The sequence below is a fragment of the Vibrio sp. 378 genome, from assembly GCF_033339435.1.
Map to the genome: position 1 here is coordinate 343,884 of NZ_JAWOUO010000001.1, position 115,343 is coordinate 459,226.

Annotated in this window: 74 protein-coding genes (2 of these 74 cut by a window edge); 43 read left to right on the top strand and 31 right to left on the bottom strand. The window is 44.4% G+C overall.

Annotated features, from left to right (window positions below):
• Positions 1-1,549, top strand: the 3' portion of a protein-coding gene (gene phaC / locus R7Q48_RS01630) for a class I poly(R)-hydroxyalkanoic acid synthase (protein ID WP_064354855.1). The gene continues 227 nt to the left of window position 1, outside the view; 1,549 of the gene's 1,776 nt are visible here — the last part of the coding sequence; its start codon lies off the left edge, out of view; it ends in the stop codon at positions 1,547-1,549.
• A 173-nt stretch (positions 1,550-1,722) separates the two neighbouring features.
• On the opposite strand, the gene R7Q48_RS01635 is transcribed toward phaC, so the two are convergent.
• From R7Q48_RS01635 to napF, 6 genes are all read right to left on the bottom strand, one after another.
• Positions 1,723-1,857 (bottom strand): TIGR02808 family protein, encoded by a 135-nt coding sequence (locus tag R7Q48_RS01635; RefSeq protein ID WP_005373546.1) that lies wholly within the window; start codon positions 1,855-1,857, stop codon positions 1,723-1,725.
• Positions 1,858-1,868: 11 nt separating this feature from the next.
• On the bottom strand, positions 1,869-2,447 hold the full coding sequence (locus tag R7Q48_RS01640) for a NapC/NirT family cytochrome c (protein ID WP_005373542.1): 579 nt from the start codon (positions 2,445-2,447) through the stop codon (positions 1,869-1,871).
• A 28-nt stretch (positions 2,448-2,475) separates the two neighbouring features.
• Positions 2,476-2,931: a nitrate reductase cytochrome c-type subunit gene (locus R7Q48_RS01645; RefSeq protein WP_005389061.1), complete on the bottom strand. Its 456-nt coding sequence runs from the start codon at positions 2,929-2,931 to the stop codon at positions 2,476-2,478.
• A gap of 78 nt (positions 2,932-3,009) precedes the next feature.
• Positions 3,010-5,499 carry a periplasmic nitrate reductase subunit alpha gene (gene napA, locus R7Q48_RS01650; RefSeq protein WP_005389060.1) on the bottom strand — a complete coding sequence of 830 codons (2,490 nt, stop codon included), beginning with the start codon at positions 5,497-5,499 and terminating at the stop codon, positions 3,010-3,012.
• A complete protein-coding gene (locus R7Q48_RS01655; RefSeq protein ID WP_005373535.1) occupies positions 5,496-5,804 on the bottom strand; it encodes a chaperone NapD in 309 nt (102 codons plus the stop codon). Before R7Q48_RS01655 ends, napA begins: the two co-directional genes overlap by 4 nt.
• A gap of 47 nt (positions 5,805-5,851) precedes the next feature.
• Entirely contained in the window at positions 5,852-6,337 is a 486-nt protein-coding gene (gene napF, locus R7Q48_RS01660; protein ID WP_005373529.1) for a ferredoxin-type protein NapF, read from the bottom strand.
• Positions 6,338-6,584: 247 nt separating this feature from the next.
• Here napF and narQ point away from each other — a divergent pair, with 247 nt between their 5' ends.
• A complete protein-coding gene (narQ, locus tag R7Q48_RS01665; protein ID WP_262652676.1) occupies positions 6,585-8,321 on the top strand; it encodes a nitrate/nitrite two-component system sensor histidine kinase NarQ in 1,737 nt (578 codons plus the stop codon).
• The gene (locus tag R7Q48_RS01670; protein WP_262647045.1) at positions 8,308-8,940 is read left to right on the top strand and encodes a response regulator; all 633 of its coding nucleotides are present in this window, start codon (positions 8,308-8,310) and stop codon (positions 8,938-8,940) included. Before narQ ends, R7Q48_RS01670 begins: the two co-directional genes overlap by 14 nt.
• A gap of 90 nt (positions 8,941-9,030) precedes the next feature.
• Here the strand turns inward: R7Q48_RS01670 and R7Q48_RS01675 are convergent, their stop codons facing one another.
• Positions 9,031-9,204 (bottom strand): hypothetical protein, encoded by a 174-nt coding sequence (locus R7Q48_RS01675; RefSeq protein ID WP_005373524.1) that lies wholly within the window; start codon positions 9,202-9,204, stop codon positions 9,031-9,033.
• A 261-nt stretch (positions 9,205-9,465) separates the two neighbouring features.
• On the opposite strand from R7Q48_RS01675, the gene R7Q48_RS01680 reads away from it, so the two are divergent.
• Together R7Q48_RS01680 and pepT are read left to right on the top strand one after the other, a co-directional pair.
• The gene (locus tag R7Q48_RS01680) at positions 9,466-10,329 is read left to right on the top strand and encodes a DUF6279 family lipoprotein (RefSeq protein ID WP_149192122.1); all 864 of its coding nucleotides are present in this window, start codon (positions 9,466-9,468) and stop codon (positions 10,327-10,329) included.
• A gap of 170 nt (positions 10,330-10,499) precedes the next feature.
• Positions 10,500-11,729 carry a peptidase T gene (pepT, locus tag R7Q48_RS01685; RefSeq protein WP_318132122.1) on the top strand — a complete coding sequence of 410 codons (1,230 nt, stop codon included), beginning with the start codon at positions 10,500-10,502 and terminating at the stop codon, positions 11,727-11,729.
• A gap of 82 nt (positions 11,730-11,811) precedes the next feature.
• On the opposite strand, the gene R7Q48_RS01690 is transcribed toward pepT, so the two are convergent.
• A complete protein-coding gene (locus R7Q48_RS01690; RefSeq protein ID WP_005373515.1) occupies positions 11,812-12,276 on the bottom strand; it encodes a dCMP deaminase family protein in 465 nt (154 codons plus the stop codon).
• 419 nt (positions 12,277-12,695) lie between these two features.
• On the opposite strand from R7Q48_RS01690, the gene vmeY reads away from it, so the two are divergent.
• On the top strand, positions 12,696-13,823 hold the full coding sequence (gene vmeY / locus R7Q48_RS01695; RefSeq protein ID WP_064369359.1) for a multidrug efflux RND transporter periplasmic adaptor subunit VmeY: 1,128 nt from the start codon (positions 12,696-12,698) through the stop codon (positions 13,821-13,823).
• An 8-nt stretch (positions 13,824-13,831) separates the two neighbouring features.
• Positions 13,832-16,984 (top strand): multidrug efflux RND transporter permease subunit VmeZ, encoded by a 3,153-nt coding sequence (gene vmeZ, locus R7Q48_RS01700; RefSeq protein ID WP_171344203.1) that lies wholly within the window; start codon positions 13,832-13,834, stop codon positions 16,982-16,984.
• Positions 16,985-17,073: 89 nt separating this feature from the next.
• On the opposite strand, the gene R7Q48_RS01705 is transcribed toward vmeZ, so the two are convergent.
• Together R7Q48_RS01705 and arfB are read right to left on the bottom strand one after the other, a co-directional pair.
• Positions 17,074-18,843: a methyl-accepting chemotaxis protein gene (locus R7Q48_RS01705; protein ID WP_025767924.1), complete on the bottom strand. Its 1,770-nt coding sequence runs from the start codon at positions 18,841-18,843 to the stop codon at positions 17,074-17,076.
• A 100-nt stretch (positions 18,844-18,943) separates the two neighbouring features.
• Positions 18,944-19,357 carry an alternative ribosome rescue aminoacyl-tRNA hydrolase ArfB gene (gene arfB, locus R7Q48_RS01710; protein WP_017635196.1) on the bottom strand — a complete coding sequence of 138 codons (414 nt, stop codon included), beginning with the start codon at positions 19,355-19,357 and terminating at the stop codon, positions 18,944-18,946.
• A 76-nt stretch (positions 19,358-19,433) separates the two neighbouring features.
• Between arfB and R7Q48_RS01715 the strand changes: the two genes are divergently transcribed.
• Positions 19,434-20,036 carry a beta-phosphoglucomutase family hydrolase gene (locus R7Q48_RS01715; protein ID WP_017819896.1) on the top strand — a complete coding sequence of 201 codons (603 nt, stop codon included), beginning with the start codon at positions 19,434-19,436 and terminating at the stop codon, positions 20,034-20,036.
• 88 nt (positions 20,037-20,124) lie between these two features.
• Here R7Q48_RS01715 and R7Q48_RS01720 read toward each other — a convergent pair whose 3' ends face one another.
• Entirely contained in the window at positions 20,125-21,117 is a 993-nt protein-coding gene (locus R7Q48_RS01720) for an OmpA family protein (RefSeq protein ID WP_005373499.1), read from the bottom strand.
• 459 nt (positions 21,118-21,576) lie between these two features.
• On the opposite strand from R7Q48_RS01720, the gene aroG reads away from it, so the two are divergent.
• From aroG to R7Q48_RS01735, 3 genes are all read left to right on the top strand, one after another.
• Complete coding sequence (gene aroG / locus R7Q48_RS01725) at positions 21,577-22,629, top strand: 3-deoxy-7-phosphoheptulonate synthase AroG (RefSeq protein WP_017635200.1); 1,053 nt, start codon at positions 21,577-21,579, stop codon at positions 22,627-22,629.
• A 153-nt stretch (positions 22,630-22,782) separates the two neighbouring features.
• Positions 22,783-23,955 carry an MFS transporter gene (locus R7Q48_RS01730; protein ID WP_394628215.1) on the top strand — a complete coding sequence of 391 codons (1,173 nt, stop codon included), beginning with the start codon at positions 22,783-22,785 and terminating at the stop codon, positions 23,953-23,955.
• Between the two features lie 209 nt (positions 23,956-24,164).
• Entirely contained in the window at positions 24,165-25,727 is a 1,563-nt protein-coding gene (locus tag R7Q48_RS01735; RefSeq protein WP_151515720.1) for a methyl-accepting chemotaxis protein, read from the top strand.
• A 141-nt stretch (positions 25,728-25,868) separates the two neighbouring features.
• Here the strand turns inward: R7Q48_RS01735 and tkt are convergent, their stop codons facing one another.
• Together tkt and tal are read right to left on the bottom strand one after the other, a co-directional pair.
• A complete protein-coding gene (gene tkt / locus R7Q48_RS01740; RefSeq protein ID WP_042522667.1) occupies positions 25,869-27,860 on the bottom strand; it encodes a transketolase in 1,992 nt (663 codons plus the stop codon).
• 125 nt (positions 27,861-27,985) lie between these two features.
• Entirely contained in the window at positions 27,986-28,936 is a 951-nt protein-coding gene (tal, locus tag R7Q48_RS01745) for a transaldolase (protein WP_005373488.1), read from the bottom strand.
• Between the two features lie 466 nt (positions 28,937-29,402).
• On the opposite strand from tal, the gene R7Q48_RS01750 reads away from it, so the two are divergent.
• Positions 29,403-30,404 carry a sugar-binding transcriptional regulator gene (locus R7Q48_RS01750; RefSeq protein WP_005387670.1) on the top strand — a complete coding sequence of 334 codons (1,002 nt, stop codon included), beginning with the start codon at positions 29,403-29,405 and terminating at the stop codon, positions 30,402-30,404.
• 165 nt (positions 30,405-30,569) lie between these two features.
• Here R7Q48_RS01750 and R7Q48_RS01755 read toward each other — a convergent pair whose 3' ends face one another.
• The 5 genes from R7Q48_RS01755 to moeA all read right to left on the bottom strand — a co-directional run bounded on the left by R7Q48_RS01755 (position 30,570) and on the right by moeA (position 36,318).
• Positions 30,570-31,400: a sulfurtransferase gene (locus R7Q48_RS01755; protein WP_053304520.1), complete on the bottom strand. Its 831-nt coding sequence runs from the start codon at positions 31,398-31,400 to the stop codon at positions 30,570-30,572.
• A 129-nt stretch (positions 31,401-31,529) separates the two neighbouring features.
• Positions 31,530-32,030, bottom strand: a complete 501-nt coding sequence (locus R7Q48_RS01760; protein WP_053307245.1) for a hypothetical protein — start codon at positions 32,028-32,030, stop codon at positions 31,530-31,532.
• A 12-nt stretch (positions 32,031-32,042) separates the two neighbouring features.
• Complete coding sequence (locus tag R7Q48_RS01765; protein WP_318132123.1) at positions 32,043-34,148, bottom strand: LruC domain-containing protein; 2,106 nt, start codon at positions 34,146-34,148, stop codon at positions 32,043-32,045.
• A gap of 175 nt (positions 34,149-34,323) precedes the next feature.
• Positions 34,324-35,073, bottom strand: coding sequence for a molybdopterin-synthase adenylyltransferase MoeB (gene moeB / locus R7Q48_RS01770; protein ID WP_005387678.1), 750 nt, complete (start codon positions 35,071-35,073; stop codon positions 34,324-34,326).
• A 9-nt stretch (positions 35,074-35,082) separates the two neighbouring features.
• A complete protein-coding gene (gene moeA, locus R7Q48_RS01775; protein WP_136976720.1) occupies positions 35,083-36,318 on the bottom strand; it encodes a molybdopterin molybdotransferase MoeA in 1,236 nt (411 codons plus the stop codon).
• A 287-nt stretch (positions 36,319-36,605) separates the two neighbouring features.
• On the opposite strand from moeA, the gene folE reads away from it, so the two are divergent.
• The gene (folE, locus tag R7Q48_RS01780; RefSeq protein ID WP_005373478.1) at positions 36,606-37,259 is read left to right on the top strand and encodes a GTP cyclohydrolase I FolE; all 654 of its coding nucleotides are present in this window, start codon (positions 36,606-36,608) and stop codon (positions 37,257-37,259) included.
• A 44-nt stretch (positions 37,260-37,303) separates the two neighbouring features.
• Here folE and R7Q48_RS01785 read toward each other — a convergent pair whose 3' ends face one another.
• Together R7Q48_RS01785 and clcA are read right to left on the bottom strand one after the other, a co-directional pair.
• A complete protein-coding gene (locus tag R7Q48_RS01785; RefSeq protein WP_005373475.1) occupies positions 37,304-38,251 on the bottom strand; it encodes a TDT family transporter in 948 nt (315 codons plus the stop codon).
• A gap of 261 nt (positions 38,252-38,512) precedes the next feature.
• Positions 38,513-39,916 (bottom strand): H(+)/Cl(-) exchange transporter ClcA, encoded by a 1,404-nt coding sequence (clcA, locus tag R7Q48_RS01790; RefSeq protein WP_005373473.1) that lies wholly within the window; start codon positions 39,914-39,916, stop codon positions 38,513-38,515.
• Positions 39,917-40,388: 472 nt separating this feature from the next.
• Between clcA and R7Q48_RS01795 the strand changes: the two genes are divergently transcribed.
• On the top strand, positions 40,389-41,003 hold the full coding sequence (locus tag R7Q48_RS01795) for a hypothetical protein (RefSeq protein WP_005373472.1): 615 nt from the start codon (positions 40,389-40,391) through the stop codon (positions 41,001-41,003).
• Here R7Q48_RS01795 and R7Q48_RS01800 read toward each other — a convergent pair.
• Entirely contained in the window at positions 40,984-41,397 is a 414-nt protein-coding gene (locus tag R7Q48_RS01800) for a helix-turn-helix domain-containing protein (protein ID WP_005373470.1), read from the bottom strand. The genes R7Q48_RS01795 and R7Q48_RS01800 overlap by 20 nt on opposite strands.
• A gap of 95 nt (positions 41,398-41,492) precedes the next feature.
• Between R7Q48_RS01800 and R7Q48_RS01805 the strand changes: the two genes are divergently transcribed.
• The 5 genes from R7Q48_RS01805 (at position 41,493) to R7Q48_RS01825 (ending at position 47,318) form a co-directional block, all read left to right on the top strand.
• Positions 41,493-42,401 carry an aldo/keto reductase family oxidoreductase gene (locus R7Q48_RS01805; protein ID WP_262657052.1) on the top strand — a complete coding sequence of 303 codons (909 nt, stop codon included), beginning with the start codon at positions 41,493-41,495 and terminating at the stop codon, positions 42,399-42,401.
• Between the two features lie 367 nt (positions 42,402-42,768).
• Positions 42,769-43,773: a response regulator gene (locus R7Q48_RS01810; RefSeq protein ID WP_005373466.1), complete on the top strand. Its 1,005-nt coding sequence runs from the start codon at positions 42,769-42,771 to the stop codon at positions 43,771-43,773.
• Positions 43,773-44,210 carry a PAS domain-containing protein gene (locus R7Q48_RS01815; protein WP_005373463.1) on the top strand — a complete coding sequence of 146 codons (438 nt, stop codon included), beginning with the start codon at positions 43,773-43,775 and terminating at the stop codon, positions 44,208-44,210. The genes R7Q48_RS01810 and R7Q48_RS01815 overlap by 1 nt, the downstream gene beginning before the upstream one ends.
• An 86-nt stretch (positions 44,211-44,296) precedes the next feature.
• The gene (locus R7Q48_RS01820) at positions 44,297-45,838 is read left to right on the top strand and encodes an NAD(P)H-hydrate dehydratase (RefSeq protein ID WP_262657053.1); all 1,542 of its coding nucleotides are present in this window, start codon (positions 44,297-44,299) and stop codon (positions 45,836-45,838) included.
• A gap of 436 nt (positions 45,839-46,274) precedes the next feature.
• Entirely contained in the window at positions 46,275-47,318 is a 1,044-nt protein-coding gene (locus tag R7Q48_RS01825; protein WP_005373458.1) for a GMP reductase, read from the top strand.
• Between the two features lie 146 nt (positions 47,319-47,464).
• On the opposite strand, the gene R7Q48_RS01830 is transcribed toward R7Q48_RS01825, so the two are convergent.
• From R7Q48_RS01830 to R7Q48_RS01840, 3 genes are all read right to left on the bottom strand, one after another.
• Positions 47,465-48,754, bottom strand: coding sequence for a linear amide C-N hydrolase (locus tag R7Q48_RS01830; protein ID WP_017635214.1), 1,290 nt, complete (start codon positions 48,752-48,754; stop codon positions 47,465-47,467).
• A 470-nt stretch (positions 48,755-49,224) separates the two neighbouring features.
• Positions 49,225-49,551, bottom strand: coding sequence for a hypothetical protein (locus R7Q48_RS01835; protein WP_005373454.1), 327 nt, complete (start codon positions 49,549-49,551; stop codon positions 49,225-49,227).
• Between the two features lie 155 nt (positions 49,552-49,706).
• Positions 49,707-51,101: an FAD-dependent oxidoreductase gene (locus R7Q48_RS01840; protein ID WP_318132124.1), complete on the bottom strand. Its 1,395-nt coding sequence runs from the start codon at positions 51,099-51,101 to the stop codon at positions 49,707-49,709.
• Between the two features lie 283 nt (positions 51,102-51,384).
• Here R7Q48_RS01840 and R7Q48_RS01845 point away from each other — a divergent pair, with 283 nt between their 5' ends.
• On the top strand, positions 51,385-51,858 hold the full coding sequence (locus R7Q48_RS01845; RefSeq protein ID WP_005373450.1) for a DUF1842 domain-containing protein: 474 nt from the start codon (positions 51,385-51,387) through the stop codon (positions 51,856-51,858).
• Positions 51,859-51,992: 134 nt separating this feature from the next.
• Here the strand turns inward: R7Q48_RS01845 and R7Q48_RS01850 are convergent, their stop codons facing one another.
• Complete coding sequence (locus tag R7Q48_RS01850) at positions 51,993-55,166, bottom strand: AAA family ATPase (protein WP_054576105.1); 3,174 nt, start codon at positions 55,164-55,166, stop codon at positions 51,993-51,995.
• An 868-nt stretch (positions 55,167-56,034) separates the two neighbouring features.
• Here R7Q48_RS01850 and R7Q48_RS01855 point away from each other — a divergent pair.
• The 4 genes from R7Q48_RS01855 (at position 56,035) to R7Q48_RS01870 (ending at position 68,802) form a co-directional block, all read left to right on the top strand.
• On the top strand, positions 56,035-57,333 hold the full coding sequence (locus tag R7Q48_RS01855) for a hypothetical protein (protein ID WP_256902765.1): 1,299 nt from the start codon (positions 56,035-56,037) through the stop codon (positions 57,331-57,333).
• Between the two features lie 7 nt (positions 57,334-57,340).
• A complete protein-coding gene (locus R7Q48_RS01860) occupies positions 57,341-58,288 on the top strand; it encodes a formyltransferase family protein (protein ID WP_262658255.1) in 948 nt (315 codons plus the stop codon).
• Positions 58,289-58,434: 146 nt separating this feature from the next.
• Positions 58,435-59,049, top strand: a complete 615-nt coding sequence (locus R7Q48_RS01865; RefSeq protein WP_005373442.1) for a phage tail protein — start codon at positions 58,435-58,437, stop codon at positions 59,047-59,049.
• 315 nt (positions 59,050-59,364) lie between these two features.
• Entirely contained in the window at positions 59,365-68,802 is a 9,438-nt protein-coding gene (locus R7Q48_RS01870) for an Ig-like domain-containing protein (RefSeq protein ID WP_411979272.1), read from the top strand.
• 514 nt (positions 68,803-69,316) lie between these two features.
• On the opposite strand, the gene R7Q48_RS01875 is transcribed toward R7Q48_RS01870, so the two are convergent.
• The gene (locus tag R7Q48_RS01875; RefSeq protein ID WP_170890169.1) at positions 69,317-70,720 is read right to left on the bottom strand and encodes a PLP-dependent aminotransferase family protein; all 1,404 of its coding nucleotides are present in this window, start codon (positions 70,718-70,720) and stop codon (positions 69,317-69,319) included.
• 359 nt (positions 70,721-71,079) lie between these two features.
• Between R7Q48_RS01875 and ampC the strand changes: the two genes are divergently transcribed.
• Both ampC and R7Q48_RS01885 read left to right on the top strand, forming a co-directional pair.
• Positions 71,080-72,231 (top strand): class C beta-lactamase, encoded by a 1,152-nt coding sequence (gene ampC / locus R7Q48_RS01880; protein WP_064369345.1) that lies wholly within the window; start codon positions 71,080-71,082, stop codon positions 72,229-72,231.
• Positions 72,232-72,325: 94 nt separating this feature from the next.
• The gene (locus R7Q48_RS01885) at positions 72,326-72,970 is read left to right on the top strand and encodes a CatB-related O-acetyltransferase (RefSeq protein ID WP_017635780.1); all 645 of its coding nucleotides are present in this window, start codon (positions 72,326-72,328) and stop codon (positions 72,968-72,970) included.
• Positions 72,971-73,316: 346 nt separating this feature from the next.
• Here the strand turns inward: R7Q48_RS01885 and R7Q48_RS01890 are convergent, their stop codons facing one another.
• Complete coding sequence (locus R7Q48_RS01890) at positions 73,317-74,279, bottom strand: peptidoglycan DD-metalloendopeptidase family protein (protein ID WP_256902762.1); 963 nt, start codon at positions 74,277-74,279, stop codon at positions 73,317-73,319.
• A 253-nt stretch (positions 74,280-74,532) separates the two neighbouring features.
• Between R7Q48_RS01890 and R7Q48_RS01895 the strand changes: the two genes are divergently transcribed.
• The 4 genes from R7Q48_RS01895 (at position 74,533) to R7Q48_RS01910 (ending at position 93,529) form a co-directional block, all read left to right on the top strand.
• A complete protein-coding gene (locus tag R7Q48_RS01895; RefSeq protein ID WP_256902761.1) occupies positions 74,533-85,074 on the top strand; it encodes a tandem large repeat in 10,542 nt (3,513 codons plus the stop codon).
• 767 nt (positions 85,075-85,841) lie between these two features.
• On the top strand, positions 85,842-87,593 hold the full coding sequence (locus R7Q48_RS01900) for a hypothetical protein (protein ID WP_198556872.1): 1,752 nt from the start codon (positions 85,842-85,844) through the stop codon (positions 87,591-87,593).
• A 72-nt stretch (positions 87,594-87,665) separates the two neighbouring features.
• Positions 87,666-88,790 carry a Tricorn protease domain-containing protein gene (locus R7Q48_RS01905; protein ID WP_151515697.1) on the top strand — a complete coding sequence of 375 codons (1,125 nt, stop codon included), beginning with the start codon at positions 87,666-87,668 and terminating at the stop codon, positions 88,788-88,790.
• On the top strand, positions 88,787-93,529 hold the full coding sequence (locus tag R7Q48_RS01910) for an OmpA family protein (RefSeq protein ID WP_256902760.1): 4,743 nt from the start codon (positions 88,787-88,789) through the stop codon (positions 93,527-93,529). Before R7Q48_RS01905 ends, R7Q48_RS01910 begins: the two co-directional genes overlap by 4 nt.
• Positions 93,530-93,609: 80 nt before the next feature.
• On the opposite strand, the gene R7Q48_RS01915 is transcribed toward R7Q48_RS01910, so the two are convergent.
• A complete protein-coding gene (locus R7Q48_RS01915; RefSeq protein WP_132937165.1) occupies positions 93,610-95,241 on the bottom strand; it encodes a sigma-54-dependent Fis family transcriptional regulator in 1,632 nt (543 codons plus the stop codon).
• A complete protein-coding gene (tssH, locus tag R7Q48_RS01920; RefSeq protein WP_256902759.1) occupies positions 95,228-97,906 on the bottom strand; it encodes a type VI secretion system ATPase TssH in 2,679 nt (892 codons plus the stop codon). The genes R7Q48_RS01915 and tssH overlap by 14 nt, the downstream gene beginning before the upstream one ends.
• Before the next feature lie 456 nt (positions 97,907-98,362).
• Between tssH and R7Q48_RS01925 the strand changes: the two genes are divergently transcribed.
• From R7Q48_RS01925 to tssG, 13 genes are all read left to right on the top strand, one after another.
• Positions 98,363-98,881 (top strand): Hcp family type VI secretion system effector, encoded by a 519-nt coding sequence (locus R7Q48_RS01925; RefSeq protein WP_005373415.1) that lies wholly within the window; start codon positions 98,363-98,365, stop codon positions 98,879-98,881.
• A 72-nt stretch (positions 98,882-98,953) separates the two neighbouring features.
• Positions 98,954-101,032 (top strand): type VI secretion system tip protein VgrG, encoded by a 2,079-nt coding sequence (gene tssI / locus R7Q48_RS01930; protein ID WP_136976736.1) that lies wholly within the window; start codon positions 98,954-98,956, stop codon positions 101,030-101,032.
• Positions 101,033-101,034: 2 nt separating this feature from the next.
• Entirely contained in the window at positions 101,035-101,517 is a 483-nt protein-coding gene (locus R7Q48_RS01935) for a hypothetical protein (protein ID WP_064376245.1), read from the top strand.
• A 94-nt stretch (positions 101,518-101,611) separates the two neighbouring features.
• A complete protein-coding gene (locus tag R7Q48_RS01940) occupies positions 101,612-102,937 on the top strand; it encodes a hypothetical protein (RefSeq protein ID WP_230237993.1) in 1,326 nt (441 codons plus the stop codon).
• Positions 102,918-103,910, top strand: coding sequence for a DUF2169 domain-containing protein (locus R7Q48_RS01945; RefSeq protein WP_213914913.1), 993 nt, complete (start codon positions 102,918-102,920; stop codon positions 103,908-103,910). The genes R7Q48_RS01940 and R7Q48_RS01945 overlap by 20 nt, the downstream gene beginning before the upstream one ends.
• Positions 103,903-104,847, top strand: a complete 945-nt coding sequence (locus tag R7Q48_RS01950) for a hypothetical protein (RefSeq protein WP_256902758.1) — start codon at positions 103,903-103,905, stop codon at positions 104,845-104,847. Before R7Q48_RS01945 ends, R7Q48_RS01950 begins: the two co-directional genes overlap by 8 nt.
• Positions 104,848-105,084: 237 nt before the next feature.
• A complete protein-coding gene (locus tag R7Q48_RS01955) occupies positions 105,085-107,085 on the top strand; it encodes a serine/threonine protein kinase (RefSeq protein ID WP_053349228.1) in 2,001 nt (666 codons plus the stop codon).
• Positions 107,072-108,646, top strand: coding sequence for a type VI secretion system protein TssA (gene tssA, locus R7Q48_RS01960; RefSeq protein WP_318132125.1), 1,575 nt, complete (start codon positions 107,072-107,074; stop codon positions 108,644-108,646). The genes R7Q48_RS01955 and tssA overlap by 14 nt, the downstream gene beginning before the upstream one ends.
• 26 nt (positions 108,647-108,672) lie before the next feature.
• The gene (gene tssB / locus R7Q48_RS01965; protein ID WP_005373381.1) at positions 108,673-109,179 is read left to right on the top strand and encodes a type VI secretion system contractile sheath small subunit; all 507 of its coding nucleotides are present in this window, start codon (positions 108,673-108,675) and stop codon (positions 109,177-109,179) included.
• Between the two features lie 8 nt (positions 109,180-109,187).
• Positions 109,188-110,663 carry a type VI secretion system contractile sheath large subunit gene (gene tssC, locus R7Q48_RS01970; RefSeq protein WP_005373378.1) on the top strand — a complete coding sequence of 492 codons (1,476 nt, stop codon included), beginning with the start codon at positions 109,188-109,190 and terminating at the stop codon, positions 110,661-110,663.
• A 61-nt stretch (positions 110,664-110,724) separates the two neighbouring features.
• Entirely contained in the window at positions 110,725-111,135 is a 411-nt protein-coding gene (gene tssE / locus R7Q48_RS01975) for a type VI secretion system baseplate subunit TssE (RefSeq protein ID WP_033906409.1), read from the top strand.
• A 10-nt stretch (positions 111,136-111,145) separates the two neighbouring features.
• Entirely contained in the window at positions 111,146-112,894 is a 1,749-nt protein-coding gene (tssF, locus tag R7Q48_RS01980) for a type VI secretion system baseplate subunit TssF (RefSeq protein WP_053304693.1), read from the top strand.
• Positions 112,891-113,889, top strand: a complete 999-nt coding sequence (gene tssG, locus R7Q48_RS01985; RefSeq protein ID WP_005373373.1) for a type VI secretion system baseplate subunit TssG — start codon at positions 112,891-112,893, stop codon at positions 113,887-113,889. The genes tssF and tssG overlap by 4 nt, the downstream gene beginning before the upstream one ends.
• Before the next feature lie 54 nt (positions 113,890-113,943).
• Here the strand turns inward: tssG and R7Q48_RS01990 are convergent, their stop codons facing one another.
• Both R7Q48_RS01990 and tssM read right to left on the bottom strand, forming a co-directional pair.
• Complete coding sequence (locus tag R7Q48_RS01990) at positions 113,944-114,396, bottom strand: Lrp/AsnC family transcriptional regulator (RefSeq protein WP_005373369.1); 453 nt, start codon at positions 114,394-114,396, stop codon at positions 113,944-113,946.
• Positions 114,397-114,427: 31 nt separating this feature from the next.
• Positions 114,428-115,343, bottom strand: the 3' end of a protein-coding gene (gene tssM / locus R7Q48_RS01995) for a type VI secretion system membrane subunit TssM (protein WP_053304694.1). 2,474 nt of this gene lie beyond the right edge of the window; 916 of the gene's 3,390 nt are visible here — the last part of the coding sequence; its start codon lies off the right edge, out of view; its stop codon occupies positions 114,428-114,430.

Sequence of the window (115,343 nt, forward strand, 5' to 3'; positions counted from 1 at the left end):
GCAGAATGTTGCATTGGCAGGGAACCAAGCACAAATCGTCGAAGCTGAAAAAGGGGATAAGCGTTTCTCAAACGAAGCGTGGCAAAATGAAGCCATGTATAGCTTCATCAAACAATCCTACCTTTTATTTAGTAAGACCTATCTGGACACCATCGAGTCTTTGGAAGGCTTAGATGAAAAGACGAAAGAACGTATTATTTTTTTCTCTCGCCAAGCCATTAACGCCCTTTCTCCTTCCAACTTCATCGCCACTAACCCAGAGCTTTTGAAGCTGACACTTGAGCAAAACGGTCAAAACTTACTGGCAGGCTTAGAGCAGTTGAAAGAAGACGTTGAGTCGAGCGCAGACATTTTAAAAATTCGTATGACGAATAACAATGCATTCCGCGTGGGCGATGACGTTGCGACGACACAGGGTAATGTGGTTTTTCAAAACGAATTGTTTGAGTTGATTCAATATCGACCTCTAACAGAGAAAGTGAATGCGACGCCGCTGCTCATCGTCCCACCTTTCATCAACAAATACTACATCCTTGATTTAACGGCAAAGAACTCAATGGTTCGATGGTTGTTAGAGCAGGGGCACAGTGTATTTATGATGTCTTGGCGCAATCCAGGCAAGGCACAAGCGCACATAGAGTTTGGTGACTACGTGACAGAAGGCGCAGTGAAAGCCGTCGCTGCAATTGAAGATATAACAGGACAAGAGCAAATCAATGCTGCTGGTTATTGTATTGGTGGTACTGTTTTAGCAAGCACGGTTGCGTACTACGCTGCAAAACGTATGAAGAAGCGCATTAAGTCTGCTACTTTCTTCACCACGTTGCTCGACTTCTCTCAACCAGGTGAAGTCGGCGCGTATATCAATGACACCATTGTTAGTGCAATTGAAGCGCAAAATAACGCAAAAGGGTATATGGACGGCCGTTCCTTAAGCGTGACGTTTAGTTTACTGCGTGAAAACAGCTTGTACTGGAACTACTACGTCGACAATTACTTGAAGGGTAACAGTCCGGTTGATTTCGACTTGTTGTACTGGAATAGCGATAGCACCAACGTCAGCGCTGCATCTCACAATTTCTTGCTTCGCGAGCTCTATTTAGAGAACAAGCTGGTGCAAGATAAAGGCGTCAAAATTGGTGGAGTATGGATTGATCTAAATAAGATCAAAATTCCTAGCTATTTTGTGTCAACGAAAGAAGACCACATTGCGTTATGGCAGGGAACTTACCGTGGTGCGCTGAACACGGGTGGTAACAAAACGTTTGTCCTCGGTGAGTCTGGTCATATTGCGGGCATCGTGAACCCTCCAGCTAAAAATAAGTATGGTTATTGGTTGAACGATAATTTGGATGACTCTGCTGATGAGTGGTTGAATAACGCGGAACACAAAGAGGGATCGTGGTGGACACACTGGAACGAGTGGTTACTCCAATTCAACCCTAAAGAGCAAGTTGAGCCTTTCCCTATTGGCTCAGAAAACCATCCGGTTATTGATGAAGCGCCAGGACAATACGTCAAACAGGTTCTGCCAGTAAAAGAATCTTAAACAACTCCCTATAGCAGTAAATCTTAGCGGCCTTTATGGTCGCTTTTTTTATGTATGATTGCTTGTTTATTTATTGTTGGCAGTACCATTGAGCAATAAATAAAAAGCGCCGAGCATTTGCTCGGCGCTCAGTGTCAACAAATAGGCTAGTTGACGAGTAGAGATGCGTTACGTTACACCTCTTTATCCTTACCAAATGACAGCAGCCAGAGAGAGATTGCTGCTACCGCCACAAAGCCGGAAAGAATAATCACTGGCATAGCACTGTAGCCAAGGATATGCCAAATTACAGATTCTAATGTACTCATGGTAAGTCTCCTTAGTGCCAGCCTTCAACGCCGCTCATGTCTGGTAGTTTGTGCGCAATACCTTTGTGACAGTCTACACATGTTTTCTCGCCTGAAGCTAGAGCGGTGGAGTGTTGTTCTGCCGCACGTGATCCTTGCTGAGAGTAATCCATGAAATCAAACTCATGACAGTTACGACATTCAAGAGAGTCATTCTTCTTCATACGTGCCCACTCTCGCTCTGCGAGGTGTCCACGACGCTCTTGGAACTTCTCTGGCGTATCGATCGTCTTCGTTACGAAGTGTGCAAATAGCTCTTTAGATGCCTGTACTTTACGAACGATCTTATCCGTCCATTCATGAGGAACGTGACAGTCTGAACAAATCGCACGAACACCAGAGCGGTTGGAGTAGTGAATTGTTTCTTGAATTTCAGCAACGATCGGCGCGTGACAGCCAGAACAGAATTCTTCTGTGTTGGTTGCTTCCATACCTGTGTTGAATGCGCCCCAAAATAGAAGGCCACCAGCGAAGCCTAGAAATAAAACCACACCAGCGGCAGCTTTACTCGGGCTCGACAGTCTCTTCCAAAACGCTTTAAGTATTTTCATAAGTAACCTCTTAGTACTCGCGTTTCAATTACTGAAGCGAATCGACTGCCTTAAACTCGTTTTCCACTAGTGGTTTTGCATCCGTTTGTGGAACGTGACATTGCAAACAGAAGTAACGACGAGGAGACATATCTGCCAGTACCGCATCTTCTCTGTTTACATAGTGCGTTACGCTAATTTTAGTCGCACCTGACTCTTTTGCATTTTTCCAACTATGGCATGCAAGACACTTGTTAGCATTTAACGAAATTTCGTAGTGACGAATGCTGTGTGGGATCAACGGTGGTTGATAAACATAGCTGTCTTCAACAATTTGATCTTTAGGGAAGTCTTTGAACTCGTCTGCTGGACGCGTATCTTCCAATTGAGACATTCCACGTAAAGATTCTAGACCACCAATACCACCTGGATTATCCAACTCAGCTTGCGCAATGCCTGTCACTAACGCACCTACAGATAAAACTGCGACAAGTAATTTTTTCATCATTTCATCTCCGCCTTTATGGCTTAAATTCTTTATTAGGCCGCCATAATGACGGCCGTAGCATTCAGTATCTGAAGGTTAAGCAATCTTAGTGATTTTGACTGGGCACTTCTTAAAGTCTGTCTGTTTAGACAGTGGATCAGTCGCATCTAGGATAAGCTTGTTAATCAAAATACGTGCATCAAAGAACGGTACGAATACCAAGCCTTTTGGCGGACGGTTACGACCGCGAGTTTCAACACGAACGCGTACTTCACCGCGTTTGTTTGCCATGAGTACTTCTTCACCACGACGAACATTGCGTGCTTTTGCGTCTTCTGGGTGCATGTAACACACTGCGTCTGGTACTGCTTTGTATAATTCAGGTACACGACGAGTCATGGTGCCTGTGTGCCAATGCTCAAGAACACGACCAGTACATAACCACATATCAAATTCATCGTTCGGTACTTCTGGTGGCGCTTCGTATGGCGCGGAAATGATCTTCGCTTTGCCATCAGCATTGCCGTAGAAGTCCCAACCAGAACCTTCTTTCGCGTATGGGTCTGAACCTTCTTTAAAGCGCCACTGTGTTTCCTTACCATCAACAACAGGCCAACGTAGACCACGTACTTGGTGGTAGCGGTCGTATGGAGCCAAATCATGACCGTGACCACGGCCAAATGTTGCGTATTCCTCAAACAGACCTTTTTGAACATAGAAACCGAAGTGGTGAGCATCGTCATTCAGTTCACGAGCTTCTTCGATAGGGAATTTGTCGACGTTACCATTGCGGTAAAGTACGTCGTACATTGTTTTACCACGGTATTGAGGCGCTTTCGCTAGAAGCTCTTCAGGCCACACTTCTTCCATTTTGAAGCGTTTCGAGAACTCCATTAGCTGCCACAGGTCGGATTTTGCTTGACCGACTGTGCCCACTTGTTGGTACCAAGCTTGGGTACGACGCTCTGCGTTACCGTAAGCACCTTCTTTTTCAATCCACATAGCGGTAGGAAGAATAAGGTCTGCTGCTTGTGCTGTTGCTGTCGGGTATGGGTCAGACACAACGATGAAGTTTTCTGGGTTGCGGTAACCTGGAAGACGCTCTGTGTTGATGTTTGGACCGGCTTGCATGTTGTTGTTACATTGAACCCAGTAACAGTTCAGAACGCCGTCATTCAGCATACGGTCTTGCAATACGGCGTGGAAGCCAGGTTTTGGTGGAATCGTACCTTCTGGCAGTTTCCAGATGTCTTCTGCAATCTTACGGTGTTTAGGGTTAGCAACCACCATGTCCGCTGGTAGGCGGTGAGCAAACGTACCAACCTCACGAGCGGTACCACATGCTGATGGTTGGCCCGTTAGTGAGAATGGGCTGTTCCCCGGAGTCGAGATCTTACCGGTTAGTAGGTGGATGTTGTAAACCAAGTTATTCATCCATACACCACGAGTATGCTGGTTCATACCCATCGTCCATAGAGACATCACTTTCGTGTTTGGATCCGCGTATTGCTTCGCAAGCTCGATAAGCTTCTCTTTCTCAACACCAGAGATTTCAGATGCTTTTTCTACTGTGTATGGCGCTACTGATTTCTTGTACTCTTCGAATGAGATAGAAGTGAGTTTGCCAGAGTTCGGGTTCTTCGCTGCTTTTTGTAGCGGATCATCGTCACGTAGACCGTAGCCGATGTCAGTGTCTGCTTGAGTGAAGTTCGTGTGTTTGTTCACGAAGTCCCAGTTTACTGCATCGTTTTCGATGATGTAGTTTGCGATGAAGTTAGCAATTGCAAGGTCAGACTGAGGATTGAAAATGTAGCCGTGGTCTGCCAACTCAAATGAACGATGGTAGTAAGTAGAAAGCACGTTCACTTTAACGTGAGGGTGGCTTAGGCGGCGGTCAGTAATGCGAGTCCATAGAACCGGGTGCATCTCTGCCATGTTTGAGCCCCAAAGAACGAAAGCGTCTGCGTTCTCAAAGTCATCGTAACAACCCATTGGCTCATCGATACCGAATGCGCGCATGAAACCTACAACGGCAGAAGCCATACAGTGACGAGCGTTTGGATCAATGTTGTTTGATCGGAAGCCTGCTTTCATTAACTTTGACGCAGCGTAGCCTTCCATTACTGTCCATTGGCCTGAGCCAAACATACCTACGCTTGTTGGGCCTTTTTTCTCGAGGGAAGCTTTCCATTTCTCAGCCATGATGTCGAAAGCGTCATCCCAAGAGATAGGTGTAAATTCACCATCTTTGTGGAATTTGCCATCTTTCATTCGTAGCATCGGTTGAGTTAGACGGTCTTGACCGTACATGATCTTAGAAAGGAAGTAACCTTTGATGCAGTTCAGACCTTTGTTTACTGGTGCTTCTGGGTCACCCTGTGTTGCTACCACTTTGCCGTTTTGAGTGCCAACAAGAACAGAACAGCCTGTACCACAGAAACGACAAGGTGCTTTGTCCCATGTGATTTTGGTTTGATCAGAGCTTGCAATCAGGTTGGCTGCAGATGCTGGTAGTGTCACACCTGCGACAGCAGCAGCTGATGCAGCCGCGTTTGCTTTCACAAACGCACGTCTTGTCATTTTCATACTTCACCCTCGATTTGGGAATGTTGTGTTCCAGTGTCTTCTTCATCCGTTTCTTCAAGCCCAGTTTCGATTTGGTGATAAACCAATACCGTGCTTAAGACGTTCGGTAAATTATTAATGGCATCGATAGTGTCTGTGATGAAACCTTGGTTCTCAGTTTCAAGTACGACGATAATCTTGCCTTCAGGACTGTCACCATAGATTTCCGCATTTTCGTGTGCTTCTATCTTTTGTTTGATTTCGTCCAAATGTTCCGGCAGCACATGTACTACCAAACTTGAAATATGCACTTCATTTAGTGACATATAGCTCTCTCATTTATTTTTATTGCCTTTGGCCGACGACATTCGGCTTAGGCTGTTGTATTGCTCACATTGATGGATGAAGTCGGGCACACTGAAACACAGGCGCCGCAGCCGTTACACTCATCAAGGTCTAAATTGGGTTGTGCTACTTTCCCCAGTTCTAATTTGAACTGAATTGCCATCGGGTCGCACATATCCCCACAGCTTCGGCATTCGACATTTTGTTTTGCTAAGCAGTTATCGTTGATACTTGCTTTTGCTTGCCAAGGTTGTTCTGTTTCTGGCAAGAAAAGGGGCTCAGGACAGGCGTTTGCACATTGATAGCAAAATGTGCATTCATCGATGGAAAAATCGACCGAGGGGAATCCGCCATCACTTTTGGTTATAATCTTTGTTTCACAGGCCTCAATGCATTTACCGCAGCGAGTGCAATCGTCCGTAAACTGTTGCGGTTTAGTTAACCAAGGCAAACGTACGGCGTTGTCGGGGTGCGCTTTTCTTGCAAAGAGTCTTCTTCTGGAAAGGTCTACCACTTAGTCACCTCGAAACTTGGAACCCAAACTAAGCATAGTCCACAATTTTCATTAATAAACTGTCATTTAAACTAACGAAATTGTAGTTTTTGACATATTTGTATAAATACCTCTTAGGGGGTAAATGGTATGCAATATTGTTTTGGATCAATAAATTCCGTCGCAGGTGATCACATATTGATAAAGTTGAAAGGTAATGGGTTCATTGCACGTACAAATAGGATTGTTAATGGGCGAGGAACTCAGATTGTTTAAAAATGTGAAAAAGTCGGTGACGCGCACGATTGCGTCCGCAATGCTTCTTATTTTGCTGCTCTCAGTCGCTACGACTGGTTTTGCGATTTTTACTTTAGCGTCTAGCTTGAACGATGCTGAAGCCGTTAATGTTGCTGGCTCAATGCGAATGCAAAGCTACCGTCTGGCGAATGATATTCAGGTTAAATCTGTTGACTATTCTTCACATATTGACGCATTTGAACATTCGATATATTCACCTTCAATGAAAGCGCTTCAGCATTGGTCTGTGCCTGAAGACATCACTCACGATTACTACCGTCTTATTATCAGATGGCATGAACTCAAGGCGGTGCTGAGAGGAGACAACCCGGCAGAATATCAACTCCTAGTGGCCGGTTTTGTTGAACAAATCGATGAGTTTGTATTTAAGCTGCAAAGCTTTTCGGAGCAAAAACTGATTAACTTAGCCTGGATCGGCGGGTTAGGGTTGGGGGGCATTCTTTGTGTCAGTATGTTTGTCGTTCATTTTGTGCGCCTCGAAGTTGTTCGGCCTCTGCGTGCCTTAGTTTTTGCTAGCGAGCAAATTAAAAATCGCTCATTCAATATATCGCTCAATGTATCTAGCGATAATGAAATGGGAATACTGACTCGAACCTTTAACCGGATGGCGACAGACCTTGGTAAGTTGTACCGAGGATTAGAACAAGCGGTTGATGAGAAAACACGTAAATTGCAGCATGCCAACCAGTCTTTAGAAGTGCTGTATGACTCGTCAAAAGAACTCACGGCGTCGCGTATTAATCAAGACAATTTCCAGGCGATTTTGCAGCATATCGTCAGTCTTGAGGGCATTAAAGCGGCCAAACTTGAAATCGAGCAGCTGGGAGAACCGAGCTGGATATTGATGGAAGGAGAAGAATGCTGCCAAGATTGTGATGAAGATTGCCACGGTAAAGCCCTGATGCTAGATGGCGAGCACTTGGGTTATTTATATTGGAAAGCAGGGTTACCTTGTCCGAACGAGGCTCTTATTGACAACTTCGTGCAGATTTTATCACGCGCCGTGTATTACAATCGGGCGCAGCGCCAAGCAGAACAAATTCTGCTGATGGAAGAGCGAGCCACTATTGCTCGGGAGTTGCATGATTCATTGGCTCAAGCACTCTCTTACTTAAAAATTCAGGTCGCTTTGTTAAAGAGAAGCGTAAAGAACTTGCCTGACGAAAAGGCGATCGCGCAGGCTAATCAAGTTATTGCTGAGCTAGATACGGGCTTATCTGCGGCTTATACGCAGTTACGCGAGTTACTGACGACGTTTCGTCTTACGATTAAAGAGGGCAGTTTTGGCCAAGCATTGCAAGACATGGTTGAAACGCTCAGTGAACAAACTGCTGCGGACATTACGCTAAAAAATAGACTTTCATCAACTGAACTGGATGCACATCAGCAGGTTCATTTACTACAGTTGATAAGAGAAGCGGCAATTAATGCTATCAAACATGCGCAAGCAGATAATATTCACATTCAATGTCTCGATAATGATGGAAAAGTCACAGTAACCGTTAGCGACGATGGAATAGGCTTTGAACATCAAGACGAAAAATTAAATCATTACGGTATGAGTATCATGCAAGAGCGGGCCGCTAGACTGCATGCCGAGCTGCACATCGAAGCATCGATAAACAAAGGTTGTACCGTAAAATTAGAATTCCAACATAGTAAGGAAGTAAACAGTGACAGTGTGTAAAGTAATGCTGGTGGATGATCATCCACTCATGCGAAGAGGTATCCACCAGCTTTTAAGCTTTGAGTCTGAGTTTGAGGTTATTGCAGAAGCAAGTAATGGCGCGGATGCAGTAGCGAAAGCGCATGAGCTGGAACTGGATCTTGTACTTCTTGATCTTAACATGAAAGGCATGTCTGGCCTTGATACTTTGCAAGCACTGCGTGCAGATGGCTGTGAAGCCAGAATTGTCATTCTAACCGTTTCGGATAGCCCAGCAGATATAGAAGCAATAGTTCGAAGTGGTGCCGATGGCTATTTATTGAAAGACACTGAGCCCGATGAGTTGGTTGAGTTGCTAAAACAAGCGCACCAAGGGGACAAGGCATACAGCCAAGAAGTTTCTAAGTATTTGAGTGAACGTTCAGAGCAAGAGGACGTGTTTGATACACTGACCGATCGTGAATCGCAGATCTTAAGAGAGGTGGCAAGAGGTTTCCGCAACAAGCAAATTGCCGATCGTCTTTTTATCTCTGAGTCTACGGTTAAAGTACATATGAAGAGTTTACTTAAAAAGCTTCAAGTTCCTTCTCGTACTGCAGCAACCGTCCTTTATCTTGAGCGCTTTGGCGACATCAAATAACATTGTTGGATTTGAATCTGTAATAATAAATAAAATCAAACAGTTATATTGATTCTGACGAATAAAAAAACCGCCTGTTAGGCGGTTTTTTTACTTGTCTGGGCGAATAGAGTACAAGTCACTGTTGTGCTTACCACACTCCAAATAGTACTGATAAGCCACTTTTTTGCTTTCAGCAATGACTCTCATGCAGTGCATTTTCCCCTGTTCAAAATATCGAATCTCATATTCTACACTGGTATCAAGTTGCTCAGCGGCTGCCATACTTCGCCTCCATAAACCATCCAAAAAACATCCATGCAAATTATATGCCGTTATAGGGAGCGTCGTTCGGTACGTTTTTTAGCCGATAATTGCGCTCTAACTCACTTTTTTGCGGATAGCTGTGATCAAAAAGTTAATTTCAAACTCTATATATTATTAAGGTGGCAATCAATATTTGTCACACTGGTGTAAGTTTGCCGCAATACTAAGTGATACAGGTTGAGTATAGAACTTAATCAACAGAAAAGGGAATACGAATAAGTGACTAAATTAAAGGATGTATCTAATAAGGCGCTTCGTTATGGCCTTCTATTTTGCTTCGTATTTCTGCTTGCCGGTTGTGCGAAAAAGTTTTTATACAGCAATATCGATTGGTTCGTGCTCGATTACTTAGAGGACTATGTCTCGTTGCAAGGGGAACAAGAAGTCCTAGTGGAAGAGCGCTTATTATTGTTGGCAGACTGGCACAAGAAAGAGGAGTTACCATTATATATCGAACATTTAAAAGACCTTGAGAGATTAAAAGCGAGCGATATCACCTTAAATTACTTACAAAAAAATCGAGATAGAATGCGAGCGCATTACGATAGAGTGGTCAGCAAAGCAGCACCAGATCTTTTTGCGTTAAGTTTGCAATTAACGAAAGAGCAAGAACGCGAGTTTTTGAGTAATGTACAAGAACATTATCAAGAGCGAAACGCAAAATATGCCGATAAGACAGAAGACGAAGTGCGTGAAATTATTCTGGATAACACTGAAGAGTGGATGGAAGAATGGCTGGGGAATCTATCAGGAAATCAGCGTCAATTAGCTCAAACATTTTCTCAGCAAGTTATTTTAAACAGCCCTTTATGGAGAGATTATCGAGCCACGGTATATCAAGAGCTCGAATACTTGTTCGACAACAAATCTAATGTTGTGACTTATCAAGATATATTTATGCGACTCTTGTTCGAGCCAGAGAGTTATTATAGTGAGCAGCTTTCTCTGAATATTGACTCTAACTTTGCATTGGTTGATCAACTGACATTAGATGTTTCTCGTTCCATGACCGATAAGCAATGGCGTCATTTTCGTGAAAAGGTTAAAGAGTGGCGAGTACTGGCTGAGGAACTTTTAGATTAAATTCATACTTCAATGAGCGAAAGCAAAGCGCAAAAGCCTTTCTTATCAAAAAATGATTCAAAGCAAATTCTTATTGAGCTAAGAGCGTAACATAGCGTGAGGTTTGATGAGGCAACGTCAGCTTATCAATGCGTGATAAGGCCTCATCGTACAAAACAATGAGAATAAATATGAAACATTTAGTTGAAAGATTTCTTCGATACGTCACGTTTGATACCCAATCCAATCCACATGTGACGCTTTGCCCAAGTTCACCTGGTCAGCTTGTGTTTGCTGAGTTACTTAAAAATGAGATGATCGAGCTTGGTTTAAGTGACGTGACTTTGGATAAAAATGGCTACTTGATGGCTAAACTGCCAGCCAATGTTGATTATGAGGTTCCTCCTATCGGCTTCATTGCCCATATGGATACTGCGCCGGATGCATCTGGCAAAAACGTAAAGCCGCAATTCATCGAAGATTACCAGGGTGGCGATATTGCATTAGGGTTGGGGGATGAAGTGTTATCTCCCGTGCAATACCCAGATTTACATCACCTACATGGCCACAATCTTATTACTACCGATGGCACTACATCACTTGGCGCGGATAACAAAGCTGGTATCGCAGAGATTCTTTCCGCGGTAGCTCTGCTACTGGAAAACCCAGACATTCCACACGGCGACATTTGTATCGGCTTTACTCCGGATGAAGAAATCGGTCGTGGTGCAGATTTGTTTGATGTTAAGAAATTTGGCGCGAAATGGGCATACACTATAGATGGTGGCCCGCAAGGTGAATTGGAATACGAAAACTTTAATGCAGCAAACGCTGATGTAATTTTTCATGGTGTTAGCGTTCATCCAGGTACTGCAAAAGGCAAAATGGTCAATGCGATGAACTTGGCTGCGAAATTTCAAGTTCAAATGCCCCAAGATCAAACTCCGGAAACAACCGAAGGTTACGAAGGGTTCTTCCATCTAAAATCGGCAGAAATGGGCGTTGCACGAAGCGAGCTCGGTTACATTATTAGAGACTTTGACCGTCAAAGGCTTGAGGAGCGAAAAGCCTTTATGCAGAAACTCGTCGATGAAATGAACACGGGTTTACGCCATGGTTCTGTAGAGCTAAAAATAAAAGACAGCTATTACAATATGAGAGAAATGGTTGAGCCTTACCCTCATATCATTGAGTTGGCGAAGCAAGCGATGGAAGCGTGTGATGTGGAACCGATTATAAAACCTATTCGTGGTGGTACAGATGGCGCTCGTTTATCTTTTATGGGTTTGCCGTGCCCGAATATCTTCACCGGTGGTTTTAACTTCCACGGAATTCATGAGTTTATTTCTGTTGAAATGATGGAAAAATCAGTACTCGTTATTGTCAAAATTGCTGAGCTCACAGCGAAAAAACACAGTTAAAAGACTACGTCGAGACCTCTTGCAGATTTAATAACAAAATAGCCCAGATCTCTCTGGGCTATTTAAATATTAAGATGGAATACTAGCGCACGTCTTTGTCTTCAATTTCAATGTCTTCTAGCGGTAACCAGTCGACTTTCACACCCGCTTGGTCGAACATATCTTGACTGACTTGGATTTTATCTCCCCAGCGAGATAAAAAGTCTTCAGACTGCTCAGGGCAGTGTACGTGTGAGATCCCTGTTTGAATGATCTTTGCCGCGCAGTTAGGGCAAGGAAAATGCGTTACCCAAATATCACATCCGTCTAAGTCACGTTTTGAGAACAAAATTGCGTTCTCTTCCGCGTGCAGTGTTTTAAGGTATTTCAACTCGCGCTCATCGGTGTCGACACTGTCAGAAACACCATGCGGATAGCCATTAAATCCAACAGATACAATGCGATTCTGTTTAGTAATAACGGCACCGACTTGTGTTGATGGGTCCTTACTCCAAGACGCCACTAGTTCTGCCATCTGGTAAAAGCGTTTCGCCCATTTAGAAATCATAGTCATCCTCTCTGTCGAAGGCGTTGAATTAATTGAATGATAACCCATTTATATTAAAAAAATAGTCAAAATCGGGGTCTTGAGTATGAAGGCGTCACTTTTTACCTTTTTAGCCACAAAACGTTCTTATCTTGAGCACTGAATCTCACTTTACGCCCGAATACAATACTCCCGTTAGTGTTTCCAAGCACACGCTAAAATTCGCGATCTCCTAAGGCGTATATTAAATAGTTATGATTGAGTTGTATGTATATTGCTCATTGAATACCACTGTTAACTAAATTACTTTATTTTCCTTTTGTTTCTCATGTTTACATTTAGAAACACCTTGGGCGCTTTTCAGTGAAGTTTTCAGTGGCAGCAAGGAGTAAGGTTGATAGGAATTCAACAATATCCTGTTCTATAAAGACGGTAAATACATGCAAAAGAAACCACTTGTCGCACTAATGGCGGCTACAGCAATCCTCGCTGGATGCGGGGAAGCTAATAATGCCCAAACGAAAGGTCAAGCGCCTCTCGTAGTGACTCAGGATGTCACGGTTATCGACTACCAACCGAGCAAGTCTTATATCGGTCGCATTGAAGCAGTAGAAGATACCAATATTACCGCGCAGATTTCTGGCTACTTAAAAGCTCGTCACTTTGAAGAGGGGCAAATGGTAGAAAAAGGGCAGCTCCTTTACTCTATCGAGCCATCTTCTTTTGAAGCCCAAGTCGCGAGTGCTAAAGCCGCACTTGCACAAGCTAAAGCGGCGCTAAAAAAAGCCGAATTAGATCATACTCGAGGTAAAAACTTGTTGCCTCGCGGTAGTATCTCTCAATCTGAGTTTGATGCTTTAACAGCTGCACTTCTTGGTGCGAGAGCAGAGCTAGAAGCGGCAAATGCTCAACTTAAACTTGCTGAAGTTAACCTTTCCTATACTCAAATCCGAGCACCTTTTAGCGGACGTATTAGTGATACCAAAGTGAGTACGGGTGATCTGGTTTCTCCGTCATCTGGCGTGCTGACAACTCTGGTGAGTTTAGATCCAGTTCATACCTCATTTAGTGTGAGTGAGCGTGAGCGTTTAGCTATGGGTATGGATCAAGTAAAAGGTGATGGCTCGGCTGAATCAAACCGCGTTGAAGTTCAGCTTGAACTGGAAAATGGACAGTTTTTTGAGCATCTCGGTAAGCTTGATTTCTTAGGTAATCGTATTGACACCAAAACGGGTACGATTGCTATGCGCGCGCTCGTTCCAAACCCAGAACAGAAGTTACTTCCGGGTCAGCACATCAAAGTGAACTTGAGAGATAAGAATACGAAGGACGTTATTGTTATTCCACGACGTGCCGTTCAAACTGACTTAGAAGGTGACTTTGTGATGGTGATGGCTGAGGGAAATGTCGCAGAGCGTCGTAACGTAGAGCTTGGCCCTCAGGTTGAACAAGGTATTATCATTCGAGAAGGGCTCGATCAGGAAGATACAGTTATTACACAAGGCCTACAACGTGTGCGTAATGGTGTAGAAGTGCGCCTTCAAGCACCTGCTGAAGATAAGCAGTAGGGGGCACTATGTTAAGTCGTTTCTTTATTCAGAGACCTAAATTCGCGCTGGTTATTTCGATCATATTAACGCTAGCCGGCGCGATCTCACTGGCGATTTTGCCAGTGGCGGAGTACCCACAGATAAGTCCGCCATCAGTCAGCGTTTCGGCATACTACACCGGTGCGAGTGCGGAAGTTGTCGAGCAGGCCATTGCTGACCCCATAGAGACCTCAGTCAACGGCGTTGAGGATATGATATACATGTCTTCAAAGAGCGCGAACGATGGCTCTTACAGCCTAAACGTCACGTTTGATGTCGGCACCGATCCAGATATGGCGCAAGTTAACGTGCAAAACCGCGTGTCACAGATTGAGTCAAAACTGCCTCAAGAAGTTCGCATGGTTGGTGTGACGGTGAAAAAGCGTTCACCTGACTTGCTGATGGTACTTAACTTCTATTCACCTGATGGCAAATACGATGATCAGTTCTTGATTAACTACATTAACTTGAATGTAAAAGATCAGTTGGCTCGTGCGAAAGGTATCAGTGAAGTTAACGTGATTGGTGGTGGCGAATACGCAATGCGTGTTTGGTTAGATCCTGAAAAAATGGCCAACCTTAAGCTAACCACGTCAGACGTATACGCCGCTTTGGCTGAACAGAACGTTCAAGTTGCGGCAGGGCGTGTAGGTGCAGCACCATACAACAATCCGCAAGAAGTTCAGTTTAACCTTGTGACCAAAGGTCGCTTGGAAAGCGTGAGTGAGTTTGAGAACGTAGTCCTTCGAGCTAATCCCAATGGCTCTACGGTTTATCTGAAAGATGTTGCTCGCGTTGAACTAGGCAAAAAGTTCTACGATGGTAACGGTAAGTTCCGTGGCCAGGACGCGTCAATCGTTGCGTTGTCTCTTCAATCGGATGCGAATGCGTTAGAAAGTGGTCAGGCCGTCATGGAGCTCCTTGAAGGCTTGAGCAAAAACTTCCCAGAGGGAATGGAATACGAGACCAGCTACGATACAACCGTGTTCGTATCTGAATCGATCAAAGGGGTAGTAAAAACACTGATTGAAGCGATTCTATTGGTGATCGCTGTAACTTACTTGTTCTTGGGTAGTGCGCGTGCAACGTTGATTCCTGTTGTCGCGATCCCCGTTTCTCTGATTGGTACGTTTGCCATCATGCAGGCAACGGGCTTCACCATTAATACGGTTACTTTGTTTGGCCTGATCCTTGCGATTGGTATCGTGGTGGACGATGCGATTCTGGTTATCGAAAACGTCGATACTACCATGGCGAAAGACCCAACCATTTCACCGCGTAAAGCGACGTTGCTAGCGATGAAAGAAGTAACGGGACCAATCATCACGTCGACCTTGGTTCTACTTGCGGTATTCATACCCGTCGCCATGCTGCCAGGTATCACCGGTATCATGTATCGCCAGTTCGCTTTGACCATCTGTATTTCGGTTGTTATTTCATCCATCAATGCATTGACGCTGTCTCCAGCACTTTGTTCTCTGGTATTGAAGCAGGGTGGGGGCAATACCGCTAACTGGTTCCAGGCTTTCAACCGAGGCTTAGAGCGCATCACTACGCGTTATGGCCAGATCGCTGGTTTCTTGGTGAAGAAGTCTTTACTGCTCGTGACGTTCTTTATAGTTGCTATCGCAGCGGTCACTTTCTTTGCGAAAACCACCTCTACAGCGTTTGTTCCTCAAGAAGATAAAGGCATTTTGCTGGTTAACGTACAGCTACCAGATTCAGCCTCTTTATCACGCACTGAAGAAGTCACCAATGATTTAATGAAAATGATCGGTGAAGAACCTGGTGTGGATGGTGTGACGGTTGCGAACGGTTACTCGTTTATGACAGGCGCAGCAGCATCAAACGGTGCTTCTGTATTTATCAAATTGCATGATTGGGATACTCGTAACTTGCTGCAAGGAGAGCACTCTGCTAATGCTATCGCGGCACGTATTAACGGGCGAGCGGCGACAGAGTTACCTCAAGCGGTTGTTTTTGCGATGGGACCACCGGCGGTTCCAGGTATGGGCGCTGCGTCTGGTTTTGAGTTTGTGCTTGAAGACACGCTAGGGCGAAGTCGTACCGACTTGTCGATGGTCATGGGAGAAATGATCCAAGCGGCTAACCAAGCGCCTGAAATTGCCTACACGTTTAGCACGTTCCGCGCGAATGTTCCGCACTACTACGTTGATATCGATCGTGAGAAAGCGCAGCAATTAGGTATTTCGCTGTCGTCTATTTTCCAAACCTTGCAAGGCAACTTAGGTTCGCTTTATGTGAATGACTTCACCATGTTTGGTAAGAACTTCCGCGTAACCATGCAAGCTGATAGCCAGCACCGTAGCAGCATGGAAGATCTAGAGCGTTTCCATGTTCGTTCTTCGAACGGTGATATGGTTCCGTTAAGTACGCTAGTGAGCTACGAGCAAGTGTTTGAGCCTGATGTGGCGTGGCGTTACAACATGTACCGCAGTGCTATCATTCAAGGCCAACCAGCACCGGGTTACTCTAGTGGTGATGCGATTGCCGCAATGGAACGCGTTGCTGCTGAAGTTCTTCCACAAGGGTACACGTATGAATGGACAGGTATGGCTTATCAGGAAGTGCTCGCGGGTAACCAAGCCATTTATGCGTTTGCGCTGGCTTTGATCTTCATTTACTTGTTTATGGTGGCTCAGTATGAGAGTTGGAGTATTCCACTGGCTATTATTTTGGTGGTCCCAGTAGCAACGTTAGGTTCCTTCCTTGCGTTGAATCTAACTGGCACGCCGCTTAACTTGTATGCCCAAATTGGTCTTGTCTTGCTCATAGCCTTGGCGGCGAAAAACGCAATTTTGATTGTGGAGTTCGCCAAGCAAGAGCGTGAAGAAAAAGATGCTGATATCGATAGTGCAGCGGTTAAAGGAGGCACGTTACGTTTCCGCGCTGTGAATATGACATCTTGGTCATTTATCCTGGGTATCTTCCCGCTTATCTTTGCCGCTGGTGCGGGGCACGTGAGTCAAAACTCACTCGGCGTGTCGCTGATTGGTGGTCTATTGTGTGTGCTTCTAGCAGGTACATTCTTGATCCCAGGCTTCTACGCCCTGGTGCAAAGACAGCGTGAGAAAGTTCATGGCGGCAACACCAAGCTGGTTCCTCTTGATGATGAATAATCACATCCGAAGTGCGCAGTAAGCACGAAGTGACAATTGAAAAAAAGCCCGAAGCGATGATTGCCTCGGGCTTTCTATTTTGAAAAGGGTTATTTTAGCGCAGTTTTGAATTGTGCAACGGCTTCATCCATATCATGAGCTTGAGCAGAGACAGAGTTCACTTCGTGCAAGCATTCCTGAGCGGATTGCATGTTATTCTCAGATATTGCGTTTAGCTCGGTGATTGAACCGCTAACTTGGTTCATCACGATACCTTGTTCTTCAATTGCTGAAGCTATGCGCTCCGAATTACCTTGAATTGAATGCATGTCAGTAATGATCTGTTGCAGGCTAGAATCCAGTTTTTCAGAAGCATTAAGTGTTTGTTGCCCTTGATCGTTACATTGATCAATATCAGCAACAACTGTAGACATTTGAGTTTGAATGTCTGCAACGACCCGCGTGATTTCCTCTGTGGATTGATGAGTTCGGCTAGCTAGGGCGCGTACTTCATCGGCGACAACTGCAAACCCGCGGCCTTGTTCGCCTGCTCGCGCGGCTTCAATTGCTGCGTTGAGAGCTAGTAGGTTGGTTTGCTCTGCAATTTCTTGGATGATGTTCACGGCACCACCAATTTTATCTACATGCTGATTCAGCGAGCCAATCGACTGCTGGCTGTTTGATAAAATCGTGGTTAGTTGACCGATGTTGGTTACCGTCGCCTCAACAACTCCTCGACCTTGTTCGGCATTATTCGCTGCCTGATGTACGCCTTCTACCGCAACTGATGTGCTTTCAGAGATTTCACCTATTGTGGCAACCATTTGCTGAACTGCCGTCGCCATTGATGCTGTGTGGTCAGTTTGAGTGTGGAATTGCTCCATAACGCCTTCTAACTCACGATGCATATTATCGGTACTTGCAGTGAGTTGCGCCGATTTTTCTTGGGTACTACTAATTAGATGCTCAAGCTTATCCAATAGGTCATTGAGGTGATGACTGATATCAAATAGCTCGTCTTGACCTTTCAAATCAGATCGAAGTCCCATGTTGTTCGTTTCGCTGATACTTCGAATGGTGCCAAGTAAGCTATTCACTCGCGTATTGATTGAACGTGAAATTTGCCAAATCAATGCGAAAATAACGACTAAGATCAGAGCTGTAATGACCTGCTTGATGGTCGACATTTGTTCATCACGTTGTGCGGCAGCAGAGCTAAGGGCTGTGGAAAAGGTTTCAAATTGCTCTTCTACGGCATGGGATAATGCGCGAGTTTCACCGAGTAGGCCTTTGTCATAAGCAACCCCAACAACTTGCTTTTGGGCCGCCAATTGCTTACCTGTTTTGATAAGCTCCGGAGCATATTGCCCCTCAAGCAAGTCACTATTGAATAGTCCTGCTTTTACTGCAGAGTCAAAACGGACTAATGCCAATAACTGCTGGTGGTCTGAACGTTGTTTTGCTTCTAATAGTGCTTGTTCGTAACCAGCGAGAAGCCCACTCTTTGAGTCAAGCCCGTATCGTTGGTAAGCGCTGACCAGATTCTGAAAGCCCCTTTGGTATGCGAGCAAGTCTTGCTTAAATTGTTGACTGGAAGGTAATTCATTACTCTTGAGTATGTTCGCAAGCTCTTTTTCTGTGTCTATAAACTTGTCAACATTGGCGTCAAACTTATTTAGATATTTGTCATTACTACGTAGTAGGAAATCTTTTTCATTTCTGCGTAAGTTGAGTAAGCGTATTTCTAGATCACCAACGAGTTTGATGGCGTGATTTAGATCATTGCTCTTATTTTCAAAATGGGATGACGTACCCAAAAGGGCCACGATGCCTAAAATGGCGATAACTCCGAGGAAGTAGAGTTTTTGCCTAATAGTCATATTGTTGTTTCCTGAATAAGTAACTAAAAAGAGAAATCCAATGAGATTTCCAAGGGCTAGCAAACGTTGTTCAACTAACATGTCGAGAAAACGACATGCACTAATACAGCACTTTTTTACGTTGCTGTTTTTTCGCTCCGTGCTTGTTTTTTGTATCAAGTCGTCGGCGTTGAGAAGCGCGGGTTGGTTTCGTTTTAATACGCTTCTTCTCCTGTAAAGCGGCAGCTTTTATCAATGCTTGAAGCCGATTTAGGGCGTCTTCCTTATTTTGTTCTTGTGTCCGAAATTGTTGCGCTTTGATGATGATCACGCCATCTTTACTTATACGACTATCAGAAAGTGCAAGTAATCGCTCTTTGTAAAAGTCAGGTAAGCTTGAATGCCGGATATCAAAGCGCAGGTGTATAGCGGACGCTACCTTGTTAACGTTCTGGCCACCATTTCCTTGAGCTCTAATTGGGGATAATTGAATTTCCCACTCTTGAATTGTGACGGAGTTCGAAATTTTGAGCATGATAAGTAAATGCCGGTAAGGACGATTGAAAGAGCTGATAAATTAACATTACAGATGCACAAATAGAAGAAAAGACATGAGCACGATTGATTTTAGACCCTATGAGGGATTCATATTTGATATGGATGGTACTCTAATCGATACCATGCCAGCCCATTTGGCAGCTTGGCAAGCAACTGCTGAGCGTTTTGATTTTCCGTTTTGCCAGGAATGGTTTCACAGTTTGGGAGGGATGCCGAGCTTTAAAATTGTTGAGGAACTAAATCGTGTGCATGAGCTTTCATTAGATCCTAAAACTGTCGCGACATTTAAAATGGAAACATTCGCTGCTATGGAGCTTCATGGTGACGTTATTCCTTGCACGAACATCGTGTTAGAGGAATATTTAGGCCATAAGAAAATTGCAGTCGGGACTGGCAGCCAACGAGAAAGTGCCATGCGCTTATTAAGCCATGCAGGTTTATTAGACAAGTTGGATGTTGTAGTAACCGCGAGTGATGTAGAGAACCATAAACCCTTTCCAGATACCTTTTTGGTGGCCGCGGAACAACTCGACTTGGAGGCGTCACAGTGTCTTGTGTTCGAGGATACTGAGTTGGGGAAGCGAGCGGCGCATGCAGCTGGTATGGATTGCGTTATGGTGCAAGATAATGAGTTGATCTTTTTCCCAAAACCATAGTGGCAATATCCCTTAATATGAGATCAAAATGGGGTGCAAATGCACCCCATTAATTTTTACCACATCATCGATCATGAATCATAGATGCTTATTCTGGTTGAACTAGCTCTTGGTATTCAAATGAAGGTACCACAACTTCTACGCGACGGTTTTTCTCACGACCTTCGCGAGTGCTGTTGTCAGCAACTGGGTTTTCTTCACCCATACCTTTAACTGTCAAACGATCTGAACCAATGCCAGCTGCGGTTAGGTAATCAGCAACAGATTGAGCACGACGCTCAGACAGTTTTTGGTTGTATGCCGCAGGGCCTGAGCTATCCGTGTAACCAGTAATCTCTACTTGAGCTTGAGGATATTCGTTCAAGAATGAAACAAAGTTGTCCAGACGTTCAGAAACGGACTCTGTTAACTTAGCACTATCGAATTCAAACGTACCTGTACCGTACTCTTCTTTGTGCACCTTGCTCATCATCACTGGTTCTGGATCTGGCTCGATCACTTCTTCCGTTACAACTGCTGCAACAACTGGAGCTGCTGCGAATTTGTAGTTAACACCGATACCAAAGAAGTTAGCATCCATGTCGTCCCACACGTCGTCAGACATATCTTGGTAGCGTTGGTATTCAGCGCGAACACTCCAGTTTCTATCGATCGAGTATTCAGCACCCAAAGAACCTGTTGGGACAAAGTCTGTTTCGTCATCAGACATCATGTAAGCACCACCGATCTTAGCAAATAGATTCCAAGAGTCGTTTAAGTGCCAGTTGAATTTAGGTGCAAGTGTTAAAGCCGTTAGATTGCCGTCAATCGTATTAATCGTATTAGCCCCTGACCTAGAGTTTCCTTCATAGTCGCCTAAGAAGTCTACGCCGTACTCTAGCCCGATGATATCAGTAAAGTCATAACCGATATGTAGTCCTGCACCGAACGCTTCATCATCACAAGGGCTATTTAGATAGCAAGCGTCGTCAAGTGTAGTCATGCCCACTTTGCCCCCGATGTACATTTCAGCTTGAGCAGAGTTTAAAAGCGCGCTACTACCAGCTACCACTGCTGCTACTGCAATTGCTACTTTGTTCATAATGTTTCCTTGTATTGATTGCATATTAACTTCTACTTCGTTTTATCAAAAAATTAGAAAAAACCAGCGTTTATAAGAAATTAGTTTAATATTCTAATCATTTCATATCAAGCAACAATATATTTGAACTTGATCAACATTTACTACCCAAAAATACCTCACAAACTTCTGATATTTCTTACATTGTAGTAAAGATTTTTTGGTGCATAAGAAAATTGATGATTATTTTGAACTTTTTTTCGTAAACTTTACTTTACATTGTGCGCGGTGGTTAACAGGTGGTTTTTATTTGCATTTATTTGCAAAAACTGATTGCAAGTCTACGCCTAAGCCGATAAGTTACTTAAACGCTAGACAGAAAATGACCACAGCCCTTGATGCTGCTCGCTTTGTGAACAATGTTGCAATGAGTTCAGTTGGTAAAAATGGGGTCGGAAATAAAACCAGGAAGTAGAAGTAATGTTTCAAACTGATGATGTAAGAATAAATAGAGTAAAAGAGTTATTGCCACCTGTTGCAGTATTAGAGAAGTTCCCAGCGACTGAAACCGCTTCTTCGACCACTTTTGATTGCCGTAACGCCATTCACAATATTCTTGAAGGAAAAGACGATCGATTACTCGTGATCGTTGGCCCGTGTTCTATTCACGATCCGGCTGCCGCGGTTGAGTACGGCAAAAAGCTAAAAGTACTACGTGATGAACTGGGCGAGCAGCTTGAGGTTGTTATGCGAGTTTATTTTGAAAAGCCGCGTACGACCGTTGGTTGGAAAGGCCTTATCAATGACCCTTACTTAAATGACACCTATAAGCTAAATGATGGTCTACGTATCGGACGTAAACTTCTTCTTGATCTAACCGATATGGGCTTGCCAACGGCAAGTGAATTCTTAGATATGATCACACCTCAGTACGTGGCGGATTTGATCAGTTGGGGCGCTATCGGTGCTCGTACGACAGAATCTCAGGTTCACCGCGAGCTAGCTTCTGGTCTTTCTTGTCCTGTAGGTTTCAAAAACGGTACTGACGGGAATATTAAAATAGCGAGCGACGCGATTCGTTCTGCAAGCGCTTCCCATCACTTCCTTTCAGTAACAAAATACGGTCATTCCGCGATCGTAGAAACCGCTGGTAATCCAGACTGCCATATTATTCTACGTGGCGGTAAAGAACCAAACTACAGTGCAGCACATGTAGCTCAAATTAAAGATGAGCTGGACACTGCAGGTCTGCCGAAAAAAGTGATGATTGATTTTAGCCATGCTAACAGCTCGAAGCAGTTCAAGCGTCAAATGCTGGTGTCTGATGATGTATCCGAGCAAATCTCTGCTGGCGAAGAAGCCATTTTTGGAGTGATGATCGAGTCTCATTTAGTTGAAGGTCGCCAAGACTTAGTGGATGGTAAAGCAGCCACTTATGGTCAGTCGATTACTGATGCATGTATTGGTTGGGAAGATACGGAAACGGTACTTCGTCAGCTTTCTGATGCAGTAAAAGCGCGCCGCAACAAGTAAACTCAACAGAAAAACTTTTTTAAAAGTGAATAGTGAAGAGCCAGAGGTACTATGCCTCTGGCTCTTTTTGTTGAGAATTACTCTCATATCTTTCTATTGCTTCTGCTTTCCTATATGTTATCTGTATACGTTGTAACCAAAAGGAATTTGGAATTGAGTCGTAATGTATGGCTTCTATCCCTCTGCCAAGCCTTATTAATGACAGGGAATATTTTACTCATATCTGTTATTGCCCTTATTGGCAAAACACTTGCGCCGTCATCAAGTTTTATCACATTACCAGTTGCACTGCAGTTTTTGGGACTGATGGCCGCGACAATTCCCGCGTCGCTAATTATGGGCAAGTTAGGGCGTCGCCTTGGTTTTAGCCTTGGTAATGTCATTGGCATTTTGGGTGCTAGTCTAGCGACGTATGCATTAAGTCAACAAAACTTCTATCTGTTCTGCATGTCTACGTTTTTGCTTGGTGTTGGTATAGGTTTCGGTACTCTATACAGGTTTGCTGCCATTGAAGTGTGTGAAGAGTCGGCAAGGCATAGGGCGATTTCGATATCTATGGCGGGTGGGGTGTTAGCGGCGATCCTTGGACCTAATTTGGCGGTGTACTCACAGCAGTGGTCAGGTGATGGCTTATACATTAGTGCATTTGCTGTGCTTGTCGTGCTTTATATAACCGCGTTGGTTGTGCTACAAACCATTCGTTTTCCACCTGCACACACGCAGGCGCTACACGCTAAGGCGGATAAGCTGAGACTGATTATTCGTCGACCTAATTTCATGCTGGCCGTTATCGCGGCAATGGTTGCGTACGCGGTGATGAACATTTTAATGACAGCAACTCCTTTAGCGATGATTGGTTGTGGCTTTGATTTTGATAAAGCGGCGGGAGTGATCGAATGGCACGTGTTGGGTATGTTTGCACCTGCGTTTGTCACGGGCCGTCTGATAGAGCGGTTTGGCGCTAAGAATATGATTTTGGCGGGTGGATTGCTATTTGTTGCTTGTATTGGAATTAATATACATGGAGTGTCTATCTGGCATTTTAGTCTTGCTTTAATCCTGTTAGGAATAGGGTGGAACTTTATGTTTATCGCAGCAACCGGGCTGTTTAGTCAAAGCTATGAAGCGAAAAACAGAAGCAAGGCTCAAGCGTTTAATGAATTCTTCGTGTTCAGTTGTGTCACCATCACCGCATTACTATCTGGTTGGCTTGAGTCTACCGTAGGTTGGCAGAATCTTAATTTGTATGTTCTTCCATTTGTGTTACTCGTTATCGCGATGTTTGCGTTAAAAACGAATAAAAAGCCAGAATCACAAACCGCTTAATTAAGGCTTAATATATAACCCGGCCGATCGTGTCGGGTTTGTTTATTAGCTCAAATCAACAATCTCTTCTTTATCTTTTTATCGATAATGTGAATTCCCACAATAAAAATGTCGATTTGATAAGACTTTTTATCTAACTTTTTGTAATAAAAATAAAAATCCTGTATATATCTTGCCGAAAATCAATAAAAACTAAAGAAGTTTCGTCTATGTCAGCCAATATTTCTCATAAAGCTCAAGAAACTCTCGTGAGGGAGTCTGAGGAACTCGTCTCAACAACGAACTTACAAGGTGTTATTACATATTGTAATGAAGCCTTTTGCCGCGTTGCTGAATACACTCACGAAGAACTTGTCGGTCAGAACCACAATATAGTTCGTCATAATGATATGCCTAAAGCCGCTTTCGGTGACATGTGGGCACGCCTTAAACAAGGTAAAGCCTGGCGTGGAATGGTTAAGAATTCCACTAAGTCTGGCGGTTACTATTGGGTTGATGCTTATGTCACCCCTATCTACGAAGACAACCATGTTGTTGGGTATCAATCAGTGCGCGTGAAGCCAAAGCGAGAGTGGGTTGATATTGCGACAAAAGCCTACAAAAGCATGCGTGCTGCAGAGAAGTCTGGCCGAACTTGGTCGTTGAAAATCAATGAAACCATTCGCTATGCGATTCTACTTGGTGCACTAACCGCACCTGCAACCGCATATGCGTTGTCTGTTGAAGGGCCGTTGGCTTGGCTTGCAAGTGCGTTACCTGCAAGTGTTCTGGCTCTGTTATTCCGCCAAGAGTTAATTGATACACCTCAGCAACTTAAAAAGTTACAAAAGCAATATGACAGCGTAAGTCGCTTGATCTATTCCGGTAACACGGCATTTTCGATTGCTGATTTCCATATCAAAATGCTATCCGCAAGAATTCGAACCGTGTTAGGAAGAATGACTGACTCTGCATTGCCTTTGCAGCATTGCGCCGAAGAGCTCAGTCAAACAACGGCAGAAGTCTCGGCTGCATTAAATCAGCAAAATACCGATATTCATCGTGTGCGAGATGCTACCCAAGAGGTGGAGTCGTCGGCAAATTCGGTTTCTTCGAGTACCAATGATGCCCATATGTTGATTGATGATACATTGAAGTCATGCTTGATGGCGAAGGAGACCATTGATCAAACGCACACCAATCTAGCGCAATTAAGCCTTCAAGCTGAAAAAGCGACGGAAACGACGTATCAACTGAGTGATCAGGCGCAGAAGGTGAACCATTTGATGGAAGAGATTGGTGGGATCGCAGAGCAAACCAATTTACTGGCACTCAACGCGGCGATTGAAGCGGCAAGAGCAGGGGAGCAAGGTCGTGGTTTTGCTGTTGTAGCTGATGAGGTCCGCGCGCTTTCTGGGCGAACATCCAATGCAACTGAACAAATCCAAGCCTCTATCTCCACTATGTTGGCAACGATTCAAAGTTGGCAGAAAGATATTCTGGCAAACAAAGAGCAAACCGATGCCTGTTCTCAAGTAGCAGAACAAAGCGCGTTGCGTTTGTCTGAAGTTGAACAGATGATGCAAACCATGAGTGGGCTGATGGTTGATGTAGCAGAAGCGGCGAATAACCAGTTAAAGCTATCTAGTGATGTAAACCAGCACATTCATTCTATTGCTTCGACCGCAGAACAAAACTTGGCAGCAACACATTCAGTTGAGCAAAATAGCCGACAGTTGAAAGACCAAGTACAAGATTTCTATCAGCTCGCACTTCGATTTGAAGACAAATAGTCGTAACGAAAGTTGTGATGTTTATGTCCTGGCTGCGTTTATGCGAATAGGAGCCAGATAAAAGAAAGCCCCGCCATTGCTGGTGGGGCTTTTCAGTTTTCACATTCGCAATAGAGAAAACTGACTATCTTTTTACTGCAATTACGCGAGTAGCTCTTTTGCTGTGTTCACTACGTTTTCAGTCGTGAAACCAAACATTTTGAATAGTTCGCCAGCTGGTGCAGATTCACCGAATGAAGTCATACCGATGATGCGACCGTCGAAGCCTACGTACTTGTACCAGAAGTCAGCAATACCTGCTTCAATTGCGATACGTGCTGTTACGTCTGATGGCAGTACAGCTTCACGGTAAGCGGCGTCTTGTTTGTCGAATGCGTCTGTTGATGGCATTGAAACAACGCGTACTTTCTTACCTTCAGCAGTTAGCTGTGCTGCTGCTTCTACTGCTAGTTCAACTTCAGAACCTGTTGCGATAAGGATTAGCTCTGGCTTGCCTTCGCAATCTTTCAGAATGTAAGCACCTTTCGCGATGTCTGCTACTTGTTCTGCTGTGCGCTCTTGTTGCGCAAGGTTTTGACGAGAGAAGATAAGTGCTGTCGGTGCATCTTTACGTTCAATCGCTAGTTTCCAAGCTACAGCGGACTCAACTTGGTCACATGGACGCCATGTGCTCATGTTTGGTGTTAGGCGTAGCGATGCCATTTGCTCAACTGGTTGGTGAGTTGGACCATCTTCGCCAAGACCGATAGAGTCATGCGTGTACACTTGGATGTTCTGAATTTTCATCAGCGCAGCCATACGCATTGCGTTACGTGCGTACTCCATGAACATTAGGAATGTTGCGCCGTAAGGAACGAAACCACCGTGTAGCGCGATACCGTTCATGATCGCTGTCATACCGAATTCACGCACGCCGTAGTGGATGTAGTTACCAGAGAAGTCGCTTGCTTCTAGAGACTTAGAACCAGACCACATTGTTAGGTTAGAAGGTGCTAGGTCAGCAGAGCCACCCATGAACTCTGGTAGTAGAGCACCAAATGCTTCTAGAGCATTTTGAGACGCTTTACGTGATGCAATGTTTGCTGGGTTAGCTTGAAGATCAGCAATGATTTGGCTTGCTTTCTCTTCCCACTGTGCAGGAAGCTCACCGTTTACGCGGCGTTTAAATTCAGCTGCCAGCTCAGGGTACGCTGCTTCATAAGCTGCAAATTTCTCGTTCCACGCTGCTTCCTTAGCTGCGCCTGTTTCTTTCGCTGACCATTCTGCGTAGACTTCTTGCGGAATTTCAAAAGGACCGTGCTCCCAACCTAGTTCTTTGCGTGTTGCTGCGATTTCTTCTGCACCTAGTGGCGCACCGTGACAATCGTGTGAACCAGATTTGTTTGGTGAACCAAAACCGATGATAGTCTTAGTACAGATAAGTGTAGGACGTGGATCCGCTTTCGCTGCTTCAATTGCTGCGTTGATTGCGTCAGCATCGTGACCATCGACTGCAGGGATTACGTGCCAACCGTAAGCTTCGAAACGCTTAGGTGTGTCGTCAGAGAACCAACCTTCAACGTGACCGTCGATAGAGATGCCGTTGTCATCCCAGAATGCAATCAGCTTGCCTAGACCTAGAGTACCTGCAAGAGAACATGCCTCGTGCGAAATACCTTCCATCAGACAGCCGTCGCCCATGAACACGTAAGTGAAGTGGTCAACGATGTCGTGGCCTTCTTTGTTGAATTGCGCTGCTAGCGCTTTTTCAGCTAGAGCCATACCAACCGCGTTAGTGATGCCTTGACCTAGCGGACCCGTTGTGGTCTCGATACCTGGCGCGTAACCGTACTCTGGGTGACCAGGAGTTTTAGAGTGAAGCTGACGGAAGTTTTTCAGATCGTCGATAGACAACTCGTAACCTGCAAGGTGCAGTAGAGAGTAAATCAGCATTGAGCCGTGGCCGTTAGACAGTACGAAACGGTCGCGGTCTGCCCACTCAGGGTTTGATGGGTTGTGGTTTAGATGAGAGCGCCAAAGAACTTCAGCGATGTCAGCCATACCCATAGGTGCACCTGGGTGACCAGAGTTAGCTTGTTGAACACCATCCATGCTTAGCGCACGGATTGCATTTGCTAGATGTTTACGATCCATAGTGATTACTTCTCGATATTTGATTTAAATAGAGGGAACTCGCCGAAACAAGTTCAAATAGAATTTTTTGAAAATAGTGCTGATGGTAAAAGCGAGTAGACGGGCTACTCGCTTTTGGTAAGCAATTAAAGCTTAGCTTCGATCATCGCTTCTAGTTTGCCTTGGTCAACGGCGAAGTTGCGGATACCTTCAGCCAGCTTCTCAACAGCCATTGGGTCTTGGTTATGTTCCCATAGGAATTCAGCGTGAGTCATTGGTGCTGGACGCTCAGCTGCGCCTTTAGAATCAACTAGTTTCTCAACTACTTCACCTTCAGCTGCTTCTAGTTCTGCAAGTAGAGCAGGAGCGATAGTTAGACGGTCACAACCAGCTAGTTCTAAGATCTCACCGATATTACGGAAGCTTGCGCCCATAACTACAGTTTTGTAGCCGTATTCTTTGTAGTAGTTGTAGATCTTAGTTACAGATAGTACGCCTGGATCTTCTTGAGCTTCGAAGTCACGGCCTTCTTTCGCTTTGTACCAGTCCATGATACGACCAACGAATGGCGAGATTAGGAATACACCCGCTTCTGCACAAGCACGTGCTTGAGCGAACGAGAATAGAAGCGTTAGGTTACAGTTGATGCCTTCTTTTTCTAGGATCTCAGCTGCGCGAATGCCTTCCCAAGTTGAAGCCAGTTTGATAAGGATACGGTCGTTAGTGATGCCAGCATCGTTGTACATTTTCACTAGTTGACGAGCTTTCGCTACGCTGCCTTCCATATCGTAAGATAGACGAGCGTCTACTTCTGTAGAGATACGACCTGGGATAGTTTTTAGGATTTCTTTACCGATGTTTACTGCAAGCATGTCACAAGTATCTTGAACTTGTTGAGCTTTGTCGTTGCTCTGTGCTTTAGCGTATTCGATTGAAGCATCGATTAGAGGTGCGTACTCTGCGATTTGAGCGGCTTTAAGGATAAGAGAAGGGTTAGTTGTTGCGTCTTCTGGCTGATACTTTTTAATTGCATCAATCTCGCCAGTGTCTGCTACTACAGTCGTTAGTTTACGAAGTTGCTCTAACTTGTTGCTCATAATCGATCATCCTATTTAAATGGGCTTAAGCGTGATTTTTGTTATCACAGCTTGTGCATTTGCAAGCGAGTTAGCTAACCGTCTCATCGCATTTAATGAGACATCTGCTCAGCCAACTACGGAAAATTTCGTTACCGAACAAATGCTATGAACATTTGATCGATAGCTGAGTAAATGATGTGTCCATATTTATCCTATCTATGCTGAAAGTCAATCGCTGAAATGGACTTATAGTGAACTTCATCAACGTTTTTTTACTGTGTGTTTAGTGGTTAACCCAAATAAACGTTTGCCCTTATTGTTCAAAGCTTGAGCGTTGTCCAAGAGGGTAAAAAATTGTAGTGAGAAAATGTTATTGCGATGAGCAAATGTAGCGTTTAAATTGATAAAGAACATATGCTAAGTCAATGAGCATATGTTCACTTATTGCATACAATATCGATCCTCTTAAAGGGCGAGAGAAACCATGAGCAGTTCTAATCAAGATATTTCCATTGAAAACACGGATTTGTTGACAGAGATTTCCGTCGCGTATTATCAAGACGGTGCGACTCAGGAAGAGATATCGAGAAAATTTGCCATATCACGCGCAAAGGTTGGGCGAATGCTCAAGCAGGCGCGTGATGAAGGCATTGTTGAAATTACCGTTAAATACCATCCGGTGTTCAGCGCCAAGATCGAACAACGTTTGATCGAGCGATTCGGCGTTAAGCGCGCGCTTGTTGCTCTTGATCAACCGAATGAAGAAGCGCAACGACTACAGGTATCGGGATTGGTGTCCAATTATCTCACTAGCACGCTCAAAAACGGCATGGTGGTGACGGTCGGACAAGGGCGCAACGTGTCGTCTGTCGCTCACCATATTGGTGTTATTACGCCGCGTGATTGTAAATTTGTGTGTGGCATTGGTGGTATTCATCCGCGTGGCGGTATGTATAACGCCGACCATATTTGTCGTCAGTTGGCGAAGAAATATGGGGGGACCTCTGAAACCCTTTATGCGCCGGCTTACGCAGAAAACAGAGAACAGAAGTTGGCCTTTATGCAAAATGCAACCGTGAAACAAACGCTCGACCTAGCACGTAAAGCCGATGTCGCTTTGGTTGGTATTGGTGACATGAGCGAAAACAGTTACATGGTCGACTTAGGTTGGTTTACGCCTGATGAAGTGGTTCAGTCGAGACTTCAACAAGGTGTGGTAGGGGATTTTGCAGGTTATGACTTCTTTGATATTCACGGTAATGTAGCGAACACGGTAATGAGTGACCGAGTAATTGGACTTGGTATTGAAGAGTTTCGGCCGATCTCGGAAGTCATTGCGATCGCAGCAGAGAACAGCAAGCCGCTCGCTCTACTCGGAGCATTAAGAACTGGAGCGATAGACGTGATCGCCACGAGCGTTAGCAACGCATTAACCGTGCTCAACTTAGATGAGCAAATGCACGGCAACGCGACATCTGAACGCTAACGGAAATAGTCGGCTTTTGATGTAGTCAGGCTATGAGGAGGGACAAATCACTCATAGCCAGTTTCTATTTCGAAATGACAAGTTTGGTTTAAAAGCTGCGTTTAGTTTATTGGAACACATCATCTTTAGATAAACGTAAGATACTATGTTAAACAGACACTTGTCTTAACGCTCGATAGGTAGAGAGTGGTCAGCACCCCATTCGGTCCAAGAACCGTCGTACACCGACAGATTGTCTAGACCAATTTGATACGCCGCGAGTAATAAAATGCATGCGGTTACACCGGAACCGCAACTAAAAATAATCGAATTGTCACTATCTATCGTTAGTGCGCTAAATATCTGTTGCAACTCTGAGTTTGGTTTAATGTGACCGTTGGTCAAGAGTTCTTGAAACGGTAAGCAAACCGAATTTGGAATGTGACCACTACGTAGACCTTCTCGTGGCTCAGGCACTTCACCAAGGAATCGTGCTTTGGCTCTGGCATCGATGATGTTGGCACTTTTATTGGTTGAATGAGCAAGAACATCTTGTGCACTCAAAAAGGCATTTTGGTTGAGCTTACCCGCAAAGTTACCTCTTTCGCTTGGTTGCGATAGGGTACTTTCAACAGGGAATCCGGCTTCAATCCAAGCTGGAAGACCGCCATTTAAGACTCGAACATTATCATGTCCCATAGCTTTGAACATCCACCAAGCTCTTGGCGCGGCTAAAGTGCCAGAGTTGTCGTAAACCACAATCAAATCTTCGTTGTTCAAACCGAGTTGTAGCGCACTTTGGTTGAAGCCTTCTTCTGTTGGCATCATATGCGGCAGGGAAGAACCGGGTAAGCAAAAGTCATTGTCGTAATCAAAGCGTAAAGTATTTGGAATCCACTTATCTTGAATCTTTTTACCTTCAGAAGGGATTTGAAACGCAATACTAGCGTCGAGGAGCTTGACGTTAGGTTGGCCGAGAAGGCTATTGAGTTCATCAGTACTAATCAGTGCTTGCATTGTCTTTAGTTTGCTAGGTGGATAATCTTACTGTTTTACAACAAAAAAATCGCATGTTCAAAAGAACGATGCGATTTTTAAGTTAAAGATTGAAGATTTGTTCTGAAAGACAGCTTTCGATTTACCCAGTTACATGGTCCAAGTGTTGTCTCCAGAAGTAATCACTTTCTGAATTGGGTCACTACCGTCATAGAACCAAATTTCAACAAGTAGGCTACCTTGGCTATCAGAAACATTAAAGTCGACATTTGCTGTACCATTGTTGAGTGGAACCGATGCGACTTTGCTTGGGTATTTTGCATCGTAGTTACCTGAACTGTTCTCGACAAACTCTTTGTACACGCTTAGGTGTGCTCGTTGTGAAGAGAAACCACTGATGTCTACATTGAGCGTACCTTCCGTCACTGGGTTGTAGCTAAAGCCATCTGGTACTACTAGATCCTGCATGGTTGCATCTTCTACAGTTACGGTAGTCTCTTCTACGGTTGTTTCTTCCTGTTGGGTTGTGTCTTCCTCTGCAACGGTGGTTTGGGTTGGTGGAGGTGGTGTACTGTTACCACCTCCGCCGCCACCGCCTCCGCCACAAGCCGTTAGTGCTAATCCCATGATGATTGTGATAAGTGCTTTCATAATGTTATCTCCCTATGGAATGTAGCATTTATTAGGTGTTGGAGCGGTGTGCCAATCTGTGCTTAGTTCGCCACCAGACTCAGCCCAAGTTTGGAAGTGAGGGTATGCATCGACCATGTCTACACGCTCTAGCGGCCAATCCCAATCTTCTACTATTAACAGTGCCCAAGGTAAGTTGTTTGCTGTTTTGAAGTACACACCTTGTGCAGGGTCACTTGCATCGACGCCGACACCGAAGAGGTTTTGGTCATCAAACTGTTCTGTTGGTGCTTGGTCTGCTAAGTGAACTTCCCACTTACGCCCTGGTTGGAAAGTAATACCATCGCCATGGTAAGTGCCCGGTGTTGCAAAGATGAACGGGTCGTATGGCATGGCTTGAATGGCTGAACGGTCAGATCCTTCAGTGAAGTACACATTCAAGGTAAAGGTGAGTGAGACGTTATCATCACAGCCAGACTCTGTGCGGAAGTAGCTACAGCTGCTCGCCGCGTGTGTGCTTAAGTCTTCACTGATGATGAAAATTGCTTCATCAGAAATACTTTCCAAGCCATTAGATGCTTGTTCTACACCATTGAAGGATAGTGTTGTTAATCCGTTTTCAATCGAGCTTCTCAATACACCCGGTAGTCGGATTGCGAAGCCATTTTTGTAACTTGCACCGTAAGCCGCTAGGTCGCCAGTAATTTGAATACTCTCAACATGACCCGCAAGACTGGTTTCGGTGATGCGGAATTTTACGACCACATCGTTCATGTCGTAGTCTGCGGTGTATGGCCAGTTATCTTCGTAAGCGACGGTGGCGTAATCTTCTGCACTCGGGAAATATTCCACTGAGTAACCATTACCAGTGATGGTAATTGGGTAATCTTCCACCTCACCAGATGTCGAACCACCATCGTAGTTTAATCCGGTTTGTTGGCTAAAGCGGAATCGGCTCCAGCTAGACCCTTCCGTTGCAGCGGTTGAAACTACAAACGGTAGGGGATTATTACCCGCAGACAGTAATTGGTCGGTAAAGGCTTGCTCACCTTCATCATCAAAGTCACCATCGCGGTTCCAGTCAAACCATGCTGATAGGTAGCCAGAAGTAGAAGCTGTCACATTCACAATTGAGCTTAAGCCTGGATCAAGTGCGGATACAAAACCAACACCATCTTCATCGGCTGTGCCCACAGAGTTATCGTTTGCCTGTCCGTCGGCATCACCATCTGGAGCAACAGAGCCAAGCCAAGTTGCACCGTCCACTTCGTGGCGAGGACCGTTTGACGCAAGCGTGGTGTGGTAGCTGTCTGGAGCATCACCAAAATCAATTGGCTCGTCTTCGTTAATCACCGGAGCATTTGCACAACGTGCACCGTCATTTTGGCTTGAGCTTGGACCGTTGGATACAAACTCAACCGCAGGAACGATACCTGCTGCGATATTGGCTGCCTTACCTTCCGAAAGGTCAACGCGATAGATTTTGCCATCTTGGTTACGTGACACATAGTAGTTGCCGTTTACATCGAAGTAGCCAGCACCAAATGTGCCTTTCTCACCTGTGTCACCTATCGCAGTTGCGCTACCATTTGATGGGTTGAACTGATATAGCAAACCAGAGTTGTTGTCGATGCCGTAAAGGGAGCCATCACCTGGATGGAATGCAAAGTCGGTTAGGTTCACAGTCGCTGTTGAGCTGATTTTCACGATGCTCAATGTCGCATTTGGATCAGAATCGAGCGGAGAAAGGTCAATGGAGAAAAGTCCTTTGCCTTTGCGGTACAAGTAGTAGACGTGGTTGTAAACGTCACCTACGTAAAACGTGTGGTCGGTAGGAAGACCCGAAACATTAAGTGTCTCTGCTTGGAAGTCTTGACCAAGACGAACAATCTTTTTGTTTGTGGTGTCGTAGCCGTAGATATAACGGTCAGTGAAGTTAAAGCCTACACCGTTGATGCCCGAAGCCAAACCTGTGTCGTCCTCTAAAAGAGTCGTAGAGCCTGTAACCAAATTGACGCCATAGATTTGAACCGGGGTTGATTGGAATAGGTATGCTTGGCTTGGGCACGTATCAAATGGCGCCGCTTGTGCGTAAGCGCTCGCTATTAGAGACCCAAGTAGTAGTGATGTCCTTTTCATAATTCGCCCTCTCATTGGTTCGTGATATATGCAATGAAAGGAATGTGCCAACTTTTAAGTTGTTGAATTTTATAGATCTAAGATTTGTAAGAAGAAGGGTTGTAAATCTGATTGTCAAAATGAGAAAAAGCCCAACATCGAGTTGGGCTTTTTGGGAATGATTAGAGGTATAGAACTAACTACAAACCGGACAGGAGGGCATTTTCATCAGATTCATTTCTCGCCAAGACATGCTGAGCGCATCCAAAATCAGAATTTTTCCTTTCTTTGGTTGGCCGTAATCAGCAATCACTTTAATCGCTTCCATCGCTTGCACTGCGCCAACAATACCCACAACAGGCGCCATTACTCCGGCTTCGACACAACTTAGCGCATCGCTGCCGAAGAGGGCACTTAAGCACTGGTAACATGGTTGCGCTGGATCATCGTAAGTAAACACACTCACTTGGCCTTCCATGCGAATGGCCGCGCCTGAAATCAGCGGTGTTTTGGTCGCAAAACATAGGCGGTTAAGTTGATTGCGCGTATCGACGTTATCTGATGCATCGACAACAATAGTGTGCTGTTCGATCAAGCTTTTTAGCTCTGTATCATCAAGACGCTTTGCGATGGTATCTACAATGATGTGCGGGTTAAGCTCGCGTAGTGCATCGGCCGCTGATTCTACCTTCTTACGACCAATATCCGCATCGTGATGCAGTACTTGGCGCTGAAGGTTAGACAACTCGACGATATCATCATCAATCAGCGTGATTTTACCGACACCAGCCGTCGCCAAATATTGGCTTGATGCGCAGCCTAAACCGCCAGCACCAAGCATCAATACCGATGCTTGTTTGAGTGCTTCTTGTCCTTCAAAGTCAAACTGACGAAGAATGATTTGGCGGTTGTAACGCAGCATTTCCTGATCGGAAAGAATATCCACAACGTCTTCCTAGTAAAGGGTTGAGTTGAATAGTTGAACCTGAACCGTTTCGCCCACTTCAACTCGGCCGCGCTCACGTTCCAAGACAACAAAACAGTTCGCTAGGCTCATTGAGCGGAATGCACCAGAGCTTTGGTTACCGGTTGTTTCAACCACAAACTTGCCATCTTCCAATGTGTAGATACCACGTTGGTAATCGGTACGACCTGGTGCTTTCTTAAAGGCGGTTTTGGTTGTTGCTGGAATAGACTCGGGTGCTTTCCATTCGGTATGGCCTGCAAGTTTTGCCAGCATTGGTTGAACAAGCACGTACATAGTGAGCACGGCAGAAACCGGGTTCCCCGGCAGACCACAGAACCAAGCAGTGCTTAGCTTACCAAACGCGAAAGGTTTACCCGGCTTGATTGCTAGCTTCCAGAAACCGATTTCACCAAGCTCTTCAAGAATGTCTTTGGTGTAATCCGCTTCGCCCACACTAACACCGCCTGAGGTCACAACCACATCTGCCAATGTTTGCGCTTGTTCAAAGGTTGCTTTTAGAGTCTCTGGGCAATCTGGAATGATGCCTAGATCAACGGCTTCGCAACCGAAGTTCTCGATAAGTGGTTTAATACCGTAACGGTTGCTGTCGTAGATCTGACCTTCGTCTAGCGGTTCGCCCAGTGGTTTAAGTTCATCACCAGTAGAAAAGAAAGCAACTTTTGGCTTACGTACTACTGTTACATGGCTCACACCAAGAGACGCAATCATCGGAATATCGCGAGGTGTCAAACGTGCACCTTTTGCCAGTACGATGTCGCCTTGTTTGATGTCGTCACCTGTTGGGCGGATGTTGTTTTGTGGCTTCACGTCGGTTTGGTTGAACTGAATGCCAGCATCTGTTACTTCAGTGTTTTCTTGCATGATAACGGCATCACAACCCTGTGGGATTTTTGCGCCAGTCATGATGCGAACACAGGTACCTTGAGGCCATTCACCTTCAAAAGGTTGTCCTGCAAATGATTTACCTGCCAGAGGCAATACAGAAGATGACTCAAGATCTTGAATGCGAATAGCGTAGCCATCCATTGCTGAGTTATCGAATGGCGGTACGTGGATAGGAGACAAGATATCTTCTGCCAGTACAAAACCGAGTGCTTCAGCAAGTGGAAGAGAAAGCGTTGTTTGGATAGGTTTGATTCGCGATAACATTTTGTCCATCGCTTCTTCAATTGGCATCAAGCCAGGTGCGTCGCAGCAGCCCATTGAGAAAATCCTGTGTTCTTTTGTTTTGTGGCAACTTTACCATAAAAGGGGACTGAGTAAGAATGTCCACCTATAAAATATGGGTGTAATTATTCAAAAATCCGAGTATCCTTGTAAGCCATCCAAAAGGGGTAAAAAACCTGCGGAGCTCAAGAAAATCAGCTCAGTACCTTCATCTGATGTGACTTGGTGTAAAGACACGAACTGAGCAACTCAAAGCGAAAAGTATGAATGCAATTTTGATTGGGTTTGTACGAAGGCTGAAGTAAAACAAAAGAGGAAGTGGAATGTCAGGTCTTAGCGAGTCAGCGAAGTTAGTAAAAGAAGCGCTAGAGCAACGCGGTTTGGAAACGCCAATGCGTCCAAACAACGTAAGTCGTGAAGAGAAGAAAGAGAAGATCGAACACCACATGCGTGAGATCTTAGGTCTACTTCAACTTGACCTCACTGACGATAGCCTAGAAGAAACCCCTCACCGCATTGCTAAGATGTACGTTGACGAAATCTTCTCTGGTCTGGATTACTCCAACTTTCCTAAAATCACGGTGATTGAGAACAAGATGAACGTGAGCGAGATGGTTCGCGTGAAGGACATCACAGTGACCAGTACTTGTGAACACCACCTTGTGACCATCGATGGCAAGGCTGCTGTGGCTTACATTCCACGTGGCAAGATCATTGGCCTGTCAAAGATCAACCGTATCGTTCGCTTCTTTGCCCAGCGTCCACAAGTTCAAGAGCGTATGACTCAGCAAATTCTTGTTGCACTTCAAACGCTGCTTGAGTCCGATGATGTGGCAGTGACGATTGACGCAACACACTACTGCGTGAAATCTCGCGGTGTGATGGATGCAACCAGCGAAACGACAACAACTGCATTGGGTGGCATCTTCAAGAGCAACCCAGCAACGCGTGCCGAATTTCTGCACGGTTTACGCTAGGTAACCAAGTACATTCTAAGAGGATGGCAAACGCCATCCTTTTTTTATGCTTGTTTAGAAAATGACTTCATGATTTCTGGCCAATACATTTTGACGTAACCTGCCGATACCCAAACAACCAATACAGTCGCGATACTGAGCTCTAGAAAACCAAAGTCGTGTAGCCAGTGCCAGTGAGGGTGCGATTCGGCGAAAAAAGAGGTCAAGCGATGCATTGCGATGGCGCTGATCACGGAAGGAAAGGTTACTGCCGCGATAGAAGGTTGAAACTTCAAGCGAAGTAAGCGGAAGTAACATAAGTAGATCAATAACGTCATAGTGATGGCGATCCCGGCCAATGCGCCTGTCAGTATCGGATCAGGCAAGGGAAAGTTCACCAAGTATGCTGCTAATGACAAGTTTACCGGCGCGGCCATAATCGCGAGGGTTGGTCTTGCTCGCCTTGGTAGAGAGCCGAAAAACACCAAACGATACAACACGAGTGGCAGCATGAAGAAATAAATGCCGATGCACATCATCGCTAACGTTTCGGAGAATAAGTTGTGACCTAGTTGAGATCCGGCTAGTGAACTACTGATCAGCCCCACCGGATAAAGAAACCAACTCGGTACGATATTGGACATTTTGAAGTTCATTAGCTGAAAGCTAAAAAACAGCACCATCATAGTAAAATGCAGCAAAAGCGCCATAAACCAAAGTGGATAAGCGATGATAGGCGCTACAGCGGCAAGATAATCTGCAAGGATCAGTAACGCCATACTCATTGGTGCCATTAAACTACCACTCAGCGGGTGACGAATGTCGACCATGAATAATCGTGGATTCGCGGCATATTTTATGAGTACAGGGGCGAGTAAAAGTGCGCCGAGTGACGCCAAAAATGGGCGTATCGGTTCACCAATCTCAGGAACATAGAGTGCCCAAGCTTGCCCTAAACCTATCATACCTAGTGCCAACGCGGCTTGAGACGGCGGGACACTATAAAACTGCACAAGTCTTCTCCAGTTCAAATCTACTCCATTTGATTTTTGCCTGAATGAAACAAAACATGACGATTTGGATGAAATGCTCTATTTAAGTAGCGAATACTAACAAGTATGGAGAGGGGTTTCTCATGAAAGGTGGTGAGCAAATATCAGAGAATGATAATTTTGTGAGTTTGGTATCGAATATTTGGGAAAAGATGCAAAAATGCAGAGTTTATCGCTCCAAACCCTTCGATAGTCCGGAGCGAAGTGATAACAAAGAGAATGTTATGTTGATTGATTCTCCGGTAGATCCTGTTGGCGTAACTTTTCGTTTTTGATTGTGCGATGCAGCAGCTGGCTGTAAATAGGTTGTCCACCCAACAATTGAGCAATAATCACAGCGCCCAAACAAGTAATGATCAATGGCAGGATTAAGTAGTAGTTATTCGTCATTTCAATCACTAACAAAATACCAGTAATCGGTGCACGTACCGTTGCAGCAAACAGTGCACCCATGCCCGCAATCGCAAATACACCAGGCTCGATATCAAGTGCAGGGAGCAAGACATCAGCACTTGCTCCGAACGCATAGCCAAATAAGGTTCCCAGAGCAAGCATAGGTGCAAAGATGCCTCCCGGCGCACCAGAACCAAAACAGAGCAGGGTTGTAATTACGCGACCAAAGAAAAGCAAAACTAAAATAGATACCGAGTAGTTACCGTTAGTAATGTCAGGAATAAGGCCGATACCACCACCAGTTAGTTGGGGTACGTACAAAAGAAGCAAACCAAACACGCCTCCCAGTAGCGAACCCACAATCAAGTAGCGCTTACGATCGTTTTTGTGAATTGCGACAAAACTGTCTTGTGCCACGGTAATCAGTTTATTGAAGATCACGCCAAACACGCCAAACAATGCGCCAAGCAATAAAAACAGCCATAGGGTTTGAAGCTCTGGCGACTGGTATTGCGGCATAGTGATAACGGCGTCTTGCCCGTTGATGGCGCGAAACACTATGTTCGCCATAATGGCAGAAATGATCACTGCGCGAATTGAGATCAATGAGTAGCGAAACTGAGGTCGCATTTCCTCCACAACGAACATAATGCCTGCGAGTGGGGCATTAAAAGCCGCAGCCAAACCGCCAGCAGCACCAGAAGCGAGCAGGGAGTGGCGGGTATCGTCATCCTTTACGCGGAATATATCGGTCACCATTCGACCAACAGCGCCCCCCATTTGAACGGTTGGGCCTTCACGACCCAGCACCATACCTGAGCCAAGTGCGCCCATGCCGCCGAAGAATTTTACTGGTAGAACTCGCCACCAGCGCACTGGACGAATATTATCCATTGCCCCTTCGATTTCAGGAATACCAGAACCTGCCGCTTCTGGCGCAAAGCGGTGCACAAGAAAATAGCCAATAAAAGCTAAAAGTGCGCTAATGAGAACCGCTGCCAGCCACAACGGTAGAACATTACCAATTTCGCTTCTTAACCATTCTGTTCGTGTTTCAGAAACGAAATGAACGGCAAGCTCGAAATACGTACCGACAAAACCAGCCAACGTACCCACAATGGCGGCCATAATGAGAACAGAAAATGGTGTTGACCCTCGAGAGACAAACTGGTTAATCGCATCTTTCGGTACGTGCGCCAACACAGATTTCACAATTCTCTCGCGTTTGGTCATTAACAAGCTCTCCTGTTGCTGGGGGGGAAGGGACGAAAGAAAGTATACGCTTCGCAGAGTCTAGACCTAATCAATAAAGATGCAATTTAGCTTTTCACTATTGAGTGTTTGAAGTGTCGCGATATTATTCATTCACTCAGATTGTGCTATTGCTCTCATAATTTAGGATAAAAAACTTGTTTTTTGAGAAAAATGAACCATGCTTTAAATGTAAAGCAACATGACTGCTTCAGAAGGAGGGATGTGAGGTTTTACACACAATTTGGATGGATTCAAACCCTACGGTAAGTCCTCGTTTTATGTTCGGGATGCATCAATAGACATCGCCGATTCGCACACTCACGATTGAGTAACGAGGTAGAGGCGCACGCACATGTGCGCCTTCTTAATTTCTGCGTTATAACTTTCATCACCATAACTTTCATCGCCACCTGCCACTATTTTTCTCTTGAACATTTTCTTGCAGTCAGTAATGTCTTGGTTCGATGTCAACCAACTAGAGCAGTGCATGCGCTTTTATCTTCGACTCTTACTTTCTTTATGTTGTTGTTCGGTAACGTTTCCGGCACTTTCAACGCCGAGCTGGTGGCAAGACACGTTGTCAGCAATGCCATATTCCAATCTAAAAGAACGTATAGAAAAAAGTGGAAGCTGGTATGGTTGCGAAGTGCAGCTGCGAGACAACTCAACGTTTATCAGCGCATTTTGTTTGGATGATTTTTCGTACTACCAGCAGCACTTGTATGGTGAAGTGATTTTGAGAAGAGAAAGTGCTCAGTTCTCGTTTCTTACTGAATACGAGTGGCAGCGTCTGAATGACTTACTTCTCAACTTAAGAAAGGATGGGTTAGTTTTACGCAGAGTTACTATCGGACAAGAACACTATGATGTCGTTGAAGCTCTGGAAAAGAAATCTTCCGAGCTTGTCGATAAAGAAGTTATTTTGTTGATGAACCGCTATCCACAAGAAACGATTCGAAGTTTGCTTTGGGTAAAACCGGACGAGTTTCTGACGCCATCACCGTCCTTAAATGTGCAATTGCGCAGTGATGGCGAAATTATCGAGGTCAAAGTGACTCGTTTTTAGATTCTTTATGGAGAGATAGGAAGGTCGCCATTGCAGACTCATCCAAAAAACCATCCGATTTTTTGTGAGCGCGCAGGTATTGATAGCCTGCGATTAGCTTGCGGTGTATCTCTTCTGCATCGTCTGACAACGGCTGATTCATAACGTGTTGAAAGGCAAGTTTGTACGCATCCATATCCACGACTTCAGCACGGCGATATAAATAACCACATCCCGTTGCTAACCATTCGAGAGAGCAATTGGCGCGCATTGCAATTTGATTTGCTTTGGTTAGGCTAGGTTCACTGCCTTTAAGGTATTTGCGTATTAAAGCTTCAGACACATCGACGCGTCGAGCGAACCCGCTGATGCTTTCTTCTCCGATCAGGGTGGCTAGGCGTTGGGCAAAAGACATATTTCGTACTCCAGTTCGAATTGCGAAAGTTTACCCGTTGAGCCGGTACGAAAACAAGACTACGATGAATGCAGATCAATTGAAGGAGAAAACCCATGGTTGCAAAAGTAGTAACTGCACCAAAAGGCCCAGAGTTCTCAGAGCTGGTTCAAGGATATTGGCGTGCAGTTGAGTGGGGAATGACGGCTCAAGAGCGTTTGTCATTTCTTAAGCAACACATTGAGTTAGGCATTACGACAGTCGATCACGCCGACATCTACGGTAATTACGAGTGTGAGGCGTTGTTTGGTGAAGCGTTAGCTTTAGACAAGAGTGTTCGTGAGCAAATTCAGATCGTGACGAAATGCGACATCAATTTGTGTGGCGATAAAACGCCAGAGCGTAAGATCAATCACTACGACACGAGCTCAGCACATATCTACCAATCGGTGAATAACTCGCTAGAACGTTTGAATGTGGATGAAATCGACGTACTTTTAATTCATCGTCCTGACGTGTTAATGGATGCAGACGAGGTTGCAGAAGCATTTTCTGAGCTTCACAAAGTCGGCAAAGTGAAGCACTTTGGCGTGTCTAACTTCACTCCACGCCAGTTTGAACTGCTGCAATCTCGCTTAGGTAAGCCGTTGGTTACTAACCAAGTGGAAATCAACCCACTTAACTTTGAGGTTGCACACGATGGAACGCTTGATCAAATGCAAATGTTGCGCACGCGACCAATGGCTTGGTCTTGCCTCGGTGGTGGTTCAATTTTTAGTGGTGACAGTGAGCAAGCTGTTCGTGTCCGTAACGAATTAGAAGCAATTCGTGAAGAAGTGGGCGCAGCGAGTATTGACCAAGTAATTTATGCCTGGGTACGTCGCTTGCCATCTAATCCTATTCCAATCATTGGCTCTGGTAAAATCGAGCGTGTGCAAGCTGCAGTTAATTCATTGAACATCGAACTTACTCGAGAGCAATGGTATCGCGTATGGGTGGCTTCTAAAGGTCATGGTGTGCCATAGAATTGATATCTTATCGATGAAATTGTTATTAAAGGCATCCTCTAGCAGGGTGCCTTTTTAGTTTTAGCGCGTTACTGTTTACCCATTATGGAAATGGAAAGAATGAAATTCGAGCAAAAATGGGCTTTGGATGTTAGATGCAACTTTTTGCTTACTTTGGGTGGAGGAGTTTTACCCATGTTTGTTTTATGTCACTAAACAGCGAATGTGATGCTTGCTTTTTAGTCATTTTGTTCACTCATTCATTCATATTGCGTATGCTTATTGAATAATAAAGAAATAAAAAACTCGTCAGTTTTCTCGTATTACATGCTGTAACAATCTGTTAGACTCCGGCGCAGATTGTGGAATATAAAAAGGTGATTGAATGTCTTTTCCCGTACTCATCTGTGATGATTCAGCGTTAGCACGCAAACAGATGGCGAGATCACTACCAGCCACATTGAATGCCGATATTACGTTTGCTATCCACGGAAAAAACGCGCTAGAAGAACTCGAAAAAAACGAGTTTAAATTGATGTTTCTTGATTTGACCATGCCAGAAATGGATGGCTTTGAAACACTAGAGCACATGCAACGGTTGGGGGATAAAACTCCGGTGGTTGTTGTGTCGGGGGATATCCAACCTAAAGCGAAAGAGCGCGTGTTCGCACTGGGTGCAAAAGCGTTTATTCAAAAACCGATCGCCAAAGATGAACTCAAGAAGGCGCTTAAAGAGTTGGTCGAGCCAGAACCTCGTCCTCAAATTATCACGCCTGTCTCTATTGAGTTACCGATTTTACGTCGTCGCGATATTTACATGGAAGTGGCTAACGTTTCAATTGGTCGAGCAGCCGATGCGTTGGCGCGTCACTTTGACGTGTTTGTGCAACTACCTCTGCCGAACGTCAATATCTTTGAAGTGAGCGAACTTCACATGGCGCTACGCGACTTGGCGTCGCATGACAACGTATCGGGTGTTTGTCAGGGATTTTGTGGCGAAGGTATTGCTGGCGAAGCGCTAGTGATCTTGAGTGACTCAAGCGTATCTGATCTCAAAAAGTTGATGAAAGTACCAGCAGACAGCGAAGAGCTAGAAGAGCTTGAGCTGCTAATGGATATTTCTAATATTTTGGTGGGGTCGTTCTTAAATGGTTTAGGCGAGCAGTCTGAAGTCCGATTCTTCCAAAGTCCACCAGTACTCCTTGGTCAGCATATCTCAATTGACTCGATCATTGAATCTACAACTGGAGCATTCAGCCGCACGATGACATTCGAAGTGAGCTACAACATTGAAGGAACGTCGATTCGTTGTGACTTGTTGTTTATGTTTGTGGATGAATCCTTGCCGCTGCTTGATAACAAACTGTCTTATCTAATGGAGGAGTTCTAATGTTGAATATGCCAGCAGAGTTTGAACAATTCCATTGGATGGTGGATATGGTACAAAACGTCGACATGGGCTTAGTGGTCATTGATCGAGATTACAATGTACAGGTCTGGAATGGGTTTATGACTCATCACAGTGGTTTGCAGTCTCATGATGCGATTGGTCGTTCTATATTTGATATCTTCCCTGAAATCCCACAGGAGTGGTTTAAATTAAAAACAAAACCAGTGTATGACCTAGGCTGCCGTAGCTTCATCACATGGCGACAACGACCTTACTTATTCTGCTGTCGCAATGTTCGACCAGTTACGCAGCAAGCGGAGTTTATGTACCAGAATGTTACGTTGAACCCAATGCGCACACCGACTGGAAAAATCAACTCGTTGTTTTTGTCTATACAAGACGCGACGGCTGAAGCTCTGATGTCTCAGAATCAATAGCGATAAAAAACTTTCTCAAAAGCCAAGGTCCGCCTTGGCTTTTTTGTATACTTATAATTGTGTTTCCCAATGCGTAGAACGTGAACATGGACTTTAATCTCGCCCTAAAACTCTACACCGCAGAGCAAGTAAAAAACGGTGAAACGCTGGCTGCGCAAATGGCTGGTGTTTCTATGTATAGCTTAATGCAACGCGCTGGTATGGCCGTGTATGAGCGCTTTTTACATCTGTATCCTAAATCAAAAAATATCTTAGTGATTTGCGGTAAAGGGAATAACGGTGGCGATGGTTACGTATTTGCATCTCTTGCGAAACAAGCTCAACTCAATGTACATGTTTTCCAAATTGGTGATGTATCTGCGCTAAAAGGTGATGCTTTGCGCGCATACCAAGATTGGCAGTCAATCGACGGTGTTAACAATGATTGGGATGAATGGAATACCGCATTGCTAGAAGCAGATGTGATCATTGATGCCATGTTAGGTACTGGTTTAAGCGGTGAGGTTCGTTCGGAGTATCGTCGCTATATTGACCAAATTAATCAAATTCATACCCCTGTGATTGCAGTCGACGTTCCTTCTGGTCTGTGTGCTAATACAGGTGCAGTTTTAGGTGATGCAATTCGTGCCGAGCATACTGTAACCTTCATTGGGGTTAAGCAAGGCTTATGCACTGGACAAGCGAGAGATCGCGTTGGCGAGCTCTACTTTTGTGGTTTAGGCGTCAATACTAAGTTTGATACTATCGAAGTAGAAAGTGCATTAGGTATTGATCATCAGGTTGTTTCAAGATTAATGCCCAAGCCAAATCCAACGGTCCATAAAGGTGACAACGGGAAGTTGCTTTGTGTTGGTGGCAACCAAGGGATGTCTGGAGCGATTCGTTTATGTTCCTCCGCTGCGATTAGAGCCGGAGCGGGTTTAACTGCCGCAATTACTCACACGAGTAGCCTTATTCCACTGCAGGTTGGTTGCCCAGAAGTAATGAGCCAGAGCATCACCGCTGACTTACTCAGGGATACTGAGAACGACTTAACTAAACGCATTCGCTGGGCTGACGTATTAGTGTTTGGTCCTGGCTTTGGAGATGATGAGTGGGCTTATCAAGCCTATCAATATCTGGCTCAAGAGCAGAAACCTAAAGTTGTTGATGCTGATGGCCTCAATATTCTAGCGATGCTGAGCCAGCGATGCGATGGCACTCTGGTGTACGACAACCATCGAGTGATCACGCCGCATCCTGGAGAGGCTGCTCGACTACTAAATGTAACCATTCAACAAATAGAAAGTGACCGATACTCTGCTGCAAGACAACTGCAAGAGCGTTATGGCGGTGTAGTGGTTTTAAAAGGCGCGGGGACTCTTATTTACGATGGAACGAGAATGTACGTCTGTCTAGCGGGTAACGCCGGAATGGCGACGGGGGGAATGGGAGATGTGTTATCTGGAGTCATTGGTGCATTACTAGCCAAAGGTTTACCAATTTCTGTTGCCGCACGTTTAGGTGTGGTACTTCACAGTCATGCTGCTGATATAAACGTGAGTCAGAATGGTCAAATTGGTCTTTTGGCAAGTGATGTCGTTAGCACTCTTCGTACCGCTATCACCCAAGAGCTCTATCGAAATTAATTAGATTTCATGCATTGCTGAGAAAATTGGTCGATTTTTTTGAGTACTTTTTTTCGAATTAGCAGGGCATCTTAGTATTAGGTGATTGAGTTTTAGGCAGATTTGAGAGGTGATGCGTTTTAATTTTTAAGATATGACGCAAAGGTTTGCGCAATGGGTTAACTTAAGTGCTTTCTCAAGTTGTTGATAGTTATAAATAATAAGAGGTTTTGGTGACTTGGGGATCGTTTTTGATATGCGATTTTCAAGATGGTATCACAAAAAAAATTCAAATATCAGACTTGTAGGAAATAAATCACAGCCTATAATGCTGAAAACCGGAGCGTCTGCCAACGCTCCGGTTTTTTTGTGTCCGAAGAACAGTGAACTCGTCTGCCAACGAAATCACTACGCACTCTGAAATGACACATATACATATGAATCAAGGAATTACACAATGCGTATCGAACAAGAACTTAAGTTAGGTTTTAAAGATGTACTGTTTCGCCCGAAACGTTCTACCCTTAAGAGCCGTTCTCAAGTAAATTTAACCCGCGATTTTACATTCAAGCATAGTGGTCGTCAATGGTCTGGTGTGCCAGTAATCGCAGCAAACATGGATTCGGTTGGTAGCTTTGCAATGGCTAAAGCCCTGGCTGAGCATGGTGTAATGACCGCTGTTCACAAACATTACACGGTAGAAGATTGGGCTGAGTTTGCTAAATCAGCAGATAAAGTAACCATGAATAACGTTATGGTGTCTACTGGGACATCTGACGCAGACTTCCAAAAAACCAAAGACATCATGGCACTTTCAGATGAATTTATTTTCATTTGTATCGACATTGCAAATGGTTACTCAGAGCATTTGGTCGAGTATGTTGAACGCGTGCGAGCAGAGTTCCCAGACAAGGTCATTTCTGCAGGCAACGTGGTTACTGGTGATATGTGTGAAGAGCTAATCCTAGCTGGTGCAGACATCGTTAAAGTGGGTATCGGCCCAGGTTCTGTATGTACAACTCGTGTAAAAACGGGTGTTGGTTACCCGCAGCTTTCTGCAATTATCGAGTGTGGTGATGCAGCGCACGGCCTTGGTGGCATGATCGTCGGTGACGGTGGCTGTTCTTGTGCGGGTGACGTAGCGAAAGCATTCGGCGGTGGCGCGGATTTCGTAATGCTAGGCGGGATGCTAGCGGGTCACGAAGAGTCAGGCGGCGAAGTGATCGAGAAAGACGGCGAGAAGTTCATGAAATTCTATGGCATGTCGTCGAAGAGCGCGATGGATAAGCACTCAGGTGGTGTCGCTGGCTACCGTGCGGCCGAAGGTAAAACCGTATTATTGCCATACCGTGGTAGCGTTCACGGCACTATTCAAGACATCCTTGGAGGCGTTCGCTCAACATGTACATACGTAGGTGCAGCAAAGCTTAAAGAGCTAACCAAGCGTACTACATTCATCCGCGTTCAAGAACAAGAGAACAACGTGTTCGGTAAAGAGTAAATCGACTGAATGTAACAAGTGTAAAAGCAACCATACGTTATATCTATAGCAGATAAAACTATACTATATGCAGCTATGAGCCAGAGTGAGATTGATTTCTTACTCTGGCTTTTTGCTTCTCATTTGTTTGCGCTTCAAAATTAACTCTAAGCGATTTTAATAGTTGGTCGAGATTCGACTTGTTCAAACGGTAATGATGTTGTAACTGGCATGAGCTGTAAAACGCTTGAAATCTGACAGTCTCTATTTAACCCAATATAGTCTTTGACATTAGCGACTCGCCAAGTCATGTCTCCGTAAGTACGCAGATAGAACGCGGGTGATTGATGACTGTTATGTCTAATAACGCTCCATTGGGTAATATCACTAAAAAAGACTTCAGGGTTATCGGATGTCTCAAACTCATTCGCCATGATGCCCAAAGGTATATCAACGCGATTAAGTAGCTTTTGTCCGAGTGAGAAGGCTTCGTCGAAGTTAGTTGGTTGTTCGCTTAACTGCTTAATTGCATAGGTTTGTACAAATCGAGACGGCGGTGTTGGGTCGGCGGGTAGACCCATCAAGCCAGCGCCATTGATTGATTGAAGTGGGCCAGGCACTTGGACATGACGTTGCATGGTTGCTTCATTGTTCGGTTCTGGGTTGTAGTTGCGCAAATTGGAAAAATAAGAGAGGTGATTGACATGCCAATGGTAATTTGGGCAGTTAGTCATTACTCCAACGTAGGAGTGGTCCACAACCACTTTATAATCATCAAAGTCGTATTCGGTACATTGATAGCGTGCTTGCTGATTTTCCTCTTTGCTGAACATATCGCTTTCTTTGAATGCTCGATAGATATGCATATTACCGTTAAGAAACTCAATGACGGCACTGTCATTATTTGCATCGTGAATCACGAAATGCTGGTCCAAAGCCATGTTGTCACTCTCTGTTTCACCAGTTGAAATAGTCGAGTTAAACACGTAAACGGGGTGGGTGGTGAAGTAGGTCACCATCTCGTCCACAGTATTAAACGTAGACAAGATAAAAGTACCAAACAGGCCGCTGCCTAATGCAAAGGCATCATCAGGGATGTGAGAGGTCGATACATTTTGATTGAGAATGGGCAAGTACAGTGACCCAACAGAAAGGCCAGATTCATTAATGCCATCAGCTGTTAAAAGAGGGTTATTATACCGGGTAATGGCATTGCAGTGTATGAAGCTCAACTCTCCCTGCCAATTTGCTCGAAACTCACATTCTTTACTGTGACGTTTTGGCGGCTGACCATTGAAAACACGGTCGGCTTTTCCGTCGGAAGTAAAGGTCGTAATTTGGTAAGTTTGTTGGGCTCTAAACCAAATCTCGGTCTGAAGGTTAACTGCAAACTCCATGGTTCTAGCGGATAAGGTTTGGTTGTTGCAACCATAATTGATATTAACATCTGTACACATAGCCATGCTTTCCGTTGTTTATCTGAATGATGAATATCCAAGAAACCCTCTGAATCAAATGCTTAGAGATTACGTGGATATAGATGAATTGCGCTTTAATAATGGTTTTAGCCATTGAGATAAGCGCATGCTATTAAGTTAAGCATTCAATAAAAAAACGTCAGTAGCAGTTTAGTATCAGTTGATAGAGTTAAAATAAAAAGTGATGTATTAAGTAAAACTCTTTGATCTTAGAAATTAATAATATATTTATTTTTTCAATCTTGGTTACTCTAGATTTAAAGTTTATTTTAAAAGTGATTTGTATTTATTCGATTATCTTGCAGTGGTGATATAAAGTGAGAACATAAAGTTAACAATTTCAGATTGTGATTGAAAATGGGGAGAGTCTTCAATCCAAATACCGAGAAATGAAACTGCCCGAGAAGTTGTGCAACTGTCTCGGGCGAAGTGATGAATCAGGTGAGCAGCTATAAAGTTTTCTCACAAGAACCGCTAAGTGGTGGAGATATTTTTAAATTATCATTAAAGATTTCTACAACGACGGGGCCTTTATTTTCATCTTTTGCATAGTATGCACAGGACTTGTCCCCAGTATAGGTTTTACCTGCCTTTTTGAAACTGTAATACCAGGAGTCATGGGTAGCGGCACCGGATTCAAAACTAGCAGATTCAGATTGTTCGCCAATATTCAAGTCGAAATGAACCTCCATTTCCGGAGAGTCTTTAAATCTCACATATCCGGTGATTTTATCGTTGGAGTTATTTTTAACGTAAAATGAACCCTTAGTTGTCATAATTTTTCCTCTTTTTTAATTTCTATACGTGATAGAACGGCCAAATGACGTTCTGTTAATATATGCTTTTTAAGATGCATATTGATGTTAAATGATGGTCTTATTAGTTCTAAGGTGATTAAACTTATCCTTAGCGTATTTTTCTTTTATACCGATTAAGTCGCGGTAGCTTCGATCAAAATAAACGCTTGTCGGAATTGCCGGATCTTTAAAGCTGATGAAGGCACCATAGGTTCCCGGTATATCAGCTTCTCTGGCTTTATCAAAGGTGAAGTTAAGCTTTGCAAAAGTGCAGTATAGCCTTCTGGTTTAAGACCTCGCTCTGACACCAATCGCGAAGTGATTTTGTGAGGTGCTGGGGCGTCATAATCGGGAGGGAAAGGAGAACCGTTTTGACACAAAGAATCGCGCCCCCATGTGCTCATCAGGGAGTGATCGTATTTCTTCCCGTCAAAGTCAGTGCCATGTGCTTCATAGACTTGAACTAAATCAGGGAAGCAAGCGCCAAATTGAACGGCTATAAATTGGTGAAGATCTTGTTCTGTTCCTTCCCAGTAGCCATACATGGTGCAGTGATGGCTGATGGTTTCAATATCACAGTGGTTAGATGATTCAGGCAGAGCATCAATTTGCAAGTTGGTGCCAAGAAGTTTAGGCGTATCGAGGCTTTTTATAGCCTGCTCCCAATTTTTTAGCACATCTATGGTAGGGTGCGTTGGTATTGGCTGAAGCATACCGTTGATTTTTGGATAGAGGTTCCACTGAAGCTCGAAGCGGTGGATCTCTTTGGGTAAAGGGAATGTTTTTACGCGTAGCTCGGTAACAATGCCATAGCTCATGCCTCCGCCGCCTCTTAGTGCCCAAAATAGGTGAGGGTTGGACTCTGCTGAGACTTCTGTGATCGTACCATCACCCAATACCACGGTTGCACTCACTAGGTGCTCACAACACATGCCGTATTTTCGCGTCCAAGGGCCCCATCCTCCGCCTTGAATATAGCCAGTCAACCCAACTGTGGCACAGGTTCCATGTGCAATCATTCGATCATGCTCTGCAAGTTTTGGTGTCAGTTGATAGAAGCGATAGCCAGCACCAATGGTGGCAATATTGTCACACAATTGGAAGGTCTTAATTCTGCTCACGTCAATCAAAATGACGTTGTCACCACTGCATTCACCTGCGTGATCATGCCCTCCTGAGCGAACACGAATCGGGAGATTGAATTGAGTTGCTGTTAGATAGGCTTGCTGAACTTCTTGCGTACTTTCGCACATGACAATGACAAAGGGTTGGTGTTGATAGCGAGTATTGAAGATGAGTGACTCGACTTGATATTGGTTCAAACCGGGAACCGGTGAAACCGTGTTTTCAAGAGGTGTCAGTAATCGTTCTTTAGGAAAACCGCACTTATCCATTTTCTGAATAAACAGTTTGGCATTATTGCCTGAGATTGAGTACGCGCTAAGTACAGCGAGGCGTTGTATTTGAGGGTTAGGGTGCTGTTCTACCACTTGGTTTTCTTTAGTTCCCTGCATCCATTCATGTTCCATTATTTTTTCCATTTGGCTTATGTATTGAATAGTTGTTCAAATATTAAACCAAATGCATACATTCACCATATCAGTTTGGTATCAGTTGTTCTGTACAAATCGCCAAAAGCATCAGCGAGAGAGCAACAATATCTGGTTGATGAAAAGAACGATCGGCATCTGCGTGACCGTAGATAATTTATGTAGTCAAGTAGATCTGAGCCTAAATTGATACTGAACCAGAATGACGTGTTATCTACATTGAATGGGTCACTAACGACAATAAATTCAGTTGGAGAACACAATGAAAATGGACTCAAAAGAATCACAAGCAATTTTTACTGCTCATTATCAAATTGGTAACGGCTTACCTGGAGGAGTGAGCTTCGATGTTAATCTACTCGTGGCCAGCGAAGACAAATCAATAGTGGGTAAAGGACATATCTTTCAGGCCGTTAACCCACCGTTAAATGTGGTGTCTGATCTCAATGGTAGTTTCAACTATCAATGCACGATGCGTGATTGTCATATCATGGTGACGTTGCAGGGCTACCAGCCTTACCTAGGCATTGCTCCTTTAGGAGCTGATCTTCATAACGTAACGCTCAACCTCCTACTTAATGATGATTGGAAGTCAGGCGTGGCATTCTATCGATATAAAAATAGTTCAGGTAAATGGATTGAAGCAGCAAATCAACGCGTTACTCTACTTTTGCCTGAGCATGTTCCTAGCATCGAGAACTTTAAGGTGGAGCAAAATGATCTTGCGCCAGCATAAATCTCATCAGCGATGACACTGTGCCAAAACACAGATATTCGATGGTTTCGAATATCTGTGTTTGACGAGGTAAATCGAGTAAACACGATGACTTGACGGTGCAATTAATCGACTTTCTTCGTTTATTGAATATTTCATGGTTGAGTAGATGTGGAGAGCCAATGGTCGAGCTCATCAACACTTATTTGAGCCTGGTTCAGTTGATGCTTACGCGCGGCCTGATTGAAGTTTAACAACTCAGAGACGGAGCTGGACTGGTCGAGTAAGGCAAGCATCAGATTCGCTTGTTCAATATAAAAATCACCCCATGGATGCGGATCTTCTTGGGTGAAGTTAGACAGCTTATCGCGATATTTTCGAAGTAGCGTAGGCTGCTTATACTGCCACGCTACTTGGATTCCTTGTTGGTAAAAGCGTAAATAGTTATGACCAACACAGGTAGATTCTAGCCAAGCCTCACCAGTGCGCAAAGCGGAGAGGGCCGTTGATTCATCGCCACAAATAAGTGCCTTGGTAGATACGAGCCAAGGACCAATAAAATTGTGTAGCTTATTGATATGAACAAGATCTAGAGCCGTGTCGATGTCCGAAAGGGCTTTCTCCTCTTTTCCCTGATACCAGTGCAATCTTGCACTGGACTCCAAAAGAAAAGCGACAAATCGATGAGCATTAAGCTGTTTTGAAAGTTGTAGAGCGGTCGAGATTTCGTTTTCAGCTTGCACCAAGACATTACGGTCGAGAAAGATCCATGCAGCCGTAAGCCTAGAAACAATTTCTGCTCGGCGGTTTGCCGTGAGATAGGCAAGATTCGAGGCATGCTGAGCCTGTTTTAGTGCTTCGTCAGATTGCAGTTGATAGATCATCACTGTTGCCAGCATGTAGCGATTGGCAGTTTCAATCGAAAGCAACTGATGCTCTTCACACAGTTGCAAACACTCGGTTAAGTACTCGTATGAGCGAGCCATTTTTCCTTGTGCGTAGGCACAATCACCGAGGCCGCCAAGCGATTTTGCTTTCGCGCGAAAACAGTTTGCTCGTTGACTGTAATCTAATGCAAGTAAATGTTCTTTCTCACATTCGTCTAGCTGCCCAGTGGGGAACAGCATATTACCTCTCATCGAGTGAATTTCACACAAAGATTTATTTAACGTCAGCTTTTCGCACAGGGCTTGGGCTTGGTCTAAAATCGACATCGCTTGTACAAAGTTGTCGGTTAAACGGTAGGGGTTAATGAGGTCTAAATAGTATTGAACACGTTCAGAATCATTTTCTGTGTGATGAATCGCTTGCTCAAGAACCTCAATACTCTCTTTGATGCGTCCCATCGAATACAGGCAGTTTCCTTTCATATTTAGTGCATACGCCATCTGTGCTTTAGGTGACTCTTTAATAGCGTATTCAATAAGAGTCAGTGCTTTTTCAAATTGATAATTGCTCAGGTAATGTTTGGCGGTCTGGTCAAGAACAGTAAATACACCTTCGCCCTTGGCATGATTGATATGGACTGCATATAAGAACCGATCTCGGTTCTCATACCATTTTGCGCAGGCCATGTGTATTTTTGAACACTGTGACTTGTCTATTTGACGGAAAACAGCATTACAAATCAAATCATGATGGAAAAGGTATTGATCGCCATTGAGTTTTACTAAGCCAGCGTCGACTAACTTATCTGGTACGTAGCCGGGAATTCGAGTGATTTCACGCAGTTGCTCCAGTTGAAAGTACTGCCCCAACACAGATGCAGTACAGAGTGCTTGGCGATCTTGGGCTGGAAGTTGAGCTAATTGTATCGAAACTAAATGTTCCAATGACTCCGGAACGTCTTTATCAAACTGAGAACAAAGTAGTGTTTGGCGTAAGTATAGAGGATGGCCTTTCGCAAGCTTTATACAGTCATTGATATGTTTATTCTGTTGGCATGTGATTGAGCAAGCTAACTCGTAAGACTCTTCAGATGATAACTCCCTAAGTTCGATTAGATTCACGTTGGCAAACCAAGATTGTTTGGAACTAAGTCGTTTTTGCTGCCTAAACGTCAGAAAGAGTAAAATATTGGTGTTTGTAATATAAGGTAGCAGTGTCTCAAGAAATGCCAACATTACCTCGTCGGCCCAATGGACATCTTCAACAATAATCAAATGCGGTTTGCTGGTCTGCCGTTGTTGAATTAAGAAAGGGATAGATTGCTCTATCGTTTGTTTCAGCGTTTGGAACTCCATTAAGTTCAGCAGCTGTTTTTCTGATTCGTTGAGTGTTACCCCCATTAACCAATAAAGGCAGAGATGGAAAGAAGAGGGAATTGATGACTCGACAGTCTGCTGACGAATAGAATCATCGGTATCTTCACGAGTAAATGAACAAATTGCCCGAGTGAATATATTTTGAGGGGACAAGAGATCAGCACTGCCATGATTCAGGATTTGAATCTCTGTGGTTAAACACGAAGAACGACTCAAAGACGAAATGACCTGGTTGAGTAGGCTGGTCTTTCCTATCCCTGCGGTACCAGTAATACAATACGTTTGGCCTGCTTCTTGTTTTTGCCATCGCTTGATTCCGCTATTCAATGTTTCTAGTTCAAGTTTACGCCCTACGAAACAGTCAGTATGGTTTTGGTGTAAGGATACAAAATGCCAGTTGTTGAAGTCTGGCTCTCCTGTTAGAAAAGGTTTTATTGGTCTGGCACAATTGGACGAGATAAAGCAAGGACAAGCAGCTATTTCTCCCCAAGGGATTTTAACTAGGATTTCATTGATTGGGGTTATCGCATTCGGATGTTCCGATAGCTCAGTGATTCGATGCATGTATTTCACATTGATAAAAGACCGAATCGAAGCCGAAAGAGCAACCTTTAATTGAAGGGCTAGTTGTCGAATTCGCTCAAAAATATATTCGTCCGATTCCTGTAAAGACCAAGTAAGAACAAACGTTCGGTTTTGTATTATGGGTGTAGTGTTTTGGCTGAGAAGTAAGGTTTGCAGAGCCTTTGCGGTCAAATCACACTTTGCTTCGATTGCAAAAATAAAAAAATATGGTGGTGATGAAGATACATTTGTAAATAATGGTTCTGAGGCCCGATCTATTAAAAGGTCCTCTACGGGGACAGAAAAGTATTCCGCGAGATTGGATGCGGTACGATACAGCACATTCGCCCCAGACTCTGCTCGCTTTATAGAAGCAATAGATACGACAAAACCCTGTTGAAAGCATTCTTCCGCCAGTTTTTCTTGGCTCAGTCCTAATTTCTTTCTCAGTTCTTTGAGTCGTAATACGTTGAGTGGAATTCTTCCATCCCTATTTGCCATATTTCACTCCGTTGTAACGTATAGCTTTTCCCAGTAAACCTGAATCGATTGGATATGTTGAGTGAATAAATTTATCTTATTTCACCACATATATAATACTAGTAGTTAAAATGTTATATATGAAAATGAAATGGGCATTTTAATCTTCAAACCACCTTAATTCATTGTTATATTAGTGGTGTTTTTTTATTAATAATTTTGATATTTATCTTTGTGAGTTCATGTTTTTCTTAATAAGTTTTTTTAAATATCTTTAAACTTATATCTTTTAAAAGATTGCACACCTTAAACTTATATTGGACTTCATTAAACTTTAAAAATTAAATTCTTTAATTTTAGAGATATAAATTGACAATCTTATTTTTAGTGTTTTTTTTGATCTCTATTCTGGCTAACTGATTTTTTCTAGTCTATAAATCAAATATCGGCAATTTCAAAATAACTGCCGAAAAAATTATTTTAATTTCAATATTATAAATAGTTGGCTTTATACTATGGATATTGGCTTTTTCTGCCTGTTAAAAGGCTTTCATATTACACCACACTTGAGTGCCGCGCTTACCTCTATTAAGGAGACTGCGTGGCTGCCATATGTCAAACGATCTTGCCATCGAGGGGATTGGCAAGCGCTTGCTTTAGAAGAATCACATCGAAAGGCCTATTACCCTAACTATTTACTACTCTCTGAATTTACAGGATTAGAACTGTTTTTATCTCAATTTTTCTGCCCAATTTTGTCAGTACGGTTTATGAAGTTAGAGCCGGGAGCTGAGATATTGTAACGCGGACCTCTGGCATATGTTTTTCTCAAGTACAGGTGTGTTACATCATTAACTACTGCTACAGCGGCAAGTGAGGTTCATGAATTATGCAAAAAGGCTCATCTATAGAATTCTACCAGCAACGTCCTCAATCTCGTGAGACGGTCGGTGTTGAAGAAGTGCAGCAACAAACTCAACAGTTTGGTTTTGCTGAACCCGAAATGGATGAGCTGCTTAAGTACTCATTACGGACTCAACTTGAGGCTATGCTCCAAAACCAACTCAGCACGGCTGAACGCCAACGGCAACTGAAAGAGAGTTTCGCTGCGGCAGTTGAGCTCGTATTGAAGGAGACGAAAGTTGAGCACCGAACACTGGTGCAAGCCTTTCAGAGCATGTATGGCAACGCTTGCCAATCTCTTTCTCTGGCTAAACTCACTCAAGAGGAACTGACCCGACAGTACATTTCCACGTCTGGGCTGGTGATGTCCCCACTTAACTGTAAACACACCATCAAAGATGTGTACCGAATTAAAGGCTTTGCGTGTGGTATAAACAAAGCTATCCAACATATGCTTGCCAACAAGTCACAGGTTAAAGTGCTTTATCCAGCTTGCGGCCCCTTTGCACCATTGCTGCTGCCTTTACTTGCTCACTACAAACAAAGTGATCGAATTAGCGCAGAGCAGCTTCAGGTGACACTAGTAGATATTCACCCCGGAGCCATTAAAGCACTCAATCAATTGATCGCGGATCTCGATATCGCAGACTACATTGAAGCCTTCGTGGAAGAAGATGCTACCCAATTTTCGCCAACTCAAACGTTTGATCTCCTGATACTTGAAGCGATGCAGCATGGCTTTAGTCGGGAAGGGTTCCTCAGCATCGCGAAACATTTGGTTCAATATTTACATATTCAAGGCGAAATGATCCCCAAGCAGGTATCTGTGCGCGCCATGATGGTCATCGGGGAGACGGAATTTAATCAACAATGGAAAAAAGCAGAGTATGCACATTCCAACCATTGCCAACCGGAAGCGATAGATGATCGAATTGATCTGGGAGAAATTCTTAATGTTAATAAAGCCATGTTGCTCAAAAGCGAGATTTTTGAGCTAGATGGTGGAATAAAAATGCTGCAAGGCAACACCGTAGAGCTGCCGAAAGATGTGCCAGATATGGCAAAACGTATCCTCGCCATTTACAGCCATATCGATACTTACGGAGATGCCATGGTCGGACAATACGACTCCGGTATTACACATCCTAAACCCGACATGACTTTTTATGTGGATGCCAAGCCCAAAGCTGTTGAACACCATTACTTCGAAGCGAGGGGAGGGGATAAGGTCAGTTTCTATTATCAGTTAACCGGATTGCCAGGTTTTGTCGCCACCCATGGATGATTTCGATATGCAGCAAAAATACGTCGTTTTTACAGGAAGTTGTTACGCCTTGCCCATCATTCAGTTGTTGGCACAACAGCATAGATTGGCGGGCGTGGTAGTACCTGAAGGAGAACTAAATCCTGACTTACAGCAGCTACAGAGCTATCTGAGCGCTCAATCGATTCATATTGCTCAGTATACCGCCAATGACAGCAGTGCTTTGATAGCGCAACTCGATGCTTGGCGAGTCACGGATGGCGTCATCTATTTGTTCAGGCACATAGTTCATTCCTCGCTGTGTCAGTTTTTCAACGGAAACTTGTACAACATTCATCCGGGAAAGCTGCCCGAGTATCGAGGCCCGATGCCTCTCTATTGGCAATTAAGAGACGGTTTAGACACCTTTAGCCTCACCCTGCATCGTCTTGAGGCATCGGCTGATTCCGGCGCTATAGGAATGGAGTTAGAGGTACCATTTCACCCGTTTGAGACCTTAACCAGTGCTCAGCAAAAAGCGTCACAAATGACGGCTAAGCTGATGTATGACTTCCTCATCGCGCAACAAAAGCAAGGGCTGGTTTGGCGTGAGCAAGTATCAAACCCCAACGAAGTGGCACGAGCAGTAAACCAACATGATCTGCACATTCGTTGGAACGTGCAAACGAGTCGCGAAATCGTCAACTTAGTGCGAGCAGGCAATCATGACTTCGGAGGTGCGATGTTGAGCTTGCCAAATGGTGTCGCCAATGTTTTGCAAGCAAGCGCAGTGGAGACTTCTTTAGTTGGTGTTGAGGCGGGGAGCATTCTCGAGATCAGCCCACAACATGGGTTACAAGTGAAAACGTTAGATAGCGCCATATCAATAGATGTTATTGCTACACAGCAAGGCGTGTTTTCGGGTTATCGCTATGCGCAAATGGCTGGGCTAGATGCTGGGATGTCATTGCTCCAGCACGCTTCTGCTTGTGAGTAAATAAATATCTCAATACGGCTCTTTGCGGCAGTGATGAAGCCCGTAACGGTATTTAGTAATGCGAGATTGGAAAGTTTTAACCAACCACACCAATTTCGTTATGGGCTGGTTTTAACTTAAGTGTATACGTTGAAAGGAAGAACAGTATGGCTACAGAACCGTATCTTGGGACACTAACCGCATTTGGTGGCAATTTTGCAATTAGAAATTGGGCAATGTGCTCGGGGCAAATGCAGGCAATTGAAGATAATCCAGCGCTCTTCTCTCTAGTTAGCACTCTATACGGAGGTGACGCCCGAACTACCTTTGGTTTACCTGATTTGCGTGGCCGCAGTCCAGTTGGTGTAGGCACACGACCTGGGGGGATGGATTATCATCAGGGAGAAAGATTGGGTACTGAACTGGTAACTATTGATATAACTCAAATGCCAGCACACTTACATACGGCAATTTTTACCCCTCTTGGCACTTCTGCACCTGTAACAGGCAGGATGCAGGTTGCTACCAATGCTGCAAATACACAGGTACCCGATAGTAATTCGTATATAGCGCAAAACTCTACCCCCGGGTTCTATAAACCGACGTTTCAGCAACCAGATTTGACCGAGATCGAAGGCTTAAGTGTGTCTGGTAGTGGCTCGGGCGGAGGTACTGTAACTGTGACTGAAACAGGCGGTTCAATGCCACTTAATATTCTGAGCCCGGTATTGCCGATTAATTGGTTAATTGCCACTGCGGGAGTATACCCACCGCACAGCTAATCAACCAAGAAAGAATTGGCTGAATCTTTAGCTAATCCTTTCCTATAAAAAAATTAAATATTTAAGTTGATTATGATAACCCGGCCATGTTGATAAGGCCGTCATCTTCAGGAGAGGAAAATGAGATTACATCGTCAGGTTGCGATCGCAATTACAACAGCATGGGTGTTCTCAGCGTTTTTTTCCGGTGGAGCCTGGGCTGCACAGCAAACGATTAACTACTCTAATGGTTCAGGTTCCAATTTTAGTGAGGTGGAGACCGGCGTCACAGGGGGTATGCCCTCAGTCACTCTTACCAATGCAGGTACTGTATCTATGGTATTAGATGCGGGCACTAGCTCGGATGGCACTCCGTTTACTGGCCTAAATGACCTCGGATTTGTAGCTGGTGTTCTTTACTCAAATACCATGATTAATGAGTTCAACAATCGTGGCTTCCGCTTTTTTGAGAAATCAAGTACTAACTTCAGTTTCGACGAAATTACCTATATGCAGGGGTCGGCCCGAGACTCAGATAAAACGTATCAACTTGTGTTAACTGGCTTCTCTAATGATATTCAAACAGTGACCGAAACTGTCACCTTGCCAAAAGGTGGTGAAGCAAACTCAGGGTTACAGGACTTGTTTACCCTGACCCGTGGTACAGATTTTAATGATTCGGCATGGCAGGACGTTGATACAGTGACTATGGCGTTTACCCGAAGTCCGGGTGCTGACTCTCGTTATCTTATCAGAAGTATCAAGATTGATGACGCTGCGGTTTCAGACTCTACCGCGCCTACTTTTGTCAGTGCGAGCTCAACTCCCACTGATGATGCAACCAATGTTTCTGTTAGCAACAACATCGAGATTGCCTTCGATGAAAATATTGAGCTGAAGAGCGGCAATATTACCATTCGTAATGTTACCGACAGTCGCGACTTTGAAGTATTTAATGTTGCCACCGAAAGCGATGGCACAACAACATCACCAGGCGCTGGTCGCATCAGTGTTACCAACAATAAAGTTTACTTAAACCCAACCAGTGATCTGGCAGGGAACCGGACCTACGCCATTCATATTGAATCCAGTGCCGTGGCTGACAGCGCAAATAATAGCTTCGCTGGGATCAGCGATGATGCCACATTTAACTTTACGACAGTCGATACTACGCCAAATGCGCCATCTACACCCGATTTAGATGCTAGTTCGGATACCGGGCCATTAAATACTGATAATATTACCAGTGACACTACACCAACGTTTAGTGGGATTTCTGAGAGTGGATCGATCGTTACTTTATACAGTGATCAAGTCGGTGGAGGTGCAACGGTTATTGGCACAGGCACTGCTACTGGAGGAAACTGGCAGATAACAACCAATGAGTTGGCGTCTGGTATTACACATGCAATAAGTGCTAAAGCGTCTGATAGCGATGATAATGTTAGCTCGGCATCCAACGCGTTAAGTGTCACCATTGATACAATAGCACCATCCGTAGTGAGCATTACCACGCCGATTGAGGCTGACAGTATCGTCAACGCTGCAGAAGACAACGATGTGTTGATCGCTGGCTCCGGCGCGGAAGCAGGCAACAGCGTGACCGTGACTATCACAGACAATAACAGCTCTGTCAGTCGTACGGTGACGGCCGACAACTCAGGCAACTGGACGCTGAGCGGCAGCGAGCTGGATGTCAGTGGCCTGAACAATGGCACCCTGACGGTGTCTGCAACCCAAGCAGATATAGCAGGTAATATCTCCACCGCAGCTAGCCAGAGTGTTACCCTAGACAATGCAGCCCCATCAGCAGTGACCATCACCACGCCGATTGAAACCGATGGTATTGTCAATGCGGCAGAAGACAACGACTTACTGATTGCTGGCTCCGGCGCGGAAGTAGGCAACAGCGTGACCGTGACTATCACGGACAATAACAGTTCTGTCAGTCGTACGGTGACGGCCGATAACTCAGGCAACTGGACGTTGAGCGGCAGTGAGCTTGATGTAAGTGCGTTTAACAACGGCACCCTGACTGTGTCTGCAACCCAAGCAGATATAGCAGGTAATACTTCTACCGCAGCCACCCAGAGTATTACTCTGGACAATGCAGACCCATCTGCTGTAATCATCAATACGCCGATTGAAACTGATGGGATCGTCAATGCGGCAGAAGACAACGACGTACTGATCGCTGGCTTCAGTGCGGAAGCAGGCAATAGCGTGACCGTGACTATCACGGACAATAACAGCTCTGTCAGCCGTACGGTGACGGCCGACAACTCAGGCAACTGGACGTTGAGCGGAAGTGAGCTTGATGTCAGTGGCCTGAACAACGGTACACTCATAGTTGCTGTGACGCAATCGGATACGGCGGGTAATACCTCCAGAGTGACCACCCAGAGCATTACCTTAGATAACGCCGCACCATCAGCTGTGATCATCACTACACCGATTGAAACCGATGGTATTGTCAATGCAGTGGAAGATAACGATGTGTTGATCGCTGGCTCTGGCGCGGAAGCAGGCAACAGCGTGACCGTGACTATCACGGACAATAACAGCTCTGTCAGTCGTACGGTGATGGCCGACAATTCAGGCAACTGGACGCTGAGCGGCAGCGAGCTGGATGTCAGTGGCCTGAACAATGGCACCCTGACGGTGTCTGCAACCCAAGCTGATATAGCAGGTAATATCTCCACCGTAGCCACCCAGAGCGTAACCCTAGATAACGCAGCGCCATCCGCTGTTAGCATTTCCACGCCGATTGAAATCGACGGTATCGTCAATGCGGCAGAAGACAACGACGTGCTGATTGCTGGCTCCGGCGCGGAGGCTGGCAATAGTGTGACCGTGACCATCACGGACAATAACAACTCAGTCAGTCGTACGGTGACGGCCGACAATACCGGGGCTTGGACGACTATTGGCAGTGAGTTTGATGTAAGTGCGTTTAACAACGGTACTCTGACGGTCGCGGCGAGCCAGAGCGATGCGGCGGGCAACACCTCCAGTGTAGATAGCACAACAATTACGTTAGATAACGTGAGGCCAACCGTTTCTTTGAGCAGCTCAGACCTTGATTTGGTCTCTGGCGAAACGGCGAGTATCACGTTCACCTTAAGTGAGTCCTCAAGTGACTTTGCTGAGTCAGATGTCACCGTCACTGGCGGCAGTTTGTCTAACTTTGCGGGCAGCGGTGACAACTACACGGCCACCTTTACGCCGGATATAGACAGTACAAGTACAGCGACGATTAACGTGGCGGCAGATTTCTTTACCGATGCTGCTGGGAATAGCAACACTGCTGCGTCTCAACTGTCTATAACCGTTGATAGTTTAGTGCCGAGTGTGACTATCTCCAGTGATAAATTGGCGCTGAAAGCGGACGAAACGGCGACCATTACCTTTACCTTAAGTGAAGCGTCGAGCGATTTTACCGAGGCGGATATCACGGTTAGTGGCGGTACTTTGTCTGGTTTTGCTGGCAGTGGTAGCAGCTACACTGCGACCTTTACACCAACGGAAGAGAGTGCGACGAGCGGTACTATTAAAGTTGCCACAGGCACATTTACCGATGCCTCTGGTAACACCAATAGTGCCGCTACACCACTTTCCATCAGCGTCGATACTGTGCTTCCAACCGTTAGTATCACTAGCTCCAGCGCTGCGTTGAAAGCGGGTGAAACGGCAACACTCACGTTTACCTTGAGTGAAGCCGCAACTGATTTTTCCGAAGCCGATGTGACCGTGGCTGGCGGAACTCTTTCTAACTTTGCGGGCAGTAGCGCCAGTTACACGGCCACCTTTACACCTGCAGAAGAAAGCACTGAGGATGCAACTATTGATGTTGCAGCCGAGAAATTTAGCGACGCTGCAGGCAACCTCAATACTGCAGCGACTCAGTTGTTGATTTCAGTGGATACGGGGATCCCGGCTGGACATAGCATCAGCATTGATCAGGAGAGCATTAACAAAACCAACGAACAGGCGATGAGCTTTACCTTCTCAGCAGCTGAAGTGAACGCGATGTTCACTTATCGCGTGACTGACGGTACCACGACCATTGACGGCGCTAGTCAAACAATCTCCTCGGAGACCATGCAAGTAACGGGTATTGACGTCACTGGTTTGCAAGAGGGGACGTTGACAGTAAGTGTGGTGGTAAGCGATGCCGCAGGCAATGCATCTGATGCAGTGACGGATACGGTGACTAAACGCTACGATGTCGCGCCAACGGTAGTTGATGATAGCTTCTCGACTGAGGAAGATACGGCGAAACAATTTAATCTGTTAGCCAACGATTCCGATGTTAATGATGACATGGTCGCTTCTTCTGCAACGATTAAAACGCAACCAATTAAAGGTCAGGTGTCGATCAGCAACGGCGTTGTTACCTATACGCCAAATAATAATGAGACAGGCACAGATAGCTTTACCTATACCGTGAAAGATGCCCTGCTGCAGGAGTCGCAAGAGGCGACAGTGACCGTCACTATCATGGCTATAAATGATGCGCCAGTCGCTAAAGCGCTGACCATCAACACCGACGAAGATACCGCAAGCGCAGCAGTCAGCGCGCGTAGTCAAGCGGAGGATGTTGAAGATGGCATCCCAACGGGTGATTTATCGTTAGTTAGTTTGCCTCAAAAAGGACAAGTAGCCATTGATCAAACTGTAGGCACTTTTGTATATACGCCGAATCCGAATGAAAATGGTAGCGATAGCTTTACTTACACGATCGCAGACAGTGAAGGCGGCGTTTCTCTTGCGGCCACGGTCAGCGTCAATATCGGTTCCGTCAATGACTCACCAGTAGCGGAGGAAGACAGTTTTACTTTTGATGAAGATATCACATCGACACTCGATATTTTAAGTAACGACAGTGATATTGAAGATGGGTCATTCACCCCGAGTAGTATTACCCTGCAAGATCTTGGTCAAGGAGAGGGGGTATACAGTTTTGCCATGGTCAGTGTCAATGTCGATGGGACCTTAAAGATTGTGCCTACAGCGAACGTTAATGGTCAACATAGCTTTACCTACATGCTAACCGATAGTGGCCAAGCAGTCTCAGTGCCTGCAACCGTCACGCTCAATATTACGCCAGTGAATGATGCCCCCGTTGCTGTTGATAACAGTGCACAACTACTAGAGGGAGGCTCCTTCGAGGTCAATGTATTAGGCAATGATAGTGATGCCGATGTTGGAGACAGTTTTGAACTCACTAGTGTCACAGTCGTCGATACGCCAGCACATGGCAGTGTGAACGTGACGGCGTCAGGAGCGATTGTTTACAACCCCAATGAGAACTACTTCGGTGAAGATAGCTTCACCTATACGGTGGCAGACTTAGCAGGTGCTGTATCTAACGCCGCAACAGTGACCATGACAGTAACACCAGTCAACGACGCACCAATGGCGCAAGCACAGTCACAAACGCTTGATGAAGACAATAGTTTGGTGATCACGCTGGTTGGTTCAGATATTGATAACGATGATGACACTCTGCAGTATCTTATCACTGAGCAAGTCAGTCATGGCGTGCTAGAGCAGTTGACCAATAATAGTTGGCGCTATACACCAGAAGCGGACTTCAATGGCTCCGACTTCTTCTTGTTCAAGGTCAACGACGGTGATCTCGACTCGACAGAGGTTCGTGTCGATTTGACGGTTAATGCAGTCAACGATACACCAACCGCGACCGATATCAGTGCTACGGGAGAGGAAGAAATACCGCTGACCATTACTTTAAATGGTAACGATGCAGAAGGCTCATCTTTGAGCTATCAAATTGTAAAATCGCCAGTCAACGGTAATGTTACCGTCACAGGCAATCACGCGGTTTATACGGGTAACAGTAACTTCTTTGGTCAGGACAGTTTCACTTACAGCGTAAGTGACGGAGAACTTACCTCTGGAGTGGCGTTAGTGACCATCACGGTGAATAACGTTAATGACGCGCCAGTGATTACGGGTACCCCATCGGCGCAAGTTGATGAAGATAGTGTGTATCAGTTTGTGCCCGCGGCATTGGACAATGACCCAGCGGATACTCTGACCTACTTGATAGCTAACAAGCCACCTTGGGCTACATTTGACAAGACAACAGGAGCGCTTTCTGGCACGCCAAGTAACCGTTATGTGGGGACTTATCCAGGTATCGTGATTAGCGTATCCGATGGCACTATTTCTTCCTCATTGTCAGCTTTTTCGATTACTGTGAATAACGTTAACGATGCACCCGTTATCTCTGGTTCACCAGCAACACAAGTGAATGAAGACAGCACCTATCTGTTCACGCCACAAGTGTCAGATGTTGACAGCCAAGCCTTCACCTTCAGTATCGTGAACAAGCCATCTTGGGCTAGCTTTGATGCATCTACAGGCACGCTTAGTGGTACACCAGATAATGGTGATGTTGGCAAATATCAGGGCATTGTTATCTCGGTTTCTGATGGTCTCACGACCACAATGCTCAATAGATTCAGTATTGTGGTTAACAATGTCAATGACGCGCCAGTGATCAGTGGCACTCCTGCTCTTACCGTCAACGAAGGCAATACGTACCGCTTTGCGCTGCAGGCATCGGATGTTGATAGTAGTAGCTTGAGCTTTTCAATCCGCAATAAACCATCATGGGCAACCTTTGATAGAGCAACTGGGTTGCTAAGTGGTACGCCGGAAAATGAGCATGTTGGCAGCACCAATAATATTGTTATTAGTGTCTCAGACGGTGAGCTAAGCACATCTTTAGCAGCGTTTAGCATCACGGTAATCAACGTTAATGATGAGCCAGTGGCGGTTAATGATACCTATGTCTTTACCGAGAGTAACGATGGTAGCTACTTATTGGATGTACTCAGCAACGACAGCGATGTTGATCTAGATACATTACAACTGGAATGGGTTAAACCTACATCTGGAACGGCAACGATTGTGGGCAGTCAAATCCAATTGGTAACGACCTCAATTGGTACAGTGGCAGTGCAATACAGTGTGAAAGATGGTAACGGTGGAAAGGCCACCGCGAAAGCAATCGTGACAATTAAAAGTGCGAAATTGGACGCACCAACAATAGCCGCACCTTCAGATATCGAAGTGAACGCAACTTCGCTCTTTACTAAAGTTGCATTAGGCTCTGCTGTGGCACGAGATAGTACAGGCAAGCTATTACCTGTTTCATTGGTCGACAGCACGACCTTTTTCCGACCTGGAACTAATACGGTCTATTGGCGCACTCAAGACTCTGATGGAAACGTCGCTGAAGCTAGTCAAACGGTAACAGTGTATCCACTGATAAGTATCTCCAAAGATGCGCAAACCACGGAAGGCACCAATCATAGCGTATCGATACACCTTAACGGTCCTTCGCCGAGCTACCCAGTAATCATACCTTATACGGTTTCAGGAAGCACGGACAGTGATGACCACACGCTCACCTCTGGTGAAGTGGTGATACCTAGTGGTACCGAAGGCAAACTTTCGTTCGAACTACTTAATGATGGACAAAATGAGGGCGTTGAAACCTTAGTGATTGATCTGGACAGCACCCTTAATCTAGGTAGTAAGCGTCGTTACACCTTGACAATCTTTGAAGAGAATGTGGCTCCGAAGGTCACGGTAAGTGTATCTCAGGCGGGGGAGCAGCGGAGCCAAATTGAAAATGGTGTTGAACCGGTCACAATCACGAGCAGTGTTAGTGATGCCAATATGTCCGATATACACAGTTTCAGATGGAGTAGTGATAGCGATGTACTTAACCAAGCGATTGCGGGGCAGATGTACAGCGAAACATTGACTTTCTCTCCGCAATTACTGAGTTCAGCGATTTACAATTTGCAATTGACAGTTACTGACAATGGCACTCCACCATTATCAGTGACACGGAATGTCTATTTAGAAGTGGTACAAACATTGGCGGAGCTCGGGAGTGAAGACAGTGATGGCGACTTAATCCCGGATGATCAAGAAGGTCATAATGATAGTGATGGTGATGGTATCCCTGATTATCTTGATGCAATTTCTGACTGTAACGTAATTCAACAGGTTGTGTCAGAAAAAGATCGCTTCCTCATTGAGGGGCAGCCAGGTGTCTGTTTACGCAAAGGAATAACCATTCTGACTAACGCAACAGGAGGAGCTTTATTGCTGGATGAGGAGCTTCCTAAAGATACCAACATGAAGAGCATAGGGGGAATCTTTGATTTTGTAGTAACTAATTTGCCGCTGCCCGGCCAAAGCTATCAATTAGTTTTGCCTCAGCGTTTACCTGTTCCAGCAAATGCAGTGTACCGAAAGTATAACGCTGAACAGGGGTGGATAGACTTTATTGAGGATGCTCAAAACACGGTTTCTTCTAGTGCTGGCGAGGCTGGTTATTGTCCGCCACCAGGGCACAGTTCATGGTCACAGGGTCTGACTGAAGGTGACTGGTGTGTACAACTTACCATTGAAGACGGTGGTCCGAACGATGATGACGGATTGGCTAATGGCAGTGTCGTTGACCCTGGCGTCGTTGCCGCTCGTGTAAGCAATAATACACTCCCTCAAGCGATTGACGACAATGCGTTTGTTAGTCTCAATGGTACGGTGACGATCGATGTATTGAGCAATGATGCTGATGCTGATGGTGATGGGCTGAAGGTAAGTCGCGCTTCTGTAGATATTGGTAGTGTTAGTGTGGTTGATAACAAACTAAGTTATGTCACTCAACCACAGTACTACGGGGAGGCTTTGATCACTTATAGCGTAACGGATGGTAATGGTGGAACGGGATCGGCGAAGGTGACGGTAAATGTGGTAAACAGTCAGAATCCGAATGCGGTGGACGATAATATTACCACCGATGATCGTACCCCTGTCACGGTTTATGTCCTTGCTAACGATACCGATCCGGATAACGACACATTGAAGTTGGTTTCAGTCCAAGCGCAGTATGGGCAGGCGGTCATGAATGCAGATCAGAGCGTGACCTATACCCCTACCTCAGGGTTTGAAGGCAATGATGTGTTGACATATATCATTCAGGATAGCCAAGGCCTGCAAGACGCGGGGAAAGTTATAGTGACCGTTAAGTTGGTAAGAGATGTAAAGGTTGAAAATACTTCAGCAGGATCATTGGGTGGCATGGTGTTGATGCTTTTGATTTTGTTAGGAGCCATGCAACGTTATGGAAGAAACAGTGCTCTAGCACTAATTGCTGTGTTTAGTTTTAGTAGTCAAGCGGGCTGGTATGTTGATGTTCAAATGGGGTCAAGCCATGCAGATGAGCGTGATGCTGTTAAAGGTGATAACGTAATCTCTACTGACAACACCGGGTTCTATCGCTCTGTCGGGTTGGGATATACTTTTTCTGATCAATGGTCTGGAACTATTCGTTATATTGATATGGGTGAAGGTAGTGCTACATTGCGTAGTGCTACTACTTCACCAGAAGACTATCACGCCAATGTCGCATCTATAGCCCCACTCCTTGTTAAGGGCATGGGCTTCGACATCGGTTATAAGTTCTGGCAATACAATTCATGGTCCGCAAAACTGAGTTTGGGGGGCTTGTTCTGGGATACCGATATTGAAAGTACGTATCAAGGCAGCAAGATAACGACGGAAGTGGATGGTTTTGATGGATATATTGGTGCAGAAGTTGGCTACAACCTCTCAGATAATTGGGAGATCGGTATCCAAGGCGCTCGTTATTTTTTACATGAAAATGATGTTGATATAATTGCGGTACAACTTCGTTATTTTTTTGAGCCGTTAACAGCGTATTAACCTAGGGTTTGGTATTTTTCGATAATTTGTATCCTAAGCGATCATGAAGCGATATGGTAAATTACTGGAGATTAATGTCGTGATTGTGATCTTTATTATATAGGTCAATACTCTATAACAAATCCTTAATTACCTTGAAGTCTTTTCTTCTTTAACATCTAGCGAAAGATAGTGTTTTGATAGAGTGTTAAGCAGAACTTACTGTTCGATATTAGAAAAATAAGGTTCATTGAATGCTCGATGTGAACTTAAAAGAAGATGATTTACGCAATAGGGTTGCTGGTGGCGCTGAAAGTGTCAGCGTGATACGTCGCTTTACTTGAACCTAGTGCGTCTACAGTCGAAGAAATATAGTGTTGGGGCTGAAGCCAAACCAAGCGGGTTAGAGCGACACAATTCGTAGTGAACTCTTATTTGGTTGAAAAGCGTTCCAAGTTCGCAGTTGCCCCTGACTCTGCTGGTGATAACAAGACGATAAATTGATACCGAGCAAAACGATAATTTTATATCTGCTTTAATCCAATACTGATTGAATAATATCAAATGCTGTTTCTATTTTTTGGATAGGGATAATGCCAAACCCAAATAAGAGGGCATTAGAATGATTGTTGATAGAAAAATGCGATGATGGATAAACCGCTACATTTGATGAAGCCAGTTTATTCATCATTTGTGTCGCGCATCCCGATACTTCAGCTGCTATATGCAATCCACCTTGGCTTGGAATACGTTGTAAGCAATCTACCTTGTCAATTAATTGAGTGAGTTTATGGTACCTTTCGCTATAGATTTTATTCATATTGAGTAAATGGTGAGAGAAATGACCGTCACGCATGAATTCGTCAAGTAGGATTTGAGACACTACAGATGTACTTCTTCCCAAGTGCCACAACATATTTGAAATTGGCTCCATTAAAGACTTTGGTGGAATCATATAGCCAATGCGTATGCCGGGAAATAGTATTTTAGAGAAACTGCCTACCATAATGACGCAGTCATTTTTATCTTGTGACTTGAGAGCTTGCTTACTGGTATTGAGGTAGTGATATTCCGCATCATAATCATCTTCGATAATGATTGCGTTATTAACTTCTGCCCATCTCAGCAGTTCTAACTTCCTTTCAACTGAGTAGCTAAAGCCTAAAGGGAACTGATGACTAGGCGTTGTATAAATAATTTTGGTATTAGAAGGGATTGATTCAACGACAACACCTTGGTCGTCCATCGGCACGGAGCCTATTTGCGCGCCAAGTAATCGAGCTTGATTTCGAAAAACAGGATATCCTGGATCTTCCGTCGACACGAGATCCCCGGGAGAGAGTAATGTAAGGAGAGTCGTCATTATTGCCTGCTGGCACCCTTGCGTAATGATGATGTCTTCAGGGTCACAGATTACGCCTCTCGAGTGTCTCACATACTCGCAGATAGACTCTCGTAAACAAGCTAACCCTTGCAAATCACCACCATGTGCAAACTCTGGAGTTAATGCATTGAGCCTACTCAGTCTTGAGTGTCGCCAAATATGCTTTGCTATTCTCTGATGATCAGGAACGCCTAAAGTGAAGTCATAGTCTAGATTCTTTGGTGCGATGATCTCTGGCTTCTTCGCTGCGTTAGTGCCAAACACCCCTAGTTGGTAGTGTTTTATTGGTCTCTTATCTTGATCCATCGTTTGTTCTAGAGCATTACTTACGTACGTGCCAGACCCTGCCTTTTTTACTATCCACCCCTCGAACTGAAGTCGCTCATACACCGAAATGACAGTGTTTCTTGCTATGCCTAACTTTTTCGACAGCATGCGGGTTGACGGTAATCTCTCATTTGATCGTAATCTGCCTTCTAATATCCCTTGGTATATCTCGGAATAAAGCTGTTGGCTGGTGACTTTTCCAGTTTCGAAGTGTAGTGAAAATGGCATCGTTTTCTCTGTAGACGTTGAAAAGTGGTTCTAAAGCGTTGTGAGGATGTGGATCTGTATATACCAAGTATATCTACCTAGTATACCGTTATCGTGATATGGAGAAAGCGTAATGAGTACACTATTTCCCCATTTTGGAAACGGATGTTACTTACATTCGTATCTAACCGGCCTACCTATCAACGGTGATCAGGTTTAGACCTGTTTATATCGCACTAAAAATTTGAAGACACAGTGTTATTCATCGAGGGTTAACGATTGGAGTTCTTCAAGTCAGGATTACTTTTATATAAAAAGTTAAAAGCCTTGGAATAAACTAGAAATTAATTATAAGTTAAAATTAAAAAATTGAGGGTTCAATGAAGTTAAACAATGCCTTGCTGGCCATTTTATCGCTCACTTCTTTCGTCACGTTTGCGAAAACGGAGTTAACGGTTAGCAGTCAATTAAAGAGCGTAGTTGATGATTGCGCTAAAGGATTAATAAACGAATACGACATTCCGGGGTTGGCTGTTGCAGTAACGATTGATGGCAAGCGTTATTTTTACAATTACGGTTTTGCTGACGAAAGTAAGGGGAGTTTAGTCACCAACGACACAATTTTTGAACTCGGTTCTATCAGTAAAACTTTTGCCGCTACTTTGACTGGGTATGCCCAAGAAAAAGGTAAGCTAGACATGGATGACAAGGTCAAAGATTATATTCCAGAATTAGAGAATAGTGCTCTGGGTAATACCAAGCTAGTTCATGTCGCCACCTACACTGCGGGTGGTCTACCATTGCAATTTCCTAGCGAAGTAACGAACGACGCTGAAATGATGCAGTACTACAAAACGTGGAAACCGGAGTACGAAGCCGGTACTAAGAGGAAGTACTCAAACCCTAGTATTGGTCTATTTGGCTACATCGGTGCCTTGAGTATGAAGTCAGACTATACGGAAATGATGGAAACCGTCATCCTGCCTGAGCTCGGTATGACCAATACCTTTGTCGATGTACCAAAGGATAAGCTTAATAACTATGCTTTTGGTTATAGTTCTGAGGGAAACCCCGTTAGAGTTAATCCAGGTATTCTTGATGCGCAAGCCTATGGTATTAAATCAACGAGCTCAGATATGCTTCAATATATCGAAGCAAATATGGGGCAAGCGCAACTGAATAATGATATGGAGAATGCGCTAGAGCAAACTCACATTAAGTATTTTAATACCGATACATTTACGCAAGCAGTAGGGTGGGAAGGTTATGATTATCCCGTCTCACTTTCACAATTATTGAAAGGTAACTCCAGCGACGTAATTCTCAACGCTAAACCGGTTCAAGCAAGTGAATCCGGTACTCTCGGTCGAGACATTTGGTATAACAAAACGGGCTCAACAGGTGGCTTTGGGGCATATGTCGCGTATGTACCCTCTGAAAAAATAGGCATAGTGATTCTAGCGAATAAAAACTACCCTAATGCCGAAAGAGTAGAGGCTGCTTACCATATTATTAGCTCAGTGGTGAAGTGAATTTTAGTGGTAATAGGCACTACGTAATTATTAGAGCTTATTTAGATACATACTATCTGCAGTGTTTTATTCGATAGTATTTATAGGAGTATTCATGAAAACTAAGCATTGGTCTAAGGTGACTTTGCTACATGAAGTTGTTACGAACCCAAATATAACGATTAAAGGTAAACATAGTTATTACAGTGATTGTTGGGACGCCGGTTTTGAAGAGTCTGTTGTAAGATATCTACAAGGCGATGAGTTCAGCCGAGATTGGGAACCAAAATGGAAGATTGATAAGTTACATATAGGTGATTTTGTCTGTATTGCAGCGGAAGTTGTGATTGTTATGGGGGGAAACAGTACACATAGAGCTGATTGGTTCTCCTTGTACCCATTTATGGACTTTATTGAAGAAGCGTACGTCGGGAAAGGAGATACTCATATTGGCGATGGCGCCTGGCTCGGTATGCGATCCATGATAATGCCGGGTGTGACTATCGGAGAAGGAGCAATCGTTGCGGCAAACAGTGTGGTGACGAAAGATGTTGAGCCTTACAGCATGGTTGCGGGTTCACCAGCTAAGCATGTCAAATATCGCTTTTCTCGAGAGACGATAGACGAACTGCTTGCTCTTAGGATATATGATTGGCCTGATAAGAAAATCGACAGCCTGAAGAGATTTTTATGTTCAGACGATTTAGAAGGGCTGAGAAAGGCAAGCGCTGAATATGATAGAAACCATTCAGTATCATGACAACGTCACCATTTAAAAAATCAGAAAGAGGCCATTGTTGGGCCTCTTTGTATTAAATATCTAACCAATACAATGAGTAATCATTTTATTCTTTTATTGATTTTTTATGTGAATATGATAATGGCGCGTACCACTTGCGTTCAAGAACAAGAGGACAACGTGTTTGGTAAAGGGGAAACCGATGGAATATCGGGAAACTATAATTATTAAGAGCCGCATGTAGCGGCTCTTTTTGATCCTGAAATTGGTTAGTGCGACAGACTACGAAGCGCTCAGAGGGTTACGAGGACTCGCTTCAGATAAATGAAGAAAGAGCGAATCGAAGTGGCTGTTGTTACCTGTTTGACTACTTATACCGTTGCCATTCCGCTGTTAATTCTGCTTTTTCTTTTCTCGCTGCAATCAGCATTTCTATATTTACGTCAGTGTTTGGGTGCCTTTGAATGTATCGCTCGTAATCAATCGGAACACCATTGATGTGCAGTTCAAGATGTAAATGCGGCCCTGTTGTTCTTCCTGTGTTACCCGTTTTCCCTATCACTTGTCCTCGGCTGATCTTCTCACCAACATGGACGTTGCGCTGAGATAAGTGTAGGTAGCGTGATACAGAGCCATTTGTGTGGCGGATATTAATATAGTTGCCAGCAAAACGGTTGTAGCGGGACTTTAAAACGATGCCATCAGCAATACTACGAATCGGTGTACCTACAGGTGTGGCATAATCAGTGCCTAAGTGCGGAGTCGTTATATTGGTCACTGGATGTGTTCGCTTTAAGTCATAGTCAGAGCTCACTCTGTAGTTTTTATCAAAGGGTGAAGAAAACATGAACTGATTATTTATCGACACACCATGCTCATCAAATACGTTACCGTGACCATCATTGATAATAAATAAATCAGTTTTACTGCCTAAATAGTAAAAAGAACTAATGTAAGTTTCATTTTTACTATTTAATTTAGTTCTTAAGATAAAGTTATCACCTCTTTTAATAGAGTCAATAATATTAAACTTGCTTTTGATAAGTGCTAATAGCAAGTTGATCTCTTTTTGACTCACTCCTGATTTTAATAATGAAGCGACAAAAGAGTATTCAACCACACCGATAGTGATTTTTTGCCTACGAGTCTTCTTTTTAATTGATGGCTGCACATTCTCACTTTCGAATTCTAAAGGCTTGATGGTAGGTAGCCTATCCACAGGAGTGAGGAAGTAGTGAGAAAGCGATACGCTAATCAATATGATTAACGCAGTAGTGATAAGGGCTACGGTAGGAGCTTGCACACTCCTTTTTATTATTAAAATAGTCATTAGTTTTGTTGATTTATCAATACTGACAGTTGTGCGTAGAGTATAATATTTTAAATAAAAACTAGCATTAAAGCATGAGTAATTCCTCTGTTTTAACTAAGTTAATAATTATAGGATGTGATAATAATTTTAATAATTCAGTCAAAGTGACGGTTGGCTTGGTGTTTATGCCTATTTTGTTGGTGTTAATGTCACGTTGAGAAAATATTTTTCAATAATATAATCTCGGGAAAATATATTTTGCCAAATTACTATGTTCGCTAAAAATACGCTGAAATTAACATTAGGTCTTACGCTTACATCTCTTTTATTGAGTGCATGTGGTGGTGGTGATGGAGGAGACAACACACCTCCAGCTAGAAGCAAAGGAAGCATTTCCGGTATGGTGTTTGACGCCCCAGTCAATGGCGCCAAGATTGAGGTTTTCGAGTTCAAAAATGGAAACTTAGGTCGGAAGTTGGCTAACACGACGTCTGATGCCTTCGGAAACTATCTGCTAGAGTTTGAATCGTCGTCAATGCCTCTTTTTGTTGTTGCAAAAGAGGGGAGTTATACCGATCCGTTTACAAATGAAACGGTATCTGTGAGTAATGCGAAGACACTTAAATTTGAAGGTGTTGTGAACTTTAAAGAGGGGAGTGAGCAAAAGTTAATGCTTACTCCGCTGTCGAACTTGGCAGCAGGCTTGGCAAAGTACAAAATTTCTCAGGGGGCCACAGATGAAAGTGCCTTTTCAACTGCTTTGGATAGTATCAATAGCATGTATGGCTTTGACGTAAATGAGACCAAACCTATTGATATTACCAAAGGTGGGCAAAGCAGCTTTGCTAGTGTAGGGCATCAATACGGCGCTTTATTAACAGCATACTCGTCTTACTCTTACGATCTTATTAAAAAATACGGCAACAGCGATAACGTCTACACTTCGATGCACTTCGCTGACATCCAATATCGGGATGTTATTGCAGATGGTGTTCTTGATGGTCTTGAAGTGAGCCAGACTTCCGGAGCAGTGACTCCCCTCAGCTTTGGACAGAAAAAGATAAACAGCGACGTTTATACACGTGACTTATCTCAACATGTTTTGATCGTGGTAAACGACCCAAGTATCAATATTTCTGGTACTGATGCTGCCGACTATGTCGACTTTAGTAAGAAACTTAATGACTTAGGTACATATGGCAGTACAGATGGCGTCATTCCACCGCGAGATGGGACGGAGATCGATACCACAGCTCCTATCGTGACACGCATTGACCGTGATGTACTTGCTGGCACCGATAAAGTTGATCTAAAAATTGTTGATGATATCGGTGTAGAAGACGTATCCGCCTTTATTCAGTATCAGATTAATGGCTCTTGGTCTGGTGAATTTCAATGTAACGACATACAAGATTTTGGAAGCACATTCTGTTCGGTTGAATTTGATGATTTTGAAGTTGGCCTTCGAGAGACCAACGTTAAAGTTAACATTAATACCAAAGAGATCGATAGTGTGGATATGAACCCTGCCACAGGGCTCTCAAACGTAACAGCAGCACGGTTAGTCTTGTATACAGCGGATGTACTGGGTAATGAGTTAATTCCAGGCAGCCATTCGGGTCTTCATATCAACTTTGAATGGGATAACGATGCGCCTGTTATCGATATTACATCGGCGAGTGCAATTAATAACCAACTTAAAGAATACGTTCTGAAAGGCGTTGTAAAAGAAAGCTCACAAGAGATTAGTTCGGTCAGTATTTCATTTAAAGATGGCTTACATGAGGGCGTCACATGTTCTCCTGTCACTGTAGAGTCTGGAAATGCTTGTGAGTTTAGTAAGGCTTACCCAACTGATGAATTCCTATCTACGACGGTCTTTGAGGTTCGAGCGAGGGATAGCAAAGGCAATACGGGCTCTGCGCAGCATGCAGTAAGTCGTGACGATCAAGCGCCAGCACAGACGATAACCTATCCTGAAGGTACGTCAATGACGTACGTAAATGTGGGTTTAGATGGTGAACGAACCACTTACGATGGTATCTACTCTCAAGAAACGTACACCCCAGACAATGTTCAAGCAAGCCGCGATTTCCTGAAGATTGATTATGCGTACGCAAGTTTAGGGATTCAGAACTCATTAAAAGGGATAGATTTTAGTAACTTCAACGCTAATTTATTGAAAGAGAATAAAATCCCTTATGTTCGTGTGAAAGTTTCAGACGTAAATACCGATACGGTTTTAGGCTCCAACGCTAATAAGCTTAAGCTCGTCGTCAAGTACTACGTAAGCCAAAACAACGATAACAACTACTCACTTCAGCAAGTTATTGACACAACCGCATCAGATGACGATTACATCGCAAAAATTCCGCACGAAACGCTGTTAGATAGCAATGGGCGAGTAGAGGATGTCATCTATTACATTCCTTTTGTAAGAGATATTTTGGGTGACAGCTTTAAATCGGTATCAGAAAACAGTAGTCAAAAGTTAGTCATTCAAACCGTCGATGAGTCTGATAACGAAAGCACTCCAAGAGAAGTATATTTTAGAAGTAGCTTTGACCTACCAACCATAAAGGTGGTGACACCATTTATTGGTGCGCGAGCTCAACTTGAAGGGTTGAGCCCAAGTGGTGAATTCACTTCACTTGCAAGTTGTACCACTATCCAGCAACTGGAAAGTGACCAGTCCATGGCTCTTGACGTAGCGAGCTGTGAAACCACAACTGACGTAGTGAATTATGATTTCATGCGTGTTCGTTTAATTGGTATCGAAGGTAGTGAGCCATACTATTACCAATGGAAAAGAGATCCAGGGACCAAGAAAGTAACGGTTGACTTAAACAAGGCCAATATTGGTGTGTATTTTAAGCTCAAAGGTTCTCAAACTTACTATATTACTGAACTATCGACATATCAGACTGGTTTGTTTGATTTCCAGTGGGATCAAGTGACAGCGGGAGAGAAAACTTCAGAACGTGCGATTCAAATTCTTGATGAGGTGCGCTACGCGTTATCAGGTACGAATAACAACTCATTCTTTGGGTTTGACCCAACGGTTGTGTCTTATGCAACCAATGAAATGCTTACGACTAAAGCGATTCCAGACAAGCCATCAAATGACTATCTACACCGATTCCTTGTTGAAGCAATTGATAGTATTGCCGAGAGAATGCCAAGAAATAACTCATTAGATTTTGCATCTGCTATTTACGATGATTTTAGCTACGATGGAAAAGCAAATGGTATAGGGGCCGGAGGAAGTCAAGTTACGCTCGATTCTTACACGTTTGGCGCTGAAACTTACCGAAAAGATCTGGCGCAATCCTATTATGAAATCATGGCGAGCAAATACGGTATTGAGACCAATATCGCGCAGCTCTATGCTGATGATATTTCGATGGCTAATCCTGACTTAAATGGTAAGAACATTTTTGATACAGAGGGTAGCAGTATCGATACCTTGCCTCCGCAGCCAAAATTAACCATTGAAAGCGGTAGAGAGACGATGGTTGGTAATAGGCTTTATATTGCTGGCGAGGTTGTTTCTAAAATTGTCCTAGACGATCCTTCTGGTATTGTAGGAACCGACGCTTACGGCCCGAAGTTTAGCACGATGTGGTATCAAGCTAATGAGCCAAATATTGAAATACCACTGGACATCAACATCGTAGAAAACTCAGGCAGCAGCAATGCTTATCGAAAAGAGTACTTCTTCACCCTCAACTCCCAGTCTAGTGAACTAAAAGACATTATAGAGTTTGCCGTGGAGACCAGTGCTATGGACCCACATGGCAATGCGTATGGTTATAATGGTAAATCTCCGTTTATAGAATCGGTGTTTATTGATAACGACTTCCCTAAGGCCAGTTATCTTCCACCGAATGATGTCGATGGTAAACCTGTAGAAAACGGTATTTATTTAAATGCGAACAATACTCATGAATTAACCTTCAAGGTTGAGGATATTGTTGGTGATAAGCTTGCCTCGAGGGGCCTTGTTTTCTACCAGCAAACCGGTGAAAAAGTAACATACACACCAGAAAACTTTGCAACTAACTCAAAAGACGCGTTTAAAGTCAAACTATGTACGGGCGAGATTTGTTCAAATCAAGGCTCTACGATTTATCCTGGTGATGGAGATTGGTTAGTTGTTGCCGCAGCAGAGGACAACTTAGGTAACTCCGTTTCAGAGTTAACTAGCACCGCTCCGAGATTCAATATTCGTATCGACTCTGAAGCTCCTATTGTAAAAAGCGAGCAGGTTCAAAGCCGTTTAGGCGGTAATAACCAATGGACACCTGTCATTGATTGGGGGACGTTAAGCTCTGGCAATAACGTAAAAATAGATCTGCGCCGCGGATCTGGTCAGGCTCTGACATTAGAAAGCTGTGACCCTCTAACAGAGGCGTGTGACGTACCATACCTAGTTGGTGAACAGCCTGACGTCAAAGTCCAACTGGTTTCAAAAGCATTTGATTACGATGAATGGAATGAATTTTACGTCACTGCGACGGACAACGCTTACCCTGCCAATGTCAGTACAACAGGGAAATTCACCTTCCAAGTCGATAACAAAGGCCCTGAAATCATCCTAAATACGCCTTGGGTTGAAGACACATTGTCTAAAGAGAACTATGTCATAGGGCGTGAGTTCAATGTGCGATTTAAATCCGTAATAGACGATTCAGACCTTGAGCAAGTCTCGCTGTATCAAAGTGGTAAAGATTCGCCAATTAAGACAATTGTGCCAACGGATTCATCTAAAGAGTTTGTCATGTCTCTTATCAAGAGTGACACAGATAAAATAGACATTTCTGAAGATGAAAAAACAACGTCATTGTATGTAAAAGCAACCGATATATATGGTTTTGAGTCTAGTTCTAACACGCACAAGGTTATTCTTGATCGTGATGGGCCAACATTAGGATTAAGTGGTTTCAATGCGAATGACTACTACTTAGGTAACTATGTCTTTGACCTAACGGCGCTAGACCTAAATGCTAACGGTGATGTTTCAATTAATGGCGTAAATAGAGAAAGCCTAGAGTATTGGACGTTTAGCGATCTGGAACCATTACCTGGCTCTCCTGGTACAAAAATCAATGAGGATCTCAAAGTGAGCCTTGGTGATTTAGGTACGGGTACACACAAGATTCGTTTAAAAGGGTCTGATGTTCGTGGCAACACAACCTTAACCAGTGATGAGCAAGATTTTACCGTCAAAGTGTACAACTCAATCCCGCAGGTGACGCTGGCGATGAGTTACACGGATGGAACGCCAATTACAAACAACACCATCTATCAAGATGGGAATATCGTACTTACGCTTGATATTGTTGATGATAGTGGCGTTGATCGAATTGACTCAACGTATAGATTCTCTGGAGAGCAAAACGGGACTAACTTTACGTTCTCAGAAACCGCAGATGGCACTTGGACTGCAACGTTGCTTTCTACACAAATTGCCAAAGATGGTAATTATGAACTTGATATCAAAGTTTATAACAAAGTTCGTTACCTTGATGAAAAAGACCGAAAGGTTGGAAAAGTAAACCAAACCTTTAGCGTACAGCGTGAAGGCGTGGTTCTAACAGTTGAAAGCCCGCTGGACTTCCAAAATTACTTATCTGATGGTGTTCTTGATGTCACCTTTACTACATTGAGTGCGGTCAAAGCCAAAACGTTAGAGTGTTGGGTTCGTGAAGAATACAACTCTCTAGATGCGCCACCAACTAATGAGCAACCAACTTCTGGTGTTATCAACGTATCGCAAGAACCTTACAGTTGTAGTGTCAATGTTGGGCAAAACATGACCAAAGCACCTGTTACTTTGATCACTAAAACCTTGGGTACAAATGGGCGTGAAACGATCAACAAGTTCAATTTCTCGATGGTGGATATTGATGCACCGACAGTCGTAGATGGTAACTCATACAGTTTTAAAGGAAGTGATGTTTGGTTTGATGAAGCTTTGAAGAAGAAGATGCTCACATTTGAGCTCTCTTTCAATGATGCTTTATCAGGCGTGAATACCGAAAGTTCAGATGAATATCCAAAGTTGGTTCGTAATCTTGGCAACAAAGCTTATACACCAACGACTTGTGCCAAAGGTGTTGGAAATATCAAGTGTACGTATTCTGAATCCTATGCCGATATTATTGATGGCCTGAGTACAACTCAAGAATACAAAATCAAGAACTTATCTGATTTAGCAGGAAACTTGACGCCAGAGCACGATCTACTGCTTGAATTACCTAAAGGTTCGGTAGTCGTTGAAATTACTGATCCGGTTGGAAACACAACCATTAATGGTCAGCAGCTTGTCGCCAAATTCAGAATTAAGCTGTATGAAAACTCTAGACTAGACAATGTGATGGCCAGGTTTGGAACGGAATCCTACAACTATAAAGATAATCCGGAGAAGTTTGCACAATTAGAGGTGTGTGCAGATGATCCAACCTACAAGTGTTCAACATTTACAAGTGAACTTCCTAGCGATGCGGATGGAAAAACGATCAGGACAACGATTACCGCAACGGATGTGTGGTCGAGAGTCGGTGAAGCGACCGTTGATATTAAAGTTGACAACACACCTCCAAGTGTTGGCGATGAGATTATCGTAACCGAATCGCCAACAAATCCTGATAATGTTCGTTTTCGTTTTGACATAACGGACACTGGTAGCAGCCTGGCAACAGTAAACTACTCGGTTTTAAACCCGAGTTATCAAGAAGAAAGAGTAGAGGATGGGAATGGTTCATCTACGTACTTTGAACTACCGAAATCTCAGTTAGAGGGGCGTGGTTCAATCACAGTAGACATCAAAGCGACAGATAGCGTCGGACTGTATTCTGATATCAGAAAAGTCATTGATATTAGTGTTCCTAAAGTCACAGTTGATTTCGATGGAATTACGAGTTTGCAGGGTGGGAAACTGTTTTTAACCAAGGCAAGCCAGCCGTTTACGGTATCTACGGTGGAAGGAGAAAGAGTGAAAGCTTCACAATATTCTGTGGAGCTTATTCCAAGCCTCGGTGATTCCTTGCGTTACTCAGGTGATGTTATCTCATCTAGTGGTAATGGAATGATGAACTTTGCCGTCGATAACCAAGGGTCATATACCCTTAAGGTGACGGTGACGGACTCAGTTGGAAGAGAGAATACAAGCTTTGAATTACTAGGCAAAAGTTATGATGGAAAGGTTATCGAATCTATTGTTGATTATGACGCTCCAAGTATTTCGGGCTTAAGTGCTAATCAAACCTCTAAGGTGCCGACAAACGATAAGTATCAACTAGAAATTAGTGCATACATTACAGATAAAAATTTAAATCTCGTCACGTCAAAAGCGGTGAGTGGTGGTAGCACAGTAGCTCCTCAAGCGATTACTGAGCCGACAACCGAAGCGGGGCCTTATGTCATAAGCTATTTGTTACCGAAAGGCGATCATACGATCACGGTGGCAGCAACAGACAAGGTGGATAACAAGAGTGAAAGTTCTATTGACGCGCATGTGGAAGCGGCAACCGTTCCCGGGCTAAGTATCTCTACCGCCTCAAGCGCCCCTCTTTTTGGAGGCGAAGAGATTACGCTTGCGTTTAACTTTACAGAAGAAGTTACGAACTTTGATATCTCAGATGTCCATCTTGTCGCTAGTGATAGCGGTGTAACAGGAACGTTAAAACAAGATACTTGGTCGACTTCAGACAATATTACGTGGACGGTTAACTATGTCAGCCCAGAAAAACAAGATAAAAATATCACTATTCAGGTAGAAGACAATAGCTATCAAAGTACCAACACAATTCCTGGAAAAGGAAGCAGCTTAAGTATCGCGGTTGAAGGAACCTTACCAAAACTAACCAATGTGACATTTAACCCCGAGCATCAGAGCGTGGGGCAAAGCGTGAGTGTCTCGCTTGAGTTTGATAAAGAGCTCCAAGAGGCGACCGCTACGCTTGGCGGAAATCGCATTAGTTCTCTGTCAGCAACGGCAGATAAAAAGGTCTGGGTTGGTGATGTACAAGTTCCGAGCACCGCGCTGTTAAGTGTCGACTTGGTTGTTAGTCAATTTAAAGATTTGACTGGCAACATAGGTGAGGATAACACCGCTCACGAATTACCGATCACGCCAACCTTAGCCATCACGCCAGTGGGCAATGTGGATGAAACGCATGCCGCCACGCTACAATTCGAAGGCACGTCGACACGTTTTGACGGTCAGTCCCTGCGTCTTGAAGTGAAAGCCCAAGGCAGCGCGATGGTATTGAAAAGCAGCAGCGCAACGGTACAAGCCGGTGGCATTTGGATCAGTGACGCGATTGATATGAGTCATCAAACCAATGGTACTTATACCGTGATGGTGACGGGGACGAACTCAGCGGGCATTGAAGTGAGTGAAAGCCAGAGCTTTACACTCGCGCAATCTCTGCCAACCTTGACTAACGTGACGTTTACGCCTGAGCACCAAGCCATCGGCCAAAGCGTGACGGTAATGCTGGAATTCGATAAAGCATTGCAAGGTGCTGTGGCGGAGTTAGGTGGCACGACGATCACCTCGTTAGTAGCAACCGCGGACTCAAGTGTTTGGACTGGTGATGTGGTGGTACCAAGCACGTCAGAGCTCAATGTGGGGTTGCTTGTTCGTGACTACCAAGACTTATCAGGGAATACCGGTAGTCAGAACACGGCTTACTCCATGCCGATCACGCCAACCTTAGCTATTACGCCAGTGGGCAGTGTGGATGAAACGCATGCCGCCACGCTACAATTCGAAGGTACGTCAACACGTTTTGATGGTCAGTCCTTGCGTCTTGACGTGAAAGCCCAAGGCAGCGCGACGGTACTAAAAAGCAGCAGCGCAACGGTACAAGCCGGTGGCACTTGGATCAGTGACGCAATGGACATGAGTCACCAAACCAATGGCACTTATACCGTGATGGTGACGGGGACGAACTCAGCCGGCATTGAAGTGAGTGAAAGCCAGAGCTTTACACTCGCGCAATCTCTGCCAACACTGACTAACGTGACGTTTACGCCTGAGCACCAAGCCATCGGCCAAAGCGTGACGGTAACGCTGGAATTCGATAAAGATCTGCAATCCGCAGCGGCGGAGTTAGGTGGCACGACGATCACCTCATTAATGGCAACCGCGGACCCAAGTGTTTGGACTGGTGATGTAGTGGTACCAGACTCGTCAGAGCTGAATGTGGCGTTACTAGTTCGTGACTACCAAGACTTATCAGGGAATACCGGTAGCCAGAACACGGCTTACTCCATGCCGATCACGCCGACCTTAGCTATTACGCCAGTGGGCAATGTGGATGAAACGCATGCCGCCACGCTACAATTCGAAGGCACGTCGACACGCTTTGATGGTCAGTCCCTGCGTCTTGAAGTGAAAGCCCAAGGCAGCGCGACGGTACTAAAAAGCAGCAGCGCAACGGTACAAGCCGGTGGCACTTGGATCAGTGACGCAATGGACATGAGTCACCAAACCAATGGCACTTATACCGTGATGGTGACGGGGACGAACTCAGCCGGCATTGAAGTGAGTGAAAGCCAGAGCTTTACACTCGTGCAATCTCTGCCAACGCTGACTAACGTGACGTTTACGCCTGAGCACCAAGCCATCGGCCAAAGCGTGACGGTAACGCTAGAATTCGATAAAGATCTGCAGTCCGCAGCGGCGGAGTTAGGTGGTACAACGATCACTTCATTAATGGCAACCGCGGACCCAAGTGTTTGGACTGGTGATGTGGTGGTACCAAGCACGTCAGAGCTCAATGTGGCGTTGCTTGTTCGTGACTACCAAGACTTATCAGGAAATACCGGTGGCCAGAGCACGGCTTACTCCATGCCGATCACGCCAACCTTAGCTATTGCGCCAGTGGGCAGTGTGGATGAAACGCATGCCGCCACGCTACAATTCGAAGGTACGTCAACACGTTTTGATGGTCAGTCCTTGCGTGTTGACGTGAAAGCCCAAGGCAGCGCGACGGTATTGAAAAGCAGCAGTGCAACGGTACAAGCCGGTGGCACTTGGACCAGTGACGCGATTGATATGAGTCACCAAACCAATGGCACTTATACTGTGATGGTGAAGGGGACGAACTCAGCGGGCATTGAAGTGAGTGAAAGCCAGAGCTTTACACTCGCGCAGTCTCTGCCAACGTTGACTAACGTGACGTTTACGCCTGAGCACCAAGCCATCGGCCAAAGCGTGACGGTAACGCTGGAATTCGATAAAGATCTGCAATCCGCCGCAGCGGAGTTAGGTGGCACGACGATCACTTCATTAGTGGCAACCGCGGACCCAAGTGTTTGGATTGGTGATGTGGTGGTACCAAGCACGTCGGAGCTCAATGTGGGGTTGGTTGTTCGTGACTACCAAGACTTATCAGGGAATACCGGTAGTCAGAACACGGCTTACTCCATGCCAATTACACCGACAATACACCTAGACGTTATCAACGATGTTACTGGAGTGGAAAGCATGACAGTAAGTGGTAGCAGTGAACGGTTTGAAGATGGTGAGTTCATAGATATTAAAGCAGTCGACGCTGATGGTACAGAAGCCACAGGTATGGCTACCGTGCTTTCAGACTCATGGACAACTGATTTAGATCTTTCAGGACTGAAGGAGGGGGTAGTGACGATTTATGTAAATGGTACCAACAAGCTTTCCGCCTCTGCCGAAGAGGCTCAAGCAACATTTAACTATGATCGTTTCGCAAGTACAGCCTCCTTAGGTGCTGTTTACAACCGATATTTTAGTGAGAACAAAACTTTAAAAAATGCGGCATAAATAAAGCGAGCTAAACGCTCGCTTTATTTCTTTGGGACTTTTTGTGATATTTATCAAAATAATTGCCTTTATTGATAAGTTACTCGAATTAATGAATCGTCTTAATACAAGGCTGAATAACTATAATAACTAGGCCAATGTTGCTTTTAGGTGTGTATGAAGTGATTGTGATGGTCGCTCGGCAGGTGCTGTGGTGAATGTGTCGCGTTGAAAATCTTTTTAAATATTATATATTTACGCTCGTTTCTATACTCTGAGTATAGTGTTCTGCATGAGGTCGATGGGTCATACCTCGCCTCTTTAACTCGCGATGAAGCAAATTTAATCCTAGCAAGCTTCAGAGCAGTTACTTTTGTGAGTGCGTAATGCGCTCACCTTTTTATTTAAACTTCCTCAGTAACAGTCAATTTGTTGTTTGTTGCTGAGGAGGGCACCTCATAAACTTCTGAATTTCCTCGTGCTTACCTGAAGCGCACGTTACTACGATTTTTGTTAACTTCAGTCCATAAATTAAATTTTTTTAGATAGTAAGATTTTACCATTTTGACAGAGTGGGTGATGTTACTGGCTTTTATTGTGGTTAAATCGCATGTTTTAATAGTAAAAATCACCATTTTTTTGGTGTTTTTGATTTCGGGCGATTTTTCTATCTCGTTGAAAATAAATGGCTAAGTAAGTAGGATACGCAGACCAAATCGTACTTGTAAGCCTTATCAGCTTAATTGTCACCGCAGCCATATTTACGATGTTGGTTGTGGAGAATTCAAATGCATTTAGTTTGCAAATTTATACCTAGCTCGAAGCTATCCTCCAACGAGCTATCTTATGTTCTTACACCGGACGAGTGTATAGGACAGCTTTCGCGTTTGCGAAATTCAGATGACATCCTTAGAAACCTCCCTAAAGAATTGGCGCAAAAGATTTCCATCTCTGCCAAAAAAACGACCAGCGCATTGCTAGCTGCGATAAGAATCGAATTGGGGAAAGGCAATTGGGTGTCATTATCTACCGTTGCTCGTCGTTCGCCATTGACGGACTCTCAGCTGCAAAGCTTCCCTAGACTTAAATCACTCGTTGACTTTGTATCAGCTTCGAATGAAAGCAAAGCTTTTAAAGCAGGATACAAGCAGGTTACCGACGATGTTGCTTTAGTTCGTAGTTACACGCATGTCCCCTCTGAGCCAAGTCCAGATCAAAAAATCGTTGTCGAGTTTGCAGGGCAGTGGTCTAGCAACGCGGCATGTTTGATGTTGGGAAAAACCGAAGCACAAAAAGAAAAAGTGACTGTAGGCAAGGCTGATACAGAAAACAAACACCGCAGCCTCGCGATATTTAAAGATCTCGAAGCTGAGGGCAAAACGCTCTATATCAAAATCCCTTGCACTGACCAGCCTCAGCCAATTTTGCTTAAACTCGCCGAAGACCTGCAACCCGTTGATAAAGAAACTCAAATGGATGAGTGGGACAACGTGTTGGTGCCTGTGGTTCCGCTGCACTTCCCTGGTAGCGATAAATCAGATGAAGCTGCAGAAGTGTTTAAATCAGGCTACGTGTATGTTGTTTGGAACAATAAAATTTGGCGCGAAGTGGCAATTACGGAAAATGGTTACTTTTCAGATACGGACATTAATAGTGTTCGTGAAGGCTCTAGACCCAAAAGGCACGCCGATATCTATATGACCAATCCTGAAACAGGCGGTGTTTTCGCTTATGAGCCTTTCCAAATCGTGCAGAACGGCAAGGTGGTAAGTGAAGGCTCTTTGAATGGCTCTGGAGAGGCTCGAGTGTTCAACTTAGTTGAGGAAGAAGTTGAGATAGTCATGACTGGCTATGAGCCACAAATCAAAGAAAAGATTGAAACAAATTTGAGCCCTATTAATGCTTCTAGCCCAGTGGAGCGGAGCGCGCAAGGTTACCCTCTCCCGCATATATGGCTTCCTTACAAGATTAAAGGTGAGCCTCAAGAAGTATATTTGGCTTATAACAGTAAACGATTGAGCGAGAGTGAACTATCTGAACTAGAAAGTGATCCCGGAACTAAAGCCATAAAAGTCACTGATCTTGACCATTATAGCAGCGAGAAAAGCTTTAAAATTGGAGACGGTTCTGTTCGTCTGCTCTCAGTATTACCAAGTGCTGCGACCTCAAAACCTGAAAAATACGCAATGTTACGAAGCCAGCTAAATAAAAATGTAGCGATCGTGTATTTACTTAAATCTGTCGAGATAGTTTTCGAATATCCGGGTTATACGACGCTGGACGAGTCAGATGATTACTTTGAGTTAAGGCAAAGCGATGGTGATTGGTCGCAGCGAGTGTGCTTGCGCCAATGTATAAAAAAAGAGAATGGTTCTAGGTTGATTCGTTTTACTGGTTGGCCTGCAGAGGTTAAAGAAGTGGATCTTCTCCGTGGTTATCAGGGCAATAGTCATCACGGAAGAGATAATAAAACGATCATTTTTGCTCAAACACCCATTGCGGATTTACTGGCTTATAAGAAAAAAGATCAGACAAGTTAACAAAACAACTTATTCGGGTTGCGTTGTCACACCATTAAACGCGATCGAGAAAGATAACGAAGAGAATATAAGATGAATCTACGTCATACATTATGCTTGATTACTTTAGCGGTCTTATCTGGCTGTAATCAAGAATCGGCCAAGGAACCTGAACAACACGCGCCAAAACCTCAGACGGTTCAAGACCGAATCGCAGAAAAAAATGCTCAACAGTGGGAAGATGGTCGTGTTTATATCACAGAAAACAATTACGTTATTTATGACAAAGAGACGGGTAAACCTAAACACTTTATTTTTAAAGCTAAAGAATGGCCACGTGAAGATCTCACCAATGAAGGCTCTTATGATTTACCACGTGTAGTGTTTCGTTGGGATAACGCCCGAAATGAAGCGAAAGACCACTATGATCAAAGGGATAAAGTGTGGAGTATCAAAACGGATGGGACGGACTTGCGTCTGGTCGCAGATGAGTTTGTTGGCAAAGTTCGTCTAATGCGTGTCTCTCCAAATAATCGCTACTTGGCTTTGGCCTATTCGGCCTCAGAAGGGATGTTTAAAGTAATTAAAGATCTTAAGACGGGTGAGTATATTGAACTAGGTCGTTCACGTGGCTACCCAGAGTTTCTATGGGCTGAAGACAGCAGCTATCTTTACTACGTAGACAAGTTTAAAGACTGGAAGTACACCTTAGCGACAGGCGACAAACAGCAAGTAGACACAGAGTTTAATGAGTACTCCGTGATTTATGATGGCAAGCGTTATATGGTCGATGAATATGGGGTTGGTGTCTTTGATGAGCGCACGGGAAAGGAGCTTTACTCGATAGTGCCGGATAGTTCACGTTCTGCCGATGAAGCCCGTTTTCGTAAGAAATCAATTAGCCCAACGGGGCGCTATTCTTGGGCCGAAACTAGAACGCACCGTTATCTTATTGATACCCAAAGTAGAACCTTCCAATCAGAAGAAATCGTACCGCGAGCGGTAGGTAAACTGCGCTATTTTGAGATTTTGAGTAAAGATGCGAATTATGCTCGGGATGGAGCGGCACGGGCCATCCTCAGTAAACTAAAAGAAAATAAAGAATTTGGTTCTTATTTAAAATGGGAGCAAATAGGGACGGGCCACAGTGCCAGTAATTCTTCTCTTTACAATGCCTTTGCCAACAATGGTGATTTTGTTAAAGGGGATGAACTGTGAGCACTCATGATACCTGTAACGCGATACCTTTGCGTGCCAATTACTATTTGTTTGGTGCTTATTTTCCTGCAACTCAGGAGGGTAGAAAAAACGTCTATCCAACTTGGCACGAAGAGCCTAGCTTGCTTAAAAATAAAGACGTGACTAATCTTCGCCCGTTAGCGAAAGTGCCGATGCTTAACGTCACCGATAGCGATAGCCCTAAGCTTTGGGCTACCGACCATAAATTTAAGTTATGTTCACTGGGTAATGGAAAGCCAGATCAATATGGGGCTTTTGAGGTCCTGACACCAGAGCACACAATTCATGCTTTAGGTAGGGATCTACCCAAAGAGGGTGAGCAGACCTTCACTTTCCGCTTTCCACCCTTGCCTTTAATAGCTTCACTTTCTGAGTTAAACCCCAAAGAGTTAGCTACAAAAGTTGCAGATTTGAGTAGCCAGTTGGAAAACAGCGAAGCAAAACTCACCTTGACAGAGATCAGCATTGAACAACTGGCTAAGCCTTACGAACCAGCTGCGAACGGGGGGCTCAGCGAAGAACAGGCAGAATATAACAAGTGGTATGAAGATGTAACTGAATCGGGAGAGACACTAAAAGGCTTCGTTTTACCTGTTGTGGCGAGTTGCGCTGTGGTTTTTTCTGATCAAGGTTATGAAAGTGCGACGGTTACTTTGCAAAAATTTGACTCAACCAAAGAAGGTGGGGAATACAAAACGATAGGTTCTTCAGTACAAGCGGCATTACCTGAAGATGAGCATTCAGAAGAAAATGCTAAGCAATATCCATGCGCGATGTTTCACGTTGATCCTGCTGATTTTAAAGAAGGCTTATACAGTATCCGTGTCGAATTTATTCCAAGCCAGATGAAAAATGGTGTTCCACAGTTCATTAAAGACGCTCATATTCAGCAATTTTCTGAAGGCTTAGATACAGTCTATACTTACGAGCTACGTGAACAGATTACCTTTTCTTCAAGCACTCCGTTAGGGAAATTTGCCATTGTCAGTGGCGATATGATCTCCCTTGAGGAATCCTTGATTTATCAGTACCCTCAGTACTTTGGAAATATGAAACATTACCTTCACGGTAATGTACAAGGTGTAACAGCTAATACGCCAGCTTCAAGGAGTATTGCGTTACTCAAGAATATCCGAGATGTGTCTGCTCAGCTAGGAGCAGGGCTGCTGAGCGGTAGCTTGCAAGACACTTTAGATCGTGATGGCCGCCAAGCGGTGTTTAATAACGTCTCGAAACTGTATTGGGATGCAGTTAAGTCCGAGATGCCGCCTGCGATGAAAGCGGCGGGCGAATTGTATTACGGTATTTACAGTACGAAAGAAGCGCTTGATAAGTTGCAGGAACTCCACACTCCAGCTATCGCGGGTGTTGGTTGGAAGGCGCTATTTCACGATAAGGTTTTTAACACCAATGAAGCTCGGTCAAGCGCACTAGCACTTTCTTTAGAATCACGTCTGGGTAACCGACGTGTGGTTGCCGGGCGACTTGCGGAAGCTTGGCTTTCTGGTGGTAAAACCGTTGGTTTTAATGGCTTCGGAACGGGATTGACAGCACTTAGTTTGTATAAAAAAGCTAAACAGCTGGTTAATCAAAATAAAAAGGTTGATAAAGCAGAGCAAGGAACAGAAGAAGTTACAAAAGACTACCTTGCTCAAATTCCAGTTTGGAAGACTGCTAACCATATCCAGGAAGAAAAACTAGAACAGGCTTTAAAAGATGCGCGTGATCAATCTGGCAATCAGATTGACGCCATTCTCGTAAATAGCTCTAGAGGCGCAGGAATAAAAATAGAATTTGCCTTTAACTCGCGTGAAAAAGAGTTAAAGGATCATGCACCTATATTTAAACAGCTTGCTGCTTCTCTTGCCAACGTTTTAGAGAATGAGCCAAACCTTAGAGTAGAGATAGAAGGGCATGCTTGCCAAGTCGGTACCGAGAAAGCAAATATGCAGGTCTCGGCAGAGCGCGCAGAATATGCGAAAAAACTGCTCATGAAGGAGTTCCCTGTTTTTGAAGGTCGTGTTTCGGTAGCCGCTTTTGGTGAAAGTAAACCTGTCTATGTTCCCAAACAAGGTGAAAAAGTCGACCGCAACAACCCTAATCTAAGACAAAACCGTCGGGTTGTAATCCGTATTTACCTGCAATCCCTGAACATATTCTTTCATCCCAGTCGCTATGGCTCGCATGCAATGGAACGCTCTAGGCTTGCTCTAGAAGCTGAGATGGTTGCGCAAGATAAAGCAGAAGTCGCACTGCGAATGGCGATTTTTGACAGTGTCGTTGACGTCGCTTCCTATATTCCTGCTATAGCTCCTGCGGCAAGAGGGTTTATGCTTGCCATAGAGGGTTCAAAGACAGCAATATCTGCGGTGAAAGTGATTGATAGTTTAATGTTGGACTCCTTCCTAGAAGAGTTAAAGCAAAGCCATGAGGTTGTCAGTGAGCTTGAAAGGCTGGCAAAAATACATATCGAGTTACTTAACGATTTGCGACGCAGTAAGGTAGATGTAGGTATTGAATGTAGGTCTTATCAGGAACTCATTACTCACCTTGAGAGCGAAGAAGTTCGTAAGGAGGTGTTAAAACGCTACCAACTACGAGCGCTTGCTATTAATGGCTTAGTGTTATTACTCGCTGACCTAGGATCTCAAACCAAACGGAATTCTAATATCTCGTTTAGGTTTTTGGTTGAGCGTTACAAGGTGAAGGAATACATTGAGAACTACATTTTGAGCGATGATTGGTCTGTACATACGATCAAAGGAAACACCTTAGCGGCTAACTGGAAGAACCGTTGTGATAACGAGTACTACACCGAATTATCGACAAAGATGCCACAAGGTGCGCAGCATTGGCCTGCTCCAATAACAACTAATAGCAAAGTTTCTCATCTCTCTATAACCGAAAACAGGGATAGCTTTAAAGCGTCAGGTGCATTTAATCAAATCTTCCCGATACAAACCATGTTGTTTGAACACCCAAATGAAACGATGTTTGATAACTTTACCGAGTCATTTAACCCGCAAGGAAGTGAGTTAAAGAAAGATGAAATCGGCTATTGTCGAATACTAGTTCAGTCAGCTCGCTATGCTGAAAGTGATGAACCGGAATGGATGTCATATGATAGTTGGATTCAGCAATCTAGCAGCAGTCGCCTAGGTCCATACGATAAAGTGAAAGTGCAGTTGATACTTAAAAAAGAACACAAGTATGCGAAGCCAGTTACTATTGGCTATGATCGCGTCGACGGGCTCGAAAATATTAAAGGTCCAGCTTTCAGTGACTGGATGCTGCCAATGAAGGTTAGTGACTTCAAAGCAGATCCTGATGGGCGAATAAGTGCTTTTTACAAGCAACAGGGGATTGATGACGGCGCTACGTTGATTGCTATTGAGCATATTCCCTCATTCCGCTTCGGTGATGTGATGATCGACGGTATGAAACCAATGACCTCTAAAGCAAAGCTAATGTTCTCTGATGCAATGTTCAGTATGGCAGTTTCCGGAGCAGCGATATCGGGTCAGCCAAGCGACTATTTTGCAGAAGCGGATTCCTTTAAGCGCTATGTAAAAGGCGGAGGCTTCCAAAATATGCGTTACTGCTTGGGAATTAGAACAAACCAAGGGCAACATAGTTTTTATTTACCACAAGAGTACAGTCTGGGGCAGAAGTTTGATGATGCTGAAGATGAGTTGCAAATTGGCGCTTTAAGTACAGAAACTAGACTGGTTTTGCTTGATACCTACTTGGGAGAGCAGCAACTGCGTCTACGTGAACAGGACCTTATGGTAGAGAGCTTTACCTTAATGGCAGGTGAGGGAGACAAAAATACCATCCCTATACTTCATGGCATTAAACAGCAATTGGTGGCTATAGACACCAAAGCGTCTGGTTTGAACTTTTTCAGTGAAAGAAAGTGGTACCAATCGGCTGATAATATCTGGCGTGATGGTTTCTCATGGGGAAACAAAAAGAAAGACGATCCTGCCAGTATTTATGTACTGATTTTGGGTGAGAGTCATGAAAAAGCACTTTATGAACGTTTGGGTATGCCGTGGGAAGCAGTGAATATGTGTATTCAACTGGCGCTCGACGGAAATGATGGCAAGCCAGTTAAAGGTCCTCTTTACTTCACCGATATGTATCATATTGGTGAGTTTGCCTATAAAAACGAAGAATGGATGTTTACTGAATCTATTTCAGAAAACCATCGAGAACAAGTTGATGCCATGAGTGAGTTTATAGGTGAAGCTGTAGGTAGTCTCACTAAAGAGAATGAACTATCTAAGAGCAAAAACTATACGATGTACTGCATGAGGTTTAACTTGGAATATGTTGCACCAACGGGAGTTAGGTTAAAAGGCCTAAGACCGTTTGGTGGTGTAATTGGTGGTAAAGCGAACTTGGAGCTTTCGGTTGCTCATCTAAAACAAGTCGGATTAAATGGAGTTGATGACTATGATATTGGTCGTGATGCTGTAATTTCTATTCCTTCTTTAAATGCGGATAGTGCTTTGGCTGGTAATTTCTTTAGTGATATGCCTTGGTTAATTGAGAAAGAGTCGACAGAGGAAGGCGTAGACAAGTCTGCGGCTGAAACTTGGAAGCAGTATAACGAATCTCAACGCAAGAAATGGCTGAAAGATTGGATTGAGAAACAACCTGCGGTAACTCAAGCACCCAAGCCCTTGGAAAAGTCACTTGATAACCCTTCCTAGATGCAAAAAAAACCGCCTTCGGGCGGTTTTTCTTTTCTTATGACTTCATACTGAATTTAGAGTTTTCTTTTTAAGCCCCATCAACCCGCTGCAGAAATATCGTATTTCTTCATCTTATGGTTGAGAGTGCTCATTGGAAGTGCCAATTGCTCGGCGGCCTTCTTGGTGTGCCAATTGCAGGCATTTAAGCAATCGATGATTACTGTACGCTCGTATTGGCTGACAACGTCCTTAAGGCTCTTTGAAACGTCTTCTAAATCCGCTTGTGCTTGCTGCTCGTAAGCAGGTTGCTCTGGGGTAGGTGAAGCTGCTTTCATGTCGATACTTGGTACATCTTCTGGGATTTGTTCGCCAAACTCAATGTGAGTAATGGTTTCAAAATCGGACAGTAGTACCGAGCGCTCGATGATGTTTTTAAGCTCACGCACGTTCCCTGGGTATTGGTAGGCAAGCAGCTGTTTACGTACATTGGCACTTAACCCTGGCGCTTGCGGCAAACCTAGCGTGTTGGTTGTGTGTTGCACGAAATGTTCAGCAAGGGGAATAATGTCCGACTTACGGGCTCTCAGGGGCGGCAATGTAATAGGGAAGACATTTAAGCGATAGAACAAGTCGGCACGGAATCCGCCATCTTTGATTTGCTGCATAAGATTACAGTGGGTTGCAGCGATAACGCGCACGTCCACTTCAATCTCTTTGCTGGTACCGATAGGGCGAACTTTACGCTCTTGCAGTACACGCAGTAACTTCGCTTGTAGTAGCATTGGCATATCGCCAATTTCATCTAGGAAAAGCGTGCCGCCGTTGGCTGCTTCAAACAAACCGACTTTGTCTTTGTCCGCGCCCGTGAATGAACCTTTCTTATGCCCAAACAGTTCAGACTCTAACAACTGTTCGGGAATTGCCGCACAGTTTTGTACGATCAAAGGCTGTTCTGAACGGTTAGAGTTTTCGTGAATGTATTTCGCGATCACCTCTTTACCTGCGCCCGTTTCACCACGCAACAGAACGTCGACAGGAAGAGATAGCACCTTATCAAGACGATTCAAGACATTGAGCATTTCTTCGCTCTCTGCAATAGGACCTTGATAGGCTTTCTGAGTACGTTTTTTGAGCTGAGTGTTCTCGCGCACTAGGGCTTGATTGTCGGCATTGAGATTTTTAATCACTTGCCCATATTGCTCTAACCAAACGGCTTGACGAATGTTACTCGCTGCCATTCGACAAAACTCAGTCAAGGCTGCCTCGTTGTCAATGACATTCAAATCGAGTAAGACTAACAGCCCAATGGTTTTGCTTTCGCTATCAATCAAAGGCCAAGCCAGTAAGTTCTCGCTTTTTAGTCCCAATGTCTGCTCTGTTTGATAAATGCTTTCACAGTCGTAGCCGTTGTATTTGTATAACTCGTTAATCAACACCACTTCACCATTACGAATCGCAAAGTTAAATGGGTCGTTCTCACTGGCTGAGTCTAGCTGTAATGCTTCCCAAGGATGGGAAACGACGGTTTTATCGTTGTGGTGAGCGGTACTTGGAATCAACGCCTGTCCTGTCTGGTCCAAAACATAAATGATGCCGTGCTTTGCTAAGGTCATTTGTCTCGCAGCGGTCAACACGGCATCCAATGTTTGGGTAAGCTGGCTGCGATCAGCCAAAGATTGGCTGATCGCAAGTAGGGCGTTGCTAAGTTCGCTATGGTTAGCTGAACGCATAGGTCAGTGTTCCTTGCTCATCGACAGAAACTGTGATTTGCGTGTGTGAATCATCCTTATCATGCACCAATAGCTGTGTCGATAGCTGAGGCAGTAACTGACGGTTGATGACCGCGTCGATGTTACGCGCGCCCGTTTCAGCAAGGCGACAGTTACCTAGTACGAACTCAACCAAGCTGTCTTCGTAGCTTAGCGACAACTTGTGATGGCTCTGTAGACGCTGAGAAACTTTATTCAGCTTGTGGTGAATAATTTCTGTCATTGCTTCATCAGACAGCGGAACAAATGGTAGTACTGACATACGTGCCAACAGCGCTGGCTTGAAGTGTTGGTTCAAAGTAGGGCGAATAGCTTCTGCGATGATGTTCGCATCGATGTCTTTTGATTGATGAACCAAAGATTCAATCTCGTGTGTTGCAAGGTTACTGGTCATGATGATCAGCGTGTTCTTGAAGTCGATGGTTCGGCCTTCGCCGTCGTTCAGCGTGCCTTTGTCGAACACTTGGTAGAACAGGTTCAACACTTCAGGGTCGGCTTTTTCCACTTCATCAAGAAGAACAACAGAATATGGACGTTGACGAACCGCTTCTGTCAGCATGCCGCCTTCGCCGTAACCTACGTAACCCGGAGGTGAACCAATTAGGCGAGATACCGTGTGCTTCTCTTGGAACTCAGACATGTTAATGGTCGTCATAAAGCGCTCACCACCAAACATTTGATCAGCAATTGCACGAGCAGTTTCGGTTTTACCCACGCCACTTGGGCCAACCAGCAGGAATACGCCTGTTGGTGCGTCTGGGTTGCCTAAGCCTGCTTTTGCGGTTTGAATGCCTTCAGACAGTGCATCGATAGCGTATTCTTGGCCTTTGATGCTTTGTGTTAGGCTTTCTTTCAGTTTTAGCGTGGTTTCTGCTTCGTCTTGAAGCATCTTACCCATTGGAATACCAGTCCAGTCCGAGATCACATGGCTGACTTCATCTGGGCCCACTTCAAAGTGAACCAGTGGGTTGCCATTGCGGATTACATCTAGCTGTTCTTGGCAGCCCGAAATTGCAATGCGAACGGCTTCTTCATCCATTTCTGCATATGGAGAAACGTCTTGCTCTTGTTCTGAATCTTCGTCTGCAACAAGCTCTTCTTCGTTTGTTTCGCCAAAGACCAGTTCATGTAAGCGAGAGCGTAGAGCAATCATCTCTTGGATCTGCTCTTTTTCTTTGTGCCATTGCGCTTCTTGTTCTGCTAGCTCTTCTTTCGTTGTTTCCATTGCCAGTTTTAGGTCTGGAATGTTAGCAAGGCTGTGCTTGTCGCCAGTTTGCTGCAGAGCGTCACGCTCAAGAGCTTCTAGCTCGCGCTGTTGAGCTGCAAGTTCTTGCTGCAGAGTCTCAACAGAAGCAGGAATGGCATTAAGGCTGATGTTCACTCGTGCACACGCCGTATCTAGTACATCGATCGCTTTGTCTGGCAGTTGACGGCCAGAGATGTAACGAGCAGAAAGTGCTGCCGCAGCAGTGATAGCATCGTCACGCACGTAAACGTTATGTGACTTCTCGTATGCTGGGCGCAGACCACGAATGATCAATGCTGCTTGCTCAGGAGACGGTTCGTCGAGTTTCACCAATTGGAAACGACGCGCAAGAGCAGGATCTTTCTCGAAGTACTTCTTGTATTCCGACCATGTTGTCGCAGCGATGGTTTTCACTTCACCACGCGCTAGGGCTGGTTTTAGCAAGTTTGCCGCGTCGCTGCCGCCTGCTTGGTTACCACCGCCAACAAGGGTGTGTGCTTCATCGATGAAAAGAATGATTGGAGTTGGTGAGTTTTTCACTTCATCCAATACTGCGTTTAGGCGTTTTTCGAATTCGCCTTTTACGCTTGCACCAGCTTGCAGAAGACCCATATCTAGCCCGTAAAGCTCAACACCTTTGAGGTTGTCTGGTACGTCACCTTGTACAATCTTAAGTGCCAAGCCTTCTACTACTGCGGTTTTACCAACGCCCGGTTCTCCAACAGCAATAGGGTTGTTTTTACGGCGACGAGCAAGAATGTCTACGATTTGGCGGATTTCTTGGTCGCGGCAGAAAACAGGATCGATTTCGCCTTTGCGTGCTTTACCAGTGAAGTCGGTCGTGAACTTGCTCAGTGCGGAACCATCTTCACGAGCTTGTGTTTTCTCAGAAGTCGCGACTTGCGCCTCAATAGAGTGGCTGGTTAGCTCTGCAAAGTTACGCTTAAGGCTGTCAGGGTTTACCGCTTCAAGGATAGAGGCGTAACCATGTTGGCCGTAACGGAGAGGGTTGCTAACAAGAGTAAGGAGTAAGGCACCAGAGCGGATTTGTGTTTCGGATAGATCTAAAGAAGAAACCAGCCAGCTTTCTTGCAACCATTCGATTAATAAAGCAGAAAAAACAGGTTTGCTGCCATTTCCTTTGGCGTTGGTGTCGAGTGTGGATCGAACCGATTGTCTTAATAAGTTCTCAGAACAATCAAAATGACTTAATAAGACGTCAAAATCACTATTTGGCCTTTCTAATAGACTCAGTAAATAATGCTCAATTTGAACTTCGTTTGCTTTTTCAGAGACTGCAAGTGCAGCGGCGTCTTCTAATGCTACTTTTGCAATCGGGTGTAGACGCTGAATTAATGAAGAAAGGTTTATATTTATCATAGCCATTTTATTCTTTAGAGGAAAAGAGGTAGCGGCTATTATACTAAAAGTGATTGCGTTCTTTTTTTATCAAGATATTTTGACTATCGTTTGTTGGTTATTTTTAATGATTATTGTGACATTAATGTTTGTGGTTATTTTAATGGCGTTGTTATTCTAAATTAATTGATAGTAAAAGTGTCGGATTTATTAGTTTTAATGACTTTATTTACACAGTTTTATATGGTTATTTTCACTTTTTAAAGTTAGAACAATTTATTATTATCTTAATCCAACTTTTTGGTTTTTTATCCAATAAATTGTACTCAAGATATTAGTGAATAATGCCTTAATTTGCATAAGTTGTTGTTTTTATTGCGTTTTTAAAGTTGGCACGGACTTTGATTATACCAAGTAGTCGCGGTGATAAGCGATTTGGTGATTTAAACAAAACAGATTTTAGAAAAGGAAATAGCGATGCCAACTCCAGCATATATGTCTATCCAAGGTGAGACTCAAGGCCATATTACTAAAGATACTTACTCTGCAGATTCAGTAGGTAACACATGGCAAGAAGCTCATGTTGATGAGTTCCTAGTACAAGAACTTGATCACGTGCTAACTGTTCCACGTGATCCACAAAGTGGTCAGCCAACTGGTCAACGTGTACACCGTCCACTTGTTGTAACTAAAGTTCAAGATCGCTCATCTCCACTACTATTCAACGCACTAGTATCTGGCGAAAAACTTCCTGAGTGTGTGATCCGCTTCTACCGCACTTCAGTTCAAGGTAAACAAGAGCACTACTACTCAATCAAATTGATTGATGCGCTACTTGTCGATATCCAAACTCGTATGAACCACTGTCAAGACGCAGCAACAGCTGACCGCGTGACAGAAGAAGTGCTTAAGTTCACTTACCGTGCGATCGAAGTAACTCACGAAAACTGTGGTACTGCGGGTAACGACGACTGGCGTGCTCCACGCGAAGCTTAATTGCTCGTCGCGTAAAGATTCAGGGCCAACGATTGTTGGCCCTAATTCGATTATTTGTATCAGGTAAAAGATATGGTGAATGACGTAGAATTTAAATTTGAAGTGCCTGGATGTGGGCATGAATTTCGGGTTGAGAGCTTTCATGTTCATGAAGAGTTATCTAAGCCTTTCCACATCAATCTCTCATTACTTTCACTTGATCCAGATATCTCGTTCGATGAGTTAATACGTAAAGCAGGAACATTGACACTTTACGGACAAGGTGTTGGGGCTGCGCGTGTGTTCAACGGAGTGGTGAATGAAGTTCGTTACTTAGGGACTGGGCGTCGTTTTTCTCGTTATCAATTAGTCTTGGTTCCTCAAGCTTGGTTCTTATCTCAGCGCCAAGATTGTCGTATTTTCCAGCAAAAGTCAGCGCAAGACATCATCACAGAAGTACTCGATGATGGGGCAGTCACCGATTACCGATTTGAAGTGTCGGGTACTTATCCTCCAAAAGAATACGTTCTGCAATACCGTGAGTCTGACTTGCACTTCGTGCAGCGTATGATGGCTGAACACGGTATGTGGTATTACTTTGACCATAGCGATTCAAATCATACGATGGTCATTGTCGACAGTAATGACGCGATTGCACCTTTGATAAGCTCGCCACTAAATGCTTCTTACATTGGGCCGATTGTTTATCATGCCGATGGTGGCGGTGTTGCCGATCGCGAACATATCTCTGATCTCGAGTTAGTTAACCGCGTTAGAACAGGACAGGTTACGTACACAGATTACAACTACGAACACCCTAAAATTCCACAAGAGATGACACAGGCTGGCGAGCTAGACCAAGATCTCAAGCAGTTTGATTATCCTGGACGATACGTTGACCCGCTGATGGGTCAGGTGAGAACCACGGAGTGGATGTCGGAACACATAGTCGATAATCAACAAGTGGAAGCAACGAGTGACGTAATGCGCTTAGCATCTGGTTACAGCTTTAACGTCAGTGACCACCCGCGTTCTGAGATTAACCGCGATTACCTCATGTTGTCTGTAATGCACACAGGTCAAGATCCGCAAGTGCATGAAGATGAAGCGAGTGGTATGCCAACCACTTACTACAACCAGTTCTCGTGTATTCCACGTGATGTGGTGTTTAAAGCGCCTAAACTAGCAGCACCAGTAGTGGATGGCCCTCAAACGGCGGTTGTTGTAGGACCAGAAGGTGAAGAGATTTACACCGACAAGCTTGGTCGAGTGAAAGTACAGTTCCATTGGGATCGCTACGGTGATAACAACGAACATTCAAGCTGTTGGATTCGTGTAAGCCAATCCATGGCGGCGCCAACATGGGGCGCAGTTTATTTGCCGCGTATTGGCCACGAAGTCGTAGTGACTTTCCTTGAGGGGGATCCAGATCGTCCGTTAGTTACGGGCGCAGTTTACAACGGTTTGCATTTCCCACCGTACTCTTTGCCAGAAAACAAAACTCGTACCACGTTCCGCACGCAAACGCACAAAGGAACAGGTTACAACGAGTTGAGTTTTGAAGACGAAGCGAACCAAGAAGAAGTCTATATTCACGCTCAAAAAGACATGTCGACCAAGGTGCTCAACAACCGTTACCGTGATATCGGTCAAGATGAATTCTTGAAGGTTGCACGTCACCAAACGAATGAAGTTCATGGTGACCATAAAGAAACCATTAATGGGCATAAAACGACACAAGTAAACAGTACGTTTACCGAGACAGTCGAGCAAGACGTTACCGTCACATACAACGCGAACGAAGCCCAGTATGTGAAAAACAATTCTGACTTAGAAATTGGTGATAACCGTACGACTAAGATCGGTAAAAATGATGACTTAGATATTGGCGAAAACAGTAACCTTACTATCGGTGCGTCTAGGAGTTCAGATATTGGTGCGGATGATAACCAGACGGTTGGTGGCAACTTAACGGTATCAGTGAAAGGGAACACCGCTTATAAAGCTGATGGTGCAACGCAAATTATCAGTGGCGACAAGATTGTATTGAAAACGGGTGGTTCCTCTTTAGTGATGAACAGTGATGGTTCAATAAAGTTATCAGGCTCGGCTATTACGATCGAAGGCAGTGACAAAGTCGTCGTGAAAGGTGGCAACGTAGTGGTTAACTAACAATGGAAAAACAACCTCTTACAACAGAAGTAATATCAGAGCAGCAAGCCGAATCAACGGCTTGCTTTTCGCGTTTTGGAATAATAGTGGCTATCAATGAGTCTACGGGCAGTGTGCGAGTTGATTTTGATGGCAACCCATTTAAGCAGCCACTCACTGCGAGACTAGGACGTGGCTTTCGTCGTTCTGAACTGCAAATGGCTATCGATAATCGATTAAGTTGTCGAGTTGAGTTTTTGAACGACGACTTAAGCTTGCCTCTTGTGACGGACATTTTCTTCTCCATTCTGGATGACTCTGACGAGTTTGTATTGCGAGCGAAGAAGATGGTTATCGAGACAGAACAAGAGTTGGTAGTCAAAAGTGGTGAGACAGAAACTCGCTATAGCGGGCGCGATGGACGAATTACCACTAAAGCAAAGTATGTCACTTCTCAAGCAGAAAAAGCACAAAAAATTCAAGGCGGAACGATCGCAATTAACTAATTACCTAGCATTAGCTAATTTACGTCGAGTTAGCTAATTACTTTGTATTAACTAATTGCAATCGCGTTATGGCACGCTAATAACGGATAACTAGATGCGACAAAGAATCGGTGTCGAGCACCTAAAGGCACCCATAACCAATCAAGAAGTCGAAGGCGCGTTAGCAAAAGCTGAGCGCGCTGTGAATGACCTATCCCAGTTGCCAGTAACATGGCTGGATTTCTGTAATGAAAAGCTGTCCATTGCTTCTGAAAGTATCGGGTTTTTAATCAGGCAGCGAGTTCAAATTCACAAAAGGGGTTATCCAAGTCGTGAGTTGGAGTATCTCAAACTTATTGAACGTCAAATTGAAGAGCTCAAGCAGGTCTACTTGTCGTTTTATCGATTATCACCGGGCTTGATTCATCAATTAAGAGGCCAAGAGCCAGAAATCTACAGCTGGCTGATGCTGCAGGGCGAGTTGGGCTCAGAGTTGGATAACCTTTTGTGCGGATTGAGTTTACTCGAAGATATTGACGCTAAAACCGCAATGGTCATTGCCGTACAATCTCCGGTTGAATCTATGGATAGCACGCTTTCGGAGCTTATTGAGGGTAATGCGACATCCAGTGCGTTTTACTTTGAATGCTTACGTGTACGTCAAACATTAAGTGTTTCTCTCATCAAGCGCTGGCACAAAGCCAGCATTATTAGCTCTCATGTTGCTTTGCCACTGCTCGCTTTACAAGACGTGAAAGAGGGGATTGATTGGCTCAATGACAATGCAGGCAGCGAACAATATCTATTTGAACGTTTGATTACCAAACGTGACAGAGGCACTTGGTTCCGTCAGTGCTTTGGCATCGAACCAAATGGATTACCATCAGCGCAAGTGCTCACTTATGCCAAGTTACTTGAGTTAAAAGAGTTTGAGGCGTTTGATATCTCTTCTTCATTAGCACCTGTTGATTTTGCGCTGAGTGGTGATTGGAAACTGGTACCCCAAATCATCGAGCACTTGGAAAGTCTGGAGGAAGGTGAAGCTGAGGGTGAAATTTGGCTTCAAGCCTTGTATGTCGTCTACGGAAAGCTTCTTCCTCTGAATCCGCAAGATGTTGGTGTCGAGTATGAATGGGAAGAGATCGTCGATCTGCTCAATGAGTGGGTGGAAGATGAAAAATATATCCAAAATCTACCAAGCCGCTTGGGTTACGCATTGAGCTTCGAGTCTACGTTAGCTGCGATGCAAGATTCTAACGTTGATGTGCTGTTCCGCGATTGGCTATGGCGTCAACTCTGTATTCAATCCAGAGCCTACGTGCCTTGGGATATGGCAATGCCGATTCATCAACAAGACTGGAACTTTAACAATTTAAAGGCCGCACCTTCTGCGAGCGAACGATTCAACTTAAGGAATAGCAATGCAGTTATGGGATATTGAGGCGCACCCTGAGCTATCACTCAAAGGTCGTTTTCAACGTGACGAAAACGGCGATGAAGTCTGGGTTGTAGTCGCCAAACGCACATGGCAATTCGATGGTGTGGTTTGGCACGAATTAGGTGAAAGTGAAATCTTCGATGATCCCCAATATTTGGGCGAAGAAGGCTTCTCTGCGATGAAAGTTGACCACGAGTTCGCGTATACCAAAGAAAACACAGATGTACTTGTTTACGGCAAAGCGCGCAGCTACGCGAAAAAGCCAGTGACATACCAAGAGTGTCGTGTGCTGATTGATGGTCATATCGATAAGACTCTCGCTATTCACGGGGAACGCGTATGGGTTGAGCATGCTGGCAGTATCACGCTGAGCAATCCAGTCCCATTTATTGAAAAAGACATTGATTACACTTGCGCGGTAGGCGGTGATTTACGTAACCGAATAGGTGGTGGGGTTGCCGACTCCAACAAAGAATTGCTTGAACAGAAAGTGCCCTCGATTTTTTATCCCCGAGAGGACTGGAGTGCCGCCGCGAAAAAACTACGCGTTGCGGGGTTCGGGCCAGTGCCTCCGTTCTTTGAGTCGCGCCAGAAGCTGGCCGGCACGTTCGATGACGATTGGATTGAGAATCGCAAGCCAATGTTGCCACTCGATTTTGATAAGCGGTTCTTCCAAAGCGCGCCTATTGATCAACAGTGCAAAGGCTTCCTTCGTGGGGGGGAGCGTTTGATGATGAGTGGCTTTTGTCATGATGACACGCTTTCATTTCGAATTCCTAAAGAAAAATACCGTGCGATCGCGACGTTCAAAGATCAAAGTTATCAAGCTGATATGGCGATGTACACCTTATTCGTTGATACGGAAAAGAAAACTATATCAATCAGTTACACCGCTGCGTTTCCTTGTCAGGGCAAGGAACATTTGTTGGTGTCGACATCCATCACTAAGTTGGAAGAGGTAAGCGAGCATGCATAATTCAACAGGCCGTTACGTGCTAGGGATGGAAGTGATGACGCCAACCGGTATGAATTTAGATATTGCTAGTGCAGTTTCGTATGCTGACTTAGGAAGATTCGACCAATGTGTAGGGGATGATGGTATCGAGCGTTTTACTTACGCCAAAATCGAATACACCAAAGAAAGTGAGCAGTTTGAGAAAACGTGTGAGTTAATCACCCACTTGCTTGATTCATTGTTAGCACAGTTACCACGTTCATTGAGACCAATACCTTTGCTTATAGCGGTGCCTGCGTCTGTTTCACGAGTAAAGGTGCAAGAATGGCTTGGTGAAAGTAACTATGCTGAATTTCTCTCTGTGGTGAATGCTGTTCATGCCAGTGGGCCTAGTTTCGTTCTCCAGGCCATGAAATCATTGGATAAATATGATGCTATGATGTGTATCAGTGTCGATTCCTTGGTGAGTTCGATGCAAACACTCATCGACGATGCGATGGTAATGAGTACCAATAATCCATGGGGCGTTATTCCGAGTGAGGGTGGGGCGGGTTTAATTCTTTGTCGAAGAAATACCGTAGAAACATTGAAACTTAAGCCTCAAGCGCAGCTTGGCTACATTGATACGGAATTAAACACTTCAGACCGAAGAGGCACGTTTCGACTTGTTCAACGTGCGAGTAAAAAGCTCGATTCATTTGGTGAAGTGTATTCCGATATGACGAACCTGCGCATGCATTCGGAAGATTACGGCTTTGCTCTGGGGGCGAAAGCAGAACGATTCACGAACCCAGAACAACCGCAGCTTATCAATGAGTTGTGGGGCACAATGGGTAGTTGTTCTTCTCTCGCTTTAATTGCCTTTGCGGTCAGAGAGCACCACTTTAAGCAACCAACTACATTGTTAATGTTCGACTTTCATGGTGACAAAGGAGTTCTCCAATTACTGCAATGTTAGTGGGCACTCATCGATCAAATGGCAATGAAAATATACTCATATTATTAGGTTGAAGTTTGTAACACGAAAAAGCGTATAACTCATGCAGTGAAAGCGTAAGTAAAAAGGTCTAATAAGTTAGTAATAATAACTAAAATAATAGGCTTACTGTTTGTTTTAAATACCAACCTTGATACAAGTACGTTCAAGAAAATATTATTCAACTCTAATAATATTTATTCTATGAAAGAGTACTAAGTGTCTAATAATCAGAGTACAGCCAAAGGATATATCGATCAGTTGGTTGTTAAAGCTATTGAGAAAAAGAAACTGAATGAGCAAAGGCTAGCAGAAAAAAATAAGCCGAAGCTTGAGTACGTGCTTTTTTCACAGTTTGATGTATTAGACAAGCTTCCTTCTAAAAATGGTAAGACAACGGTTTACCATCTTGCAAAAAAAGGGCAGCCAGAGAAGCAAATCTGTTGCAAAGTTATCAATGATGACTCGCCAGAATTTGCGAGCAAAATGTTGATTAACGAAGCGAGCAGGCTGGAGCTTTCTCAACACCCTAGCGTGGCTAACTTTGTAAAAATCGGCAACGAATTCGAACGCCCATATTTGATGTACGAGTGGATCCAAGGTGAATCACTGGCAGAAAAAATGGAGCGTCATTCTTCTAAAGGCTTCCGCCACGACCACATCGCTTGGTTGGTGTATCAACTCGCTGGCGCTCTAGAGTTTATGCATACAAGAGGTATCTGCCATCTTGATATTAAACCATCTAACGTATTAGTGAGTGAAGGCGATTACGTTAAGCTCATTGATTTCGGCGCTGCTCGTTACATTGGAGAGACAGAACCTTACGCAGAAGCAAGCTTGAGCTACGCTTCCCCTCTTTATATAGAAACTGGCATCGCGGAACCGCAAGATGATGTTTACTCTCTCGCTTTGCTCGCTGGACATCTATTTTTAGGCTCAATATTTGGTGATGCTTGGAATAAGCAGTTAAAAGACCGAAAGCGTCCGGCTTTGATCCCGGCTCATATTTGGAAATTGCTGAAAGAAGTCATCAACAAACCAAGAGGGCATGGCTATACCGCTATTTCTTTTGCTCAACAGTTAGCGCGAATCGATACGCAATCAATTAGCTCAAATTCTAACGCACCAATTTTCAGTAGCTTGCGTAACGCGGACTTGCTGCTTACACACTGTAAGCCAAATGATAAAACGGCGTATGGTCGCTTTAAAATATTAGAGGCGAGCTTAGTGTTGAGTGTGCTGGCAACAGCAGGAAGTTATTTGTATCAACAGAATAAAGATCAATTGGATGCCATTTTTTCCCGAGGTGTCACTACTGTAACTCACGTTATTACGCCCTCTGAAACGGCTTCTTTTTTGGCTCAGCCTCCATGGAAAATCAAAGAAGAATTGTCTCAAGCTACTCAGAGTATTGATATGACAGAAGCTTATCGAACAGCATATCAAGCTCAGCAGTTAAGCCTCTCGAATTTATATGAAGAAAAACAGGCTCAGTTAACGTCGTATCAATCGTTAGCGGATGGCTTACCAATGGCATTAGTCGAATTACGTAAGGAGCTTGTCACCTTGCGAGAAACCCTTGTTCGTGACGGTGCTCTGTTTCCATATGCGGATGAGGCGTTGACTAAAGTGATGTCTGGGTTAAATGTCGCGTCTATCGATTCCATGAAAGTATCTGCCATAGCTGGCAGTCGAGATAAGCAGATTGCTCGCTTAATTTTAGATGGTGAAGCTAAGCTCGCAGAAAATGAAATGAAAGAGGCATGGTTGTTAAACCAGTCACAAGCCTATTTTTACAACCAAATCTTACCAAAGGCTGTGATGGAAAATATTAATGACTCCATCGATAAACATGCAGAGGCGCACTTTTACACCAAAGCAATTGAAGAAGCCGAATTAGCCAAAGCCTACTTCGGTAATACGCCAGAACTAGACAAAAAAATAAAGGATTTAATCGTCGCAAGAAGCGAATTTATTTTGTTTAGCACCGTGATGGAGCAATCCGTTTACGACAAACAAAAGCTACATGAATCCCTTGCCGATTTAGAACGGAATGCACCAAGTAAATTTACAGAAATCACGAAAATTCTAGATAGCATGGCGTCGGATGCGATTGAGCAGAGCCATCGATTATCTAAGCCAGCAAATGGCGCAATTGCGGTAGCGCGTGCGTTGAGAGATTACTTGACTGAAGGAGACGTGAATTTTGTCCAACATTGATATCGATCGTCTGCTTAATCCTATTTCTGATGAATCTCCAGTGGGAAACGATGCCCGTTACGAGTTTTGCTATGAAATGATGGAGTCCGAAGTGAAGAAATTCGGTTCCTTGTTTGGCGAAACAGTAGATTGGAGCGTGGTAAAAACGCACGCGACTGAAGTTCTAGAGCACCACAGTAAAGACTTAAAAGCCATTTGTTACCTCGTTCGCGCGCTAACAGAAGAGTTTGGTCTGCAAGGCTTTGAACAAGGGTTGAAGCTGCTTAGTGAGGCGTTAAATCGCTTTGGCGTTGAACTGCATCCTTCGCGAAAGCGGGGTCGAGATGGCGCGGTCGAATGGTTGAACCATCAGTTTAAACTGGTCAGCAGCAAGTTAGCGGAAAGCGCTCAGTCATGGGATTTGGTATCAAACTGCATTTCGACTATTGAAGAAGTGCAGCGTCAGTACGACGAGGTTTATCAAGACTCAGAAGCGGATTTCTTTGAGATTCGCACTCAACTCAATGTTTTATCTCAACAAGCGGCGGCTGATGAGCAGAGCGATGAAGCAGTCGTTAACGTCGAACAAGCGGCGCCTGCACCAGCTACGCAGCCTGCTGCCGCAGAAACGCCAGCGCAGAGTGAAGTGCAAACCGCACCGGTGAAGGCGGTTCCGCCGGCCCCTAAACCTGCGCCAGTTAAGAAAGCGGTGGCAAAAGAAGTGGATGTCGATACGGACTTCTCTTCGCCGACGGCTTCTAAGCGCACCTTGAAGAAGGTTGCGGAAGTCATGCTTCATGCGAACCCAAGTGATCCGCTGGCTTACCGGATTTATCGTCATCTGACTTGGGATGACATTGATGGTCTACCCGACCACCAAAATAATCAAACGCCTTTGAGCTTGGCAGTGTCGTCCGATCAACAAGCGGAATACCGAGATAAAGCTGACCAAGAAAGCGACATCGACACCATTAAGCGTTTGGAGCGCACATTAACGGATGCGCCGTTTTGGCTGACGGGCCATTACTTCGTGTATTCGATGCTTAATAACTTGGGCTTTGATGATGCAGCGTTTGCTGTGAAACAAGAAGTGACGCGTTTTGTTGAATCGCTAGAGGGCATCGAGCACCTCTCATTTAAGAATTCTATACCATTTGCAGATGAAGCGACCTTGAGCTGGTTATCGACTCAAGATACTACTTCTTCGACTTCTCAACCCGTTGTTCAAACGGTTGTGATTTCGCAGGAAGACTCGCTGCCAATGGAGGATATCACTCTAGAAAATCTAGGGGAATGTGCCGCAGAGCTTGCCCGTAAACTTGAGCTGGATAGCTCGGGACGTGGGCAGTTCATGCTGTATTTACAATTGATAGCAGCTTACCAGTCTGTTGGATTATACCCGTTGTGTTTGCCGTATCTTGAGAAGGGGTGGGAAGTACAAAAAGCGTTTAATCTCGCGAGCTGGGAACCCCACTTATCGTCACAGTTAGAAGACCTAATTCGAAAAACACTCCATCGGTTATTTGGAAGCAAGGATCTTCTACCTGAGAAGTATGAAGAGTGGAAAGCAATTTACGACTAATTAAAGAGTTAGATAAGGAACGAATTATGTCACGTGACGGCTCGGTGGCTCCTAAAGAGCGAATTAATATCCGTTATGTTCCAGCAACTGGCGATACGCAAGAAGACGTAGAGCTGCCGCTAAGCATGATGGTAGTTGGCGACTTTACTGCGCGTGCAGATGAGACACCAATTGAAGAACGTACTCCAATTAACATCGACAAAGACAACTTTAACGAAGTGCTAGAGGGCATGTCTCCAAACGTTAAAGTCAACGTTGAAAACCGTCTTTCTGATGAAGAAGGCGGCCAGATTGGTGTTGATCTGACGTTCCAAAACATGAAGGACTTCTCTCCTGAAGCGATCGCGAAAAGTGTACCTGAACTAAACAGCCTACTTGAGCTTCGCGAAGCCTTGGTTGCACTTAAAGGTCCTCTAGGAAATGTTCCTGCGTTCCGTAAGAAGATCGCATCGGTTCTTCAAGATGAAGAAGCGAGAAAGAAACTGTTGGATGAACTAAGCATTGGCAACGACCAAGACGCGAAAGAAGAGTAAGGGATATCATGTCTGCAGAAGCACAAGCGCCAGAACAAGAAGCAGCCTTAGTTGAATCAGGCTCACTTCTGGATAGCATTCTTAACGAAACACGTTTAAAGCCAAGTGATGAAGGTTTTGACGTTGCAAAACGCGGCGTAGAAGCATTCATCAGTGAGCTACTAAGCAGTTCGAACACAGAGAAAGTCGACCAATCTCTGGTTGATCTGATGATCTCTGAAATCGACCAAAAATTGTCTAAGCAAGTTGATGCAATTCTTCATAACGAAGAAGTTCAAGCGATTGAATCAACGTGGCGTGGCCTTAAGTACCTGGTTGATCACACTGACTTCCGCGAGAACATTCAAATCGAACTGATCTCTGCGAAGAAAGACGAAGTTCTTGATGACTTCGAAGACGCTCCAGAGGTGGTGAAGTCTGGCCTGTACAAGCAAATCTACACACGTGAATACGGCCAGTTCGGTGGTAAACCTGTTGGCGCCGTCATTTGTGATTACGCTATGTCTGCCTCTTCGCCTGACATCAAACTGATGGAATACATGGCGAACGTAGGCGCAATGTCTCACGCACCATTCATCACGTCGGCATCGGCTAAATTCTTTGGCCTAGACAGCTACGAAGAGCTGCCAAACCTAAAAGATCTGAAGTCTGTATTCGAAGGTCCACAGTACGCGAAATGGCGTGGTCTGCGTGAGCACGAAGATGCACGTTATTTAGGTCTATGTACGTCTCGCTTTATGTTACGTACGCCTTACTCTGTAGAAGATAACCCAATTAAGGCGTTTGACTACGATGAGCAAGTGACAGACAGCCATGATAACTACCTATGGGGCAACTCAGCGTACGCGATGGCGTCTAAGATCAGTGAATCATTTGCTAAGTACCGTTGGTGTCCGAACATTATTGGTCCTCAAAGCGGTGGTACTGTACAAGATCTACCGGTTTACAACTTTGAAGCTATGGGTCAAATCGAGACTAAGATCCCAACCGAGATCCTGGTTTCTGACCGTCGTGAGTATGAGCTAGCAGAAGAAGGCTTCATTGCGCTAACCATGCGTAAAGGTTCTGACAACGCGGCGTTCTTCTCTGCAAACTCTGTTCAAAAGCCGAAAGTGTTTGCGAATACGCCGGAAGGCAAACAAGCCGAGATGAACTACAAGCTAGGTACTCAGCTTCCTTACATGTTCATTATCAACCGTTTAGCGCACTACATCAAAGTGCTACAGCGTGAGCAAATTGGTTCTTGGAAAGAGCGTTCTGACCTAGAAATCGAATTGAACAAGTGGATTCGTCAATACGTTTCTGACCAAGAGAACCCGCCAGCGGAAGTTCGTGGTCGCCGTCCGCTTCGTGCTGCGAAGGTTGAAGTATCAGACGTAGAAGGCGATCCAGGCTGGTACAAAGTATCGATGTCTGTACGTCCTCACTTCAAGTACATGGGCGCAAGCTTCGACTTGTCTCTAGTTGGTAAGCTAGACCAATAACCCATTACTGAAACCATCAAGCAGCCAGTGAAGACTGGCTGCTTTTTTCGTAGGATCGCATATGGAAAAAGGTTACCGTCTTTTAGAGAGGATCGAGCTAGGAGAACCAAAAAACTGCTACGAGAAAGTGGTGTCTCATAAGCATTTGATTGAATCCATTCACTCGCATCTCGCTGACTTGTTGAATACGCACTCCGGCAACGCAATGATCGACAATGAGTATGGTCTGCCAGATTTTAACGACGTACTTTCTAACAACACAAACCTCGTTCGCCATATTCAAAAAAACATCACGTCAACCATAGAACGCTTTGAGCCCCGACTGTTTAATGTCGAGGTTCATTACCGTGAAGACCACCATAATCCATTACAACTCGGCTTTGGTATTCGCGGCGAAGTTTCCCATAACGGCGGTAAAGTCCCAATGTCGATCGATGTCTACATGGGAACCGACGGCCAATTTAACGTTTAGTAGGTGCCACTTGAGTAACAGTAAATACTTTCAAGATGAACTCACGTATTTACGCGAGTCGGGTAGTGAGTTTGCCAAATATCATCCGAAGTTAACTCACTTTCTCTCTGAAGGAACTTTTGATCCAGATGTCGAACGACTGCTGGAAGGTTTTGCTTTTTTGACCGGACGCATCCGCGAAAAGATTGACGATGAACTTCCTGAGCTAACGCAATCTCTGATGACTTTGCTGTGGCCACATTACATGCGTTCGATTCCGTCTTTGTGCATTAGCGAACTAAAACCGCATACCGGAAGTGTTACTGAGAAAACCGTGGTGAAACGTGGTGCGGAAATGGCCAGCGAGCAGGTAGAAGGCACGCAGTGTTTGTTCCGTACTTGTTATGACGTCAATCTATACCCAATTACGATTACTAACATTGAACAAACTAACAGCCGCACCAGCTCGATGATTGATGTGACGTTATCGACGGAGCATGGCCTTGAGCTGTCTCGTATCGGTTTAGATACGTTGCGTTTGCACCTGCATGGTGAGATTCATGTTACTCGCACTGTCTTCTTATGGCTGTTCCGTTATCTAGATTACGTCGAGTTGGATGTTGGTGGTGGCTACAAACATCGTTTAGGGCCAGAGTACGTTAAGCCAGTCGGGCATGAAGAGGACGAGGCGCTGCTGCCTTATAGCAAAAACTCCTTTGCAGGCTACCGTTTGCTGCAAGAATTCTTCTCTTTGCCAGATAAGTTCATGTTCTTCGACATTAAAGGCTTAGAGTGGCTAAAAGGCATTCCGCAACGCAGCACGGTCAAAATCAAATTCCACTTTAAGCGTGCTTTGCCTTCAGAAGTGGTACTTAAAGATAAACACTTAAGGTTGCACTGCACACCTGCGGTTAACTTGTTTGAAAAAGACGGCGATCCAATCCGTTTAGAGCATCGACGAAACGAGTACAAGGTGCGTCCACAAAGTAACACTCAAGAGCATTACGAGGTTTATTCCATTGAGCAAGTGGAGAGCTGGAGTAAAGACGAGCGTCGCCGAAAACCACTGATTGAATTTGAATCGTTTGAGCACCAAATCAACCAGCGTGATAAGCGAGAGTTCTACAAATCCAAAGTGGGCGAGCGAGTAAGCGGAAGAGGGTTAGAGCGCTATATCTCATTCCATACTCACAATGGCGACATCGCGGATTTAGGGACTGAAACAGTATTGATGAAACTGCAATGCAGTAACGCGGACTTAGCGGAGCGCCTGTCAGTAGGAGATATCACGTACGCGACGCACAAATCGCCAACGTATGCGACGTTTAAAAACATTACTAAGCCAACACAGTCAGTAAGTCCTCAGGTTAATGGTGAACTTCAATGGCAGCTGATTGCCAACATGTCGCTCAACTACTTGTCTTTGGCCAATATCGATGTGTTGAAAGTGTTGCTCTCGACTTACGACTTCCACTCTCGAGTCGATAGACAAGCCCACCGCGCGTCGATTCATCGACTTGATGGCATTATTTCTTCAGAGATGAAACCAATCGATCGCGTATTTCGTGGTGTATCTGTGCGTGGTAACCAATTCAAGCTCGTGACGGACTCTAAGTTCTTCGTAAATGAAGGCGATATGTTCCTTATGGCCACGGTATTGAATGAATTTATCCGTTTGTATTCGAGTGTGAACTCCTTTACCGAACTAGAGGTGTTCGATGAAGCGACGGGCGAGGTTTACAACTGGGCAAGCCTAATCGGGCAGCAGACAATACTATGATTAATACACTTTCTGATAAGTCGAATGAGTTTAGTTTCTACCAAGCGGTGTTGCTGTTAGAGAAACACTACCAGCTGGAGCCAAACTCAAACTTTGTTGCCGTGGGCGAGAACAAATACTTTCACCAAGAGCGAATTGAGTTCAGCGTGTCGCCAAACCTGTGCTTTCCAAAGAGTGATATGGACTTTATTACTCATATGGAAAGAAACGGACAGCAATATTCACGTATTGAGACGAACTTTCTTGGCTTGCATGGTTCAAGCTCGCCCCTGCCTGCGTCTTACACTGAGAAACTCGTCGGTCGTGATCCCGATGATAACCCAGTGAAGGATTTCTTCGACTTTTTCCACAATCGCTATACAAGCTTACTGTATCGTGTTTGGAAGAAATACCGATATCACGTGCAGTACAAAAGCGGGGCAAGCGATGCGTTTTCTGGGCGCATACTGCATTTGGCTGGTCTCTCTAGTGTTATGCAAGATTGTGAAGTCGCGGAGTTAGATCGAGCGAAAGTTCTGTCTTACGTGAACCAGTTATCTACGCGTACACGTTCACCTAAGCTTATTTCCGGTATTGTTTCGCACTACTTTTCACTGCCGAATGTGCGAATCGAAGAATGGGTTTATAGACGTGTAGAAATCGCTGAAAGCCAGCGTAACAAACTCAATCGTTCCAATTGTGTATTGGGGCAAAGCTTACACTTGGGACAAAGCATTGCGGATTTGAACGGCAAGTTTAACTTGTGTATCGACAACATTGATTTTGAAACGTTTAAGCAGTTTTCCTACGATGGTGAGTTACATAAGACGCTGGTGGGCTTGATGCGCTTTATTCTGCGTGACCCAATGTCGTGGGACCTAAAGTTGACAGTTAACCTAGACAGTATTCCAGAAAACAAACTGGGTAATGGAGAAGGGAATCAACTAGGTCAAACGTTCTGGCTAGGCAACCCAGGGGATAAAGACGCCAAAATTCGACTTATCGGAAGCATATAAGAAAGCCGCTCAACGAGCGGCCCTTTATGTTTTCCTCAAAGAGGTCAGAAAAGCTTAACGACTGATCGGCTGGTGCAGTACAACGGTAGTATCAAGCCTTTGAATGCCGTTAAATGATTCAATTTCATTACAAAGATGATGAATAGACTGCAGGTCGGGCGCTTCAATTAGGGCAATAATATCAAAGTTGCCACCAACAACGCTCGTTAAGCGAACCTCAGGGATTTCTTTAAGTGCATTCGTTACATCATTCTTCTTACCCTTTTCACAAGAGATCAGTAGATAACTAGCGGCTTTTCGCCCTTCATTTTCTACACGAATCTGTGCGGTATAGCCTTTGATAATACCGGTCTTTTCTAAACGATTAATTCTTTCTGCTACTGCTGTTCGAGACAAACCAATGTTTCGGGATAGATTCGCAATCGACTCTCGCCCATTCGACAATAGACTTGAAAGTATTTTTCGATCTAATTTATCTAAACCTTGTAAAGTCATGTTTGAAATCATGTGTTCTGCCTATTTTGTTTTTATATTGTTATTAAATCGACTCTGGGAGCGTAAAGTTATACAGCTCAGCAAGAGTGAATGGGTTTTTCTGTGTCAACGGAGTGATGCGTAAGCTCAAGTCCCTCCCTGACACTTTTATGTCACTGACAAAGCTGCCGTTATGAGTGTTTGTCAAGGTCGAGTCACCTAGCAATCTGTATATCGCCCATTGACCACTCTTATTTAAAACGTGCTGTCTGCCTTCATCGGTTACATCCTGGAGTGTGATACTAATATTGAAGTCACCATTTTGCGGTGGCCATGCCATTTCACGAATGCGGCTTGGACCGTGGTAGTAACTTATATTGGTATCTGCAATTTTTAAGCTCGCTCTAATCGCACTAGAATCAAGATCGAGTACTCTTGCACTAAACGGAATATGAACGCGGTTAGTGCTTTTATTAATTAATGTGTCTCGAATAACGTTATAGTTACGCAGTTGCACTAACAGAGCCGGAGAGATTGGCATCGTCTCGCCATCCACCTGTTTTGGCGTCCATAAATTGGTATCGTAGAACGGTGCAAAATTTTTCTGAATAAATGTGTCTAACAAACCACCGGAAGCAAACAGTAATTCAAAATCTTCAATTGAGATTTCCTCGGTCGCTGTTAGATCAAATGGGTATCGTCCTAGCCCTATCTCTTTAAACTTGGTGTAAATCTCGCTGTACCATTGGGTTTGAATGCCTTTAGCGGACTCTTTAATCATGACTGACCAGCTTTGTTGAACCACATCTAACAACCAGCTACGAACGGGTTCCGGTGATTTTTGGGCAATCTGTTTAAGTTTTATTAATGGGTCAGCTTCACTGCTGTTCATTCGATGCTGAGCTGCCGCTAGCGCCGCCATTTGCGGGTCAGGTGCATCAGCGATGTCTTTCATATACGTGCGAACACGGCTTAGCGCT

What these genes read in the sequence shown, in the direction of transcription:
- R7Q48_RS01635 (WP_005373546.1), bottom strand. Translation starts at nt 1,857, where the DNA reads ATGAGTACATTAGAATCTGTAATTTGGCATATCCTTGGCTACAGTGCT.
- R7Q48_RS01640 (WP_005373542.1), bottom strand. Translation starts at nt 2,447, where the DNA reads ATGAAAATACTTAAAGCGTTTTGGAAGAGACTGTCGAGCCCGAGTAAA.
- R7Q48_RS01645 (WP_005389061.1), bottom strand. Translation starts at nt 2,931, where the DNA reads ATGAAAAAATTACTTGTCGCAGTTTTATCTGTAGGTGCGTTAGTGACA.
- napA (WP_005389060.1), bottom strand. Translation starts at nt 5,499, where the DNA reads ATGAAAATGACAAGACGTGCGTTTGTGAAAGCAAACGCGGCTGCATCA.
- R7Q48_RS01655 (WP_005373535.1), bottom strand. Translation starts at nt 5,804, where the DNA reads ATGTCACTAAATGAAGTGCATATTTCAAGTTTGGTAGTACATGTGCTG.
- R7Q48_RS01675 (WP_005373524.1), bottom strand. Translation starts at nt 9,204, where the DNA reads ATGGCAGCCGCTGAGCAACTTGATACCAGTGTAGAATATGAGATTCGA.
- pepT (WP_318132122.1), top strand. Translation starts at nt 10,500, where the DNA reads ATGAAACATTTAGTTGAAAGATTTCTTCGATACGTCACGTTTGATACC.
- R7Q48_RS01690 (WP_005373515.1), bottom strand. Translation starts at nt 12,276, where the DNA reads ATGATTTCTAAATGGGCGAAACGCTTTTACCAGATGGCAGAACTAGTG.
- vmeY (WP_064369359.1), top strand. Translation starts at nt 12,696, where the DNA reads ATGCAAAAGAAACCACTTGTCGCACTAATGGCGGCTACAGCAATCCTC.
- vmeZ (WP_171344203.1), top strand. Translation starts at nt 13,832, where the DNA reads ATGTTAAGTCGTTTCTTTATTCAGAGACCTAAATTCGCGCTGGTTATT.
- R7Q48_RS01705 (WP_025767924.1), bottom strand. Translation starts at nt 18,843, where the DNA reads ATGACTATTAGGCAAAAACTCTACTTCCTCGGAGTTATCGCCATTTTA.
- arfB (WP_017635196.1), bottom strand. Translation starts at nt 19,357, where the DNA reads ATGCTCAAAATTTCGAACTCCGTCACAATTCAAGAGTGGGAAATTCAA.
- R7Q48_RS01715 (WP_017819896.1), top strand. Translation starts at nt 19,434, where the DNA reads ATGAGCACGATTGATTTTAGACCCTATGAGGGATTCATATTTGATATG.
- R7Q48_RS01720 (WP_005373499.1), bottom strand. Translation starts at nt 21,117, where the DNA reads ATGAACAAAGTAGCAATTGCAGTAGCAGCAGTGGTAGCTGGTAGTAGC.
- aroG (WP_017635200.1), top strand. Translation starts at nt 21,577, where the DNA reads ATGTTTCAAACTGATGATGTAAGAATAAATAGAGTAAAAGAGTTATTG.
- R7Q48_RS01735 (WP_151515720.1), top strand. Translation starts at nt 24,165, where the DNA reads ATGTCAGCCAATATTTCTCATAAAGCTCAAGAAACTCTCGTGAGGGAG.
- tkt (WP_042522667.1), bottom strand. Translation starts at nt 27,860, where the DNA reads ATGGATCGTAAACATCTAGCAAATGCAATCCGTGCGCTAAGCATGGAT.
- tal (WP_005373488.1), bottom strand. Translation starts at nt 28,936, where the DNA reads ATGAGCAACAAGTTAGAGCAACTTCGTAAACTAACGACTGTAGTAGCA.
- R7Q48_RS01750 (WP_005387670.1), top strand. Translation starts at nt 29,403, where the DNA reads ATGAGCAGTTCTAATCAAGATATTTCCATTGAAAACACGGATTTGTTG.
- R7Q48_RS01755 (WP_053304520.1), bottom strand. Translation starts at nt 31,400, where the DNA reads ATGCAAGCACTGATTAGTACTGATGAACTCAATAGCCTTCTCGGCCAA.
- R7Q48_RS01760 (WP_053307245.1), bottom strand. Translation starts at nt 32,030, where the DNA reads ATGAAAGCACTTATCACAATCATCATGGGATTAGCACTAACGGCTTGT.
- R7Q48_RS01765 (WP_318132123.1), bottom strand. Translation starts at nt 34,148, where the DNA reads ATGAAAAGGACATCACTACTACTTGGGTCTCTAATAGCGAGCGCTTAC.
- moeA (WP_136976720.1), bottom strand. Translation starts at nt 36,318, where the DNA reads ATGGGCTGCTGCGACGCACCTGGCTTGATGCCAATTGAAGAAGCGATG.
- folE (WP_005373478.1), top strand. Translation starts at nt 36,606, where the DNA reads ATGTCAGGTCTTAGCGAGTCAGCGAAGTTAGTAAAAGAAGCGCTAGAG.
- clcA (WP_005373473.1), bottom strand. Translation starts at nt 39,916, where the DNA reads ATGACCAAACGCGAGAGAATTGTGAAATCTGTGTTGGCGCACGTACCG.
- R7Q48_RS01795 (WP_005373472.1), top strand. Translation starts at nt 40,389, where the DNA reads ATGTCTTGGTTCGATGTCAACCAACTAGAGCAGTGCATGCGCTTTTAT.
- R7Q48_RS01800 (WP_005373470.1), bottom strand. Translation starts at nt 41,397, where the DNA reads ATGTCTTTTGCCCAACGCCTAGCCACCCTGATCGGAGAAGAAAGCATC.
- R7Q48_RS01805 (WP_262657052.1), top strand. Translation starts at nt 41,493, where the DNA reads ATGGTTGCAAAAGTAGTAACTGCACCAAAAGGCCCAGAGTTCTCAGAG.
- R7Q48_RS01810 (WP_005373466.1), top strand. Translation starts at nt 42,769, where the DNA reads ATGTCTTTTCCCGTACTCATCTGTGATGATTCAGCGTTAGCACGCAAA.
- R7Q48_RS01815 (WP_005373463.1), top strand. Translation starts at nt 43,773, where the DNA reads ATGTTGAATATGCCAGCAGAGTTTGAACAATTCCATTGGATGGTGGAT.
- R7Q48_RS01820 (WP_262657053.1), top strand. Translation starts at nt 44,297, where the DNA reads ATGGACTTTAATCTCGCCCTAAAACTCTACACCGCAGAGCAAGTAAAA.
- R7Q48_RS01825 (WP_005373458.1), top strand. Translation starts at nt 46,275, where the DNA reads ATGCGTATCGAACAAGAACTTAAGTTAGGTTTTAAAGATGTACTGTTT.
- R7Q48_RS01830 (WP_017635214.1), bottom strand. Translation starts at nt 48,754, where the DNA reads ATGTGTACAGATGTTAATATCAATTATGGTTGCAACAACCAAACCTTA.
- R7Q48_RS01835 (WP_005373454.1), bottom strand. Translation starts at nt 49,551, where the DNA reads ATGACAACTAAGGGTTCATTTTACGTTAAAAATAACTCCAACGATAAA.
- R7Q48_RS01840 (WP_318132124.1), bottom strand. Translation starts at nt 51,101, where the DNA reads ATGGAACATGAATGGATGCAGGGAACTAAAGAAAACCAAGTGGTAGAA.
- R7Q48_RS01845 (WP_005373450.1), top strand. Translation starts at nt 51,385, where the DNA reads ATGAAAATGGACTCAAAAGAATCACAAGCAATTTTTACTGCTCATTAT.
- R7Q48_RS01850 (WP_054576105.1), bottom strand. Translation starts at nt 55,166, where the DNA reads ATGGCAAATAGGGATGGAAGAATTCCACTCAACGTATTACGACTCAAA.
- R7Q48_RS01855 (WP_256902765.1), top strand. Translation starts at nt 56,035, where the DNA reads ATGCAAAAAGGCTCATCTATAGAATTCTACCAGCAACGTCCTCAATCT.
- R7Q48_RS01860 (WP_262658255.1), top strand. Translation starts at nt 57,341, where the DNA reads ATGCAGCAAAAATACGTCGTTTTTACAGGAAGTTGTTACGCCTTGCCC.
- R7Q48_RS01865 (WP_005373442.1), top strand. Translation starts at nt 58,435, where the DNA reads ATGGCTACAGAACCGTATCTTGGGACACTAACCGCATTTGGTGGCAAT.
- R7Q48_RS01870 (WP_411979272.1), top strand. Translation starts at nt 59,365, where the DNA reads ATGGTATTAGATGCGGGCACTAGCTCGGATGGCACTCCGTTTACTGGC.
- R7Q48_RS01875 (WP_170890169.1), bottom strand. Translation starts at nt 70,720, where the DNA reads ATGCCATTTTCACTACACTTCGAAACTGGAAAAGTCACCAGCCAACAG.
- ampC (WP_064369345.1), top strand. Translation starts at nt 71,080, where the DNA reads ATGAAGTTAAACAATGCCTTGCTGGCCATTTTATCGCTCACTTCTTTC.
- R7Q48_RS01885 (WP_017635780.1), top strand. Translation starts at nt 72,326, where the DNA reads ATGAAAACTAAGCATTGGTCTAAGGTGACTTTGCTACATGAAGTTGTT.
- R7Q48_RS01890 (WP_256902762.1), bottom strand. Translation starts at nt 74,279, where the DNA reads ATGACTATTTTAATAATAAAAAGGAGTGTGCAAGCTCCTACCGTAGCC.
- R7Q48_RS01895 (WP_256902761.1), top strand. Translation starts at nt 74,533, where the DNA reads ATGTTCGCTAAAAATACGCTGAAATTAACATTAGGTCTTACGCTTACA.
- R7Q48_RS01900 (WP_198556872.1), top strand. Translation starts at nt 85,842, where the DNA reads ATGCATTTAGTTTGCAAATTTATACCTAGCTCGAAGCTATCCTCCAAC.
- R7Q48_RS01905 (WP_151515697.1), top strand. Translation starts at nt 87,666, where the DNA reads ATGAATCTACGTCATACATTATGCTTGATTACTTTAGCGGTCTTATCT.
- R7Q48_RS01915 (WP_132937165.1), bottom strand. Translation starts at nt 95,241, where the DNA reads ATGCGTTCAGCTAACCATAGCGAACTTAGCAACGCCCTACTTGCGATC.
- tssH (WP_256902759.1), bottom strand. Translation starts at nt 97,906, where the DNA reads ATGATAAATATAAACCTTTCTTCATTAATTCAGCGTCTACACCCGATT.
- R7Q48_RS01925 (WP_005373415.1), top strand. Translation starts at nt 98,363, where the DNA reads ATGCCAACTCCAGCATATATGTCTATCCAAGGTGAGACTCAAGGCCAT.
- tssI (WP_136976736.1), top strand. Translation starts at nt 98,954, where the DNA reads ATGGTGAATGACGTAGAATTTAAATTTGAAGTGCCTGGATGTGGGCAT.
- R7Q48_RS01935 (WP_064376245.1), top strand. Translation starts at nt 101,035, where the DNA reads ATGGAAAAACAACCTCTTACAACAGAAGTAATATCAGAGCAGCAAGCC.
- R7Q48_RS01940 (WP_230237993.1), top strand. Translation starts at nt 101,612, where the DNA reads ATGCGACAAAGAATCGGTGTCGAGCACCTAAAGGCACCCATAACCAAT.
- R7Q48_RS01945 (WP_213914913.1), top strand. Translation starts at nt 102,918, where the DNA reads ATGCAGTTATGGGATATTGAGGCGCACCCTGAGCTATCACTCAAAGGT.
- R7Q48_RS01950 (WP_256902758.1), top strand. Translation starts at nt 103,903, where the DNA reads ATGCATAATTCAACAGGCCGTTACGTGCTAGGGATGGAAGTGATGACG.
- tssB (WP_005373381.1), top strand. Translation starts at nt 108,673, where the DNA reads ATGTCACGTGACGGCTCGGTGGCTCCTAAAGAGCGAATTAATATCCGT.
- tssC (WP_005373378.1), top strand. Translation starts at nt 109,188, where the DNA reads ATGTCTGCAGAAGCACAAGCGCCAGAACAAGAAGCAGCCTTAGTTGAA.
- tssE (WP_033906409.1), top strand. Translation starts at nt 110,725, where the DNA reads ATGGAAAAAGGTTACCGTCTTTTAGAGAGGATCGAGCTAGGAGAACCA.
- tssG (WP_005373373.1), top strand. Translation starts at nt 112,891, where the DNA reads ATGATTAATACACTTTCTGATAAGTCGAATGAGTTTAGTTTCTACCAA.
- R7Q48_RS01990 (WP_005373369.1), bottom strand. Translation starts at nt 114,396, where the DNA reads ATGATTTCAAACATGACTTTACAAGGTTTAGATAAATTAGATCGAAAA.